Below are 115,343 nucleotides of genomic sequence, written 5' to 3' on the forward strand. Positions count from 1 at the left end.
CCGCTCGCCGAGGCCGCCGGCGAGCTGCGCGCCCTCGGTCACCGCGGACGGGTGCTCGAGCTGCCCGGCAACGCCGGGGACGCCGCTGCCCGCGCCGAGGCGGTGCGGCGCACCGTCACCGAGCTCGGCACCCTGGACATCCTGATCAACAACACCGGCATCAACCCCGTCTTCGGGGCGCTGATGGACGCCGACCTCGACGCCGTCCGCAAGATCTTCGACGTCAACGTCGTCGCCGCGCTGGGATTCGTGCAGCAGGCCTACCGCGCATGGATGGGTGAGCACGGCGGGTCCGTGGTCAACATCGCGAGCGTGGCGGGCCTGCGGTCGACCGGGGTGATCGCCGCGTACGGGGCGTCGAAGGCGGCGCTGATCCGGCTGACCGAGGAGCTGGCCTGGCAGCTCGGCCCGGGCGTGCGGGTCAACGCGGTGGCGCCCGGGGTGGTGAAGACGCAGTTCGCGGCCGCACTCGTCGCCGACGGCGAGGACAGCGCCGCCGCCCGGTACCCCATGCGTCGGCTCGGCACCCCCGCCGACGTCGCCGAACTGGTCGCCTTCCTCGTCTCGGATGCGGCTGGGTGGATCACCGGGGAGACTGTGCGGGTGGACGGTGGACTGCTGGCGACGGGAGCGATGTAGCGGGTGATCGACGCGAAGATGATCGATGCGGAGGTGATCGTCGTCGGGCTCGGGCCCGCCGGGCGCGCGGTGGCCCACCGCGCCGCCGCGGCCGGTCTCGACGTGCTCGCGGTGGATCCGCGGCCGGACCGGCCGTGGACGGCGACCTACGCGGCGTGGCTCGACGAGCTGCCTCCTTGGCTGCCCGAGTCGGTACTCGCGGCGCGGGTGGCGGAACCGTCGGCGTGGACCGTGCGGCCGCACCGAATTCCGCGCCCCTACGGTGTTTTCGACACATCGGCACTGCAGCGAAGTCTGTCGCTGGACGGCGTGCGGGTCTGCACCGCCCGGGCGGACGTCGTCGCCGCCGACCACGTCGCCCTCGCGGACGGTGCGGCGCTGCGCGCGCGGGCCGTGATCGACGCGCGCGGGGTGCCTGCCCACCGCTCCCGCGCCCAGCAGACCGCCTTCGGCGTGATCGTCGACACCGCGACCGCTGCACCCGCGCTGCAGGGTCGCGACGCCTGGTTCATGGACTGGCGGCGCGACAACCGCACCGACTCGGCGGATGCGCCGTCGTTCCTGTACGCGGTGCCGCTCGGGCAGGACCGGATGCTGCTCGAGGAGACCTGCCTGGTGGGCCGGCCGGCGCTACCCCTCCCCGAGCTGCGGCGGCGACTCGAGGTCCGGCTCGCCGCGCGCGGGGTCGAACTGAGCGGATCGGAGCCCGTCGAGCGGGTGCGGTTCGGGGTGCAGCCGCCGCCGGGATCGACGCGCGGGGTGGCCCGGTTCGGGGCCCGCGGCGGTCTGATGCACCCGGGCACCGGGTACGCGGTGGCGGCCTCGCTGGCGGCGGCCGATCCCGTGGCGCACGCGCTGGCCGGGGGCCGCAAGGCCACGGCGGCGTTGTGGTCGCCCTCGGCGCGGGCGGTCGCGCAGTTGCGCGCCTCGGGGCTGCGGGTGCTGCTGAAACTGCACCCGGAACAGACCCCGGCGTTCTTCGCCGGGTTCTTCACGCTGCCGCCCGAGCGTCAGCGCTCCTACCTGTCCGGTCGCACCGACCTCGGCGGGACGGTGGCGGCGATGACCCGGATGTTCACGACGGGCTCGCCGGCCCTGCGCGGGGCCATGCTGCGTGCCCTGTGGTGACGAGTTCGCCGGGTTCCGCGCGGCGGACGCCGATCTCGATCATGATGGAACCATGCGTTCGATCTGGAAGGGTGCCATCGCGTTCGGACTGGTGAACGTGCCGGTGAAGGTCTACTCCGCCACGGAGAGCCACGACATCCGGTTCCACCAGGTGCATGCGAAGGACGGCGGCCGGATCAAGTACGACCGTGTCTGCACCGAATGCGGCGAGTCGGTGCCCTACGCCGAGATCGACAAGGCCTACGACTCCGACGAGGGCGTCCGGGTCGTGCTCACCGACGAGGACTTCGACAAGCTGCCCGTCGCGGAGAAGCACGAGATCCCGGTGCTGCAGTTCGTCCCGTCGGAGCAGATCGACCCGATCTTCTTCGAGAAGTCCTACTACCTCGAGCCGGACTCGTCGTCGCCGAAGGCGTACACGCTGCTCGCCGAGACGCTCACCCAGACCGATCGCACCGCGCTCGTGCACTTCACGCTGCGCCAACGCACCCGGCTGGCGGCACTGCGCAACCGGGACGGCGTGCTCGTGCTGCAGACCCTGCTGTGGCCGGACGAGGTGCGGTCGGTGTCGTTCCCGGTGCTCGACGACGCGGAGCCACCGAAGCAGAAGGAAATGGCGATGGCGGAGATGCTCGTCGAGTCGATGGCCGACGATTTCCGGCCGGACGAGTTCACCGACGAGTACCAGGCCGAGCTGCGGTCGCTGATCGACGACATCATCGCCCGGGGCGGCGAGAAGGTGCTGCCGGTGACCCCGGCGGGCGAACCCGCGGCCGAGGACGCCGAGGTGCTGGATCTGGTGGCTGCGCTGCAGCGCAGCGTGGACGCCGCGTCCGGTGAGAAGAAGGAGGAGGAGGCTGCGCCGGGCCGCGGCTCGGCGGCGAAGAAGTCACCGGCCCGCAAGAGCGCCGCGAAGAAGACTCCGGCGAAGAAGACCGCCGCGAAGTCCGGCGGCACGTCGGCCGCGAAGAAGACGGCGGCAACCAAGTCGAGCGCGAAGAAGTCCACCGCCCGCAAGCGGGCCTGAGGCCCCGGCACCGGCCGGGGCCTCAGGCGTCGGGCGGTACGTCCTCAGTCCAGTCCGTCGCCGAGCCGGCGCAGCAGAGCGGTGAGCTGCTCGACGTCGGCGGGATCCCAGGTGGACAGGCGGCGCCGCCACCGCGCTGTCTGTTCGCGCTGCAGTGCGGTCAACCGTTCCCGGCCGTCGGCGGTGAGCGCGACGAGCCGTGCGCGGGCGTCGTGCGGATCCGGCGTCCGCTCGACCAGCCCGAGCCGGACGGCGGCGTCGATGCGTCGCGTCAACGTCGACTTCTCGATCGCGAGATCGCGGAGCAGCTCCGACATCGCCACCGCGTCCGCGCGGCCGAGCAGCACCAGCAGCGGGTAGCACGCGGGATCCAGCTGGGGGTGGACGGCGCGGGCCCGCACCCCCATCTGGTCCCGGCCGCGGCGCATCAGCGCCATGAACTCGTGTTCGAGTGCGGTGATCGGGTCCACGGAGCCGGCGGCTCCCGGGTCCACGGAGCCGGCGGCTCCCGGGTCCGGGGACACCTGGGGGACGTGCCGGGTCACCGGCCGCGTCAGACGGTGAACCCGAGCGCGCGCAACTGCTCGCGACCGTCGTCGGTGATCTTGTCCGGTCCCCACGGCGGCATCCACACCCAGTTGATGCGCAGCTCGTCGCACAGTCCGCTGCGGACGAGGGCGTTGCGGGACTGGTCCTCGATGACGTCGGTGAGCGGGCAGGCCGCCGACGTGAGCGTCATGTCGATGGTGACGGCGTCGTCGTCCTCGGAGATGCCGTAGACCAGGCCCAGGTCGACGACGTTGATCCCGAGTTCGGGGTCGACGACGTCGCGCATCGCCTCCTCGAGCTCGTCGTACCGCTCGGGATCGAGGGCGGGGGACGCGTCCGGGGCGGCGGGGGCGGTCTCGTCCGCCGGGGTCACGGGTTCGGTCATCAGTTCTGTCCTCCACTGGCTACGGGTGCGGTCCGGTGAGTGCTGTCGGTGCCGTCGGTGATCTGCACGACGGCGTCCTTGAATGCCATCCAGCCCAGCAGCGCGCACTTCACGCGCGCCGGATACTTCGAGACCCCGGCGAAGGCGATGCCGTCGCCGAGCACGTCCTCGTCACCCTCGACGGTTCCCCGGCTGCCGACCATCTCCGCGAACGCGTCGACGGTGGCCAGGGCGCGGTCCAGCGGGAGCCCGATCACCTGGTCGGTGAGCACCGAGGTCGACGCCTGGCTGATCGAGCAGCCCTGCCCGTCGTAGGAGACGTCCGCGACGGTGCCGTCGCCGGCGAGCTGCACCCGCAACGTCACCTCGTCGCCGCACGTGGGGTTGACGTGGTGCACCTGCGCTCCGTAGGGCTCGCGCAGGCCCCGGTGGTGCGGGTGCTTGTAGTGGTCCAGGATGACCTCCTGGTACATCTGTTCCATCCGCATCAGCGTGCTCCGAAGAAGTCCTGGGCCCGGCGGATCGCCGCACCGAGCGCGGCCACCTCGTCGAGCGTGTTGTACACGGCGAAGGAGGCCCGGGCGGTCGCCGCGATCCCGAATCGGCGGTGCAGCGGCCACGCGCAGTGGTGACCGACGCGGATCTCGACGCCCTCGTCGTCGAGGATCTGTCCGAGGTCGTGCGCGTGGATCCCGTCGACGACGAACGACACGGCCCCGCCGCGCTGCTCGGCCGTGGTGGGGCCGACGATCCGCACGCCGTCGATGCCCGCGAGTTCGGCCAGGGCCGCCGCGGTGAGCTCGTGCTCGTGCGCGGCGACGGCGTCCATGCCGATCTGCTGCAGGTACCGCACCGCGGCGCCGAGTCCGACGGCCTGCGACGACATCGGCGAGCCCGCCTCGAAGCGCTGCGGTGGCGGCGCGAACGTCGAGGCCTCCATGGTGACGGTCTCGATCATCGAGCCGCCGGTGATGAACGGTGGCACGTCGGCGAGCAGCTCGCGGCGTCCGTAGAGGACGCCGACGCCGGACGGGCCGAACATCTTGTGGCCCGAGAAGGCCGCGAAGTCGACCCCGAGCGCGTGGAAGTCCACGCCCATGTGCGGCACCGACTGGCAGGCGTCGAGCACGACGACCGCGCCGACGGCCTTCGCGCGCCGCACCAGCTCCTCGACCGGCGCCACGGCCCCGGTGACGTTGGACTGGTGGGTGAAGGCGACGACCTTGACCCGGTCGGTGAGCTCGAGGGAATCGAGATCGATGCGGCCGTCGTCGGTCACCCCGTACCAGCGCAGCGTGGCGCCGGTGCGGCGGGCGAGTTCCTGCCACGGCACCAGGTTGGCGTGGTGTTCGAGCTCGGTGACGACGATCTCGTCGCCGGGCCCGACCCGCCGGGGGAACCGGGCGTCGGCGAAGGCGTAGGCGACGAGATTGAGCGACTCGGTGGCGTTCTTGGTGAACACCAGCTCGTCCGCGTCCGCGCCGACGAAGTCGGCGATCACGGCGCGGGCACCCTCGTAGGCGTCGGTGGCTTCCTCGGACAGCTCGTGCGCTCCCCGGTGCACGGCCGCGTTGCAGGTGGTCAGGAACGCCCGTTCGGCGTCGAGGACCTGCGTCGGGCGCTGCGAGGTGGCCCCGGAGTCGAGGTAGACCAGGGGTTTCCCGTCGCGCACCGTGCGCCCGAGGATCGGGAAGTCGGCCCGGATCCGGGCGACGTCCACCGTGGGCACCTGCACCGTCATCGGCTCACCGTTCCTTACTTGTCGGCACCCGCGGCCGCGGCGGCCTGGGTGAAGCGCACGTAACCGTTCGTCTCGAGTTCGTCGGCGAGCTCCGGGCCGCCGGACTCGACGACGCGGCCACCGACGAACACGTGCACGAACTGCGGCTTGATGTAGCGCAGGATGCGGGTGTAGTGGGTGATCAGCAGCACGCCGCCGTGCTCGCGTTCCTGGTAGCGGTTGACGCCCTCGGAGACCACGCGCAGGGCGTCGACGTCGAGGCCGGAGTCGGTCTCGTCGAGGATGGCGATCTTCGGCGCGAGCAGGCCCAGCTGGAGGATCTCGTGGCGCTTCTTCTCGCCGCCGGAGAAGCCCTCGTTGACGGACCGGTCGCCGAACGCCGGGTCGATGTCGAGTTCGGTCATCGCCGACTTGACCTCCTTGACCCAGTGGCGCAGCTTCGGGGCCTCACCGCGGACCGCGGTCGCGGCGGTGCGCAGGAAGTTCGACATGGACACGCCCGGGACTTCGACGGGGTACTGCATGGCCAGGAACAGGCCGGCGCGGGCCCGCTCGTCCACGCTCATCGCGAGCACGTCCTCGCCGTTGAGAGTGATCGACCCGGAGGTCACCTCGTACTTGGGGTGGCCGGCGATGGCGTACGACAGGGTGGACTTGCCCGAGCCGTTGGGGCCCATGATGGCGTGGGTCTCCCCGGACCGGACGGTGAGGTTCACGCCCTTGAGGATGTCGATCGGCTCGGCGTTGTCGTCGGTCTGGGCGACGCGGACGTGCAGGTCCTTGATCTCGAGGACGTTCTGCTCGGTGGACATGTCGGTAACGGTTCCTTCGCGAATATGGGAGAACGGGTGGGGGTCAGGCGCCGACGGCGGCGAGTTCGGCCTCGATGGCGGCCTCGAGCCGCTCCCGGACGGCGGGCACGGTGATCTTCTCGACGAGTTCGTGGAAGAACCCCCGGACCACCAGCCGGCGGGCCTGCTCCTCGGAGATGCCGCGGGCACGCAGGTAGAACAGCTGCTCGTCGTCGAACCGGCCGGTGGCGCTGGCGTGGCCGGCACCGACGATCTCGCCGGTCTCGATCTCGAGGTTGGGCACCGAGTCGGCGCGAGCCCCGTCGGTGAGCACCAGGTTGCGGTTGAGCTCGAAGGTGTCGGTGCCCTCGGCCTCGGCGCGGATGAGCACGTCCCCGATCCACACCGTGTGCGCGTCCGGCTTGCCGGAGCCGGGATCGCCCTGCAGCGCCCCCTTGTACACGACGTTGGACTTGCAGTGCGGCTGCGCGTGGTCGACGAGCAGGCGCTGCTCGAGGTGCTGGCCGGCGTCGGCGAAGTACAGGCCGAGCATCTCGGCGTCGCCGCCGGGTGCGTCGTACCGGACCGTCGGGGACACGCGCACGAGGTCACCGCCGAGCCCGACGGTGAAGTGCCGCAGCACGGCGTCGCGGCCGAGGCGGGCATGGTGGGCCGCCACGTGCACCGCGTCGTCGGCCCAGTCCTGGACGGCGACGATGTTCAGACGCGAGCTGTCGCCGAGGACGAACTCGACGTTCTCGGCGTAGGTGCCGGAACCGCGCTGGTCGAGGACCACGGTGACCGACGCGAACGGCTCGAGCCGCAGTTGCAGGTGCCCGAACGCGACCTTGCCCTCGCCGGGGCCGGTGACGGTGATCGTGACGGGCTCGGGAACCTCGACCTCGCGGCCGACCGTGACGACGGTGGCGGTGGTGAAGCCCGAGTAGGCCTGGGCGGCGACGCGGTCGGCGGGCACGCCGCCCTCGCCGAGGCGGGTGTCGTCGCGGCCGACGGTCTCGACCTGCACGGCGTCCACGGGGGTGACCTCCACGGTGGCGGTGCCGTCGGCGACCGCGGTGCCGTCGTGCAGGCCCCGCAGGCGGCGCAGCGGGGTGAATCGCCACGCCTCGTCGCGGCCGGAGGGGATCTCGAAGGCGTCCACGTCGAACGACGTGAACACCTCCCCCTTGTTCACGGCCGGCCCGGCGGCCTTCTCCGAGCGCGCGGCTCCCTGCACCCCGGTGGCGACGACCGGCGAGCCGGTGGCGGGGGTGTTCTTCGCTTCCGCAGTCATTTAGCCGACTGCCCCTTCCATCTGCAGTTCGATCAGGCGGTTGAGCTCGAGCGCGTACTCCATCGGCAGCTCCTTGGCGATGGGCTCGACGAAGCCACGCACCACCATCGCCATCGCCTCGTCCTCGGTCAGGCCGCGGCTCATCAGGTAGAACAGCTGATCGTCGGAGACCTTGGAGACGGTCGCCTCGTGCCCCATCGTCACGTCGTCCTCACGGATGTCGACGTACGGGTAGGTGTCCGAGCGGGAGATCTGATCGACGAGCAGCGCATCGCACTTGACGGTCGACCTCGACCCGTGCGCGCCCTTGTTGACCTGCACCAGGCCGCGGTAGGAGGCGCGTCCACCGCCGCGGGCCACGGACTTCGACACGATGGTCGAGGAGGTGTGCGGCGCCAGGTGCAGCATCTTCGCGCCGGTGTCCTGGTGCTGGCCCTCGCCGGCGAACGCCACGGAGAGCACCTCGCCGCGCGCGTGCTCGCCCATCATCCACACGGCCGGGTACTTCATGGTGACCTTGGAGCCGATGTTGCCGTCGATCCACTCCATCGAGCCACCGGCCTCGACCTTGGTGCGCTTGGTGACGAGGTTGTAGACGTTGTTCGACCAGTTCTGGATCGTCGTGTAGCGGCAGTGCCCGCCCTTCTTGACGATGATCTCCACCACCGCCGAGTGCAGCGAGTCCGACTTGTAGATCGGGGCGGTGCAGCCCTCGACGTAGTGCACGGAGGCGCCCTCGTCGACGATGATCAGGGTCCGCTCGAACTGGCCCATGTTCTCGGTGTTGATCCGGAAGTAGGCCTGCAGCGGGATGTCGACGTGCACGCCGGGCGGGACGTAGATGAACGAGCCGCCCGACCACACGGCGGTGTTCAGCGCGGAGAACTTGTTGTCGCCGGCCGGGATGACCGACCCGAAGTACTCCTTGAAGATCTCGGGGTGCTCGCGCAGGCCGGTGTCGGTGTCGAGGAAGATCACGCCCTGGGACTCGAGGTCCTCACGGATCTGGTGGTAGACCACCTCGGACTCGTACTGGGCGGCGACCCCGGCGACGAGGCGCTGCTTCTCGGCCTCGGGGATGCCGAGCTTGTCGTAGGTGTTCTTGATGTCCTCCGGCAGTTCTTCCCAGCTCGTGGCCTGCTTCTCGGTGGAGCGCACGAAGTACTTGATGTTGTCGAAGTCGATGCCCTCGAGGTTCGAACCCCACCCCGGCATCGGCTTCTTCTCGAAGGTGCGCAGCGCCTTGAGGCGGATGTCGAGCATCCACTCGGGCTCGTTCTTCTTCGCGGAGATGTCGCGCACGACCGCCTCGGACAGCCCTCGCTGGGCCGTGGCGCCGGCCGCGTCGGGATCCGACCAGCCGTAGCCGTAGTGACCGAGGGACGCGATGGTCTCCTCCTGTGTCAGCGGCGCGCCGGCCGACGCCTGATCCGATGTGACGGTCATGTGAGCTCCTTCCGGAGTCTTGTTCGGTGCCGGCGAGGGCTGGTCGCCGGCGGACAACGTCGTGCTTCTGTCGGGGATGTGCGGGTCCTGCTCAGGTCTTCCGGGCGTCCGACGGCGGCACCGGCACGTGGGTGGTGCAGAAGCTGTCGCCGTTGGCGATGGTCGCCAGCCGCTGGACGTGGGTGCCGAGAATCCGGGTGAACGCCTCGAGCTCGGCCTCGCAGAGCTCGGGGAACTGCTCGGCGACGTGCGAGACCGGGCAGTGGTGCTGGCAGATCTGCACGCCGGTGCCGACCCGCCGGGTCGAGGCCGCGAACCCCGCATCGGTGAACGCCGCCGCGATGTCCTCGGCGGTGTCCTCGATCTCGGCGCCGCTCCCGGACTCGACCGGGGTGACCCCGCCGAGCAGGGACTGCACGCGACGCCGGGCGAAGTCCTCGACCGCCGCCTCGCCGCCGACCTCCCGCAGGTGCCGCATCGCGGCGCTGGCCAGGTCGTCGTAGGAATGCCCCAGCCGTGCCCGGCCCACCGCGGTGAGCTGGAAGCGGCGCGCCGGCCGTCCCCGCCCCCGGCCCTCCCGCCGAGGTGGCGGAGCCGCCTGGGCCTCGCCGGTGTCGATGAGGGCGTCGAGGTGGCGGCGCACCCCGGCCGCGCTCAGTCCGAGACGGGCGCCGATCTCGGTGGCCGTGATCGGTCCCTCCTCGAGCAGCAGCTGCACCACCGCCGCCCGGGTCTGCCCCTCGTGGGCGCCCGGCACCTGGGCGACCGGCAACCCGGCAGGCGGATGACCTGCGCGTTCCCCGTGCACCCCGGTATCGGACGTCGTTTTCACAACACCAGTGTGACGGAATTGCCCCGGCCGGTCTACAAAGGGTGCCCTACCTTACAGGCGGCAAAGTCCCGGTTTCCGTCCCCGCTACGCTGCTCGCGTGCCGTCCACCGTGGAACCCGACCCGACCGGGCCGGCGCCGAGCCGCCGCGCCGCGGCCCTCGGGGCCCGCGCCGCCGAACTCGGCCGGCGCGCCCTCGGACTCGACGGGCGCGGCGGCGGCCCCGCCGTGGCCACGATCCTGCACGGCGACGAACTCGAGGGGCGTGGTCTCGACGCCACCGAGACCACCCAGCTGCACCGCATCCGGCTGTTCGGCGCGACGGGCACCGTGCTCATGGCGGTCGGCGCGCTCGGCGCGGGAGCGCAGCCGGTGCTGCAGAACCCCGTCCAGGGCCTGCGGGTGCTCGGGCTGCCCGCGCGCATGCCCAGCGCCGCGCTGACGCTGACCATGACGGGCACCGTGCTGGTGGTGCTGGCCTGGCTGCTGCTCGGCCGCTTCGCCGTCGGCCGCCGCGACCCGGACGGGGTGCCCCGACGCCTGAGCCGGTCCCAGCTCGACCGCACCCTGCTGCTGTGGATCCTGCCGTTGACGGTGGCGCCCCCGATGTTCAGCAAGGACGTCTACTCGTATCTGGCGCAGAGCGAGATCGCCGCCCGCGGCCTCGATCCCTACGGGATCGGCCCCGCCGGCGCCCTGGGGGTCGACCACGTCCTGACCCGCACCGTGCCCAACATCTGGCGCGACACGCCGGCGCCGTACGGGCCGGCGATCCTGTGGCTCGGGCAGCGGATCACCGACCTGACGGGCGAGAACATCGTCGCCGGGGTGTTCCTGCACCGCTTGACCGCGCTCGCCGGGGTCGCGCTGATCGTGTGGGCGCTGCCGCGGCTCGCGCGCCGCTGCGGTGTCGCCGCCGTCAGCGCCCTGTGGCTCGGTGCGGCCAATCCCCTGCTGCTGTTCCACCTCGTCGCCGGCATCCACAACGAGGCCCTGATGCTCGGTCTCATGCTGGCCGGTCTCGAGCTGGCGCTGCGCGGCATCCACACCGCCGATCCGGCGGCGCCGCTGCGCGGCCGGGCGCTGGGCTGGCTGCTGGCGGGCTCCGCGGTGATCGCGCTGTCGGCGATGGTCAAGGTGCCGTCGCTGCTCGCCCTCGGCTTCGTCGGGATGGCGCTCGCGCACCGCTGGGGCGGCACCGTGCGCGCGGTGGTCTCCGCCGCCGCGTTGCTCGCCGTGGTCGCCGTCGTCGTCGTGGGCGCGGTCAGCTGGGGCAGCGGGCTCGGGTTCGGCTGGACGCAGACCCTCGGGACCGCGACGGAGGTGCGCAGCTGGATGTCCATCCCGACGCTGCTCGGCCTGGGCACCGGCCTGGCCGGGGTGTTGCTCGGTCTCGGTGATCACACGACCGCGATCCTGTCGCTCACCCGGCCCGTCGCCGCGCTGATCGCGGCGCTGGTGACGGTGCGGATGATGCTGGCGGTGCTCACCGGCCGGCTGCATCCGGTGGGCGCGCTCGGGGTGTCCCTCGGCGCGATCGTGCTGCTGTTCCCGGTGGTGCAGCCCTGGTACCTGCTGTGGGCGGTGATCCCGCTGGCCGCGTGGGCCACCCGGCCGATCTTCCGGCTCCCCACCGTGGCGTTCTCGTCGCTGGTGAGCGTGATCCTGATGCCCAACGGCGGCGAGTACCAGCCGTTCATCATCGTGCAGGCGGCCATCGCGACGGTCGTCGTGGTGGGGCTCGCGATCTTCGCCACCCGCAACCGGCTGCCCTGGCGCGACGAGGACGACGCACCACCGCGTCCCGCCGATTCGCCCGGCGCCTACGCTGGAACCTCGTGACCTCGAGATCCCCCGTCGCTGCGCCGCCCGCCGTCCGCCTCGAGGGCGTCGTCAAGCGGTTCGGCGACCTCACCGCCGTCGACGGGCTCGACCTGACCGTCGACCGCGCCCAGGTGCTCGCGCTGCTCGGCCCCAACGGTGCCGGCAAGACCACCACCGTGGAGATGTGCGAGGGCTTCGTCACCCCCGACTCCGGGACCGTGCGGGTCCTCGGGCTCGACCCGATCGCCGACTCCGAGGCCCTGCGCCCGCGGATCGGGGTCATGCTGCAGGGCGGCGGCGCCTATCCGGGGTCCAAGGCCGGGGAGATGCTCGATCTGGTGGCCGCCTACTCCGCGGATCCGCTCGATCCGGCCTGGCTGCTGCGCAGCCTCGGGCTCGAGGAGGCACGGCGCACCCCCTATCGGCGGCTGTCCGGCGGGCAGCAGCAGCGGCTCGCGCTGGCCTGCGCCCTCGTCGGCCGGCCCGAACTCGTCTTCCTCGACGAACCGACCGCCGGTCTGGACGCGCAGGCGCGGCTGCTGGTGTGGGAACTGATCGACGCCCTGCGGCGCGACGGCGTCGCGGTGCTGCTCACCACGCACCTGATGGACGAGGCGGAGGAACTCGCCGACGAGGTCGTCATCATCGATCACGGCCGGATCGTGGCCGCCGGCACCCCCGCCGAGGTCGCCAGCACCGGCGCGGAGGGCCAGTTGTGGCTCACCGCCGCCCCGGGGCTGGATCTCGCTCCCCTGCGTGCCGCGGTGACGGACGCGTTCCGGGTGCGCGAGGCCGGTCCCGGCCGGTATCTCGTCGAGGGCCCCATCGATCCGCAGGTCGTCGCGGCGGCCGCCGCGTGGTGCGCCGACCAGGGTGTCCTGGCCCGCGAGATCCGGGTGGACCAGCGCAGCCTCGAGGACGTGTTCCTGGACCTGACCGGACGGGAGATCCGCGGATGAGCACCTCGCACGAGCGCCTGGCGGCGAACCGGTTCGCGCCCGGCACCTTCGCTCCCGCGCCCCGCCCGAACGGCCCGGCGGCGATGCTCGCCGCGCAGACCCGCATGGAGCTGGTGCTCCTGCTGCGCAACGGCGAGCAGCTGCTGCTGACGATGTTCATCCCGATCACCCTGCTGATCGGGCTCACCCTGCTCCCGATCGGCGATCTGGGCGAGGCCCGCGTCGAGCGCGTGCTGCCGGCGGTGATGATGGTCGCGGTGATGTCGACGGCGTTCACCGGGCAGGCCATCGCGGTCGGATTCGACCGCAGATACGGTGCATTGAAAAGACTCGGCGCCACCGCCCTGCCGAAATGGGGCATCATCGCAGGCAAGAGCGGTGCGGTGGCCCTCGTCGTCGCACTGCAGTCGATTCTGCTGGGCGGCATCGGTCTCGCCCTCGGCTGGCGCCCGGACCCGGTCGGGCTGCTGCTCGGCGCCGCCGTCATCGCCCTGGGCACCGTGACGTTCGCCACCCTGGGTCTGCTGCTCGGCGGCACCCTGCGCGCCGAGATCGTGCTGGCGCTGGCCAACATCATCTGGTTCGTGCTGCTCGGGATCGGCAGCGTCGTCCTCGCCGGCGGCGGTCTGCCCGATGCGGTGGTGCATCTGGCGCGCCTGGTCCCGTCCGGGGCGCTCGCCCTCGCCCTCGACGCGGCGCTGCGCGGCAGCGTCGACTGGCTGGCCGTGGCGATCCTCGGCGCGTGGGCGGCCGCCGGCGGGGTCCTGGCGAGCAGACTGTTCCGGTTCGTCTGACCGGCACCCCACTACAGGCTGTAGTGGACCGGCCCGTACCATCGTCGATGTGCTGTATCGCGGCTTCCTGCGCCTTGTCGACCGTCTGCCCCTGCCGTCCCTGCGGACCCAGCGGCTGCTCGCGCTGATCGCGATCCTGACCCAGGGCGGCATCGCCGTGACCGGGTCGATCGTCCGCGTGACCGCGTCCGGCCTGGGGTGCCCCACCTGGCCCCAGTGCTTCCCGGGCAGCTTCGTGCCCGTCGGTGTCTCCGAGGAGGTCGCCACCCTGCACCAGGTCGTCGAGTTCGGCAACCGGCTGCTGACGTTCGTCGTCGTCGCGTCCGCCGCGGCGGTCGTGCTGGCCGTGACCCGGGCCCGGCGCCGCCGCGAGGTTCTCGTCTACGCGTGGCTGATGCCCGCCGGCACCGTCCTGCAGGCCGTCATCGGTGGCATCACCGTGCTCGCCGGCCTGGCCTGGTGGACCGTCGCGGTGCACCTGCTGGCGTCGATGCTGATGGTGTGGCTGGCGGTGCTGCTGCATGCGAAGGTCGGCGAGCCCGACGACGGGGCGGTCGTGGAGACGATCCCGCGCCCGCTCCGGACCCTGACCGCGCTGTCCGCCGTACTGCTCGCCGGGGTGCTCGTCGCGGGCACGATGGTCACCGGCGCCGGCCCGCACGCCGGCGACAAGAGCGCCGATCGGCCGGTGCCGCGCCTCGAGATCGACATCGAGTCCCTGGTGCACCTGCACGCCGAACTGCTCGTCGGATACCTCGGCTTGCTCGTCGGCCTCGCCTTCGCGCTGTACGCCGTGGCCGCGCCGCAGGCGGTGAAGACGCGCCTGCACGTGCTGCTCGCCCTCGTCGTCGCCCAGGCCCTCGTCGGGGTCGTGCAGTACTTCACCGACGTGCCCGCCGCCCTCGTCGCCGTGCACGTCGCCGGCGCCGGGCTGTGCACGGCCGCGACGGCAGCGGTGTGGGCGGCGGGACGGGTCCGCACCACCGAACCGGCCCGCGAACCGGTCGCCGTCTGACCCCCGGGCGCACGCGCGCCGGAGAAACGGTTCCGGGGGCCACCCAGGACGGGTGACCCCCGGAGCCGTTCGAGGATCGGTCAGCGTTCGTTGCGGGCCCGCGGGAACCGGGTCTGACGGGCCACCCAGCCGGCCATCTTCTTCCAGTGGCCCTGCTGCGGCGTCGCGATGCTGGTCACTTCGCGATCCCACTCCGAGACCGTGACGCCGGGCAGCGCCTCGACCACCGCGTGCGCCGTGGCGAGATCGCGCACCACCCGGTCGCCGAGCACCCCGTCCTCGGCGACGACGGTGATGCGCACCGCGCCCCGCGCGACCGGCTGCAGCACCGCCTTGGCGGAGCCACCGTGCGCGGCGACGAAGCTGCGGAGGGATTTCACGATGTCGGCCGGTGCGGCCACGACCTGAGTATCGGCGCTCATGCCTGCAGAATACTGTGAACGTATGCGTGCAATCGAAGTGGCACGGTTCGGCGGCCCCGAGGTGCTCACCCCCGTCGAGCTCCCCGCTCCCGAGCCGGGGCCGGGCGAGCTGCTGGTCCGGACCGACGCCGTGGGCGTCAACTACATCGACACCTACTTCCGCACCGGGCTCTACCCCCGGGAGTTGCCGTACATTCCCGGATCCGAGGGCACCGGACGGGTCGTCGCGGTCGGTGAGGGCGTGGGCGGCGTCGCGGTCGGCGATCGGGTGAGCTGGGCAGCGGCCGACGGTTCCTACGCCGAACAGGTGCTCGTGCCGGCGGCGGTGGCGGTGCCCGTGCCCGACGCGGTTCCCGCCGAGCAGGCGGCGTCGGCGCTGCTCCAGGGCATGACCGCGCACTACCTGCTCAATTCGACGTATCCGGCGCAGCCCGGCGAGACCGTGCTCGTGCACGCGGGCGCCGGTGGGGTGGGCCTGCTGCTCACCCAGCTCGCCGCCGCGAAGGACGTGCGGGTGATCACGACCGTCTCCTCCGACGAGAAGGAAACCCTCTCGCGCGGCGCGGGCGCCGCCGAGGTGCTGCGCTACACCGACGACCTCGCCGAGCAGGTCCGGGATCTCACCGGCGGGGAGGGCGTCGCGGCGGTCTACGACGGCGTCGGCGCGGCCACGTTCGAGTCGTCGCTCGCCTCGCTGCGCATCCGCGGCACGTTGGCGCTGTTCGGCGCGGCCAGCGGTCCGGTGCCGCCGTTCGATCTGCAGCGGCTCAACCCCGCCGGCTCGCTGTACGTCACCCGGCCGACCCTCGCGCACCACGTGCGCACCCGCGAGGAGCTGATGTGGCGGGCGGGCGAGGTGTTCGCCGCCGTCGCGGACGGGACCCTCACCGTCCGGGTCGGCGCGCGGTACCCGCTGGCACAGGCGGAGCAGGCACACCGCGACCTCGAGGCCCGTCGCACGACCGGCTCGATCGTGCTGCTCCCCTGAGGTTCGCTCCGGGCGGAAGTACCGTTTCCGTCGCTCTCCGGCAGCGGACGGTACATTCGCCCGGTCCCGGAGCCGCGCGGAAGGCGGATCAGAAGAACGAGGCGATGGTGCGCAGGTCGAGCACCGAGTCCACGGCCAGGCCCAGGCACACCAGGGCGAGGTAGTTGTTCGACTGCAGGAACAGCTTGAGGGGCTTGACCGCCGCCCCGCCCCGGACGCTGCGGTACAGCTGATGCGCGACGAGCAGGAACCAGGCGCCGGCGGCGACGGTCACCGCCGCGTACACCAGGCCGGCGGCCGGCACGAGCACCAGCGTCGCCAGGACGGTCGCCCAGGTGTAGAGCAGGATCTGCTTGGTGACGTGCTGCTCGCTCGCGATCACGGGCAGCATGGGCACGCCGGCGGCCTTGTAGTCCTCCTTGTACCGCATCGCCAGCGCCCAGGTGTGCGGCGGTGTCCAGAAGAAGATCACCAGGAACAGCACGATCGGTTCCCAGCTCAGCGAGCCGGTGACCGCGGCCCAGCCGACCATCACGGGCATGCACCCGGCGGCCCCGCCCCACACCACGTTCTGCCAGGTCCTGCGCTTGAGGACCATCGTGTACACCAGGACGTAGAAGGCGATCGTGGCGACCACGAGCAGGCCGGCGAGCAGATTCGCCCGCCACCACAACCACAGGAACGACACGACGCCGAGCACCGCGCCGAACACGAACGCGTGCCGGGTCGGGACGGCCTGCCGGGCCAGCGGCCGCAGCGCCGTCCGCTTCATGACCTTGTCGATGTCGGCGTCGACGACGCAGTTGAGGGCATTCGCGCTCGCCGCACCCATCCACCCGCCGAACAGGGTGCTCGCGATGAGCACCAGGTCCACCTCGCCGCGGTCGGCGAAGAGCATCGCCGGGATGGTCGCCACCAGCAGCAACTCGATCACGCGCGGCTTGGTCAGCGCGATATAGGCGAGCACCGTGCCCGAAACGCGTCCCCACATCGTGTCGGGGCGAGGCGCTCCAGGTGCCTCGGGGGCGCCGAAGCCGTGACCTCCCGGCCGTTGCCCTGCCCGCACCCTGTCTCCTTGCACCACGCGATTACGCACCTTCGCTCGCCGTCGCTCTACTACGAACGATGGTAGACGTCGCGCAGGCCCGGACCGAATCGACCCGCAAAGCGCAGCACATTACTCTGGAGGGGCGCTCGAGGCTCTCGCGCCCGCACGCTCCCCGTATACCCATGTCAGGAGACTTCTGCTCGTGTCGATCACAGACGAGATCCGCTCCCTCACCCAGGCAGTGCACCCCGCCGACTGGACCGACCTCGACACCAAGGCCGTCGACACCGCCCGCGTGCTCGCCGCCGACGCGGTCCAGAAGGTGGGCAACGGGCACCCCGGCACGGCGATGAGCCTTGCCCCCGTGGCCTACACGCTGTTCCAGAAAGTGATGCGGCACGACCCGACCGACCCGCACTGGGTGGGACGGGACCGGTTCGTGCTCTCGTGCGGACACTCGAGCCTGACGCTGTACATCCAGCTGTACCTGTCGGGGTACGGGCTCGAACTCGCCGACCTCGAGGCGCTGCGCACGTGGGGTTCGAAGACGCCGGGCCACCCCGAGTTCGGGCACACCGCGGGGGTGGAGATGACCACCGGCCCGCTCGGGCAGGGCCTGGCCTCCGCCGTGGGCATGGCGATGGCGGCGCGCCGGGAGCGCGGCCTGTTCGATCCGGACACCGCGACCGGCGCGAGCCCGTTCGACCACCACATCTACGTCCTCGCCTCCGACGGCGACATCGAAGAGGGCGTGACGTCGGAGGCCTCGTCCCTCGCGGGCGTGCAGCAGCTCGGCAACCTGATCGTCTTCTACGACGACAACAAGATCTCCATCGAGCACGACACGGCGATCGCCCTCGGTGAGGATGTCGCCCAGCGCTACGAGGCCTACGGCTGGCATGTGCAGACCGTCGAGGGCGGCGAGAACGTCACCGCGATCCTCGACGCCGTCGAGGCCGCCAAGGCCGTCACCGACAAGCCGTCGCTCGTCGTGCTGCGCACGATCATCGGCTACCCGGCGCCGACCAAGATGAACACCGGCGACGTGCACGGCGCCGCCCTCGGCGCCGAGGAGGTCGCCGCCGTCAAGACCGCCCTCGGGTTCGACCCGGAGCGGCACTTCGACGTCGACCCGGCGGTGATCGAGCACACCCGCGGCGTCGTCGAGCGCGGCGCGGCGGCCCGCACCGCATGGCAGGCCGAGTTCGACGCCTGGGCCGGCCGGGAGCCGCAGCGCAAGGAACTGTTCGACCGGTTGCAGGCCGGGGAGTTCCCCGCCGGCTGGACCGAGGTCCTGCCCACCTACGAGCCGGCCGCCAAGGGCCCGGCCACCCGTAAGGCGTCCGGCAGCGCCCTCGCCGCGCTCGGCCCGGTGCTGCCCGAGCTGTGGGGCGGTTCGGCCGACCTGGCGGGCTCGAACAACACCACGATCCCCGGCTCGGACTCGTTCGGCCCGGTGTCGATCTCCACGAAGGACTGGAACGCCCAGCCCTACGGGCGGACGCTGCACTTCGGTGTGCGCGAGCACGCGATGGGTTCGATCCTCAACGGCATCGCCCTGCACGGCCCGACCCGCCCCTACGGCGGCACCTTCCTGGTGTTCAGCGACTACATGCGTCCCGCCGTGCGGCTCGCCGCGCTCATGCAGACCCCGGCGATCTACGTGTGGACCCATGACTCGATCGGTCTCGGCGAGGACGGCCCGACCCATCAGCCGGTCGAGCACCTCACCGCGCTGCGCGCGATCCCGAATCTGGCCGTGATCCGTCCCGGCGACGCGAACGAGACCTCGTTCGCGTGGGCCGCGGCGCTGGAGAACAAGACCGGCCCGACCGCCCTGGCCCTGACCCGCCAGGATGTGCCGGTGCTCGCGGGCACCCGGGAGAAGGCCGCCGAGGGCCTGCCCCGCGGCGCGTACGTGCTCGCCGAGGCGTCCACCGGCACGCCCGAGGTGATCCTGCTCGGCACCGGCTCCGAGCTGCAGCTCGCCGTCGCCGCCCGCGAGGTACTCGAGGCCGACGGTGTGCCCACCCGCGTGGTCTCCGTGCCGGTCCTCGACTGGTTCCTCGAGCAGGACCAGGCGTACCGCGACGAGGTGCTCCCGCCGGCGGTGCGTGCGCGTGTCTCCGTCGAGGCCGGACTGGCGATGCCGTGGCACCGCCTGCTCGGCGACGCCGGCGAGGCCGTCTCGCTCGAGCACTTCGGCGCCTCCGCCGACCACAAGACCCTGTTCCGCGAGTTCGGCATCACCGCCGAGGCCGTCGTCGACGCCGCCCGCCGCTCGCTGACCCGAGTGAAGGGATGATCCCGATGACCCAGCAGGTAACCCAGAACGCGAATCTCGTCCAGCTCTCGGCCGCCGGGGTGTCCGTGTGGCTCGACGACCTGTCCCGGGACCGCATCGAGACCGGCAACCTCGCCGAGCTGATCGCCACCCGCAGCGTCGTGGGTGTGACCACCAACCCGTCGATCTTCCAGGCGGCGCTCAGCAAGGGCCACGTCTACGACGCCCAGGTCCGGGAGCTCGCGCTGGCCGGCGCCGATGTGGACACCACCATCCGCACCGTCACCACCGACGACGTGCGCTCCGCGTGCGACGTCCTGGCCCCGGTGTTCGAGGCCAGCGACGGTGTCGACGGCCGGGTCTCCATCGAGGTCGACCCGCGGCTGGCGCACTCCACCGACGCGACCGTGCAGCAGGCGATCGAGCTGTGGCGCATCGTGGACCGGCCCAATCTGCTCATCAAGATCCCCGCGACGGTGGCCGGCCTGCCGGCCATCGCCCGCGTGATCGGCGAGGGCATCAGCGTGAACGTGACGCTGATCTTCTCGGTCGAGCGCTACGAACGGGTCATCGAGGCCTATCTGGACGGTCTGACCGCCGCCAAGTCGGCCGGGCACGAGCTGTCGACGATCCACTCGGTGGCCTCGTTCTTCGTCTCCCGCGTCGACACCGAGATCGACGCGCGGCTCGACGCGATCGGCACCCCCGAGGCGCTGGCACTGCGCGGCAAGGCCGGCGTCGCCAACGCCCGCCTGGCGTACGCGGCGTACCGCCGGGCGTTCGAGTCCGGGGCCCGGTTCGAGCAGCTCGCCGCGGCCGGTGCGCGTCCGCAGCGCGCCCTGTGGGCGTCGACCGGGGTGAAGAACCCCGACTACTCGGACACCCTGTACGTCACCGAACTGGTCGCCCCGAACACGGTCAACACGATGCCGGAGAAGACCCTCGAGGCCGTCGCCGACCACGGCGAGGTCACCGGCGACACGGTCACCGGTACCGAGAAGGCGGCCGAGAACGTGTTCTCCGCGCTGTCGACGATCGGGGTGAACCTGCCCGAGGTGTTCCGCAAGCTCGAGGACGAGGGCGTCGAGAAGTTCGAGGTGTCCTGGAACGAGCTGCTCGCCGCCACCTCCGAGCAGCTGATCGCGCACGGCGCGAAGAGCTGACGCGGTGCGCGGACCCGAGACGGCGGCGTGGGTCAATCCACTCCGGGACGAGCGTGATCGTCGGCTACCCCGGATCGCCGGGCCGTGTGCCCTGGTGATCTTCGGGGTCACCGGCGACCTCGCCCGCCGCAAGCTGATGCCGGCGGTGTACGACCTGGCCAACCGCGGTCTGCTGCCGCCCGGGTTCGCGCTCGTCGGCTTCGCGCGACGGGACTGGGCCGACGAGGACTTCGGTCAGGTCGTGCACGATGCCGTGAAGGCCAACTCGCGCACCAAGTTCCGGGAGGAGGTGTGGAACCGTCTGGCCGAGGGCATCCGGTTCGTGCAGGGCAGCTTCGACGACGACGCCGCGTTCACCGAACTCGCCTCGACGCTGGCCGAGCTGGACAAGGCCCGCGGCACGGGCGGCAACCACGCCTTCTACCTGTCCATCCCGCCGAACGCGTTCCCGGTGGTGTCCGCACAGCTCAAACGGTCCGGACTCGCGATCGCGCAAGACGGCACCTGGAGCCGGGTGATCATCGAGAAGCCGTTCGGTCACGACCTGACGAGCGCCCAGGAACTGAACCGGCTGGTCGCCGCGGTGTTCCCCGAGGAGGCGGTGTTCCGCATCGACCACTACCTCGGCAAGGAGACGGTGCAGAACATCCTGGCGCTGCGATTCGCGAATCAGCTGTTCGATCCGCTGTGGAACGCGCACTACGTCGACCACGTGCAGATCACGATGGCGGAGGACATCGGTCTCGGCGGCCGCGCCGGCTACTACGACGGCATCGGCGCCGCCCGGGACGTGATCCAGAACCACCTGCTGCAGCTGCTCGCGTTCATCGCGATGGAGGAACCGATCAGCTTCGACCCGGCGGAGTTGCGGGCGGAGAAGATCAAGGTGCTGTCCGCGACCCGGCTCGCCGAGCCCCTCGACGAGACCACCGCGCGCGGCCAGTACATCGCCGGCTGGCAGAACGGCGGGCAGGTCGTCGGTCTGCACGAGGAGCAGGGCTTCGCCGCCGACTCGACCACCGAGACCTACGCGGCGATCACCTGCGAGATCGACACCCGCCGCTGGGCCGGAGTGCCGTTCTACCTGCGCACCGGCAAGCGTCTGGGCCGGCGCGTCACCGAGATCGCGATCGTGTTCAAGCGGGCCCCGCACCTGCCGTTCGACCAGACGATGACCACCGAGCTCGGCCAGAACGCCCTCGTCATCCGCGTGCAGCCCGACGAGGGGGTCACCCTCCGCTTCGGTTCCAAGGTGCCCGGCTCGAGCATGGAGGTCCGCGACGTCAACATGGACTTCAGCTACGGCCAGGCGTTCACCGAGTCCTCCCCCGAGGCGTACGAGCGGCTGATCCTCGACGTGCTGCTCGGCGTGCCGTCGCTCTTCCCTGTCGACGACGAGGTCGAGCTGTCGTGGAGGATCCTCGACCCGGTGCTCGAGCGCTGGGCGGCGCACGGCAAGCCCGAGCCGTACGAGGCCGGCACCTGGGGGCCGTCGTCGGCCGACGAGATGCTCCGCCGCTCGGGCCGCGAATGGAGACGCCCGTGAGGATGCAGCTGCGCAACGCCACCGCGATCGACATCAGCAAACAGCTCGTCCAGCTGCGGCAGACCGGCGGCATCGTCACGCAGGGGCGCGTGCTCACCCTGGTGGTGTGCACCGACGGTCCACGCGGCCTCGAGGCCGCGATCACCGCGGCCATCGGGGCGTCGCGGGAGCATCCGTGCCGCGTGATCGTCGTCGGCCGCGGCCGCGCGGGCGACGAACCGCGCATGGATGCGGAGATCCGCATAGGCGGTGACGCCGGGGCCTCGGAGGTGCTGATCCTCGCGTTGCACGGCCCGCTCGCCGACCACCAGGAATCGGTGATCGTGCCGTTCCTGCTGCCGGACACCCCGGTGGTGGTGTGGTGGCCGAACACCCCTCCCGAGGTGCCGGCGGCGGACCCGGTGGGGCGGCTCGCCGTGCGACGCCTGACCGATGCGACGAACTCGTCGCGCCCGATGACCGAGATCGTCTCGCGGCTGTCCGGCTACACCCCCGGCGACACCGACCTCGCGTGGGGCCGGATCACGTATTGGCGGGCGCTGCTCGTCTCCGCGCTCGACCAGCCACCGTTCGAGCCGGTCGAGTCGGCGCTGGTATCGGGACTCGGCAGCGAACCGGCGGTGGATCTGCTCGCGGGCTGGCTCGCGAGCCGTATCGACGGCCCGGTGCACCGCGCGGTGGGCGATCTGCGGGTCGAGTTGCGCACCCGAACCCAGACGATCTCGCTCGAGCGGCCTCAGGACGGGCGCGTGGCCACGCTGCGGCGCACCGGCAAACCCGATTCGCTGATCACGCTCGCACGCCGCGACTCCTCGGAATGCCTCGCCGAGGAACTGCGGCGGCTCGATCCCGACGAGGTGTACCACGCGGCCCTGACGGCCCTGTCGAAGGTGGAATATGTCTGACGCGCGCCACATCTCCGGGAACGTCCACGTGCGGCGCTTCGAGTCGGGCGACGAGCTCGCGCGGGCGGCCGCCGCAGCGTTCGTCGAGACCGTGGTCGCCGCGCAGCGCGACCGCGGCCACGCCGCGGTGGTGCTGACCGGCGGCGGCACCGGCATCGCCGTGCTCGACGCGGTCCTGCGGGCTCCCGGCGGAATCGACTGGTCCGCGGTCGACGTGTACTTCGGCGACGAGCGGTACCTGCCGCCGGGCGATCCCGAGCGCAACGAGGTCCAGGCCCGCGCGGCGCTGCTCGACCACGTGCCGCTCGATCCGGCGCGGGTGCACGCGATGCCCACCCTCGACGAGGCCGGGGCCGGTTCCCCCGAGTCGGCGGCCCGCGCGTACGCGCAGGTGCTCGCCGCGAACTCCTCCGACGGCAGCACCCCCGAGTTCGACGTGCACCTGCTGGGGATGGGCGGCGAGGGACACGTCAACTCGCTGTTCCCGCACACCGACGCGGTGCGCGAGCAGGATCGCTTCGTCGTCGGCGTCGACGACTCCCCCAAGCCGCCCGCCGCGCGGGTCACGCTCACCCTCCCGGCGGTCCGCCGTGCCCGGCAGGTGTGGCTCCTCGTCACCGGCGCGGCCAAGGCCGAGGCCGTCGCGGCCGCGGTGGGCGGCGCCGACGCGGTGGACATCCCGGCCGCCGGGGCGCGGGGCCGCGAACAGACCGTGTGGTTCCTCGACACGGAGGCCGCCGCGGCGCTGCCCGCGGGCTGACCGTCACCACCGCCGCCCGTCCCGGTCGGGTCCGCCGGACCGCGGATCCGGGGGCACACGGCCGTCGGTCACGCCGCAACGCAGGCGTGCCGCCCAGCTCGGATTGCGGGTCGCGCGCAGCCCGGTGAGGCGGCCACGGCGGCATCGCTCCGTCCTACGGTCCATCGCGAAGCTCCTCCCCTACGGTGTTCCCTGCCCAGTTCGGTGTTCCCAGTTCCGTGTTCCCTGCCCAGTTCGACGCCGCGGCCACCCCCGCGGTTCCCGCGGGACGGCCCGGCGCATACCCGGCGGGCTGCGCTCCGGCGGACCACAATGGGGACAGCACTGCGTGGAAAGGAGCCTTCGATGAGCACCCCGACCACCGTCCTGGGCGAGATCCGGCCCGAGCACGGCTGTCCGGACGGGTCCTCCCTCGTCACCCTGCACTACGTGCGCAGCTTCGCCCTGCCGGTCGGCGAGGTGTGGGCGGCGCTGACCGACCGGCTCGAACACTGGTACGGACGGTGGACGGGCGACCCCGCCTCGGGACGGGTGCAGCTGACGATGACCGACGAGCACGACACGGCGACGACGGACGTGCGGATCCTGCGCTGCGACCCGCCCCACGTCCTCGTCGTCGACCAGGACGGGTGGCAACTCGAGCTCACGACGAAGCAGGTGGGGGTCGTCACCACCCTCGAGTTCTCGCACCGGCACGTCCCGCGGTCGGAGACCTCGGAGATCGGTCCCGGCTGGCAGTACTACCTCGACCGGCTCGACGCCGTGCTCGGCGGCCGGGCCCTGCCGCACTGGGAGGGCTACCTCGAACTCGCCGACGAGTATCGGTGAGTCGCGCCCGATTCCGGTGATCACCGGCCTGCGCCGGCAACGTCCTCTACGCTCGGGGCACCGCGCAACTTCCGGGGAGGACGGCGGCCATGAGCGCTTCCGGTGCCAGCGAGACCACTCGGCGGAACCTGCAGGCCGCGGCGGCCACGCTGCCCGCGGACGACGGGCAGGACTTCGAGGATGCGACGCGCGGGTTCGTCGGCCGCAGCGAGCAACGGACGATCACCACCGCGGACGGACGCGTGGTGTGGGACCTCGACGCCTACGCGTTCCTCGACGGGCCCGCCCCGCCGACGGCGCATCCGAGTCTGTGGCGGCAGAGCCGGCTGCTCACCGAGGACGGCCTGTTCGAGGTGGTGCCGGGGATCTACCAGTTGCGCGGGTTCGACCTGTCGGTGATGACCGTCGTCGAGGGTGACACCGGGGTGATCGTGATCGACCCGCTGATCAGCGCGGAGACCGCCGCGGCGGCGCTGACGCTGTACCGGCGGCACCGCGGCGACCGGCCCGTGTCCGGAATGATCTACACCCACTCCCATGTCGACCACTTCGGTGGCGTCGAGGGGGTGCTCGACGCGGAACTCGTCGCGGCCGGGACGGTCCCGGTCGTCGCCCCGGCCGGGTTCCTCGAACATGCGGTGTCGGAGAACCTGTTCGCGGGCACGGCGATGTCGCGGCGCTCGGGTTACATGTACGGGGCGGCGCTCGGGAAGGGGCCGGCCGGTCAGATCGGTGCCGGGCTGGGCCAGACCACGTCGGCCGGCACCGTCACGCTCATCGCGCCGACCGTCGACATCACCGCGACCGGGCAGGAGCTCACCGTCGACGGGGTACGGATGGTCTTCCAGCTGACCCCCGGCACCGAGGCCCCCGCCGAGACGAACATCTGGTTCCCCGAGCGGCGCGCGCTGTGCGCGGCCGAGAATGCCACCCACACCATGCACAACATCCTCACGTTGCGCGGTGCGGTGGTGCGCGACGCGCACGCCTGGGGCCACTACCTCAACGAGACGATCGGCCTGTGGGGCGACGCGCTCGAGGTCGTGTTCGCCTCGCACCACTGGCCGACCTGGGGCCGGGAGCGAGCGCTCGAATTCCTCGCCGTGCAGCGCGACATGTACCTGTACCTGCACGATCAGACGGTGCGGATGATGAATCAGGGCCTCGTGGGCGCGGAGATCGCCGAACGGTTCGAGTTGCCCCCGGCCCTGGCGGCGGCGTGGCACACCCACGGCTACTACGGCTCGGTGAGCCACAACGTCAAGGCGATCTACCAGCGGTACATGGGGTGGTACGACGGCAACCCCGCCAACCTGTGGGCCCATCCCCCGGCCGAGGCCGCCCGCCGGTACGTCGACGCCATGGGCGGCGCCGACGCCGCCCTCGCCGTCGCGCGAGGTGCCTTCGAGGAGGGCGACTACCGCTGGGTGCTCGAGGTCTGCAAACATCTGCTGTTCACCGACGACACCGATCAGGCCGCCCGGGACCTGCAGGCCGACGCGATGGAGCAACTCGCGTACGGCGCCGAGAACGGCACCTGGCGCTGCGTCTATCTGGCCGGCGCGAAGGAACTCCGCGAGGGAATCTTCGGGTCGCCGGTGCAGTCCTCGGGCGACTTCCTCGATGCGCTGACCGTCCCGCAGCTGTTCGACAGCCTGGCGGTGCGGGTGGACGGACCCCGCGCGTGGGATCTGCAGCTGGTGATCACGTGGGTCCTGACCGACCTCGGGACCACGTATCTCACGGAACTGCGCCACGGCGTGCTCAACCATCGGACCGTGCCCGAGCCGCCGCCGGACAGCACCGTGTTCACCCTCACCCGCCGCGCCCTGATCGGTGCCCTCACCGGGCAGCTGGATGCGGCGGCGGCCCTCGCGGACGGGACGATCGCGGTGACGGGCGACCCGACAGTGGTGGCCCGGCTCGTCGAGGTACTCGCACCGGTGGATCCGGACTTCGCGATCGTCACGCCCTGACGTCCGCCTCGGCCGGACCTGCGGTGCACGCGCCGCGGGTCAGCCGGGCCGGAGGACGCCGAAGTCGCCGAGGTCGTGGGAGATGGTGAAGGTGCGCGACGTCAGGCGCCAGCCGTCCCGGGTGCGGACCCACCGGTCGTCGTACTCGCCGAAGCACTCGTAGCTCGCCCCGGCGGCCGGGCCCGCGCCCACGTGGTGGACGCGGGCGTACGTCAGCGACCGGGCCCGGTCGCCGTCGACCTCGATGCGGTGGTTGCCCAGCAAGTGCTGCGAGGGTCCGCAGCCGCCGAGATGGGCGCGGACCACGGCGACGATGCCGTCGCGCCCCGCCGCGCCGTAGCCGGTCGCGGAGTCGGTGAAGGCGGCACCGAGACCGGCCCAGTCCCGGCGGTCGAGGGCGGAGGCGAGTTCGGCGAGCCGTTCGACGATCTGTTCGCGGTCATGAGTCACCCGTCCAGGTGTAGCGGGTCACGGCCGTTCGGCGCGCCGTCGTCCCGCTGAGCGGGCAGCTCCGGCCGGTCCGGCCCGGCCGGACCGGCCGCTGCCGCCCCGGCCTGCTGCCCGGCGCTAGCCGCTGTTCCGCAGCGCGGTCGCGAGGCCGTTCATCGTCAGCTGGATGCCGCGGCGGACCCGGTCGGTGTCCTCCCCCGCCCGGAACCGGCGCAGCAACTCGACCTGCAGGTGGTTCAGCGGCTCGAGGTACGGGAAGCGGTTGTGCACCGACCGGGCGAGCGCCGGGTTGTCCGCGGTGAGCTCGGAGTGCCCCGTGATCGCCAGGTAGACGCGCACGGTGCGCTCGTGTTCCGCGGTGATCTTGTCGAACACCCGGTCCCGCAGGTCCGGGTCCGGCACCAGTTCGGCGTAGCGCGCCGCGAGACCGAGGTCGGACTTGGCCAGCACCATCGCCATGTTGGACAGCACGGTGCGGAAGAACGGCCAGCGCCGATACAGGCCGGTGAGGGTGGCCAGGCGCGCCTCGTCGCCCGCGATCCAGGTCTCGACGGCCGTCCCGGTGCCGTACCAGCCGGGCAGCATGACACGGGACTGGGTCCATGCCAGCACCCAGGGGATCGCCCGCAGGTCGGCGATCGACGACGTCGGCTTGCGCGAGGTGGGCCGGCTGCCGATGTTCAGGGCCCCGATCTCCGCGACCGGCGTGGCCGTCCGGAAGTACTCGACGAAGCCCGGGGTCTCGTGCACGAGATCGCTGTAGGCGGCGCGGGCAAGTTCGGCGAGCTCGTCGAGCACCGCGTACGCCGGGCCGGCGTCGCTGCCGAGTCCCTCGACGTCGAGGAGGGTGGACTCGAGGGTCGCGGCGACGAGGGACTCGAGATTGCGGCGCGCCAGCTTCGGCTCGGCGTACTTCGCCGCGATCACCTCGCCCTGCTCGGTCAGGCGCAGCGAGCCGGCGACGGCCCCGGGCGGCTGCGCAAGGATCGCGTCGTAGCTCGGTCCGCCGCCGCGACCGACGGTGCCGCCGCGGCCGTGGAACAGGCGCAGCCGGATCCCGGCGGTGCGCGCGGCCTCCACCAGGTCGAGTTCGGCCCGGTACAGCGCCCAGTTCGCGGCGAGGTAGCCGCCGTCCTTGTTCGAGTCCGAATAGCCCAGCATGACCTCCTGGACCCCGCCGGCGGAGTCGACGAGGTTGCGGAACTCGGGGACGGCGAGGGCGGCGGTGAGGATCTCGGCGCCGTGCCGCAGATCGTCGATGGTCTCGAACAGCGGGATCACCGCGACCGGGCAGCGCGGCCCGGCGATGTCGTGCTCGACGAGGCCGGCCTCGTCGAGCAGAACCAGCGCCTCGAGCAGATCCGAGACCGAGCTGCACATGCTGACGATGTAGTGCGGCACGGCATCCGGGCCCAACCGGGTCACGGCGTCGGCGGCGGCACGGAGCACGCCGAGTTCACGGGCGGTGTCGGCGCCGAGCCGCGCGCCGGGCGCGCTGAGGGGACGGCGGGTGCGCAGTTCGGCCGCGAGCAGCGCGACCTTCTCCTCCTCGGGCAGCGCCGGGTAGTCGTCGGTGACACCGGCCCAGCTGAACAGTTCGGCGATCACCCGGCCGTGCACCTCCGCGTTCTGCCGCAGGTCGAGGGAGGCGAGGTGGAAGCCGAAAGCCTCGACGGCGCCGCGCACGTGCGCGAGCCGGTCGTCGGCGAGGACCGCGCTGCCGCCGGCGCGCAGGGCGGCGTCGAGGATGTCGAGGTCGGCGAGCAGTTCGGCGGGCGTGTCGTAGGCGGTCAGCCGGCTCGGCACCGCGTGCGGCGGTGGGTCGTCGAGCAGTCGCGCCGCGGTGGCGGTCAGGCGGCCCCGGATGCCGCGCAGCGCGCGGCGGTACGGTTCGTCGGCGCGCGACGGGGCGGCGTCACCGGAGGCGTCGGCGAGGCGGGCCAGGTCGTCGGTGACGCGGACCAGACGTGCGGACATCGACAGCTCCTGCTCGAGCCGTTCGAGCTCGGCGAGGTGATGGCCGAGGGCGGTCGCGGCGGCCCGGTCGGTGGCGCGGTGGACGACCTCGGCGGTGACGTTGGGGTTGCCGTCGCGGTCGCCGCCGATCCAGGTTCCGGTGCGCACCAACGGGTCCGGCAGCAGCGGGACGCCGGGCCAGCGTTCGCGCAGGGCGCGCCGGACCTCGGCGTTGAGGGCCGGGACGACGCGGAACAGGGCGGCGTCGTAGTAGCGCAGGCCCACTTCGATCTCGTCCTGGATGCGCAGGCGGGCGAGCCGGATGAGGGCGGTCTGCCACAGGGTGAGGATCTGCCGCCACAGGTGCAGGTCGATGTCGGATCGCTCGTCGGGTTCGGCGCGTTCGCGGCGGCGCATGAGATCGGTGATGCGGGTCTGCACGTCGAAGACGGTGCGGCGGCGGGTCTCGGTGGGGTGGGCGGTGATCACCGGGGAGACGAGGGCGCCGTCGAGCGCGGCGGCGACCTCGGCGGGGTCGAGTTCGGCGGCGTCGAGCTTGCGGTAGGTGGCGGCCAGGGAGCTGTCCTGTGCCGGCTCCCCGGCGCGCACGTGCACGGCGCGGCGGCGTTCCCGGTGCAGGTCCTCGGCGAGGTTCGCCAGCAGCGCGAAGTGGCTGAAGGCCCGGATGACGGGGAGGGTGTCGTCGGTGGGGACGTCGGCGAACATCGCCGCGAGTTCGGCGCGGTCGATCTCGGAGCGGCGCACGCGGAAGCTCTCGACGCGGGCGCGTTCGACGAGGGCGAAGAGGTGCTCGCCGGCCTGTTCGCGGACGATGCGGCCCAGTATCCCGCCGAGCAGCCGGATGTCCTGGCGCAGAGGTTCGGTGGCGGAGCGGGACCCGGAGGGGTCGGCCGGGCGGGCGGTATCCGTCATCCGGTCAGTATCGCGGCCGACGCACGACGGCGCGACCCGGAAGTCCGGGTCGCGCCGTCGTGCGCAGTGCTCAGCTGAACTTGATCTGCAGGCCGATGCCGAGGATGGCGATCAGCCAGACGATGCCGGTGAACACGGTCAGCCGGTCGAGGTTCTTCTCGGCGACACTGGAGCCGGACAGGCTGGACTGGACACCGCCACCGAACAGGGTGGACAGACCGCCGCCCTTGCCGCGGTGCAGCAGCACGAGCAGGATCAGCAGCAGGCTGGTGGTGATCAGCAGGATGTCGAGGAACAGTGCCATGGCGCCAGACTACAGGGCGCCGTCGCGGCGCCCTTCCGGGCCTCGGGGGATCCGGAAGGGCACCGCGGGTGCCTTACAGCGGCCCGCCCGCGGCGATGGCGGACAGCTGGGCGAACTCGTCGGCCTTGAGCGAGGCACCGCCGACGAGACCGCCGTCGATGTCGAGCTGGGCGATCAGTTCGCCGACGTTCTTGGCGTTGACCGAGCCGCCGTAGAGCACGCGGACGGCGTCGGCGGTCTCCGGGGAGGCGAGCTCGGCGAGGGTGGCGCGTACCGCCGCGCACACCTCCTGGGCGTCGGCGGCCGAGGCCACCTTGCCGGTGCCGATGGCCCAGACCGGCTCGTACGCGACGACGATCTTCGCGATGTCGTCGGACGAGAGCCCCGCGAGGGATCCGCGCAGCTGGGCGACGTTGTGGGACACGTGCTGACCGGCTTCGCGGATGTCGAGGCCTTCGCCGATGCACACGATCGGGGTCAGGCCGTGCCGCAACGCCGCCTTGGTCTTGGCGAGGACGATCTCGTCGGTCTCGCCGTGCAGGGTGCGTCGCTCCGAGTGGCCGACCACCACGTAGGTGCACCCCAGCTTGGCCAGCATCGCGCCGCTGATCTCTCCGGTGTAGGCACCCGAGTCGTGGGCCGAGACGTCCTGCGCACCGTAGGTGAGCAGCAGCTTGTCGCCCTCGATCAGCGTCTGCACGCTGCGGATGTCGGTGAACGGCGGCAGCACCGTCACGTCCACCTTCTCGAGGTACTTCTCCGGCAGCGCGAAGGCGATCTTCTGCACGAGGGCGATGGCCTCGAGGTGGTTGAGGTTCATCTTCCAGTTGCCGGCGATGAGCGGCTTTCGGGTCATCTCAGGCCTCCGGTGCGGTGTCGTCGAGGGCGCTGATCCCGGGCAGCTCCTTGCCCTCGAGGTATTCGAGGGAGGCGCCGCCGCCGGTGGAGATGTGGGAGAACCCGTCCTCGGGGAGGCCGAGCAGACGCACGGCCGCGGCCGAGTCGCCGCCGCCGACGACGCTGAACGCGCCGGAGCGGGTGGCCTCGACGATCGCCTCGGCGACCCCCTTGGTGCCGGCCGCGAACTTCTCGAACTCGAACACGCCCATCGGGCCGTTCCAGAACACGGTCTTGGCGCCGGTGAGGTACTGGGCGAACCGGGCCACCGACTCGGGTCCGATGTCCAGGCCCATCCAGCCGTCGGGGATCTCGGTGGTGGGCACCGTCTTCGCCTCGGCGTCGGCGGCGAAGGAGTCGGCGACGACCACGTCCTGCGGGATGTGGATGACGTCGCCGAACCGCTCGAGCAGGTCCTTGCACGTCTCGGTCATCGATTCCTCGAGCAGCGAGTTGCCCACCGGGATGCCTTGCGCGGCAAGGAAGGTGAAGCACATACCGCCACCGATGACGAGGGTGTCGACCTTGGGGGCGAGGGCTTCGATGACGGCGAGCTTGTCGGAGACCTTCGAGCCGCCGAGCACCACCGCGTAGGGCCGCTCCGGGTCGCTCGTGAGCTTGGCGAGGACCTCGACTTCGGCGGCGACGAGGTTGCCCGCGTAGTGCGGGAGCAGCTTCGCCACGTCGTACACCGAGGCCTGCTTGCGGTGCACCACGCCGAAGCCGTCGGAGACGAAAGCCCCGTCGTCGCCGACGAGTTCGACGAGGTCGCGGGCCAGCGCCTGCCGCTGCGCCTCGTCCTTGCTGGTTTCGCGCGGATCGAAGCGAATGTTCTCGAGCAGGAGGATGTCGCCGTCGGTCAGGCCTTCCGAGCGGGCCAGCGCGTCCTGCCCGACGACGTCGCCGGCGAGCTGGACGTTGCGGCCGAGCACGTCGCCGAGTTTCGCCGCGACCGGGGCGAGGGAGAACTTCGGATCGGGCTCGCCCTTGGGCCGGCCCAGGTGGGCGGTGACGACGACCTTCGCGCCCGCCTCGGCGAGCGCGGCGATCGTCGGGGCGGACGCGATGATGCGACCGGGGTCGGTGATCGTCGCGCCGTCCAGCGGGACGTTGAGGTCCGAGCGCACCAGCACGCCACGGCCCTCGACGCCGGCGGCGAGCAGATCCTCGAGAGTCTGAACTGCCACTGTTCGACTGTCCTGTTCGGTCAGAGGGACTTCGAGACCAGGCCGATGAGGTCGACCAGGCGGTTGGAGTAGCCCCACTCGTTGTCGTACCAGGAGACGATCTTGACCTGGTCGTCGATGACCTTGGTCAGGCCGGCGTCGTAGATCGACGAGTGCGGATCGGTGACGATGTCCGAGGAGACGATCTCGTCCTCGGTGTACTTGAGGATGCCCTTGAGCGGGCCCTCGGCGGCCGCCTTCATCGCCGCGTTGATCTCCTCGACGGAGGCCGGGGTGGCGAGGTTGGCGGTCAGGTCGGTGACCGAGCCGGTGGGGATCGGCACGCGCAGGGCGTAGCCGTCGAGCTTGCCGACCAGCTGCGGCAGGACGAGACCGATGGCCTTGGCGGCGCCGGTGCCGGTGGGCACGACGTTCAGGGCGGCGGCGCGGGCGCGGCGCAGATCCTTGTGCGGGCCGTCCTGCAGGTTCTGGTCCTGGGTGTAGGCGTGGACCGTGGTCATCAGGCCCTTGACGATGCCGAAGCTGTCGTCGAGGACCTTGGCGATCGGTCCGAGGCAGTTGGTGGTGCACGAGGCGTTGGAGATGATGTTCTGGCTGCCGTCGTACTTGTCGTCGTTGACACCCATCACGACGGTGAGGTCCTCGCCCTTGGCGGGCGCCGAGATGATCACCTTCTTGGCGCCGGCGTCGAGGTGACCCTTCGCCTTCGACGCGTCGGTGAAGATGCCCGTCGACTCGACGACGACGTCGACGCCCAGGTCGCCCCACGGCAGCGCGGCCGGGCCTTCCTTGACCTCGAGGGCCTTGATCCGGTGGTCGCCGACGACGATGGTGTCCTCACCGTCGAGGCTGACATCCTGCGGCAGCCGGCCGAGGATCGAGTCGTACTTGAGCAGGTGGGCCAGAGTCGCGTTGTCGGTGAGGTCGTTGACCGCGACGATCTCGATGTCGGTGGTGCCGAGCGCCTTCTGCGCCTCGACAGCCCGGAAGAAGTTACGTCCGATACGACCGAAGCCGTTCACGCCTACCCGGACAGTCACAATTACGCTCCTTTGCCCATTTCTTCTGGTTGTGCCAGTGTTGCCCGCCGCGGCGCCGGAGACATCGGCGCCCACCGGCAGGACTCATCGGTCGATGTGACCCCTACCCTATCTGCGGTGCCGGCGGAGTGCGGCAGGAGGCCCGGGCCGGTCGGCTAGGCCTCGTCGAGCAGCTCCGGGGTCACTGCCGATTCGGTGTCGGGGATGCCGAGATCCTTGGCGCGGCGATCGGCCATGGACAGCAGTCGGCGGATGCGTCCGGCGACGGCGTCCTTCGTCATCGGGGGGTCGGCGAGCTGGCCCAGTTCCTCGAGGGAGGCCTGCCGGTGCTGGACGCGCAGGGCACCCGCCGCGGCGAGGTGGTCGGGCACGTCGTCGCCGAGGATCGCCAGGGCCCGTTCGACGCGGGCGGCCGCGGCCACGGCGGCGCGCGCGGAGCGGCGCAGGTTGGCGTCGTCGAAGTTGGCGAGCCGGTTGGCGGTGGCGCGGACCTCGCGCCGCATCCGGCGCTCCTCCCAGGTCAGCCGGGTGTCCTGGGCACCCATGTGGGTGAGCAGCGCCCCGATGGCTTCGCCGTCGCGCACGACGACCCGGTCGGCGCCGCGCACCTCGCGGGCCTTGGCGGCGATGCCGAGGCGGCGGGCGGCGCCGACGAGCGCGAGCGCGGCCTCCGGGCCGGGGCAGCTGACTTCGAGGGCGGAGGAGCGGCCCGGCTCGGTGAGCGAGCCGTGGGCGAGGAAGGCGCCGCGCCACGCCGCTTCGGCGTCGGCGATGCTGCCGCCGACGACCGGGGCGGGCAGGCCCCGCACCGGGCGGCCACGCACGTCGAGCAGGCCGGTCTGACGGGCGAGGGCCTCGCCTTCCTTGGCGACGCGCACCACGTAACGTGAGCTCTTGCGCAGTCCGCCGGCGCCGAGGACGTGCACCTCCGCCGAGTAGCCGTAGAGCTCGAAGATCTCGCGGCGCAACCGGCGGGCGATCGACCCGAGGTCCACCTCGGCCTCCACGACGACGCGGCCGCCGACGATGTGCAGCCCGCCGGCGAAGCGCAGGAGGGCGGACACCTCGGCCTTGCGGCTGCTGGTGCGGGTGACCGCCAGCCGGCTCAGCTCGTCCTTGACCTCCGCTGTCATTGCCACGTCGGGATCTCCCTTCCGTCCCGCTGCGCGAGATCCCGGGGGCGGGCCGCGTCGGGCAGGTGTCGTTCCAGGACCGCCGCCAGTTTGGCGGGATCGTGTCGGTGGGTGCCGGTCTCGGCGACGTCGGCGTAGACCACCCGGGCGCCGAATCCGGCGGCCGCCCGGCACAGGTGTTCGCGTTCGCGTCCTTCGGGTACCGACGCGGAGTCGACGACCACGTGGTCGACCCGGAAGTCGGGGGCGTGCTGGGCCAGCACGTGCAGATGCCGCTCGGTGGAGAATCCGGCGGTCTCCCCCGGTTCGGCAGCGAGGTTGAGCACCAGCACCTTGTGGGCGGGCGCCGCCACCAGCGCCTCGTGCAGCTCGGGGACGAGCACGTGCGGGATGACGCTCGAGAACCACGAGCCGGGCCCGAGCACGACGAGGTCGGCGGCGCCCACCGCGTCGAGCGCGTCGGGGCACGCCGGCGGGTCGGCCGGGATCAGCCGCACGCGCCGCACCTTGCCGGGGGTGGTGGCGACGGCGACCTGCCCGCGGATGATCCGGCTGGCGCGCGGATCGGATTCGAGGCCGGAGACGTCCGCCTCGATGTCGAGGGCGATCGGCGACATCGGCAGCACCCGGCCGCGCACCTCGAGCAGCTCGGCGACGCGGTCGAGCGCGGCCACGGGGTCGCCGAGCACCTCGGTCAGTCCGGCCAGGATCAGGTTGCCGACCGAGTGTCCCGCCAGGGCGCCGGTGCCGCCGAACCGGTGCTGGACCGTCTCGGTCCAGGTGTGGATGCGGGGGGTGTCCGCGGCGAGCGCGGCCAGGGCCATGCGCAGGTCGCCGGGCGGGATGACGCCGAGTTCGGCGCGCAGCCGCCCGGAGGACCCCCCGTCGTCGGCGACGGTGACGACGGCGGTGACGCGGTTACTGAGCCGGCGGACGGCGCTGAGGGTGGCGTACAGGCCGTGGCCGCCGCCCAGGGCGACGATCGACGGTTCCGGCGCGGCGACCTGCCCGCCGGGCCCGGGTGCGGGGGCCGCGGTGCCGGGGCTCGTCATTCGCGCCCCAGATCCCGGTGCGCGACGTGCACCGCCAGCGTCGGGTCGGTTTCCAGGCGCGCGGCGAGGGCCTCGCTCATCGCCACGCTGCGGTGCTTGCCGCCGGTACATCCCACCGCGATCGTCATGTAGCGCTTTCCCTCCCGGCGGTAGCCGGCCGTGGTCAGTTCGAGGAGCCGATGATAGGTCTGCAGGTAGTCCTGGGCCCCGTCCCGGCTCAGCACGTAGTCGCGGACGTCGTCGTCCTGGCCGGTGTGCGGGCGCAGTTCGGGCACCCAGTGCGGGTTGGGCAGGAACCGCACGTCGCACACCACGTCCGCGTCCATCGGCAGACCGTACTTGAACCCGAAGGATTCGACGGTGACCCGGATCGAGTCGGCGTCGCCGTCCCCGAACGCGGAGTCGATCTTGCGGCGTAGTTCCGGACCGGACAGCGACGACGTGTCGACCACCAGATCGGCGGCCGCCTTCACCCCGGCGAGCTGGGCGCGTTCGGCGGCGATGCCGTCGGTGAGGGTGCGGTCGGCGGTGTCGGCCTGCAGCGGGTGGCTGCGCCGGACCTGCTCGAAACGACGCACGAGGACCTCGTCGGTGGCCTCGAGGAACAGCACCCGGGTGCGCACGGGCCGGGCGGCCAGTTCGGTGACGACCCAGCCGAGGTCGCCGGTGAACAGGCGGCTGCGGACGTCCATGACCACGGCGAGGCGCTGCAGGGGCGGGTCGGCCTGCACCGCGAGATCGACCATCGAGGTGACCAGTTGCGGGGGCAGATTCTCGGCGACGAACCAGCCGAGATCCTCGAGTGCCGTCGCGGCGGTGCTCAGGCCGGCCCCGGACAGGCCGGTGACCAGGGCGACCTCGGCGCGCGGGCGGAGTTCACCCCGCGGCCGGGGTCGAGGCTGCGCCGTCTGCGCCTGCTGCGTCACCGTTCCGTCTCCGTTCGTCCGCCCGACACGCCGACGGTGCCATCATCACTCACCGGCGTGTCCGGCGCAGCCTCGCCCGCCGTCTCGGTGTCCGGGGCGTCGCCGCGCAGGGCGTCGAGCACGGCGCGGGCGGTGGCGACACCGATGCCCGGCACCGCGGTGATCTCCTCCACGCTCGCCTCCCGCAGCCGGGCCACCGACCCGAAGTGCGCGACGAGCGCGTTGCGCCGCGCCTGCCCGAGCCCGCGAACCCCGTCGAGCGCGGACGCGGTCATCCGCCGGGACCGCTTGCTGCGGTGGTAGGTGATGGCGAAGCGGTGCGCCTCGTCGCGCACCCGCTGCAGCAGGTAGAGCGATTCGCTGGTGCGCGGCAGGATGAACGGGTCTTCCTCTCCCGGCACCCACACCTCCTCGAGCCGTTTGGCCAGGCCGATCACCGCGACGTCGGTGATGCCGAGTTCGTCGAGCACCTCCGCCGCGGCGGCGACCTGCGGGGCACCACCGTCGACGACGTACAGGTTCGGCGGGTACGCGAAGCGGCGGGGCCGCCCGGTGGCCGGGTCGAGCGCGGCCTCCGGGGCGAGGTCACCGCCGTCGCCGTCGCGGGCGGCGACCGGGTCACCGCGGCGGGCCGCGTCCGGGTCACCGCGGCGGGCCGCGACCAGGTCACCGCGGGCCGCGGCGAGGTCCCGGTTGTGCCGCAGGAATCGGCGCCGGGTCACCTCGGCGATGGAGGCGACGTCGTCGGAGCGGCCGTCGCCGGCGGCCTCGCGGATGGCGTAGTGGCGGTAGTCGGACTTGCGGGGCAGGCCGTCCTCGAACACCACCAGCGACGCCACGACGTCGGTGCCCTGGACGTGGCTGATGTCGACGCACTCGATGCGCAGCGGGGCCGAGTCCAGGTCGAGGGCCTCCTGGATGCCCTGCAGGGCGGCCGAGCGGGCGGTGAAGTCACCGGCGCGGCGCAGCTTGTGCTGGGTCAGCGCCTCGTGCGCGTTGCGCTGCACGGTCTCGGCGAGGGCCTTCTTGTCCCCGCGTTGCGGTACCCGCAGCCGCACCGGCCCCCCGCGCAGGGTGCCGAGCCAGCGGCTCATCTCCTCCGGGTCGGGCGGCAGGGCGGGCACGAGCACCTCCCGCGGCACCGCGCTGCCGGCCGGTTCGGCCCCGGCCGCCGACAGCGCGGCCTCCTCGCCGTAGAACTGGGTGAGGAACTGCTCGACGAGCAGCGACACCTCCGTCTCGGCGTCGGACGCGCCTGCCGCGGTCTCGGGCCGGTCGACCACGTCCCCGGACTTCTCCACCACCCAGCCGCGCTGTCCGCGCACGCGGCCGCCGCGCACGTGGAACACCTGTACGGCCACCTCGAGCTCGTCGCCGGCGAAGGCGACGAGGTCGGCGTCGGTGCCGTCGCCGAGCACCACCGCCTGCTTCTCCATGGCCCGGCGCAGCGCCCCGAGGTCGTCGCGCAGGCGCGCGGCGGTCTCGAAGTCCAGGTCTTCGGCGGCGGCCTGCATGCGCTGTTCGAGGTCGCGGACCAGCTTGTCGGTGCGGCCGGCGAGGAAGTCGCAGAAGTCCTCGACGATGCGCCGGTGCTCGTCGGCGTCGACGCGGCCCACGCACGGCGCCGAGCACTTGTCGATGTAGCCGAGCAGGCACGGGCGGCCGATCTGCGCGTGACGCTTGAACACCCCGGCGGAGCAGGTGCGGGCCGGGAACACCCGCAGCAGCAGGTCCAGGGTCTCGCGGATGGCCCAGGCGTGGGAGTAGGGCCCGAAGTACCGCACGCCCTTGCGGCGCGGTCCTCGGTAGACGAACAGCCGCGGGTAGTCCTCGTTCAGCGTCACCGCGAGCATGGGGTAGGTCTTGTCGTCGCGGTAGCGGACGTTGAAGCGCGGATCGAACTCCTTGATCCAGTTGTATTCGAGCTGGAGCGCCTCGACCTCGGTGCCCACCACGGTCCACTCGACGGACCCGGCGGTGGTCACCATCTGGCGGGTCCGCGGGTGCAGCGACGCGACGTCGGCGAAGTACGAGTTCAGCCGCGAGCGCAGGCTCTTGGCCTTTCCGACGTAGACGACGCGGCCGTGCGGGTCGCGGAACTTGTACACCCCCGGCTCCACCGGGATGGTGCCGGGGGCAGGGCGATAGGTCGAGGGGTCGGGCACGGGTCCAGGCTAGTCGGCGGTGCCGACGCTCCCGCCGTACCGCTGTTCGAGCTCGCGGAACGCGGTCAGCGCCGCGACGGCGTGCTCGCCGTCGCGGGCCTGTACCGCGACGACGGGCACGTACTCGTCCTGCGGCAGCTCGAGCCTCGGCCACGGCTTGCCCTGGGGGAAGCTCATGCCCCGGACCTGATCCCAGCCGAACGTCTTCTCGCCGAGGATGTTGCGGACCGCCACGCCGGCGGCCCCGGCGCGCAGCCGGGGCCGGGTCAGCAGCAGCACACCGCCGGAGACGACCACCCCCACGCAGACGATGGCGATCTGATCGGCGAGGCGCAGGTTCACGCCGGTGTCGCCGCCGGCGCGCAGCACGAGCGCGGCCCCGATGTGGCCGAGCATGAGCAGGACCGCCGCGACGATCGCCCACCGGGTCATCTTGCGGCTGCGGACCTCGAGGTCCCAGACGGTGTCGGCGGCGGAGGTCACCGCGCGGCCCCGCGCAGCCGCCGCAGGGTGACGGCGGTGTCGAGGGCGGCGGCGCACGCCTGGCCGCCCTTGTCCTCGACGGAGCCGGGCAGTCCGGCCCGGTCGAGGGCCTGTTGTTCGTCGTTCGTGGTCAGGACGCCGTTGCCGACGGGGGTGCCCTCGTCCAACGCGATGCGGGTCAGCCCGTAGGTGACCGCGTCGCACACGTACTCGAAGTGCGGGGTGCCGCCGCGGATCACGACGCCGAGGGCGACGACCGCGTCGTGGGTACGGGCCAGCTGCTGGGCGACGACCGGCAGCTCGATCGCACCGGCGACGCGTTCGACGGTGACGTCGGTGACGCCGGCCTGCTCGGCGACGCGCTGCGCCCCGGCGACGAGCGCCTCGGAGATCTCGGTGTGCCAGCGGCCGGCGACGATGGCCAGCTTCAGCCCGGCCGCCTCGGACAGCTGCAGCTCGGGCAGTCCTTCGCCGCTCATCTACGCGTCCCCCGCCTCGTAGTCGTCCAGGCCGATCAGGTCGTGGCCCATGCGGTCCCGCTTGGTGCGCAGATAGGTGATGTTCTCGGAATTCGCGCGCAGCGGCATCGCCACCCGCTCGGTGATCTGCAGCCCGTAACCGTCGAGGCCGACCCGCTTGGCCGGGTTGTTGGTGAGCAACCGCATCGACGAGATGCCCAGGTCCACGAGGATCTGCGCGCCGATGCCGTAGTCGCGGGCGTCGGCGGGCAGGCCGAGCTGCAGGTTCGCGTCCACGGTGTCCGAGCCGGAGTCCTGGAGCTGGTAGGCCTGCAGCTTGTGCATCAGCCCGATGCCACGGCCCTCGTGTCCGCGCATGTACAGCACCACGCCGCGGCCCTCCATGGCCACCATCTCGAGTGCGGCGTCGAGCTGCGGGCCGCAGTCGCAGCGCAGCGAGCCGAACACGTCGCCGGTCAGGCACTCCGAGTGCACCCGCACGAGCACGTCGGCCCCCTCGCCGTCCGGGCCGGGGATGTCGCCGAGCACCAGCGCGACGTGTTCGACCTCGTCGTAGACGCTCTGGTAGCCGACGGCGGTGAAGTCGCCGTGCCGGGTGGGGATGCGGGCCTCGGCGATGCGCACCACGTGCTTCTCGTGCTTGCGGCGCCAGGCGATCAGGTCGGCGATGGAGATCAGGGCGAGCTTGTGTTCGTCGGCGAAGACCCGCAGTTCCTCGGTCTGAGCCATGTGGCCCTCGTCCTTCTGCGAGACGATCTCGCAGATCACCCCCGCCGGACGCAGGTCGGCCATGCGGGCGAGGTCGACGGCGGCCTCGGTGTGGCCGGGCCGGCGCAGCACGCCGCCCTCCTTGGCGCGCAGCGGCACCACGTGCCCGGGGCGGGTGAAGTCCTGCGCGGTGCTGTTCGGATCGGCGAGCAGGCGCATCGTCGTGGCCCGGTCCGACGCGGAGATGCCGGTGCCGATCCCTTCGCGCGCGTCGACGGTCACCGTGTAGGCGGTGCCGTGCTTGTCCTGGTTGGTCGAGTACATGGGGGGCAGGCCGAGGCGGTCGCAGTCCTCACCGGCCAGCGGCACGCACAGGTACCCGGAGGTGTAGCGCACCATGAACGCCACGAGTTCGGGGGTGGCCTTCTCGGCCGCGAAGATGAGGTCGCCCTCGTTCTCGCGGTCCTCGTCGTCGACCACGACGACCGCCTTGCCGGCTGCGATATCGGCGATCGCGCGCTCGATGGTGTCGAACCTCGTCACTTGCGTGGGCTCCAAAATCTCGTGTACGGACAAACTGATTGCCGAGTTCAACAGTACGACTCAGCGGCCGGCGGCCTGCAGCCGCTCCACATACTTGGCGATGACGTCGACCTCGAGGTTGACGAGCGTGCCGGGCGCGGCACTGCCCAGGGTGGTCAGCGACAACGTCGTCGGGATCAGGGAGATCTCGAACCACTCGTCGCCGGGCGTCCCGCCGAGGGCGGAAACGGTCAGCGAGACCCCGTCCACGGTGATCGAGCCCTTGTGCACCACGTACCGGGACACCTCCGCCGGCAGCGAGATCCGCACCACGGTCCAGTTCTCCGACGGGGTGCGGGAGAGCACGGTGCCGGTGCCGTCGACATGCCCCTGGACCAGGTGCCCGCCGAGACGGCTGTTCAGCGCCGCGGCCCGCTCCAGGTTGACGCGGCTGCCCGGACCGAGCTGCGACAGGCTCGAACGGTCGAGGGTCTCCTTCATCACATCGGCGGTGAAGGAGTCACCGCCCTGGACGTCGACGACGGTCAGGCACACACCGTTGACGGCGATGGAGTCGCCGTGGCCGGCGTCGGAGGTCACCACGGGCCCGCGGACGGTGAACCGCGCCGCGTCGGCGAGGTCCTCCCGCGCGACGATCTCCCCCAGTTCCTCCACGATCCCGGTGAACACGTACCCGCTCCTTCACTCCCGGTCGGGGACCAGGGTCAGCAACACGTCGGCGCCGACGGTTTCGACGCGCTCCCGACGAAACCGTAGCGCCTCGGCGATCGTGCCCACGCCCGCGTCCCGTACGGCGGACGGTCCGGCCCCGAGCAGGACCGGCGCGAGGTAGGCCTGGATGCGGTCGACCCGGCCGGCGGCGAGGAACGCCCCGGCCAGGCGCGGGCCGCCCTCGAGCAGCACGTCCGCCCGGTCCGCGAGCGCGCCGAGCACCTCGTCGGGGTCGTGGGTGCGCAGCACCAGGGTCGGCGCGGCGTCGTCGAGAACCCGTGCGGTCCTGGGGATTTCACTTCGGCCGACGACGACGCGCAGCGGTTGGTGCGGGGCGAGCGAGCCGTCCGGCCGCCGGGCGGTCAACCACGGGTCGTCGGCGAGGACGGTGCCGGTGCCGACGACGATCGCGTCGAGGCGGGCACGCTCGGCGTGCACGCGGGCCCGCGCCTGCGGGCCGGAGATCCAGCGGCTCGTGCCGTCGGCCGCGGCGCTGCGCCCGTCCAGGCTCGCCGCGTACTTCCAGGTCACATGGGGACGTCCCGTGCGCTGCCGGTGCAGCCAGGCGCGCAGCGCGCCCGCCTCGGCGAGTTCGGCGCCGAACCCGCCGTGCACGCTCACCCCGGCGGCGCGCAGGGTCTGTGCGCCACCGGCGGCGGGCGGATTCGGATCGGTCACCGCGTAGTAGACGGCGGCGACGCCGGCACGCAGCAGCGCCTGCGCGCACGGCCCGGTGCGGCCGGTGTGGTTGCACGGCTCGAGGGTGACCACCGCGGTGCCGCCGCGGGCCCGCTCCCCCGCTTCGGTCAGGGCCACGACCTCGGCGTGCGGGCCGCCCGGCGGGCAGGTCGCCCCCACCCCGGCGACCTGCCCGGCCGCGTCGAGGATCACCGCGCCGACCGGCGGGTTGGGGGTGGTGGTGCCGCGCACCGATTCGCCGGCGTCGAGCGCGAGGCGCAGGGCCGCGTCGAGCGGTGCGCCGCTCACCGCCGCCCCACGCGGAGCACCGCTCACGGAGCCAGGGTCAGGTGCGGGGAGGCGTGCGCGGCCCGCTCGCGCAGCTTGCGCACCGCCTCGCCCGGGTCGTCGGCCCCGTACACGGCCGACCCGGCGACGAAGCAGTCGACACCGGCCTCGGCGGCCGCCTCGATGGTGTCGGCGTTGATGCCCCCGTCGATCTCGACGAGCAGGGTCAGCTCGCCGGCGTCGACGAGCCGGCGGATGGCGCGGGCCTTGTCGAGCACGTCCGGGATGAAGGACTGGCCGCCGAATCCGGGCTCGACGCTCATCACCAGCAGCGTGTCGAACTCCTCGAGGATCTCGAGGTACGGCTCGATCGGGGTGCCGGGCTTGACGCTCAGCCCGGCCCGCGCACCGGCAGCCCGGATGTCGCGGGCGACGGCGACGGGGTTGTCGGTGGCCTCGACGTGGAAGGTGACGTTGTGGGCGCCCGCCTCGGCGTAGGGCGGCGCCCAGCGACCCGGATCCTCGATCATCAGATGGCAGTCGAGCGGGATGTCGGTCGCCTTCAGCAACGACTGCACGACCGGAAGGCCGAGGGTCAGGTTCGGGACGAAGTGCGCGTCCATGACGTCGACGTGCAGCCAGTGCGCGTCGGCGACCGCGGCGGCCTCGTCGGCGAGCCGGGCGAAGTCCGCGGAGAGGATGGAGGGAGCGATCATCGGGTGGGCCACGTCCACCGAGTTTAACGGTCCCGGCGGCGGACTCTGCCACCCGTCACGGTGCCCGCGCGGCCGGCGCGGGTTTTCATGACTTTCGACCCCTGGTTCGGTCTGCTGGGCGATGCTTGAGTGGACGATGGCGGGTCCGGAACCGCTGGGCCCGATGCGGCAGTGGGGAGCGAGAATGGCCACGCACACGGTGTGGGTTCGACCGATCGGCGACGTGGGCGCGGAGGACGCGCCGACGGTGGGCGGCAAGTCCGCCAACCTCGGGGAGATGACCCGCGCCGGGTTCCCCGTGCCGCCCGCCTTCGCCATCACCACCGCCGCCTATCTCGATGCGATGGCCGCGGCGGGAGTGCGCGACCGGCTGCGCGCCGAGGCCGTCCCGGCCCCCGACATCGACGACGCGACGCTGATCCGCACCTCCGCGGAACTGGCGGCGCTGGTGACCGAGTCCACGGTGCCCGACGAGATTCGCGCCGCCGTCGTCGCCGCCTACGAGAAACTGGGCGTGGACGTGCCGGTGGCGGTGCGGTCCTCCGCGCCCGCCGAGGACGCCGCGGACACCTCCTTCGCGGGAATCCACGAGTCGTACACCAACATCGCCGGTGCCGACGCGGTGGTGCGCGCCGTGCAGGCGTGCTGGGCGTCGCTGTGGTCCGAACGCGCCCGCACCTACCGCGGCCTGCGCGGGGTCACCGACGAACCGTCCATCGCCGTCGTGGTGCAGGTGATGGTGCGCTCGGAATCGTCGGGGGTGGCGTTCACGGCCGATCCGCGCACCGGCGAACTCGATCGCATCGTCGTCGAGGCCGCCCTCGGTCTGGGCGAGGTCGTCGTCGGGGGGCAGGTCGAGCCCGACACCTACGTCGTCGCCAAGGACGGCTTCACGGTGCTCGATGTACATCTCGGGCATCAGGAGTTCCAGATCGCCTCCACCGACGCCGGCGACAGCCGCGTCGCGGTCGATTCGTCGCGGCAGACCCGCGTGCTCGACGAGGAGCAGCTCGGGAAGGTCGCGCGGCTCGCCGCGGACGTCGAACAGCACTACGGCCGGCCGCAGGACCTCGAGTTCGCGTTCGCCGAGGGTGAGCTGTGGATCGTGCAGACCCGCCCGATCACCACCCTCGGGATGCCCGGGGCCGCCGCGGCGTCGGGCAACGGACAGGCGGCGCCGCTGCTGACCGGGCTCGGTGCCGGCCCCGGCCGGGCCACCGGACGGGTCCGGGTGCTGCACGAGCTGGTCGACGGCAAACGCCTGAGCGACGGGGAGATCCTCGTGGCCCCGATGACGCGGCCCGACTGGCTGCCGATCCTGCGCCGCGCCGGCGGCATCGTCACCGACGGCGGCGGCATCACCTGCCACGCCGCGATCGTCGGCCGCGAACTCGGCAAACCCGTCGTCGTGGGCGCCCGCACCGCGACGCAGGACCTGCAGGACGGCCAGCTGATCACCGTGGACGGCGACGCCGGCGTCGTCTTCGACGGGGAGGTCCGCGCCGAGCGGCCGGCCGCGGCCCAGACCGCCGCCCCGGCGGCCGCCGCATCCGCGCCGACCGTCACCGCGACGGCCGTGTACGTCAATCTCGCCACCCCGGACGCCGCGCAGGCCGTCGCCGACACCGACGTCGACGGGGTGGGGCTGCTGCGGGCGGAATTCATGATCACCGAGGCGCTCGCCGGCCAGCATCCCGCCTACATGATCGCGCAGGGCCGGCGCGAGGAGTACGTGTCGAAGATGGCCGACGGCGTCGCGCGGATCGCGGCGGCCTTCGCCCCGCGTCCGGTGGTGTACCGCGCGATCGACCTGCGCAGCAACGAGTTCGCGAACCTCGAGGGCGGCGAGACGGAGCCGGACGAGGAGAACCCGATGATCGGGTACCGCGGCTGCTTCCGCTACGTGCGCGACCCCGAGCTGTTCTCGCTCGACCTCGACGTCCTGCATCGCGTACGCGCGCAGCATCCCAACGTGCACCTGATGATCCCGTTCGTGCGCACCCGCTGGGAGCTGAAGGAATGCCTGGGCCAGCTCGACGCGCATCCGCTCGGCACCGATCGGCGGATGCTGCGCTGGATCATGGCCGAGGTCCCGTCGGTGGTGTACTGGCTGCCCGAATACGCGAAGCTCGGCATCCACGGCGTGTCGATCGGCAGCAACGACCTGACCCAGCTCGTGCTCGGCGTCGACCGCGACTCCGAGATGTGCAAGGACCTGTTCGACACGCTCGACCCGGCGGTGCTGGACGCGATCGACCACATCATCGAACGCGCGTCGGCGGCCGGCCTGACCACGTCGCTGTGCGGGCAGGCCGTCTCCACCAGCACCGAGCTCGCCGAGCATCTCGTGCGCCGGGGCATCACGTCGGTGTCGGTCACGCCGGACGCGGCCGCACAGACCCGGCGCACGGTGGCGCGGGCCGAGCAGCGGATCGTTCTGGACCGCGCCCGGCACGAGCACTGACGACCCCGGGCGACCGGACCCGTCGGCCCGCTCGGCACCGCCCGGACGACGGGGACGATCGGGTGTCACCGCTCGCGCGCGAGGACGTCGAACCGTTCGACGTCCTCGCGCCGGCAAACCTGGCTGCCCGGGGTGAGCAGCGCCGCCGAGCCGGCGGCGATGCCCAGTGCCAGGGCGTCGCGCAGCGACCGCCCCCGCAGCAAGCCGACGACCAGTCCGGCGACCATGCTGTCGCCCGCGCCGACGGCGCTGCGCACGGGCACGTCCAGCGCTTTCACCCGCGCGGTCGTGTCGGCGGAGACCAGCAGCGCCCCGTCCGGCCCGAGCGAGACCACCACGACCTCGGCGATGCCGGCGTCGACGAGCTCGTGGGCGGCCGCGGCCTGTTCGTGCGGGGTGCGCAGTTCCCGGCCCACCCACTCGCGCAGCTCCCGCAGGCTCGGTTTGACCAGGTGCACACCGGACTTGATGCGGCGCAGCGCGTCCCCCGACGAGTCGAGGACGAAGCGGGCGCCGGCATCGGTGGCCGCGTCGGCCACGCGCTGGACGAACTCGCCCGGCACACCCGGCGGCAGGCTGCCGCTGGCGACGACGTACCGCGCACCGGTGGCGGTCTCGACGAGCATGTCCAGGCACCGTTCCTGATCCCGCACGCTCAGCTCCGGGCCGGGCAGCACGAACCGATACTCCTGGCCGGTGCTGCGCTCGATCGCCGTGAACGACTCCCGGGTCATGCCGTCGATGTCGATGCGCCGGCTGTCGACGCCGCCGCCGGACAGCAGCGCCGAAAGCATGTCCCCGGTCGGGCCGCCGGCCGGATACACCGCTGCGGCCGAGACACCGAGCACCCCGGCGACCTTCGCGACGTTGATCCCGCCGCCGCCGGCCTCGAGTCGCGGCGCCTCGCAGCGCAGTTTGCTGGTGGGCCGCACCTGCTCGGTATAGGTGGTCATGTCGAGCGCCGGGTTCATGGTCACGGTGACGATGTCGGGCACGACGTGCCTCCTGCCGGGAGCGGGCGGGTCGCGTCCGACCGTATCCGAGCGCGGACCGATTCTCCCGGCGTTCGCGCGGCGAGCTCGCCGGTCAGCTCGCCGGGGCGCGCAGCGCGGCCATGAACATCGCGTCGGTGCCGTGCCGGTGCGGCCACAGCTGCACGGACGGACCGTCGCCGAGACGCGGCACGCCGGGCACGAGCTCGCGCGTGTCGAGCTGCTCGACCCGGTGCCGCCGGACGGCGTCGGCGACGACGGCGAGGGTCTCGGACGTGTGCGGCGAGCACGTCGCGTACAGCACCACCCCACCCGGCCGCAGCAGCCCGATCGCCGAGGCGAGGAGCTGCTTCTGCAACCGCACCAGCTCGGCGACGTCGCCGGGGTTGCGCCGCCACCGGGATTCGGGCCGGCGACGCAGGGCGCCGAGCCCGGTGCACGGCGCGTCGACCAGGATGCGGTCGTAGCCGGGCCCCAGGCCGGGCTCGCGGCCGTCGGCCACGTGCACCGTCACGGGGAGGCCGCGGGTGGACTTGCGGACCAGTTCGGCGCGGTGCTCGACCGGTTCGACGGCGTCGACGGTGAAGCCGTCGATGTCGGCGAGCGCGCCGAGCAGGGCGGCCTTGCCGCCCGGGCCGGCACACAGGTCCAGCCACCGGCCGTGGTCGGGCCCGTCGAGGGGGGCGAGGGTGAGCGCCCGCGCCACCAGCTGACTGCCCTCGTCCTGCACTGCGGCCATGCCCTCGCGCACGGCGTCGAGCTTGCCGGGATCACCGCCGGCATCGAGATGCACGGCGTAGGGCGACCAGGCCCCGATCTCGCCACCGGTGGCCAGCGCGAGTTCCTCCGCGGTGATCACCCCCGGGCGGGCCACCAGGTGCACCACCGGTCGGGCGTCGTCCGCCGCGAGCACCTCCTCGAGCTCCCCGGCGTCCGGGACGAGCGCGACCGCGAAGGCCTTCGCGATCCACTCCGGGTGCGCATACCGGAAGGCCAGGTGTCCCACCGGGTCGCGAGCCGGGTCGGGGGCGAGCTCGGCGATCCACTGTTCCTCCGGCTTCTCCGCGACGCGGCGCAGCACCGCATTGACGAAGCCGGACTTGCCGTGGCCGAATTCGCCGCGGACGATGTCGACACTCGTCGCGACGGCCGCGTGCGGGGCGATGCGGGTCCGCAGCAGCTGATACGTGCCCAACCGCAGGGTGTCCAGCAGCGCCCCGTCGATCTCGGTGACGGGCCGGTGGGCACACGCGGCGATCACGGCGTCGAGCAGGCCCTGGGCGCGGGCGGCGCCGTATGTCAGCTCGGTGGCCAGGGCGGCGTCGCGCCCGTCGAGTCGTCGCTCGCGCAGCAGCGCCGGCAGCACCAGGTTGGCGTAGGCGTCGCGCTCCCGGACGGCGCGCAGCACGTCCCGGGCGGCGAGCCGAGCCTGGTCGAGGCCGGCCTCGGCGGGCGACGGCCGGCGGGCCTGCCGGGGCTTGTTGTTGCGGTCCCCGGGCCCGCGGCGGGACCGGCGGGCGGGGCGGCGGGACTCGGTCACTGGGCGCGTACCTCCGGGTCGAGGCGGGCGCCGCGAACCCAGTCCGCGGCCGCCATCGTCTTCTTACCGGGCGGCTGGACCTGCCCGAGTCGCACGGCGGTGCTGCCGGTGCCGACGAGGACACCGTCCTTGCGGGCCAGGATCTGCCCGGGCGCGAGGGTCTCGTCGGTGCCGGTCACGGGTCCGAGCTTCACGCGCAGGTCGCCGATCATCGTCCAGGCCCCGGGTGCGGGCGTGACCGAACGGATGTGGCGGTCGACGAGGTGTGCGGGACGGTCCCAGCTCACCCGAGCCGACTCGACGGTGACCTTCGGGGCGTGCGAGACGCCGTCCGGGGGTTGGGGCACCGCCGTGAGCATCCCGTCCTCGAGGCCGTCGAGGGTCGATTCGAGCAGCACGGCTCCGGAGTCGGCGAGCCGGGCGAGCAGATCTCCCGCGGTGTCGTCGGGCCGGATCGTCTCGGTGACCACCCCGTAGACCGGGCCGGTGTCCAGGCCCGCCTCGAGCCGGAACGTGCTCGCGCCGGTCACCTCGTCCCCCGCGGCGAGCGCGGCCTGGACGGGCGCGGCGCCGCGCCAGGCGGGCAGCAGCGAGAAGTGGAGGTTCACCCAGCCGAACTTCGGGATGTCGAGCACCGGCTGCGGGATGAGCGCGCCGTAGGCGACGACCGGGCAGCAGTCGGGGGCGAGTTCGGTCAGCCGGGCGACGAAGTCGGGGTCGCGGGGCCGCTCCGGGGTGAGGACCTCGATGCCGTGTTCGTCGGCGAGCCGCCCCACGGCCGAGCGGACGACGCGCCGTCCGCGGCCGGCGGTGGTGTCGGGCCGGGTCACCACCGCGACCACCTCGTGGCGCGGCGAGTCGAGCAGGCGGCGCAGGGCCGGTACGGCCGGTTCGGGGGTCCCGGCGAACACCAGCCGCACGTCAGCGGCCCGTCCGCGGGCGGGAAACGAGGCCCCGGCCCCGGGACGAGGACCGTGCTGGGCCGACCGAACTGTTCACGAATGCTGCTCCCGGATCTCGACGACGAATGGTGCCCTCAGTCTAGGGACCGGGCCTGCGGGCGGTGACAGCCGTCCGCGAACCCGACGGGCCGGGCCGGGCGTGACGAATCCCGGCACCCGCCGCGCCGCGTCGATAGGCTGAGCCGATGGCAGAGACGCGAGAACGGATGGAACGGTCTCCCCGGGTGCGCTCGGCGGATCCCGCGGGCGTGCCCTGGCCGGCGGCGCAGGAGCAGGACGTGGTCCTGGTGGACACCACGTGGGGCGAGCTGCAGCCGCTGCAGTGCGCGCCCGGGGTGGTGACCGTCGGCGAGCTGGAACTGACCGAGCTGGTCGCGAACGGAGCGGTGCTCGTCGACACCCGGGTCCCGGACTCACGCAAGGGCAGGTCCATTCCGGGCGCGATCAATCTGCCGCACGGCCGGATCACGGAGCTGCGGGACCGGCTCGATCCGTCCCGGGTGTCGATCCTGTTCTGCAACGGCCCGCAGTGTCCGCAGTCCCCGATGGCGATCCGGGAGCTGCTCGAGGCGGGATACCCGGCGTCCGCGCTGGCGTACTACCGCGGTGGCCTGCACGACTGGGTGACGCTGGCGATGCCGCTGGAGCAGGTGGATTGACCTGCGGGGCACGCCGCGCCCCGCGGCGCGCCTCCCAGGCTCGGGCGGCCAGGACGGCGAGCCCGACGTAACCCCAGCCGAGCAGCACGTCGACCAGGTAGTGTTCGCCGCCGTAGACGAGCGTGAAGGCCATGGCCAGCGGGAACGCCACCAGCAGGGCCCGCATCCAGGCGCGCCGCGCGATCGGCCACAGGGCGACCGCCACGAGCAGGGCGAATGCCGAGTGCAGCGACGGCAGCGCGGCGACCGGGTTGCCCTGCGCCTCCAACCATCGGGTGCCGACGTCGATGGGCACCACGCCGAACCCGAAGCCGGTGACCCGGCCGACGCCTTCCGGCAGGACGCCCACCTCGGACGCATACCACGGCGGGGCCGCCGGCACGAGGATGTAGGTGATCAGCCCGAAGTACGACAGGAGCAGCACCCGTCGCATGTATCCGGCCCAGCGCGCCCGCGACTGCAGGTACAGCACGGCCGCGAGCAACCACGGCACGAGGAAATGGCTGGTGTAGACGACCGAGGTGAGCATCGTCCAGCCGGGCCGCTCCCCGTCCGCGCCGAGCAGGCGTTCCTGCAGCCACACCGTCGGGACCGTGCCGAACAGCCAGCTCTCCACGGCGACCAGTTCGTGTATTCGAACGGGCAGGCCGAGTTCGTCGGCGATGCCACGGGTGTGGTCGTAGACCACGAGCGCCGCGACCAGGGGCAACCAGTCGACGACGACGCGCACGTGCCCGCGCCACGGCCGGTCGATCGCGAAGGCGATCAGCCCGGCGACGATCCAGGCCGCCTGGTACACCCGGTCGGCGGGGATGCCCATCGTGACGACGGTGCCGACCAGCGCGATGAGGTACCCGCACCGCGCGGCCACCCGGAGGTACTGCCGCGGCGGCACGAGCTGCGGCGCCCGCATCACCGCGAGAGCCCGGGCCGGAAGCGAGGGGGCGTTCACCGCTACCTCCCTTCGGCGCGCCGTCCCGGGCGCCGGTGACCGTCGTCCGCAGGGGCTCGTGCCGCCCGCATACCCATGATCGGGGTACCGGACACGCCCCGGGGACGGAACGGCTCAGGAGTTGCTCTCGATGATCAGTTCGGGGATGCCCGTGCCGAGCCGCACCGGGACACACTCGCCGGGGGCGTACCGCTCGGGGTCGAGGGCGTGCCGGATCACGGTGAGCGAGAACGGGTCGTACACCATGTTGAAGTGCCCGGTCTGATCCGGTGGGCACAGGTCCTGGATCATCAGGTTGACCGCCCCGGGTCCGCGCAACGCGACGTTGGTGGCCGGCTGGATGACCTCGTCGACGCGGGATCCGATGGTGGTGTAGCGGACGCCGGGAACGGTGTCGACCGGGGTGTTGAGCTCGGTGAGCAGCTCGGAGCCCTGCAGCTGCTGCGCGAGGGCCACCGAGAAGAAGTCCTCGACCGCGCCGGTGGCGCCCGGAGCGGCCACGACCGCGGCGCCGAGCCCGTAGAAGGTGCCGCCGTAGCTCGGCGAGGCCACCCCCACCCAGCGGTCCACGACGGCCGAGCCGCCCAGCCGGTTGACGTAGTACCGCGCGACGGTCGCACCCTGCGAGTAGCCGACGAGGTCGACCTCGTCGGCGCCGGTGCCGGCACGCACCCGCTCGACGAACGTCCCGAGCTGCGCGGCGCTGACCCGGATGTCGCCGGTGCCGTACTCGTCGGCACCGTCGGCCTTGCCGTAGTCGAGGGCGAACACGCACCATCCGGCATCGGCGAGCATCGGTGCGACCGCGGCCCAGTCCGAGTAGGAGTTGGAGTCGGTGCCGTGGGCGAGCACCACCGGTCGTGGATACTCCGGAGACGGCACGCACCCGAAGTCGTTCGACCGCGCCGGCGCCGTTCCGGGATGCTCCTCGGCGTAGCCGGCGGCCTGGGCGTGGGTGGTGGCCACGGGGCCCGGGTCGACGGGTACGGACGCCGACGACCCCGGCGCGGCGGTGACGGCCGCGGCGCCCGTGACGGCCGCGGCGGCCACCGCGATACCGGCCAGCGCCCCGGCAATCCTGCGTGCGCCGTTCACGGCCCCTCCCTCCGGCTCGCCCGCAGCCGGGCTCCCGTCACCAGAATCGACCCCTCGGGACCTATCGTGACACAGGTGCGCCCCACCGGCATGTCATCTTTCCGCAGGTGACGGGGGGTTCTTCCCGTCCTGCCACCCGGGGCGATCCTCCGCGCGGCGCCGGAGGCCGTGGCGGCCGTCACCCGACGCGCAGCGGATCGATCTGCACCCGCAACGCCCCCTCGCCGCGGCGGGCACTGCGGGCGGCCTGCGCCTCACGCAGGGCGCGGCCGAGCGCGAGGCCCCGGCCGCGCGGCACCCGGATCACCATGCGCTGCACCTCGTCCGGCTCGGGATCGTCGGCCCCGAACGGCAGCCGCTCCCCCGGCGGCAACGGCACCGGCCCGAGCACCTCCGCCTCCGGCGGGAGCGTCGCGGCGGCCAGCAGGTCGGCGACTGCGGCGGCGGTGCCGTCGACGGCGGCCATGTGCACCGCCGGCGGGAAGCCGACCTCGGCGCGCTCGGCGAGCTGGGACTGCGCGTGCCCGATCGGGTCCCACCGCACCAGTGCCTGCACGGTGGGGATGCCGGCGTCTGCGACGACGACGACCTGGCCGCCGTCGGCGAAGGGCCGCACCAGCGACGACGCGGTGAGCCAGCGACGCATCGTCTCCTCGGCGGCCCGCAGGTCGGCGCGGCCGAGCAGGGCCCACCCGTCGAGCAGCAGCGCCGCGCCGTACCCCCCGGCGGCGACGGGTTCGGCGCCCACCGTGGCCACGACGAGCGCCGGTCCCGCCGGGGCGGTGGCTTTGACCTCCGTCCCACCGGAGGTGACCACCGGGACACCGGGGAACGCCCGGCCGAGTTCCTCGGCGGTGCGCCCGGCGCCGACGACGACGGCGCGCAGGGCACGAGCACCGCACGCGTGGCAGCGGTGGGTGGCGTCGGCGATGCCGCACCAGCGGCAGGCGGGGGTCGCGGCACCGTCCGGGCCGGCGGCCTGCGGCAACGCGAGCGGGCCGTTGCAGTGCCGGCAGCGGGCCGGGGTCCGGCACTTGGCGCACGCCAGCGCAGGCACGTAGCCGCGGCGGGGCACCTGCACGAGCACCCCGCGGTCGGCGCCCAGGGCGGCGCGGGCGGCGGCGAAGGCGATGGCCGGCAGGCGGGCGGCGCGGGCGGCGGGGTCGCGGGCGAGGGCCTGGTCGCTGTCGGCGAGGGCGGTGATCTTGGGGGCGCTGGCACGGACGACGTCGCGGGGGGCGGCGAGGTCGTGCGCCCATCCGGTGTCGACGAGGGCCTGGGTCTCGGCGGTGCGGGCGTGCCCGGCCAGGACGACGGCGGCACCGGTGGCGTGGGCTCGCAGCAGCGCCACCTCTCGGGCGTGCGGGTACGGCGCCCGGGGCTCGGAGTGCAGGTCGTCGCCGTCGTCCCACACCACGAGCAGGCCGAGGGCGGGGGTGGGAGCGAACACCGCGGCCCGGGTGCCGACGACGATGCGGGCGGTTCCGCGCAGCGCCGCGAGCCAGCGCCGGTAGCGCACGGCCGGACCGAGCCCGGCGGCGAGCCCGACGACGCAGTCGGCGCCGGCCATGTCGGCGCAGGCGGTCACGACCCGGTCGAGGTCGCGCTGGTCGGGCACCACGAGCACCGCGGCGTGGCCGGTGGCGGCGACCGCCGCCGCGAGTTCGGCCAGGCGACGGGGCCAGTCCTCTCCGGGCAGGGACTGCCAGGCCGCGCGGGGGGCGCGGCCGGCGGCGAGGGCGTCGAGGAAGTTCTCGCCGTGGCGGTATCGGGACCAGGCGATCCGGTCGACGGCCGGTGCCGCGGTGGGCGGTGCGGGTGGCGGGTCCTCCGCCTCGACCCGGGCGTGCCGCGGGGGCACCGCGAGTCGCAGCACGTCGGCTCGGGTACCGGCGTAGCGGGCGGCGACGGCGTCGGCGAGGGCGGCGATCTCGGGGGTCAGGACGACCTCGGGCGAGACGATCCGGTCGAGCCAGCCGAGCCGGCCCGTGTGCTCGCTGGTCGGCGCGCGGGACAGCAGGAAGCCGTCGACGAGCCTGCCGGCGAACCGGACGCGCACCCGCACGCCCGGTCGCGCCTCGGCATCGAGCTCACGCGGGATCAGGTAATCGAATTCGCGGTCGAGGTGCGGCAACGGCAGCAGCGGCAGGATCCGCGCCACCGGATCCGTCTCGGCCGCGGTCCTGTCGGTGGCCACCCGGACCGTCGAGGGGTCGGGTTACAGACCGGCGGCGGCGCGCAGCTTCTCGGCCCGGTCGGTGTTCTCCCACGGCAGGTCGATGTCGGTGCGGCCGAAGTGCCCGTACGCGGCGGTCTGTGCGTAGATCGGCCGCAGCAGGTCCAGGTCCCGGATGATCGCACCCGGTCGCAGGTCGAACACCTCGGTGATCGCCTGCTGGATCCGTGCCGGGTCGGTCTTCTCGGTGCCGAACGTCTCGACGAACAGTCCCACCGGGGCGGCCTTGCCGATGGCGTAGGCCACCTGCACCTCGAGCCGGCCGGCCAGGCCCGCGGCCACGGCGGTCTTGGCGACCCACCGCATCGCGTAGGCGGCCGAGCGGTCCACCTTCGACGGGTCCTTGCCCGAGAACGCGCCGCCGCCGTGCCGGGCCATGCCGCCGTAGGTGTCGACGATGATCTTGCGGCCGGTCAGGCCCGCATCCCCCATCGGGCCGCCGAGCACGAACGACCCGGACGGGTTCACCAGCAACCGCAGGCCGGTGGTGTCCAGGCCCGCGAGGCTCGGGTCCGCCAGCACCGCCTCGACGACGTGGGTACGCAGGTCCGGGGTGAGCAGGTTGTTCAGGTCGATGTCCGCCGCGTGCTGGGTGGAGATCACCACGGTGTCCAAGCGGACCGGGCGGTCGCCGTCGTACTCGATGGTGACCTGGGTCTTGCCGTCCGGCCGCAGGTACGGCAGCACCCCGCTCTTGCGGACCTCGGTGAGCCGGCGCGAGAGCCGGTGCGCCAGCGCGATCGGCAGCGGCATCAGTTCCGGGGTGTCCGAGCAGGCGTAGCCGAACATCAGGCCCTGGTCGCCGGCGCCCTGCCGGGCCACCTCGTCGTCGGTGAGCACCCCGGTGCGGGCCTCGTGCGAGACGTCGACGCCGCCGGCGATCTCCGGGGACTGCGCGCCGATGGCGATGTTGACCCCGCAGGAGTTGCCGTCGAAACCCTTCGAGGACGAGTCGTAGCCGATCTCGAGGACCCGGTCGCGCACGATCTTCGGGATGTCCGCGTAGGCCGAGGTGGTGACCTCCCCGACCACGTGCACCTGCCCGGTGGTCACGAGGGTCTCGACCGCGACGCGGGCGCGGGGGTCTTCGGTGAGCAGCGCGTCGAGGACGGAGTCGCTGATCGCGTCACAGATCTTGTCCGGGTGTCCCTCCGTCACGGACTCACTGGTGAAAAGCCGACCGCCGGTCTTGCTCACGGAACTCCCTCTCGACTGGTTGTGTCTAGCTCGAACGATATGGGCGACGCTACTGTTCCGGCCGCGCCGACGCGAGACTTTCGCTCACGGGCGCGCCCCCGACGTCACGGGCGCGCCGCCCCCGACGTCACGGGCGCGCCGCTGCCAGGGTCACGACCGGTCCTGCGCCAGCAGCGGGCGCAGTGCGTCGAGGACGCGGCTGGCCATCAGCGCCTTGGAGCCGTGCGCGAGGGCGGTCTCGGAACCGTCTGCCGCCAGCAGCCACCCGTCGTTGTGGTCGACCTCGAACGCCTTCCCGTCGCCGACGGCGTTGACCACCAGCAGATCGCAGCCCTTGCGGGCCAGTTTGGCGCGGGCGTGGGTGAGGACGTCGCCCTCGGCGTCGCCGGTCTCGGCGGCGAAACCGACGATGACGGTGCTCGCCGGCAGCGTGCCCTCGGTGCGGGCGGCGACCAGCCCGGCGAGAATGTCCTCGTTCTTGGTCAGCGCGATCGCCTCCGGCTCGCCCGCGCCCTTCTTGATCTTGCTGGTGGCGAAGGTGCTCGGCCGGAAGTCGGCGACGGCGGCGGACATGACGACCGCGTCCGCACCGGCGGCATGCTTGGTGACCGCGGCCTGCATCTGGGCGGCGGTCTGGACCTGCACCACCTCCACCGCGGCGGGATCGGCCAGCCCGGCCACCGCCCCGGCGACGAGGGTGACGTCGGCGCCGCGCTGGGCGGCGAGCCGGGCGAGGGCATAGCCCTGCTTGCCGGAGCTGCGGTTGCCGAGGAACCGCACCGGGTCCAGCGGTTCGCGGGTGCCGCCGGCGGAGACGACGATGCGCCGCCCGGTCAGATCCCGCGGCAACGCGTCCGGTCGTTCGAGCAGCAGCGACGCCAGTCCGAAGATCTCCTCGGGTTCGGGGAGCCGGCCGGCGCCGGTGTCGTGCCCGGTGAGCCGGCCGGAGGCGGGCTCGACGACGACGGCGCCGCGGCGGCGCAGCGTGGCGACGTTGTCCACCGTCGCCGGGTGTTCCCACATCTCGGTGTGCATCGCAGGCGCGAACACGACCGGGCACCGCGCGGTGAGCAGCGTGGCGGTGAGCAGGTCGTCGGCACGGCCGTGGGCGGCGCGGGCCATCAGGTCGGCGGTGGCGGGGGCGACGACCACCAGGTCGGCCTCCTGTCCGAGCCGCACGTGCGGAACCTGCGGCACGTCGGCGAACACGCCGGTGTGCACGGGGTTGCCGGACAGGGCCTCGAAGGTGGCGCGGCCGACGAACTCGAGCGCCGAGTCCGTCGGGATGACCCGCACGTGGTGTCCACTTTCGGTGAACGCCCGGATCAGCGCGCAGGCCTTGTAGGCGGCGATGCCGCCACCGACGCCGACGACGATGCGGCGGCGTTGCGCGAATTCCGAGTGGTCCGCGGTGCCCGCGGCGCGCTGGCTCACTCGCCTTCGGCGTGCTCGAGCAGGTCTGCGTGGATCTCCCGCAGCGCGATCGACAGCGGCTTCTCCTGCAGGCCGGGCTCGACGAGCGGGCCGACGTACTCGAGGATGCCGTCGCCGAGCTGGTTGTAGTAGTCGTTGATCTGCCGGGCACGCTTGGCTGCGTAGATCACCAGCGCGTACTTCGAGGAGGTGCGCTCGAGCAGCTCGTCGATGGGCGGGTTGGTGATGCCCAGCGGGGTGTCGTAGGCCGGCAGGTCGTGGCCGGCGGTGTCGGACACGGCTGCTTGGGTGCTGCTCACTCGGTGTTCTCCTGTGTCGTTCCGGAGCTCTGGTGGGGCCCGGGATTCGGGTTCGAGGCGGGGAAGGTCGTGATCGGCTGCGGACGGTCGGGGCGATCGTCGCGGGGACCGACCAACAAGGATACCAATTCGTCGCAGGCGCGGTCGACGTCCTCGTTGACGATCACCGTGTCGAACTCGTCGCGGGCGTCGAGTTCGGTCCGGGCGGTCTCGAGCCGGCGGCGGACCACCTCGTCCGATTCGGTGCCGCGGCCGGTGAGGCGGGCGACCAGCACATCCCAGCTCGGCGGCGCCAGGAAGGCCAGCACGGCCTCCGGCATGGCGGCGCGCACGGAGCGGGCGCCGGTCAGGTCCACCTCGACGAGCACGGGGCGTCCCGAGGCGAGCGCGTCCCGCACGGGACCGGCGGGGGTGCCCGAGCGTTGCAGCCCGCCGTGGATCTCGGCCCACTCGAGCAGGTCCCCGGACTCGATCATCCGATCGAACTCGTCGCGGCTGACGAAGTGGTAGTCCACCCCGTTCACCTCGCCGGGCCGGGGGTCGCGGGTGGTGGCCGACACGCTGAACAGCAGGTCGGGCACCCGGCTGCGGAGCCGGCGGACAACGGTGGACTTCCCGACGGCGGAGGGGCCGGCCAGCACCACCAGCCGGCCCCTCCGCGTCGTGGAACCGCTGTCCGACACGGTGTGTGCGTCAGCTACCACCGGTCGCTCAGGCGTCGAAGTCGAACCTGGCGAGCAGCGCCTTGCGCTGACGGTCGCCCAGGCCGCGCAGGCGGCGCGTCGGGGCGATCTCGAGTTCGGTCATGATCTCCTGCGCCTTGACCTTGCCGACCTTCGGCAGGGCCTCGAGCAGGGCGGACACCTTCATCTTGCCGAGGATCTCGTCGTTCTCGGCATCGGCCAGGACCTGCTTGAGGTCGGTGCCGCCGCGCTTCAGGCGGTCCTTGAGCTCAGCCCGGGCGCGACGGGCAGCAGCCGCCTTCTCCAGAGCAGCGGCGCGCTGCTCGTCGGTCAGCTGGGGAAGGGCCACGGTTCCTCCGTCTCATCGTTGGCAATCAGTCTCATCCGCCGGTTAACCAGCGGCGATAGCGACCGTACTCACGCCGGACGACGATTGCGAACCCACCCCCCGGCGTTTCGGCTCGAAAACACGTGCGGTAGTGCGCCCGCAGCGTGGCCCGCGGGCGGGTCCGGCCCGGGGACGTAGGCACCGCCCCTCACCTCGGCGAACCCGGCATCGCCGCAGGTAGCGGCGTTGTGGATGGCAGTTCGGCCCGGCGCGGGTGCCGGTCTGCGGGCCGGCGCCGGCGCCGGCGCGTCCACGCCGGAAACGGCCCGGAAAAATTTCCGCGCACGAGCGTGTCGGGGGGCTCCCACCTGCACCGGAACGGACATCCGGCCCGGAGCCGGGAGCCGGATCCGGGCCGGATGTCCGGGGCCGTCAGGCCCGCAGGAAGGCGAACGCGTCCACGGTGCGGGACACGGCGTCGCGCAGCGCCGCGGGCGTCGGGCCCGCCCGCAGCACCTCGCGGGAGACGTTGGGCACGACGGCGTCGAGGCGGTCGCCCGCCAGCCGGCGCACGTCCTCCGCGGTGCCGCCCTGGGCGCCCACCCCGGGCATCAGGATCGGGCCGTGCAGCGCGCTCAGGTCCGGTGCCCGGGTGAGGGTCGCGCCCACGACGACGCCGACGGAGCCGAGCGTGTCGGCGCCGGCGTTGCGGGCCGCGGCCTCGTCGACCATCACCTGCGCGACGCTGCGCCCGTCGGCGGTGCGCGCCTGCTGCACCTGGGCGCCCTCGGGGTTGGAGGTGGCGGCGAGGACGAACACCCCGCGCCCGTCGACGGCGAGGCGCAGCGCGGGCTCGAGCGCGCCGAACCCCAGGTACGGCGAGACGGTGACCGCGTCGGAGCCCAGCGGGGACGCATCGGTCAGCCACGTGCGGGCGTACGCGTCCATCGTCGAGCCGATGTCGCCGCGCTTGGCGTCCGCAAGGACGAGGGTGCCGGCGCCGCGCAGGGCCGTCACGGTGCGCTCGAGCACCGCGATGCCCGCGGCACCGAACGCCTCGAAGAACGCGACCTGCGGCTTGACGAGGGCCACCCGCCCGGCGAACGCGTCGACACACGTCCCGGCGAACCGCTCGAGGCCCGCGACGTCGACCGGCAGCCCCCACGCCGCGAGCAGTTCCGGGTGCGGGTCGATGCCCACACACAGCGGCCCGCGCTCGGCGAGGGCCGCGTGCAGACGCTGCCCGAACGTCGTCACGACGCCGTGTCCGCGAGTCCGTCGCGCAGCCCTCCGACGCCGCCGGACGCCCCGGCGTCCTCGCGGAGGCTGCCCTGGTCCTCCCGGAGCCCGGCGTGCATCTCCTGCAGGGAACGGACCCCGATGTCGCCACGGATGGCGGCCTCGATGCCCTGCACGGCCGCGGAGGCACCCTGCACGGTCGTGATGCACGGGATGTTCGCGGCGACGGCCGCGGTGCGGATCTCGTAGCCGTCGATGCGCGGCCCGGAGTTGCCCCACGGGGTGTTGATCACCATGTCGACCTCACCGGCGCGGATCTTCTCGACGATGGTGTGGGCCCCCTCGGGCCGTTCCTCCTCCGACACCTTGTACACGTGCTCGCACGGGATGCCGTTGCGGCGCAGCACCTCCGCGGTGCCGATGGTGGCGAGCACCCGGAAGCCGAGGTCGGCGAGCCGCTTGACGGGGAAGATCAGCGACCGCTTGTCCTTGTTGGCGACCGAGACGAACACCGAGCCGGAGGTGGGCAGCGAACCGTAGGCGGCGGTCTGGCTCTTGGCGAACGCGGTGCCGAAGTCGTCGTCGATGCCCATGACCTCGCCGGTGGACTTCATCTCCGGGCTGAGCAGCGAGTCGATGCCGGTGCCGTCGGCGCGGCGGAACCGGTTGAACGGCAGCACCGCCTCCTTCACCGCGACCGGGGCGTCGACCGGGGCGTGCCCGCCGTCGCCGTGGGCGGGCAGGATGCCCTCGGCGCGCAGGTCGGCGATGCTCTCGCCCATCATGACCCGCGCGCAGGCCTTGGCGAGCTGCACGGCGGTGGCCTTCGAGACGAACGGCACGGTGCGGGAGGCACGCGGGTTGGCCTCGAGCACGTAGAGGACGTCGTCCTTGAGGGCGTACTGCACGTTGAGCAGGCCCTTGACGCCGATACCGTGCGCGAGGGCCTCGGTGGAGCGGCGCACGTTCTCGAGGTCGGACCGCCCGAGGGTGATCGGCGGCAGCGCGCACGACGAGTCGCCGGAGTGGATGCCGGCCTCCTCGATGTGCTCCATGATGCCGCCGATGTAGACGTCGGTGCCGTCGCACAGGGCGTCGACGTCGATCTCGACCGCGTCGTCGAGGAAGCGGTCGACCAGCACGGGCCGGTCCTCGGAGATCTCGGTGGCGCGGGAGATGTAGCTCTCGAGCGCGTTCTCGTCGTAGACGATCTCCATGCCGCGCCCGCCGAGGACGTAGGACGGACGGACCAGCACCGGATAGCCGATGCCGGCGGCGATGTCGCGGGCGCCCTCGAAGGTGGTGGCGGTGCCGAACTTCGGGGCCGGCAGGCCCGCCTCGGTGAGCACCCGGCCGAACTCGCCGCGGTCCTCGGCCAGGTCGATGGCCTCGGGGCTGGTGCCCACGATCGGCACCCCGGCGGCCTTCAACCGTCGCGCGAGCCCGAGCGGGGTCTGGCCGCCGAGCTGGACGATGACCCCGGCGACGGTGCCGGACTGCGACTCGGCCCGGTACACCTCGAAGACGTCCTCGAAGGTGAGCGGCTCGAAGTAGAGACGGTCGGCGGTGTCGTAGTCGGTCGAGACCGTCTCGGGGTTGCAGTTGACCATGACGGTTTCGTAGCCGGCCTGCGACAGGGTCAGGGCGGCGTGCACGCACGAGTAGTCGAACTCGATGCCCTGACCGATGCGGTTGGGGCCCGAGCCGAGGATGAGCACCTTCGGCCGCTCGCGCTGCTCGGCGACCTCGGTCTCGGCGTCCGGGTCGAGTTCGTACGTCGAGTAGTGGTACGGGGTCTTGGCCTCGAACTCGGCGGCGCAGGTGTCGACGGTCTTGTACACCGGATGCACGCCGAGCTGCTCGCGCAGGGCCCGCACCGCGTCCTCGTCGCCGAGTTCGGGGCGCAGCGCCGCGATCTGCCGGTCGGAGAAGCCGTGGTGCTTGGAAAAGCGCAGTTCCCGCTCCCCGAACGTCTCGGCGGCGCGCACCGTCTCCCCCAGCTCGACGATCTGCTGGATCTGATCGAGGAACCACGGGTCGATCTTGGTGGCGTCGAACAGCTGCTCGACGGTGGCGCCGAGCTCGAAGGCCTTGGCGATGCCGTAGAAGCGGCCGTCGTGCGGGACCTCGAGCTCGCCGAGGAGGGTGCCGAGATCGGCCGCCTCGACCTCGGGGCCGGTCCAGAACCCGGAACGCTTGGTTTCGAGGGACCGCAGGACCTTGCCGAAGGCCTCGGTGAAGTTGCGGCCGATCGACATGGCCTCGCCGACCGACTTCATGGTGGTGGTGAGGGTGCCGTCGGCGCCGGGGAACTTCTCGAACGCGAAGCGCGGAGCCTTGACGACGACGTAGTCGAGCGTCGGCTCGAAGCAGGCCGGCGTCTCCTTGGTGATGTCGTTGACGATCTCGTCGAGGGTGTAGCCGATGGCGAGCTTGGCGGCCATCTTCGCGATCGGGTAGCCGGTGGCCTTCGAGGCCAGCGCGGACGACCGCGACACCCGCGGGTTCATCTCGATCACCACGAGACGACCGTCGCGCGGGTCCATCGCGAACTGGATGTTGCAGCCGCCGGTGTCGACGCCGACCTCGCGCAGGATCGCGATCGACAGGTCGCGCATCTTCTGGTATTCGCGGTCGGTCAGGGTCATGGCGGGGGCGACGGTGACCGAGTCGCCGGTGTGCACGCCCACCGGGTCGACGTTCTCGATGGAGCAGACGATCACGACGTTGTCGCGGCCGTCGCGCATGAGCTCGAGCTCGTACTCCTTCCAGCCGAGGATGGACTCCTCGATGAGCACGTTCGCGGTGGGCGACGCGGCGAGGCCGCCGCCGGCGATGCGCTCGAGGTCGGCCTCGTCGTAGGCCATGCCGGAGCCGAGGCCGCCCATGGTGAACGACGGGCGCACCACGACGGGGTAGCCGAGCTCGGCAACGGTGTCGCGCACCTCGTCCATCGTGTAGCAGACCCGCGAGCGCGCGGACTCGCCGCCGCACTTGGCGACGATGTCCTTGAACTTCTGCCGGTCCTCGCCGCGCTGGATGGCGTCGAAGTCGGCGCCGATCAGCTCGACGTCGTACTTGGCGAGGATGCCCTGCTCGTGCAGGGCGACGGCGGTGTTGAGCGCGGTCTGCCCGCCGAGGGTGGCGAGCACCGCGTCGATCGGGGTGCCCTTCGCCTGCTCGGCGGCGATGACCTTCTCGACGAACTCGGCGGTGATGGGCTCGACGTAGGTGGAGTCGGCGAACTCCGGGTCGGTCATGATCGTGGCCGGGTTGGAGTTGACGAGGGAGACCCGCAGGCCTTCCTCGCGCAGCACGCGGCACGCCTGGGTGCCGGAGTAGTCGAACTCGCAGGCCTGGCCGATGACGATCGGGCCGGAGCCGATGACGAGGATGTGGGAGAGGTCGGTACGGCGTGGCATCTAGTTCTTCTCTCCCTCGAGCATGCTGGTGAACCGGTCGAACAGGTAGGAGGCGTCGTGCGGGCCGGCCGCCGCCTCGGGGTGGTACTGCACGGAGAAGGCGGACCCGTCGAGCAGGCGCACGCCCTCGACGGCGCCGTCGTTGGCGCAGGTGTGGCTGATCACGGCCCGGCCGAACGGGGTGTCGAACTCCTGGCCCGCCTCGCCCTCGAGCGCGAAGCCGTGGTTCTGGGCGGTGATCGCGATCCGCCCGGTCTCGTGTTCGATGACCGGGATGTTGATGCCGCGGTGCCCGAACTTCATCTTGTAGGTGCCCAGACCGAGGGCGCGGCCGAGGATCTGGTTGCCGAAGCAGATGCCGAACAGCGGCAGTCCCTGCCCGAGCACTTCCTGGGTCAGGTGCACCGCGCCGTCCGCGGTGGCCGGATCCCCGGGACCGTTCGAGAGGAAGACGCCGTCGGCCTTCAGGTCCAGGATGTCGTGCAGCGTCGCGGTGGAGGGCAGCACGTGCACGCGCATGCCGCGCTCGGCGAACATCCGCGGGGTGTTGGTCTTGATGCCGAGGTCGATCGCGGCGACGGTGAAGCGGGCCTCGCCGTCGGGCTCGACGACGTAGCCGCTGGTGGTGGTGACCTCGCCGGCGAGGTCGGCGCCGAGCATCGACGGCTGGCTCCGGACCCGGTCGAGCAGCTCGGCGTCGTCGGCGAGGGCGTCGCCGGAGAAGACACCCGCCCGCATCGAGCCGCGGGTGCGCAGATGCCGCACCAGGGCGCGGGTGTCGATCCCGGCGATGCCGACGATGTTCTGCCGCTCGAGTTCGTCCTGCAGGGAGCCGGCCGCGCGCCAGCTCGAGGTGCGGCGCGACGGGTCGCGCACGACGTACCCGGCGACCCAGATCTTCGCGCCGGCGGGGTCACCGGTGGGGCCGACGGACTCGTTGTCCTCGGCGTTCCACCCGGTGTTGCCGATCTGCGGGGCCGTGGACACCACGATCTGCCGGTGGTAGCTGGGGTCGGTGAGGGTCTCCTGGTAGCCGGTCATGCCGGTGCTGAACACCGCCTCGCCGAGGGTCTGGCCCACCGCACCGAAGACGGTGCCGCGGAACGTGCGACCGTCCTCGAGCACCAGTATCGCGGTGTCCGTGTCGAAGTTGTTGCCGCTCATGCGTTCTCTCCGTTCTGCTCGACCTCACCGGAGCTCGCCGCATCAGCCGAAATCTCGCGTGCCGTCGTCGCTGTACCAGCCGTCCAGGCTGTCGTCCTAGCTGTCACTGTCCCGGTGATTCTCGTTCGTCTCCTGCACCCACTGGGGGTAGATGGTCTTGTCGTCGCCGCGGAATCCGGTGTCGATCTCGGTGCCGGACGGCAGCTGCCAGCGGATCACCAGCACCCCGTCCTTGGTCATCACCTTTCCCGCGAGGCCACGTTCGGTGCGCACCGCTCGGATCGAGTCCTGCGGGATCCAGATCGGCGAGGCGCCGTCCCGTTCGAGCAGCACCCCGGCGCGGTAGCGGCTGATCTCGCCGGCCGCGCGGTGGCCCAGGTCGCCGACGGCGATCCGGTCCTGCCAGCTCGGCGCGAGGGTACTGCCCACGTACAGGCCGGTGCTCGGGGCCACCAGCTGCTCCCCCAGCTCGGCCGGCACCGGCGGGAGGGCACCGACGGCCTCGGCCTGGCGGCGGCCGCGGCCGCGCCAGCCCTTCCACATCAGCAGGACCAGCACCACCCACAGGGCGACGAAGCCGAGCGTGAGCCACAGGCGGTCCATCACCGCACCCCGCTTCCGGTGCCGGGCCGGACCGCTCCGTCGAGTGCGGTGATGCGGCCGCGCAGCACGGTCGCAACGACCTTGCCGGGCAGCGTCATCGCCTCGTACGGCGTGTTGTGCGCCACCGAGGCCAGCTCCGGTCCGCGCACCGTCCATTCGGCGTCGGGGTCGACGAGCACCACGTTGGCGGGCTCGCCCACCTCGAGCGGGCGCCCCTGGTCGTCGAGGCCGACGATCTCGGCGGGCCGTTCGCTCATCACCTTCGCGACGCCGCGCCAGTCCAGCAGCCCGGGACGGACCATCGTCTCGACGACGATCGACAGGGCCGTCTCGAGCCCCAGCATGCCGGGCCGGGCCTGCGAGAACTCGCAACACTTGTCCTGCTCGGCGTGCGGGGCGTGGTCGGTGGCGATGCAGTCGAGCACGCCCTCGGCCAGTCCGCGGCGCAGCGCCTCGACGTCGGAACGCTCGCGCAGCGGCGGGTTGACCCGGTTGATGCCGTCGTAGGTCTCGAGCCGCGAATCGTCGAGCATCAGATGATGCGGGGTCACCTCGGCGGTAATCGGGATCCCTTGTGCCTTGGCCCATTTCACCAGTTCGACGGTGCCGGCGGTGGAGGCGTGGCAGATGTGCACGCGGGCCCCGGCGTCCCGGGCGAGCAGGGCGTCGCGCGCGACGATCGACTCCTCGGCCGCGCGCGGCCAGCCGGCCAGCCCGAGACGCGCCGCGGTGGGCCCCTCGTGCGCGACGGCCCCGGCGGTCAGCCGCGGCTCCTCCGCGTGCTGGGCGATGAGCACCCCGAGCGAACTCGAGTACTCCAGCGCCCGCCGCATGATCAGCGGATCGTGGACGCAGTGCCCGTCGTCGGAGAACATCCGGACGCGGCCGACGCCGGCGGCCATGGTGCCCATCTCGGCGAGCTGCGTGCCGGCGAGCCCGACGGTGACGGCACCCACGGGGTGCACATCGACGAGGCCGACCTCCTGCCCCCGTCGCCACACGTGGTCGGTGACGACGACGGAGTCCGCGACGGGGTCGGTGTTGGCCATCGCGAACACCGCGGTGTAGCCGCCGAGCGCCGCGGCCGCGGATCCGGTGTCGATGGTCTCGGTGTCCTCGCGGCCGGGCTCGCGCAGATGCGTGTGCAGGTCGACGAAGCCGGGCAGCAGGATCCGTCCGGCGCCGTCGATCACCTCGGCGTCGGGGCTCGCCTCGAGGTCGGGGCCGAGGGCGAGGATCTGTTCGTCGCCGAGCAGCACGTCGGTCGGCGCACCCTCCCCGTAGACGAGCACGTTGCGGATGAGCACCTGCGGCGACACCGAATCTTCTCCTGTCCCACTGTTCTTCGTCTTCTGCGCGGACGTCCGGTCCGCATACGCGTCGGTCATGCGATTGCGCTCTCCGTGCCGACGAGCAGCCGGAACAGCACGGCCATGCGCACGTGCACGCCGTTGCTCACCTGCTGCAGCACCGCGGTCTGCGGGGCGTCGGCGACCGCGGAGGCGATCTCCATGCCGCGCAGCATCGGGCCGGGGTGCAGCACCACGGCGTGCTCGGCGAGCATCGCCAGCCGCTTCTCCGACAACCCGTAGCCGATCGAGTACTCGCGCGCCGACGGGAAGAACCCGCCGTTCATGCGTTCGGCCTGCACCCGCAGCATGAGCACCGCGTCGAGGCCGGGCAGTTCGGCGTCGAGGGAATGGGAGACGGTGACGGGCCAGGTCTCGACGCCCACCGGCAGCAACGTGCGCGGCGCGACGAGCACCACCTCGGCCCCGAGCGTGGACAGCAGCAGGGCGTTGGAGCGCGCGACCCGGCTGTGCAGGATGTCGCCCACGATCGCGATGCGCCGGCCGGCGATCGATCCGAGCCGCTGCCGGAGGGTGAGCGCGTCGAGCAGGGCCTGCGTGGGGTGTTCGTGGGTGCCGTCGCCGGCGTTGATCACCACCGGTCCCCCGCCGTCGCCGTCGCCGGTCCATTCGGCGATCCGGTGCGCGGCGCCCGACGCGGGGTGCCGCACGATCAGGGCGTCGGCGCCGGCGGCGTGCAGGGTCAGCGCGGTGTCGCGCAGCGATTCGCCCTTGGCGACCGACGAACTCGACGCGCTGACGTTGATGACGTCGGCGCTCATCCACTTGCCGGCGACCTCGAACGAGACCCGGGTGCGGGTGGAGTTCTCGAAGAACACCGTCATCACGGTGCGGCCGCGCAGGGTCGGCAGCTTGCGCACCTCACGGCCGAGCAGTGCCTGCTCGAACCGTTCGGCCTCGTCGAGAAGCTCGGTCGCGGACTGCTCGGTCAGGTCCGCGATGGAGAGCAGGTGCTTCACGAAATCTTGCCTCCGGAGATCACCACGGCGTCGCGGTCGTCCTGCTCGGTGAGCAGGACCCGCACGTCCTCGGCGCGGGCGGTGGGGACATTCTTGCCGACGTAGTCGGCGCGCAGCGGCAGTTCGCGGTGCCCGCGGTCGACCAGGACGGCGAGCTGCACCGCGCGGGGCCGGCCCAGGTCGCGCAGGGCGTCGAGGGCGGCGCGCACCGAGCGACCCGAGAACAGGACGTCGTCGACGAGGACGACGAGGGCGTCCTCGACGCCGCCCTCGGGCACCGATGTGCGCTCGAGCGGCCGGTGCGGCTTGGTGCGCAGGTCGTCGCGGTAGAGGGTGATGTCCAGGGAGCCGACGGGCACGCGCACCCCGGAGAACTCGGCGATGCGTTCGGCGAGCCGGTGCGCGAGGGTGGTGCCGCGGGTGGGAATGCCGACGAGGACGACGCGGGGGGCTTCACCCGCGGGGGCGTCGAGCGCGGTCTTCTCGATGATCTGGTGCGCGATGCGGGCGACGGTGCGACCGACGTCGGCTGCGGAGAGCAATTCGCGGGCCGGACCGGGCGGGGATGCCGGTGACCCGTCTTCGGACATGGCCATACTGCGACCTCCTTCTCCGCCTCGCTGGACGGATCGTTAAAGGATGCCTGACGGTGCTCCAGCCTAGCAGCGGCCGGTGCCCGCCAGACACGGATGCGGGGTGAGGCCCGACACAGGCCGGGGTCCCCGAAGCGGCGAGCGGGCCCGGGCGGCGACCTCCGTCGCCGGCCGGGCCCGCTCCCGCTGCGTTGTCAGGGCCGCTCGGAGTCCCGCTGCCCGGCCGGGTCGGCGGCGCGCGACGAGGTGGCCGCCGCGGCGGCACGCACCTGGTCGGCGAGCGCCACGATCTGACCGAGGATGCCGTTGACGAAGGCCGGCGAATCGTCGGTGGACAGCTGCTTGGCCAGCTCGACCGCCTCGTCGACGGCCACCACCGGCGGCACGTCGGGGGCGTGGAACAGCTCCCACACCGAGATGCGCAGGATCGCCCGGTCCACGGCGGGCAGCCGCTCGAGCGTCCAGTCGTGCAGGTGCTCGGCGATCACCTGGTCGAGCTCGTCGAGTCGCTCCGCCACGCCGCGCACGACGGTCTGCGTGTACGGCGGGATCTGCGCGACCTGGTCGTCGGTGACGGCGAGCGCGATCCGGTCGGCGGCGAGACCGACCGGATCGATGTCGCGGGCCTCGGCCTCGAACAGCAGATCCACGGCGCGCTTACGCGCCTTGTGCCGGGCTCCGAGTTTCTTCTGCGTACCGGACACTCAGGAATTCACTCGCCCGAGGTAGCTGCCGTCACGGGAATCGACCTTGAGCTTGTCACCGGTGTTGATGAACAGGGGCACCTGGATCTCGGCGCCGGTCTCGAGGGTCGCGGGCTTGGTGCCGCCGGTCGAGCGGTCGCCCTGCAGGCCGGGATCGGTGTGGGTGACCTCGAGTTCGACGGTGACGGGCAGTTCGACGAACAGCGGGGTGCCCTCGTGGGTGGCCACCTGCACCTGCATGTTCTCGAGGAGGAATCGGGCGCCGCCGCCCAGGGTCTCCTCGCTGATCGAGATCTGGTCGTAGGTCTCGCCGTCCATGAAGACGTAGTCGGTGCCGTCGTGGTACAGGTACGTCATGTCGCGACGGTCGACGGTGGCCGTCTCGACCTTCACGCCGGCGTTCCAGGTCTTGTCGACGGTCTTGCCGGAGAGCACGTTCTTGATCTTCGTGCGGACGAACGCCGGCCCCTTGCCGGGCTTGACGTGCTGGAACTCGATGATCTGCCACAGCTGACCGTCGATCTTCAGCACGAGCCCGTTCTTGAAATCGCTGGTATCGGCCACTTGGTTTCGCGTCTCCTAGAGTCGAGGTACCGCCCTTATACGACGGTCAATGTCTTGTCGGTGAGTGTGAGCAGCTCCGGTCCCTGCTCACGCACCACGAGCGTGTCCTCGATCCGCACGCCTCCGCGCCCGGAGAAGTACACGCCCGGTTCGACGGTCACCGCCGCACCGCAGGCAAGTGTACCGGTCGCGGCCTGGCCGATTCCGGGTGCTTCGTGGATCTCCAGACCGACGCCGTGGCCGAGTCCGTGCAGGAACAGCTCACCGTGGCCGGCGGCGGCGATCACGTCGCGGGACGCGGCGTCCACGGCGGCCAGGTCGACGCCCGGCACGAGCGCCGCCCGCCCGGCCGCCTGGGCGCGCGCGACCAGGTCGTACACGTCACGCTGCCAGTCGGCGGCCCGGCCGAGGACGTAGGTGCGGGTCATGTCGGAGTGGTATCCGCCGACCTGTGCACCGAAATCGAGCTTGACGAAGTCGCCGGCGGCGAGCACGGCGTCGGTGGGCCGGTGGTGCGGCACGGCCGAGTTCGCCCCGGTCGCGACGATCGTCTCGAAGGAGATGCCGTCGGCGCCGTGGTCGAGCATGCGGGCCTCGAGATCGCGGCCGACCTGCCGTTCGGTGCGGCCCGGGCGCAGGCCGCCGGCGGCGACGAGATCGGCCAGTGCCCGGTCGGCCACGGCGCACGCCGCCGCGAGCAGCCCGACCTCGTGTTCGTCCTTGACCATGCGCAACTGCTCGACCAGCCCGGGCGCGGGGGTGAGGGTGAGCGGGCTGTCCAGCCCCGCCCAGCGCACGTGCGCGTCGACGGTGACGACATGGCTCTCGAAGCCCCACCGGGCCGGCGTCGCCGCGGAACGGACCAGGTGATCGGCGCTGGCGCGGGCGATCTCGGCCCGCAGATCGGGCACCTGCGCGGCGACCTGGGTGAGGTAGCGGCCGTCGGTGCACACGACGGTGCGGGACTCGTCGAGGTCGTCGTCGGTGGTGACGAGCAGCGCGGCGTTCGAGCCGGTGAATCCGGTGAGGTAGCGGATGTTGAGCAGGTCGGTCACCAGGAGCGCATCGAGGTCGCGGTCGGCGAGCAACCGGCGCAGCGCGGCGCGGCGGGCGGAGTGATCGGCGGACATGGGGTCAACGTACTCCCGCGCCGACAGCCGGGACGGCCGTCGACGGTCACGAATGTGGGGCGGGACACATCCGCGCCGATCCAGACGTTACTCTGAGGTACATGAAACCCTGGTTGCTTCGCGGGCTCGGCCTGACCCTCGTGCACGTGCTGGTACGGGTCCTGCTGGGGGTCGCCCTGGTGCAATGGCCGCTGCAAGGCTCGATGCTGCGGATGGTCGCGTTGGCCGTCGTCGTGCTCGCCGCGATCGTGTGGGCCGGGCTCGACGGGATCCGCGATCAGCGGGCGCACCCGCAGTCGGAGGACGGGGCGGACCTGACGATGCTGTGGCTGAAGGCCGCGGCGGTCACTGGTCTCGCCGCCGGCCTGCTGACGTGGCTGATCGACACGGTCGGTCCGATCCAGGTCGGGGTCAAGTCGCTGTTCTTCGAACTGACCTCGGGTGCGGCGTTCACCGTGCTGCTGGTGTTCGTTCCCGCGACGGCCGCGGTGATGCTCGGGCGGCTGCTGGTGCGTCGAGATCAGCGCAAGTCTGCGGCGACGGGGACGGCGACGGGGAAGCCGGACGACGGGCCGGCACCGGTCACGGCGTCCGCTGCCCCGGATCAGGGGTGGCGTGACGACGACGCGCCCACCGAGGTGTTCGAGCGGATCGACCCGGACCGCCGCCCCTGACACCTACCCGGGTCCGCACCGTTGGCGGAGAATCGGGTCCGCGGCCCGGAGCGGGCAGGTACCGTTCGGCCCATGGCCGGACGCGGGACGAGCGGCACCCACGGACGCCGGCGGACGGCGCTGGTCGTCGCGGGCGCGGGTGCGCGCGGCGCGTATCAAGCCGGCGCGATCACGACCCTGCTCCCCCGGATGACGCGGCACCACGGAGCGCCCCGGATCCTCGTCGGGACCAGCGCCGGCGCCATCAACGTGGTCGGGCTCGCCGCGTTCGCCGACGAGGGACTGCCGACGGCCGCCGAACGGCTCGTGGACCTGTGGACCGGGGTGGTCTCGTCCGACGTGTACTCGTCGGTGCACAGCGTGCTCGGCACCGGCGCGGCGTTCCTGGGTCAGGCGATCGGTTTTCCCCGCACGCGTCTCGTCAGCCTGCTCGACACGACCCCGATCCGGGGGACCCTGCAGCGCCTGGTGCCGTGGGACCGGCTGCACGAGAACATCCGGGCCGGGCTGGTGGACGCGGTCGCGGTCGCGACGACGTCCGTGGCCACCGGCGGGACGGTGGTGTTCGTGGAGAAGAACGCCTCGGTGCCGCTCCCCGAGTACGACATCCGCCGCAACATCAGCTACGTCGAGACGACCCTGACCGTCGACCACCTGCTGGCGTCCTCCGCGGTGCCGATCCTGTTCCGGCCCATCCACGTCACCGATCGGTGCGCCCCGCAGCGCTCCGGCTGGTACATCGACGGCGGTCTGCTGCTCAACACCCCGATCAAGCCCGCGCTCGTGCTCGGCGCGAACGACGTCGGCGTCGTGGCGACGCAGCCGCGGATGTGGCCCCCGCCGGTGTCCGCGCGCACCGGCAGGCGCCGACCGGCACCTCCCGACGTGGCCGGCGTCGCGGCCCTGGCGCTGCGGGCGATGCTCGGCTACCGGATGATCGAGGACCTGCACACGCTCGAGTTCCGCAATGCCCGCATCGCCCAGACCCGAGCCGTGTCCCCCACCGACCGTCCCATCGGGATCGACTTCGCCGGCCCGCCGCCCGGCCAGGCCGGGCGGATCGCCGAGATCGCGGAAGGGGTGGTCCGTCGCCGCCCCGCCGTGCGCCGGTTCCTGCGCAACCCCGCGCCGTCCGTCGTCGCACGATTGATCGGTGGCGACGACGAGGATCGCGGCGACCTGCTCAGCTTCCTGCTGTTCGATCCCGAATTCACGTGCGCGATCGCCGAACTGGGTCGCGAACACGGCGCCGAACCGAGCACCGCACAGCCTGCCGCCGAGCTCCGGGCCTGATCCCCGCGCCGATCCGGGCGGTCAGGGCCGTCGCGCCGGGGCCGGGCGCCGATATCCCACCGCATCCCGGTCACGGGGCCCGTACCGCGCCGTCCCGAAGGTCTCCACGAAACTGCGGTCGCGCCGTACCGGCCGCAGCCCGGTGGCGGCGAAGTAGGTGCGCACCGCGGATCGCGCGACGTAGGCCAGAGCGGGCCGCGGCTCGGGCAGGCTCTGCACGGCCCGTAGGCGGTCGTCGCAGAACGTCGACAGCACCTCCGGCGCGAGCGGTCGCAGCGGACCCGGAAACCAGCGGTCCGCGAAGTCGTCGACGAGTCGCCGGGTCACGGCGAGCCCGTCGTCGGTGCGCGCGTATTCCGCGGCCTCGAAGTCGGCGGTCCACCGCGCGAGCTCGTCGCGGGAGCCGGGGATGTCCGTGATGCGCTGGGCGGCCGCCACGCCGCGCCAGAAATGCCACTGCGCTTGAAGTTCCGTCCCGGAGAACGGCCGGGACCCGACGAGCGCGGCGATACGCTGCGGTTCGAGCACGAGCGTGGCGAGCGTGTAGAGCGAGTCCTCGTTGCGGATCGGGAAGTGCCCGTGGATCTCGTTGAGCCGCTCGATCCATGCGAGCCCCTCGGACGTGTCGTAGCCGAGTTCGAGGAACTTGCCGAAGAACACCATCGTGTCGTCGTTGCGCTTCGCCGTGCGGACGACGATGTCGCCGCGTCCGCGGCGGTGCAGGATCTTCGCGATGCCGGGCACGGCCACCTGCCGGATGAACGACACCGTGAACAACGCGTTGACGAGCATCGCGTTCCCGTGCAGGACCTCGAGCGAGAGTCGAGCGACGGCGCGATCGTCGCGGAGCGGATCGAGACGCTCGATTTCCCGTCGGACCTGCCGTCCGATCGTCACATTCCTCATTCGTCCTCCGTCGCTCTCCCGGCCCCCGTAGTGGACAACATATGTTGTCCACTACGGGCGGGTCAACGGCCGTTCCCGGTCCGACCGATCGGTCCGGCAGGATGGGATCCATGCGCACCCCCCCGAGCCGCAGCTGGCACGGCGTCAGCGCCGACGACCGGCGCGCGCAGCGCCGTACCCGGATCCTGGCGGCGGGTACCGAACTGCTCGGCACCGGCGGAGGCCGCGCGGTCACGGTCCGCGCCGTGTGCCGGGCCGCCGGGGTCAGCGAGCGGTACTTCTACGAGAGTTTTCCCTCGCGCGACGAACTGGTCGCCGCAGTCTTCGCAACGACGGCGGAGGGCCTCATGCGTCACATGCAGGCCGTCGTGGCCTCCGCCCCGGCGGAGGTCGCCGCGCGGGCCCGCGCCTTCGTCTCCGGAGCGATCGACTTCTTCGCCGCCGACCCCCGCCGCGGCCGGGTGCTGGTCCGCGAGGCGATGACCGAGCCGGCGTTGTCGCAGCAGGGCCTGCACGCAGCACCCGCCCTCCTCGGCGCCCTGCTCGTCGGCGTCGCTGCGCCGGAACCGGACGCCGAGTCCCGGCTGATCAGCGGCGCCGTCCTGGGCCTGGGCATCGGGGCGCTGATCGTCGCGTGGATCGACGGGCAGGTCGACGTCGAGCGAGAGGCGCTCGTCGAGCACTGCACCCTGCTCGTCCGACGCGCCGTCACCCCCTCGGAGTCCGGGTAGGTTCCCCGGAACCGGACTCGCCGGGCGGAACGGACCGATTCGGACGGAAGCAGTGTCACGGGACGTGCCGGTGGTGTAAATGTGAACTGTCGGGGTCGAGAACCGGGAACCGGCAGGGGCACGCCGGTCACCCGACCGCACGCACCGAGGGGGGATTGCGATGGCCGAATTCGAGCGATGGCCGACCGATCTGCTCGCCGAATTCGTAGCCGACCTCGAACTGGGACGCACCCTGACACTTCCGGCCGCCGTCGAAATCGCCGCGCGCGAGGAACTGGCCCACCGGAGCATCGACGCCGGATGAGTCCGATCCGCGGCACCGGCCGCGGCGGCCCCGCGCACCGGGACATCGGGCACAGGAGCCGCCGCTCCCCCGTCATGCGATCGCCGAAAACCAATCCCTCTGGCGCCCAGCACATTTAAGGTAGGGAAGCATGGGAGAGCGCGCCCCGATACGTCCCGACCGGAAGACGGTCCCGAACGGCTCGGACGAGGGCGGAGCCTTCGCGTCGCGGACCGGCGGCGAGCCGCAGCTGGGGCGACTGCTCGGGGCGATACTGCCGCTGACGCACCCCGGAGGGCTGTGGTCCACGACGCGGGGGCTCGTGAAAGGAACGTGCAGCGCCGCGGCGGCGGTGGGCGGACGGGTGCTCGGTCTCCGCCACCCGGGCGCCCGGCAGGCGGCCGACCCCGTCCTGCCGGCGAACTGGTGGCCCGACGACCTCGATCTCGAGGCGGCGGCCCGGAAGTGCCCGGGGGTGGATCTGTATGCGGTGACCGTCGACTTCGTCGAGCGCCACCACGGGTTCGCCCTGTCGATGCTGGGCGGGATCCCGTCCTGGACCGCCGCCTGGTACTCCCGGGTCGGCGTGGCCTATCTGCAGGCCCACCGGATCGCCCGCCCGGACCGGGACGAACGGGCCCGCCGCGGGGCACCTCCGTCGGCGCGGGCGACCCGTCCCGGCCTGCAGGTCGTGCACGGCGCCGAGTAGCCCGGCCGGGGCCGGCCGCGCCGGCGACCGACGCGCGGGTGACCGGTCCGCGCGCGCGTCGCCGTCCCGGCCCGGCCCGATCGATCATGGTCCGGCTCGACGACGGCGAGAGCACCCTCACGGCAGTGCGGACGGGCCCAGGACCCGGCCCCGGACGTCGGCCAGCACCCGGCGCACGAACTGCTCGTGCCCGATGCGCGCCCGCTGACCGCACTGCGGCACCAGGACGCTGACGGTGCCGTCCGCGAGTTCCTCGTCGCCGACGATCGCGAGGTAGGGATCGCGGTGCAGGCGCGCAGCGCGGATCCGGCTGCCCAGCGATCCACCGGAGAGCACCTCGGCGCGAATCCCCTCGTCCAGCAGCCTGTCCCGCAACGCGCCGGCCTCGTCGCGGTGTGGGTCACGGACCGGCAGGACCGCCACTTGGCGGGGCGAGAGCCACGGCGGCATGCGCCCTTCGAAGCGTTCGACGAGCATCGCGGTCAGCCGCTCCATCGATCCGAGCACACCCCGGTGGATCATCACGGGCCGGTGCCTGTGCCCGTCCTCGCCGGTGTATTCGAGGCCGAAACGCTCGGGTTGAGTGAAGTCGAACTGGACGGTGGACACGGTCTCCTCGCGCCCGTGCGCCCCGGCGACCTGGACGTCGATCTTCGGACCGTAGAACGCGGCCTCCCCCTCGGCTTCGAAGAAGTCCAGCCCACACCGTTCGAGCGCACCGCGCAGCTGACCCTGAGCATGCGCCCACTGCTCGCCGGAGCCGAGATAGCTGCCCCCGGCACCGCGGAGGGAGAGGCGGTAGCGCCGGGCGTCGAGCCCGAGAACCCGATAGCAGCGCTCGATCGCACTCAACGCGAGTTCCACCTCCGCACCGGCCTGTTCGGGCGCGCAGAACACATGCGCGTCGTCGAGACCGATCTGCCGGACCCGGCTCAGGCCGCCGAGCACGCCCGACAGTTCGCTGCGGAACATCGATCCCAGCTCCGACAGGCGGATCGGCAGGTCGCGGTAGCTGCGGGCCCGCGAGGCGAAGATCTGGGCGTGATGGGGACAGTTGGCGGGCCGCAGGACGAAACTCTCGCCGCCGACCCGCATCTCGGGGAACATGTCGTCGGCGAACTTGGACCAGTGGCCCGACCGGACGAACAGCTCCTTCTTGGCGAGCACCGGGGTGTAGACGCGGCGACAGCCGGACTCGGCCGCCACCTCGGCGGCGAAGGCCTCGAGCTCGGCACGGATCACCGCACCGTCCGGCAGCCACAGCGGAAGACCCGCACCCACAATCGGCGCGCTGGCGAACATGTCGAGTTCGCGACCGAGCACTCGGTGATCTGCACCGTTCATTTCCTGTTCCTCGACTCTCGTCTCGGCGAGAGGGAGCGACGTGCCCGAACACGACGAAAGCCCCGGGACGTCGACTCCCGGGGCTCGCTTGGTGGGTCAGCAGTGAGCGACGCGGCGCCGGAAGGCATCCGGCGTCGTCGTGACCTGCTGAGCGTTCATCACGACCGGAATCGTACGGCCGGTTTCGCCCGGAAATCAACGGCGAAGAGCGATTGCATCCCGGAGCTCCTGCGCGCCCGGGTTTTTCATCGTCTTTTCGGTAGGCGGCCGTTCGGCTCGGGCGGGGACCAGGAATTCGGAGAATTCCTGCGTTCCGTCCAGGGCGAATTATCCGCGCGGTGGTGAACCGGGAAGATCTCCGACGAGGACGCGGGCCGTCGCACCCCGAGGGTGCGACGGCCCGTCGACGACGGTCGGCAGCTCAGCCGGTCAGCAGCTCACAGGAGCACGGTGCCTGCGTCCGCGGTGCCCTCCCGCGCAACCGCCGAGTACGCCGCGGCGAGCAGCGACGGATCCGGTCCCTCGAGGCGCCCGGGCTTGGCGAGGCCGTCGAGGACGACGAACCGCAGCATCCCCGCGCGGTTCTTCTTGTCGGTCTGCATGCCCTCGAGCAGCTGGGGGAAGGCGTCGGCATCGTAGGTGGTGGGCAGGCCGACGAGCTCGAGGATGCTGCGGTGCCGGTCGGCGGTGGCGTCGTCCAGGCGCCCCGCGAGGCGTCCCAGCTCGGCGGCGAAGACGAGACCGACGGCGACGGCGGCGCCGTGCCGCCACCGGTAGCGTTCGCGCCGTTCGATGGCGTGACCGAGGGTGTGCCCGTAGTTGAGGATCTCGCGCAGGCTCGACTCCTTGAGGTCCGCGGCGACGACCTTCGCCTTGACCTCGACCGAGCGCCGGATCAGTTCGGGCAGCACCGTTCCCGTCGGGTCGAGCGCGGCCTCCGGATCCGCCTCGATCAGCTCGAGGATCTTCGGGTCGGCGATGAAGCCGGTCTTGATCACCTCGGCGAGGCCGGCGACGATCTCGTTGCGCGGCACCGTCTCGAGCGTGGCGAGGTCGACGAGCACCGCGGACGGTTCGTGGAAGGCACCGACGAGGTTCTTGCCGGCCTCGGTGTTGATGCCGGTCTTGCCGCCGACCGCGGCGTCGACCATGGCGAGCAACGTGGTGGGGACGTGCACGATCCGCACGCCGCGCATCCACGTGGCGGCGACGAACCCGGCCAGATCGGTGGCCGCTCCCCCGCCGAGGCTGACGATCGCGTCGCTGCGGGTCAGCCCGATGCGCCCGAGCACCTCCCAGCAGAACCCCGCCACCGCGAGGTCCTTGCCGTCCTCGGCGTCGGGGATCTCGACGCGGTGAGCGTCGATTCCCTTCTCCGCCAGCGCGGCCCGGACCGCCTCGGCGGTCTCCGCGAGCGGCGGCTGGTGCAGGATCGCCACGGTGCGGGTGCCGGTGAGTTCGTCGACGAGCTCACCGAGCAGGCCCCGACCGATGATCACCGGGTAGGGCTGGGCCGTCTGGACGTCGACGCGTACCGGTTCGGTCACGATTGATTGCTCCGATTCTCTGTACTGGTCGTGCTGGGCGCGGACGGGTGGGCGCCGGTGGCAGCCAGATCCGACTGGGCCTCCAGCTTGGCGAGGACCTGCTGCACCACGCGGCCCGGGCTGCGTCCGTCGGTGCGCACGCGGATGGTGGCCGCCTGCCGGTACAGCGGGCGGCGCCGGCGCATCAGCTCCCGGTACTTCGCCGCGGGGTCCGCCCCGGCGAGCAACGGTCGCGTGGTGTTGGTTCCGGTGCGGCGCAGGCCCTCGGCGACGCTGATCTCGAGGTAGATCACCGTTCGGCCCTGCAGCAGGGCGCGGGTGCGCTCGGACAGGATCGCGCCGCCGCCGAGGGAGACGATGCCGTCGTGCCGGGCGAGCGCGTCGGCCACCACCTCCTCCTCGATCCGCCGGAACGCCGGTTCGCCGTCGGTGCCGAAGATGTCCGGGATGGTGCGGCCGGTGGTGCGCTCGATCTCGGCGTCGGTGTCGAGCAGCGGCAGATCGAGCGCCTGGGCGAGCCGCCGGCCGATGGTCGACTTGCCGGCCCCGGGCGGCCCGATCAGGACTGCGCGTGGCGTCATGGCGTCACCGTGGCACCCGGGCCGCGACGGCCTCGAGGTAGTTGCGGACGTTGGTGCGGGTCTCGTCGATCGAGTCGCCCCCGAACTTCTCGAGCGCGGCCTGCGCCACGACGAGCGCCACCATCGCTTCGGCCACGACACCGGCCGCGGGCACGGCGCACACGTCGGAGCGCTGATGGATCGCGACGGCCTCCTCGCCGGAGGCCATGTCGACCGTGGCGAGGGCGCGCGGCACCGTCGAGATGGGCTTCATCGCCGCCCGTACCCGCAGCGCCTCGCCGTTGGTCATGCCACCCTCGAGGCCGCCGGCCCGGTTGGTCGAGCGGAGCACGCCGTCCGGGCCGGGCCGGATCTCGTCGTGGGCGACGCTGCCGCGCCGGCGGGCGGTCTCGAAGCCGTCGCCGACCTCGACACCCTTGATCGCCTGGATGCCCATGAGGGCCGCGGCGAGCCGGGCGTCGAGCCGGTCCGCACCGCTGATGAACGAACCCAGGCCCACCGGCAGGCCGTGCACCACGACCTCCACGACACCGCCGAGGGTGTCACCGTCGCGCTTGGCGGCCTCGATCTCGGCGATCATCGATTCCTCGGCCGCCTTGTCGAAGGCCCGCACGGGGCTGGCGTCGATGGCGGCGAGATCGGCCCCGGTCGGCTCCGCTCCCACGTAGGGTTCGGACGCGCCGATGGAGATCACATGCGAGACGACCTCCGCGCCGAACACCTGGCGCAGGAAGTTGCGGGCCACGGTGCCGGCGGCGACCCGGGCCGCGGTCTCCCGGGCGCTGGCGCGCTCGAGGACGGGACGCGCGTCGTCGAAGCCGTACTTGAGCATCCCCGAGTAGTCGGCGTGACCGGGTCGCGGGCGGGTGAGCGGTGCGTTGCGGGCCTGTCCGACGAGCAGTTCGGCGTCCACCGGGTCGGCGGACATGATGGTCTCCCACTTGGGCCACTCGGTGTTGCCGATCTCGATGGCCACCGGGCCACCGAGGGTGTGGCCGTGCCGGACGCCGCCGAGAATGGTGACCTTGTCGGCCTCGAACTTCATGCGTGCGCCGCGGCCGTAGCCGAGGCGCCGCCGCGCGAGCTGCTCCGAGATGTCGCTCGACGTCACCTCGACACCGGCGACCATCCCCTCGAGCATCGCGACGAGGGCGGGACCATGGGACTCTCCAGCAGTTATCCAGCGCAGCACAGGACCATCCTTCCACGTTCGCCGCCACCGGCGGGACGCCGCCCCGGTCAAGCCGCCGCCAGGACCCCGGCGACGGCTGCCGCGCACATCGACGGCCCGTGCGGCAGCACCACACCGCGCGGGCGACGGTGTGCCCGTACCCAACCCACGGCGACGGCGACGGCGCCCGCCGCGGCGGTGAGCAGCGGCGGCAGCAGGGCCGCCGTCGTCCACGCCCCCGCGCCGGCGGCGCCCGCGGCTGCCCCCAGCCCGGCGGCGAGCTTCACGTCGCCCGCGCCGAGACTGCGCGGGACGGCCAGATGGGCAAGCAGGTACGGACCCGCCAGCAGGCACGCCCCGGCGAGCGCCGGGGCTCCCTGCCCCGCTGCCGCGGCGACCGCGAGGACGACGCCGGCGCCCGGCACGGTCAGCACGTTCGGCAGCCGCCGCGCCGACAGGTCGGCCGCGCTCAGGCACAGGCACCACCAGATCAAGGCCGCGACGGCGAACGCGCCCGGCATCGTCGAGGTCGCGAGCACGGCCACGGCGCCACCGGCCGCGCCGGCCGCCTCGCACATCCCGCGCGGTGGGAGCCGCCGGACGAGGCGGGCGACGAGCCGCCGCATGCCGGTTCCGGCCGCGGCGCCGAGCACGGCGAACAACACGACGGTCATGCCGTCAGCGTGCCGTCCGGGTCGCGCCGGAACGACGATCTTGCCGCCCACGACCGGAATCTGTGGACGGACGGGCTGGTTGTGGACAACCCGGTTGCCGGGACGGATCGAGCCGGACCTGCGACGATGACCGAATCGTCCCGTCCGCATCCCGGAGGTTCGCATGGAGCTGGCCCGCGTTCTCGAGACCGTCGGCGGCGCCGTCGACGTCGTCGGGGTGGCGGTGATCGTCGTCGGTGCGGCGGTGGCGAGCTGGATCGCCCTGCGGTCCTGGCGCCGCTCGCCGGGCGCGCCGATCTACGAACGCTACCGGCGTGATCTGGGACGGTCCATCCTGCTCGGCCTCGAGTTCCTGGTGGCCGCGGACATCATCAAGACGGTCGCCGTGACCCCCACCTTCACGTCGGTGGGGGTCCTGGCGATCATCGTCCTGATCCGGACCTTCCTGAGCTGGTCGCTGCAGCTCGAGATCTCCGGGCGGTGGCCGTGGCAGAACGGCAGGAGCGAACCGCGGCCCGAGCAGGCACCGGTCAGCTGAGTTCGGCGCGGCGACGTTGCAGGAAGCCGCGCTCGGCGGCGTTGGTGGCCCGGGCGAGCGCGGCGTCGTATGCCGCGGCGGCCTCGGGGAGACGGCCGAGCCGGCGGAGCAGGTCGGCCCGCACCGCGTGCCACAGGTGGTAGCGGTCCAGGTCGAGGTTGTCGACGAGGTCCAGACCCGCGCCGGGGCCGTCCACCTCGGCCACCGCGACGGCGCGGTGCAGGGCGGCGACCGGGGTGGGGGCGACGACGAGCAGTTGATCGTAGAGCGCGACCACCTGGCGCCAGTCGGTCGCCCCGACCGTGGCGGCGTCGCTGTGGACGGCGGCGATCGCGGCCTGGATCTGGTACGGGCCGGGCCGGCGCAGCTGCAGGCAGCGGCGGACGAGGGCCTGTCCCTCGCTGATCAGGTCTCGGTCCCAGAGCGTGCGGTCCTGCGCGGCGAGCGGGATCAGATCGCCGTGGGCGTTCGTGCGGGCCGGTCGCCGCGCGTCGGTGAGCACCAGCAGCGCGAGCAGGCCCAGCACCTCGGGTTCGTCGGGCAGCAGTTCGGCCAGCAGGCGAGCGAGCCGGACCGCCTCGGCGCACAGGTCGTCGCGGACCAGACGGTCCCCGCCGGCAGCGGTGTGCCCCTCGGTGAAGACGAGATAGACGACGGCGAGGACGGATGCGAGGCGGCCGGGTAGCTCCGCTGGGCCCGGAACGCGGTAGGGGATCCGGGCGTCGCGGATCTTGCCCTTGGCGCGCACCAGCCGCTGCGCCATCGTCTTCTCGGGAACGAGGAAGGCTCGGGCGATGTCGGCGGTGCTCAGGCCGCCGAGCAGCCGGAGCGTGAGAGCGACGCGGGCGGCGGGCGCCAGCGCGGGATGGCAACACGTGAAGATCAGGCGCAGCCGGTCGTCGGGCACGGCATCGTCCTCGCCGCCGATGTCGCTGGTCACGGCGGCGTGCAGGCGGGCGGCCTCGGCGTGCTTGCCTGCGCGGGCCTTCTCCCGGCGGAGGCGGTCGATCGCGCGGCGCCGGGCGGTGGTGACGATCCAGCCGGCCGGACTCGGCGGCAGTCCGTCGGCGGGCCACCGGGCGGCGGCGGCGGTGAACGCGTCCTGCACGGATTCCTCGGCGAGGTCGATGTCCCCGAAGACGCGGACGAGCACGGCGACCGCGCGACCGTGTTCGCTACGGAACACGCGCGCGATCTCCGCGTCCGTCACCGCGGGCACGGACGTCTCACCCGCAGTGCCCGCCCGCCAGCGGCCGCACCTCGATCGGCAGCGTGATCGCGCGGGCGAGCTTGCGGCCCCATTCGAGGGCGGCGTCGAGGTCGGGCGCCTCGACGACCGTGAACCCCCCGATGTGTTCCTTGCCCTCGAGGTACGGGCCGTCGGTGGTGAGGATTCCGTCGCCGTCGAGCCGGACCACGGTGGCCGTGCTCGGCGGGTGCAGGCCACCGGCGAACACCCAGGCGCCGGCGGCGCGCATCTCGGCGTCGACGGCCTCGACGTCGCGCATGATCGGCTCGAGGATCTCCGCCGGCGGCGGGTCGCCGTCCGGCTGGTAGATGCTCAGCAGGTACTGGGGCATGGCACTCCTCCTCACGATCGCCGGACCGGCGCCGGTGATCCACCCTCTACACGATCGGCGGGCCGCCGAATCGACATCGCACGCGCCGGCTCGGAACGTCCCTCTTCCTCCGCACGCCATCGGCTCGGGCTGCACCCGAACCGGTTCCTGAACCAGCGGGAGAAGTTGCTGGGCGCGGAGAACGACAGCAGGTCGGAAACCTCGGTGAGCGAGTGCCGTCCGCTCCCGACCATGCGTACCGCCAGGTCCGCGCGGGTGGCATCGAGGACGGACGAGAACGTCTCCCCCTCGTCCGCGAGTCGGCGGTGCACGGTCCGGCGGTCGATGCCGAGACTGCGGGCCACCTGGCCGACCGAGCACCGGCCGGTGGGAAGGAGCAACTCGATCAGCTCCCGCACCCGGTCCACCGTGGTGGTCTCGCGGGGACTTCCGACCGAGTCGAGGAACTGCTGCGCGTACGACCGCAGCAGCGGATCCGCCATGGCATTGGGCGCGTCCAGATCCGCGGTGTAGAGGACGATTCCGTCGAAGTCCTGATCGAAGTCGACGGCGGTGCCGAAGACGCGGTGGTGAGTTTCGCGGTGCCGGGGTGCGGGATGCGCGAACGAGACGGACAGCGGACGCCATTGCGGACCGAGGAAGCCCTGCAGCAGACGATGCATCACCGCTACCGCGAGTTCGACGGATTGGCGGAACTCCCCGGTCCGGCCGACGTCGAGGGTGATGCGGATGGTGGCGATACCGCCCTGCTCGGTCAGGCGGGTGTGCAGGGCCTCGTTGTACATGTGCTCGTAGCGCACGAGGATTCGCAGCGCGCTGCGGACGTCCGGCTCCTCGCGGACCACCAGGCTCAGCGGGCCCAGGTTGGAGAACCGTCGTCGCTCGGCCAGCACGAGGCCGAAGTCGTCGCGATCGGCTGCCGCGGCGGAACGTTCGAGCAGGTCCGCGATCGCCTCGGCCGGTACCCACCGGTCCTGCAGGCTCAGGCCGGCCAGGTCGAGACCGGACGCGCGCAGCAACGTGGCCGGATCGATCTTCGACGAATGTGCCAGTTCGACATAGCTGTTCAGTGCGGCGTAGCGCGCCAGTGGTTTCACTACCGGTCCTGTCCCGAAATGAATGGCAATCCGTCCCCAGGGGATAAGCATATCGCCTCGGGAACCCCTACTGTTAGTTGCATCACAAGGTACGGCGAAGTGTGACGGAGCGGATCGAGAGTCCAGACGCCCCAGCAGCTCCGCTTCCATCGCCCCGGGGTCCTCGGCCGCACCCACGGCCGAGAGCCGGGATCGCCGCCACCGGCGCTCCCGTCCCACCGAGTTCATACACATCTGCCCTCCGCCGGCCCCCGGCCTGCGAGTGCGCGTTCAGGAGGAAACATGGCAAAGGCTGTCCGCTTCTACGAGACCGGTGGTCCGGAGGTTCTGCAGTGGGAGGCCGTCGAGGTCGGCGAACCCGGCCCCGGCGAGGTCCGCATCCGGCACGAGGCGGTGGGCCTGAACTTCGCCGACACCTACTTCCGCACCGGCCTGTACCCGGCACCGCTGCCCGCCGGGATGGGCGTCGAGGCTGCCGGGGTGGTCGAGGCGGTGGGCCCAGGCGTGACGTCGGTCCGGGAAGGCGACCGGGTGACCTACACCGGCAGCCCGCTCGGGGCCTACAGCACCGAACGGGTGATGCCCGCCGAGCACCTGATCGCGCTGCCCGACGCCATCGGCTTCGACACGGCCGCGGCGATGACGATGCGCGGTCTGACCACCGCCTACCTGCTGCGGCGCATCTGGCCGCTGGCGGCCGGGGACACGGTGCTGCTGCACGCCGCCGCCGGCGGCGTGGGCCTGATCTTCTGCCAGTGGGCGAAGCTGCTGGGCATCCGGGTGATCGGCACGGTCTCGAGCGAGCGCAAGGCGCAGGTCGCCCGGGCACACGGCTGCGACGAGGTCGTCATCTACACCGAGGAGGACGTGGCGCAGCGGGTGCGGGAACTGACCGACGGCAAGGGCGTTCCGGTGGTGTTCGACAGCGTCGGCGCCACCACCTTCGAGACCTCACTGAACTCGCTGGCCCGCCGCGGCCTGCTGGTGTGCTTCGGCACCGCCTCGGGGCCGATCCCGCCGATCGATGCCATGCAGCTCGCGATCAAGGGTTCGGTGTACGTCACCCGTCCGGCGCTGGCGGACTACATCGCCGACCCGGCCGAGCGGGCCGCCCTCGCCGCGGAACTGTTCTCGCACGTCGCGACCGGCGAGATCGCGATCGAGATCAACCAGCGGTACGCACTCGAGGACGCGGTGCAGGCGCATCGCGATCTCGAGGCCGGCCGCAGCATCGGCTCGTCGGTCTTCGCCCTCTGACCCGGTCCGGGCCGCACCCGGAGTCCGCCCACTTCCGAAGGACCACCCATGACCACCGCCACCCGACCGCCGAGTCCGGTCTCCCCGGCCTTCCGGGCCGAACCACTGACCTGCACGATCGGCGCCGAACTGTTCGACGTGGACCTCGGTGAGGTCTCGCGCGACGACACGCTGTTCGCCGAGCTGCGAGCCCTGTTGCTCGAGCACAAGGTGCTGTTCTTCCGCGATCAGGACATCACCCGCGCCGAGCACGTCGCCCTGGCCGAGCGGTTCGGCCCGCTCGAGGATCACCCGGTGGTCGGCAGCGACCCCGACCATCCCGGGCTGGTGCGGATCTACAAGGACCCCGACAGCCCGCCCGAGCACTACGAGAACGCCTACCACTGCGACGCCACGTGGCGCGACAACCCGCCGCTGGGATGCGTGCTGCGCTGTGTGCAGACCCCGCCGGTGGGCGGGGACACCATCTGGGTGAACATGGCCGAGGCCTACCGGCGCCTGCCCGGACCGGTCAAGGAGCAGATTGCCGACCTCCGGGCCCGGCACAGCATCGAGGCGAGCTTCGGCGCCCGGTTGCCGCTCGAACAGCGGCATGCGCTGCACGCCCGCTACCCGGACGCGGAACATCCGGTGGTGCGTACCCACCCCGAGACCGGCGAGAAGATCCTGTTCGTCAACTCCTTCACCACCCACCTGGTCAACTACCACACCGCCGAGAACGTCCGATTCGGCATCGACTACGCCCCGGGTGCCGGCAACCTGCTGCAGTTCCTGACGAGCCAGGCCTCGATTCCCGAGTACCAGGTGCGCTGGCGCTGGACGAAGAACAGCGTCGCCATCTGGGACAACCGCTCCACACAGCACTACGCGGTGCAGGACTACCGGCCCGCCGTTCGCAAGATGGAACGCGCCGGGATCGTCGGCGACCGGCCGTTCTGAGTTCTTCCCTTCCCTCTCTTCACCTTCCACATCCCGAAACGGAGACCCGACAATGCACTTCCACGACGACGCCCTGTTCCCCGAGAACCAGGAGAAGCTGGTCATCACCGCCGCGCCCTACGGCCCGGAATGGGAGCTCGACGACTTCCGCGAGGACCTTCCCCTGACCATGGAGGAGCACGTCCAGCAGGCGGTGGACTGCTACGAGGCGGGCGCGACCGTGCTGCACATCCACGTCCGTGAACTCGACGGCAAGGGCAGCAAGCGACTGTCGAAGTTCAACGAGCTGCTCGCCGGCCTGCGCGAAGCGGTGCCGGACATGATCCTGCAGGTCGGTGGATCCATCTCCTTCGCCCCCGAAGGCGAAGACGCCGAGGCGAAGTGGCTCTCGGACGACACCCGGCACATGCTCGCCGAGCTCGACCCGGCGCCGGACCAGGTGACCATCGCCATCAACACCAGCCAGATGAACATCATGGAGCTGATGACGGCCGACGACATCGCCGGCACCTCGATGGAACGTCCGGAACTCGCGGCGACGTACCGGGAGATGACCGTGCCCGCCGGGCCGGAGTGGGTTGCGGAGCATCTGAAGCGACTGCAGGCCAAGGGTATTCAGCCACACTTCCAGCTCTCGTCCATCCCGCAGCTCGAGACCGTCGAACGACTGATCCGGCGCGGGATCTACACCGGACCGTTGAACCTGACGTGGGTCGGTATCGGCGGCGGCTTCGACGGCCCCAATCCGTACAACATCATGAATTTCGTCCAGCGGGTTCCGGACGGCGCCTGCCTGACCCTCGAGACGCTCATGCGGTCCGTGCTCCCGGTCAACGCGATGGCCATCGCAATGGGCCTGCACACCCGCTGCGGCAACGAGGACACCATCTGGGGCCGCAAGGGCGAGAAGATGACCTCGGTGGAGCAGATCCGGCAGCTGGTCCGCATCGCCGGGGAACTGGGCCGCGAGGTCGCCACCGGCAAGGAGGCCCGCGAGATCTACCGGATCGGCGAGACCTACCGCGACGCCGACGAAACCCTCGCCAAGCTCGGCTACGCCCCCAATCGCCGGCCCGGACAGGTCGGCTTCACCCACCACGGCTGAACCACGGACCCCCGGGGCACGCGACCCGCACCGTGTGCCCCGGGACCCGGCCGGTGACCGAGTCCGTCGAGCCCTCCCTGTCCTCGCCCCTCTCGCGGTGGGCGCTCCCCGATGCGCATCCCCGCCCGCCGCCCCAGCCTTGCAGGAGCACCCATGGGATCGTCCACCTCCTCCCTGGAGAACCACACCGCCACCAGCACCCCCGCCGGTCCGAGGACCCGATCGCGGAAGTACCCGTGGCTCGTGTTCGCTCTCACCTTCGGACTGCTGTTGTCGGACTACATGTCCCGGCAGGTTCTCAGTGCCGTCTTCCCGTTCCTCAAGACCGAATGGGCCCTGACCGATTCACAGCTCGCATCGCTGACGAGCATCGTGGCGCTCATGGTCGGCCTGCTCACGCTTCCGCTGTCGCTGCTGGCCGATCGCTGGGGCCGGGTCAAGAGCCTGGTGCTCATGGCGGTGCTGTGGTCGGTCGCCACTCTCATGTGTGCGGTGGCCACCAACTTCGAGCAGATGCTCGGCGCGCGATTTCTCGTCGGCGTCGGCGAGGCCGCCTACGGCAGTGTCGGAATCGCGGTGGTGCTGAGCGTGTTCGCTCCCCGGGTCCACGCCTCCCTCAGTGGGGCGTTCATGGCCGGCGGCTCGTTCGGCTCGGTCCTCGGTGTCGCCCTCGGCGGCGTCATCGCCGTTCATCTGAGCTGGCGGTGGTCGTTCGCGGCGATGGCGGTCTTCGGGCTCATCCTGGTGGCACTGTTCCGCGCCCTGGTCACCGAGCGCAAGCTCGCCGCGCACGCCGCCGACGACCGGCCCGCTGCCGTCGACGAGCGAGCCGCCGGTGCCGCGACCACACCGCCGGACGGATTCCGCGCGCCGGTGTCGAGCCTGTTCACCAACCCCGCCGTGCTGTGCGCCTACGTCGGCGGCGGCCTCCAGATGTTCACCGCCGCGGTCCTGCTGTCGTGGACGCCGAGCTTCTTCAACCGCTACTACGGCCTCGCCCCGGACAAGGCCGGCGTCGCCGCCTCGATCGTCGTCCTGCTCGTCGGCAGCGGCATGGTGGTGTGCGGGATCGTCACCGACCGCGTCGGACGGCACGACATCACCCGCAAGTGGACCACCGCGATCGCCTTCTGCGCCATCTCCCTGGCGTGCCTGGCCCTCGCGTTCCGTCTCGACACGGGCACCGCGCAACTGGTGCTGCTCGGGATCGGTGCGTTCTTCTCCGCCGGATCCTCCGGACCCACCGCGGCCATGGTCGCCAACCTCACGCACTCGTCCGTCCGCGCGTCCGCCATGGGGACGCTGACCGTGGCCAACAATCTGCTCGGCCTCGCCCTCGGCCCGTTCGTGGTGGGCATCCTCGCCGACCGCCTCGGCCTGCGGGAAGCGCTGCAGCTGTCCCCGCTGGTCTACGTCCTCGCCATCGGCGCACTGGTAGCAGGCAAACGCCTCTACCCGCTGGGCCTGCGCAAGTTCACCACCCTCGGCACCGGCTCCGGCGCGGCTGCCTGAACGACTGTCGTCCCGTTCCCACCCCATCTCCCGGAGTCCCCCGTGAACCCCTCCCACTCCCCGACCGTGGTCATCGTCCCCGGCCTGCGCGACCACGTCGCCGATCACTGGCAGACCCTGCTCGCCGAACGTCTTTCCGACGTCCGGACCGTTCCTCCGCTCGAGCGCGACAAGCTCAGCCGCGCTGCCCGCGTCGCCGCACTCGACGAGGTCCTGCGTGAGATCGACGGACCCGTGGTGCTCGTCGCCCACAGCGCCGGCGTGATGATCACCGTGCACTGGGCGCAGAACCCGACGCGTCCGATCCAGGGCGCGCTGCTGGCCACGCCGGCAGACCTGGAACTACCCCTGCCCGAGGGCTACCCGACCACCGACGACCTCGACCGGGGCGGATGGAACCCCATCCCCCGCCGCAGGCTGCCGTTTCCGAGCATCGTCGCCGCCAGCCGCACCGATCCGCTCGGCGGCTACCGGCGCATCGCCGGCATGGCCGAAACGTGGGGCAGCCGCCTGGTGGACCTCGGCGACGTCGGGCACCTCAATCCCGCCGCCGGATACGGCTACTGGCCCGACGCCGAGAACCTGCTCCGGCAACTGCTCGACAGCACCGCCCTCCCGGTACACAGCTGAACCCCACCGGCACCGCGACTCCGTCCCCGTCCACACTCCGAGCGCCTCGCTCACGTCCGGAAAACCACGAAATGACCAAGATCTATGAAACGGCCGCCGAGGCGGTCGCCGACGTTCCCTCCGGAGCCTCCCTCGCCGTCGGCGGGTTCGGCCTGTCCGGCATCCCGGACCAGCTGATCGCCGCGATCGCCGCCGGGGACGCGACCGACCTCGAGGTGTTCTCCAACAACTGCGGCGTAGACGGCCGCGGACTGGGAATCCTCCTCGAACGACGACGGATCCGACGAGTGACGGCCTCCTACGTCGGCGAGAACAAGGAGTTCGCCCGGCAGTACCTCTCCGGTGAACTCGAAGTGGAACTGACGCCGCAAGGCACCCTGGCCGAGAAGCTGCGCGCCGGCGGCGCCGGCATCCCGGCCTTCTTCACCCCGGCCGGTGTCGGCACCCCCGTCTCCGACGGTGGCCTGCCGTGGCGCTACCACCCCGACGGCTCGGTGGCAGTCGCGTCCCCACCGAAGGAGATCCGCGAGTTCGGCCGCAAGCAGTACGTGCTCGAAGAGTCCATCACCGCCGACTATGCACTGGTACACGCCCTGCGCGGCGACACCGAGGGCAACCTGGTGTTCAACAAGGCCGCAATGAACTTCAACCCGCTCGCCGCGACGGCCGGACGCATCTGCATCGCCCAGGTCGAACAGCTCGTCGCACCGGGCGAGATCGACCCGGGCCAGGTACACCTGCCGGGCGTCTTCGTCGACCGCATCGTGCACACCGGCGCCCAGGACAAGCAGATCGAAAAGCGCACCGTCTCGACGGGAAAAGGAGCCTGACGTGACCGTAGTAGCAGAACCCAAGATCCTCGGATGGTCGCGGACCGAGATGGCCGCCCGTGCCGCGGCCGAACTCTCGCCCGGCCAATATGTCAACCTCGGTATCGGACTGCCGACACTGATCCCGAACCATCTGCCCGCCGGGGTGAAGGTCACCCTGCACAGTGAGAACGGAATCCTGGGCACCGGCCCCTACCCCACCGAGGAGCAGGTGGACGCGGATCTGATCAACGCGGGCAAGGAGACCGTCACGGTCGAGCCCGGCGCGTCGTTCTTCGATTCGGCGACGAGCTTTTCGATGATCCGCGGCGGTCACATCGACACCGCGGTGCTCGGCGGGATGCAGGTCTCGGCCACCGGTGACCTCGCGAACTGGATGGTGCCCGGCGCGATGGTCAAGGGCATGGGCGGGGCGATGGACCTCGTCCACGGCGCCGCCAAGGTCATCGTGCTCATGGAACACACCGACAAGCACGGCAATCCGAAGATCGTCGAGAAGTGCACGCTGCCCCTCACCGGCCGAGCCGTGGTGCAGCGCATCGTCACCGATCTCGCGGTCGTCGACGTCACCGACCACGGACTGGTCCTGGTCGAGACCGCGCCCGGCGTCACCGACGAGCAGGTCCGCGCCGCCACCGGCGCTCCCCTCGTCTGATCCCCTCGTCCCCCTTCCGACAGGACATCGATTCGTATGCTCAATCTCTCCGTCTTACTGGAGGACTCCGCGCGCCGCTACCCCGACCGGACCGCGCTGGTCCTCGCAGCGAACGACTCACCTACGCGCAACTCGACGCGCAGGCCAACCGGATCGCCAACCTGCTCGTCGCCGAGGGCGTCGCGCCGGGCGACAAGGTCGCGCTCTCGTGCCCGAACGTCCCCCAGTTTCCCGCCGTCTACTACGGCATCCTCAAGGCCGGCGCGGTGGTCGTGCCCCTGAACGTTCAGCTCAAGCCTCGCGAGATCGCCTATCACCTCGACGATTCCGGTGCCGCCCTCTACCTCTGCTTCGAAGGGACCGCGGAACTTCCCGTCGGCGAATACGGCAGGGCCGGTTTCGACCGGGCCGACCGTTGCCGCACCATGCTGCTGATCACCCGCGATCCGCAGGCCCCGTCCCCGCTCGACGGTATCGCCACCCTGGCCCACGCCACCGCCGAACAGCCGGACACGTTCGCCACCGCCGTGCGCGAACCCGTCGACACCGCCGTGATCCTCTACACCAGCGGCACCACCGGCCGGCCCAAGGGCGCCGAACTGACCCACGCCAACATGGTGCTCAACGCCCTGACCGCGAACCGCCTGTTCGACAGCACCCCGCAGCGTCCGGACACCTATCTGCTCACCCTGCCGCTGTTCCACTCCTTCGGCCAGACCGTGACGATGAACGCCGCACTGTCGGTCGGTGCCACCTGCGTGCTCATGCCCCGCTTCGACGCCCCCGCGGCGCTGCACCTGATGGACGAGCACGACATCACCGTGTTCGCCGGGGTGCCGACAATGTACTGGGCGCTGCTCGGTGCGCTCGACGCCGCGAAGGCGGCCGGCGTCGACGTCGAAAAGATCGCGCGGACCATGCGTCGGGCGATCTCCGGCGGCGCGGCGCTGCCGGTGGAGATCCTCACGCAGTTCAAGGACAGGTTCGATGTCCAGATCCTCGAAGGCTACGGCCTGTCCGAGACGTCACCGCTGGCAATGTTCAGCGACCCCGAACGCGCCCCGCGTCCCGGTTCGATCGGCGTACCGGTGTGGGGCATCGAGGCCGCCCTCGTCGACGAACACTGGAATCCCGTCCACGACGGCGTCGGAGAACTCGTCCTGCGCGGCCACAACATCATGACCGGCTACCTCGGACGACCCGAGGCGACCGCCGAGGTGATGCGCGACGGCTGGCTGCGCACCGGCGACCTGGCCCGGCGTGACGAGGACGGGTTCTACTACATCGTCGACCGCGCCAAGGACCTCATCGTCCGCGGCGGCTTCAACGTCTACCCGCGCGAGATCGAAGAGGTCCTCATGACCCACCCGGCCGTCTCCCTCGCCGCCGTCGTCGGAGTCGCCGACGAACGTCACGGCGAGGAGGTCAAAGCGTTCGTCATCCGCGAACCGGGCGCACAGATCACCGAACCCGAGCTGATCGCCTGGTGCAAGGAGCAGATGGCCGGCTACAAGTACCCGCGCCACATCGAGTTCGCCACCGTACTGCCCATGACCGCCACCGGAAAAATCCTCAAACGCGAACTGGTTCCAGCCGTCGCAGGTCAGGGCAGTGGCCGATGACAACCCACGACGCAGCTTCGTCCATCGTCGACCGCCTCAAGCGCGAAGGAAGTTGGAACCCGTTGTGGGACGGACTCGACGAACTCGATCCCGGATGGACCGAGCACTACCTGACTGCCACGCTGCAACCCTACGAAAGCGGTGTGCTCCCGCCGCAGGTCGTCCAGTTGCTGTGCATTGCGGTCGATGCCTCCTGCACCCACATGTACGGCCCCGGACTGCAGCGGCACATCCGAGCCGCACTCGATCTGGGCGTCACCGCACACGAAATTCTCGAAGTCCTCAAACTCGCCACGACCGTCGGCATCCACTCGCTCAACCTCGGCGTGCCGATCCTGCTCGAGGAACTGTCCGCGCGAGACTCGTCCTGACCTCCACCGGCCGTGCCGAGGCACGGCCGGCAGTCCTGACATCTCGTGCCGCGTACCCGGTCACCTCTCGTCGGCTGCGCCCTCTGCCGCGGCGATCGCGTAGGCCGCACCGATCAGGGTCAGGTGGCTGAACGCCTGCGGGAAGTTGCCGACCTGGCGACGACGTCCGACGTCGTACTCCTCCGCCAGCAACCCGAGATCGTTGCTCAAGGCGGCGAGCCGCTCGAACAACGTCCGAGCCTGCTGAAGACGGCCGTTGCGGGCGAGCGCAGCGACCAGCCAGAACGAGCACGCCAGGAACTGGCCTTCGTCGCCGGGCAGACCGTCGTCCGTCCGGGAGGTCGAGTACCTCGAGACGAACCCGTCGCGCCCGAGTTCGCGGGTGACCGCGTCGATCGTGCCGGTCACCCGCTCGTCGGTGCCCGGCAGGAAGCCGACGAGCGGAATCGTCAGCACGCTGGCGTCGAGTTCCTCCGATCCGTAGTACTGGGTGAAGGTGTTGCGCTGCGCATCGTAGCCGCGCTCGCACACCTCGTCGTGGATCTCGTCCCGTAGCCGCCTCCACCGTTCGACCGGACCGTCCAGGTCGTAACGTTCGACCAGGCGGACCGCCCGGTCGAACACCACCCATGCCATCACCTTCGACTGGGTGAAGTGCCGCCGCGGCCCGCGGGTCTCCCAGATTCCGTCGTCGGGTTCACCCCAGATCGACTCGACGTATTCGATCAGAGTGCGCCAGCGCGGCCACAGGTGCGGTTCGACCCGCCCCACGGCCTCGGTGCTGAGGAAGGCGACGCCGATCAGTTCGCCGTAGACGTCGAGCTGGAACTGTTCCGAGGCGGCGTTGCCGACCCGTACCGGGGCGGATCCCTCGTATCCCGGCATGTCGGGCAGCTCGAACTCCGTCAAGCGCCGCTCACCGCCGATGCTGTACATGATCTGGATCTTCGCGGGGTCTCCCGTGCCGACCCGCTGGAGGAAACTGCGGAACGAGAACGCCTCCTCGGTGTATCCGCCGGCGAGAAGGGATTCCAGGGCCAGCACAGAGTCACGGATCCAGCAGAACCGGTAGTCCCAGTTGCGCACTCCCCCGATGTCCTCGGGCAGGGACGTCGTCGGCGCTGCTATCAGCGCGCCGGTCACCTCGTAGGTCATGGCCTTGAGCACGATGAGGGAGGTGAGTACCTCGTCCCGGTACGGTCCGGCGTACTCGAGCCGGCTGCTCCACTCGTGCCACCACGCCTGCGTGCGGGCCAGCGCCGAGTCCGCGTCCTCGACCGACGGCGGGGGACCGAAGGAGTAGTGCCAGCACAGCGTGAAGCGCTCGCGTCGCCCCTCGGCGACGGTGAAGTCCGCCGTCGCATCACCATCCGATATCCCCAGCGGCACCGGAGTACTCAGCCGGAACGAGTCGGGTCCCGCGGTGGCGAGTACACCGTCGGCAGCGGGCTCGACCCAAGGCGTGATCGTGCCGTAGTCCGGTCGGAGCGACAGACGCATCCGCATCGACACCCTGCCGCGCAACCCCTCGACGATGCGCATGAGCCGCGGAGGTCCGTCGCCGCGGCGCGGCATGAAGTCGATCACGCGGACCGCACCGTCCGCGGTCTCGAAGTCGGTCTCCAGGATGAGCGTTCCGGGGCGGTACCGCCGCGTGACCCCCGTGATCTCGGCTGCCGGGCGCAGACTCCAGTGCCCGTGCCGATCGTCACCGACCAGCGCGGCGAAGCACGACGGCGAATCGAACCGAGGCAGGCACAACCAGTCGATGTTGCCGGCGCGGCCGACGAGCGCGGCACTCTGCAGATCTCCGATCAGACCGTAGTCTTCGATACGCATCGCATACTCCCGCTGGTCGGTCGTGTACCGCCGGTGATGCACACACGTGCGGTTCCGGTGACGCGCCGGGCGCCGCCGGCGTGTCTCAGTCTTCGCGCTCGAACGTCACGAGCATTCCCTCGACGCCGCCTGGACCGAGCCGGCCCTTGATGTCCGCCGACGTGATCGCCTTCAAGCGCCACCCCTGTCGGGCCTGTTCGTTGAGGAGCCGCTCGAGCTTGTCACCCGACATCTTGCCGCCGAGCATCTTCTCGCGAACTTCGATCACCTTGTACGTGTACACGCCGCCTCCTCCTGATTGCCGGATGTGTCCGCCGGGCCGGGTGCCCAGCACGACTCGCGACATTCCTTCCGGTGAATGTCAGACCGGCTCGAGCGGCCGGAACGGGAGGATCTCGTCCGCCCCGGGCCGGACGATTCCGACGGACGCCTCGGGCACCTCGTTCCAGGCACCCGGCAGGTCGCGCAGTGGTTCGGAGACCACGAAGCGGGTCTCGGGGCCGAGGCGATGCAGCACCTCCACCTCCGGATGCAGCGCCCGGACCTTGTCGACCGCCGTGGAAAAGAACAGCGAGCGGCTGCGGCCCACGCTCGAGTACCGGAAGACCCACAGGGATTCGCCGTCGGTGGTGGCCACGGTCATCTGCACCGGGTCGTCGACGCCCTTGGCGCGAGCGACATGTTCGACGGTCCCGACGGCCCTGGAGACCGCGGTGATCGGATCGTCCGACAAGCCGAAGGTCAGGGCGAGGAAGAACAGTACCTCCGAATCCGTCGACCCCTCGATGTCCGGATACAGTTCCGGATCGACCGCCAGCACCAGATCGCGTTTGATGCGCCGGAATTCGCTCAGCACCCCGTTGTGCATCCACAGCCAACGGCCGTGACGGAACGGATGACAGTTGCTGCGCTGAACCGGTGTGCCCGTCGAGGCGCGGATGTGCGCGAGGAGCAGCGGCGTGCGCACATGGGCGGCGAGTTCCCGGAGATTGCGGTCGTTCCACGCCGGATCGACCCCTTTGAACACGGCCGGCTCGTCCTCCTCGCCGTACCACCCGATCCCGAATCCGTCACCGTTGGTGGTGGTCGCCCCGAGCCGCGAGTGCAGGCTCTGGTCGATCAGGGAATGCTCGGGCTTGAACAGCAAGTCCTCCACGAGGATCGGATCGCCCGAGTAGGCCATCCATCTGCACACCACCTCATTGCATCACACCGGCGCCATCCCCGGCTCGAGAATGCCGAGGTTGCCGCCGGAACCGAGCGGTCCGGTACCCCCTCGTGACAAGGGTCAGTGAGTGAGCACGATCTTCACGATCACGACGACGGTCGCGATCGCGGTCAAGAGCGCAGCAGCAACCACCGACGCACGGGTGGGACGTTCGCCCTTCAACCGGCCGATGACCCACACGATTCCTCCGATGCGGACCAGCACCGCGACTTCGGCCACGATCTGGGCGGTCCTCGGCTCGAGCCATCCCAGCAGCGCGGTCCCGAGGACTGCACACGGCAGCACAGCGGAACTGAGAATCGGTACGGAGTTGCGCAGCTCGCGGATCTTGTCCGCTCGAGTCACCGTGATTCCTTCTCGGACACTCTGACCCACGCCTTCGGCGAAGGCATGGGCAAGGAAGGTGGACAGGGCCGTGCCGAGGACGACGAGAATCCCGACGCGCTCACTCGAAGTGGCGATCGGCACCAGCGCCGCAAGGACGAGGACATTGCCGTAGACGTAGGCGCTGATCCGACTCGCCGCGTTCTCGCGGTCCAACGGTCGACGGCGCGAGAACAACGGGCCGTGAAGCAGCGCGTGCGTATCGGTTCCCATCGGATCCCACCTTTCTCCTCAACCGGATCGAGCCGTGGCTCGCAGGTCACATCGTGGGACCGTCGTACAGCGACGTGCCGTTCGGTCGAGCGGACCGCTCCGGGTGTCACGATTCCGCGCCGTCGTCGTCTCCCGGTCGGATCGGGTCGTGCAGCCGATCGCGGGACTCGAAGGCGTCCACGGCAGCCTCGAGCGTGGGATGGAAGCGGGACGGATCGAAGCGGTCGCCCACACCGAACCGCACCAGCCGATCCTTGATCGGGCCCTTCATCTCCGCGAACCCCAGCCTGATGCCGCAACTCTCCAGGTAGCGGTCGAGGTCGACGAGTTCGTCGACCGCGGTGGTGTCCAATCCGATGATGGGTTCGGCGGCGAGCACGACCCATTCGACCGGACGGGGAGAATCGGTCACCAGCGAGCGAACGTAGCGATCGAACATCTCCCCGTTGGCGAAGAACAGCGGTGCGTCGAATCGGACGATGACCAATCCCGGGATGCGCCGGCCCTCGGGATGACGGGCGAGGTCGTGGAAGCCCTCCCGATCGGGCACGGCCACCAATTCGGCCCGGTACGGCTGCCACACCCGCACCACCACCGCGAGGAACGACAGTCCGATCGCGACCAGGATGCCCTGCAGGACTCCCACCAGTGCGACGCCGACGAATGCCGCGGCCGCGAGCAACGCCTCCGTCCGGCTCATACGCCACATCTGCACCAGCCCGCGGACGTCGACCAGCGCCGTCGCCGCGACGATCACCACCGCTCCGAGGGTCGCCTGGGGCAGGTACGCGGTCACTCCCGGTGCCAGGAGGACGAACAACAGCACCGCCACGGCGCCGACCACGCCGGCAAGCTGGGTACGCGCCCCGCTCTGCTCTGCCACAGGCGTGCGCGATCCGCTGGCAGAGATGGGAAACCCCCCGAACATGCCACTGGCCACGTTGGCGACCCCGATCGCCTTCATCTCCGTGTTCCCGTCGACGCTTTCCCCCCGCCGGGCAGCGAAGGTGCGGGAGAGCACACCGGAGTCGGCGAATGCGATCAGCGCGATGCCCGCGGCCGGTCCCACCAGAGACGCGACGTCACCCCAGTCGACCCCGCCGAACGAGGGACGCGGCAGGCCCTCGGGCAGTGCGCCGACCATGTCGATGTCGTCGCTCAGATCCGCCACCGCGGCCACGATCACGGCTCCCACGACCGCGACGAGCACCCCCGGGACCCTCGAATGCAGCACCTTGAAACCCACGATGACCAGCAGCGATGCGACTCCGACCCAGGCAGCTGTCGGATCCACCTGCCCGTCCCCCACCGCGCGGGCGATCGCGCCGATCTCACCGAGCAACCCGGACGCGTCCACCGAGAAGCCCAGCAGCTTCGGCAACTGCCCGACGATGACGACGAGCGCGATGGCGTTGAGGTATCCCAGCCGCAACGGCTTGGACAGCAGCTCGGTGACGAAGCCGAGGTTCAGGAATCCGCCCGCGATCATGATGGCACCCACGAGCACGGCGAGGACGCCGGCCAATGCGAGGGCGCTCTCGGGGTCGTCGGTCACGGCCAGCGGCACCACCGCCGCCGCGATCAACGGCGCCAGCGACGAATCGGGGCCGAGGACGAGGATCTTGGACGGCCCCACGATCGCGTAGGCGAGCAGCGGAACGATCGTCGCGTAAAGCCCCGCGTACGCGGGCAGTCCCGCCGCCTCGGCGTATCCCATGCCGGCGGGGATCAACAGGGCAGTGAGAACGAGACCCGCGACGAGATCCGAGCGCAGCCAGTCCCGACGGTAGCCGCGTACCGTCTCGACTCCGGGCAGTCGAGCGAGAGCTCGCCTCCGAGACATTCCGCAAGTATGGCACCGCCCACAGGGCGCTCACCGCACTTCGGGCAGTCCGCATACCTGCTGCCGCGCGAACGAATTTCGTGGCACGGCCTCGCCGGCATCCGACGGGACGCGGCCGCTCGTGCCGCGCTGCGTCGACCGGATCCCGAACGCCGTGCGCGGGAGGACGGCGATCCGCATCGACCGGTGCCCTACTCCCCCGCGTCGATGATGTCCCGGAGGGTGGCGAGTTGCTCGGTGGTGATCCCCACCGGTTGCACGACCGTGTTCAAGCCGTCGACGTACTCGCCGGTGTATTTGTGGCCGTGGCCGCCGGGCACTCCGGTGGAGAACGGCAGATCGGCGGTGACCTGCCAGAACGTGACGAACGGAATCCAGACCATGTCCTCGAGCACGTCCCGGCCGGGTGCCTCCCCGATCCAGTCCGGTTCGCGGAGAATCAGATTCGGGCTCCACCACACGATGGGATCGGACGGATGCATCAGGTACAGCACCCGGCTGCCGTCCCACGGACGATCCGCGGGAGGAATGCCGCCCTGCGGATCGTTGGTGAACCGCACGGTGCGCCCGTCCTTGTAGACCGGTTCGACCTCCGGACTGCCGGGTTCACGCCGGTCGCTGAATTCCCGGAACAGCGTGTTGAAGTTGGGGGGCCCGGCGAACACGGTTCCCGAGGTGCGGTTACGCAGATCGTATTCGCCGCTGAAGGCGGTCTCGCCGCCGAACGAGCCGAGACTCTCTCCGGCGACGAACAGTCGGGGACGGGCGTCCTGGGGCAGCTTCGACCACACGTCGTACACCGCGTCGAACAGATCGCGACCGGCCTGCCGAGCCTTCGATTGGTCCACCAGATAGGAGATCCACGACGGCAGGTACGAATACTGGACCGTCACGGTCGCCGCGTCGCCCCCGGTGAGGTACTCGAACGAATCCACCAGCGCCGGGTCCACCCACCCGCTCCCCGTGGTCGTGACCACGAGCAGATTCGCCCGCTCGAAGCCTCCGGCACGCTCCAGATCCTGGACCGCCGCCGCTGCCCGAGCCTCGGAGTCGTCCGCCGACGCCAGACCGGCATACGTCCGAATCGGCTCCACAGCCGGGCGGCCGACGAACTGTGCGATCTCCTCGGTGGTGGGGCCCGAGCCGATGAAGGTGCGCCCCTGGTACCCCAACGAGTCCCACGGCACCACCGAACCCGGTCCACCCGATCGCAGGCTCGTCTCGGGTTGCTGCACGCCCTCGGGAGTCGTGGTGTCGCGCAGAGAGAATGCGGAGTTGGCGACGTTGACGAGGCCACCGAGCAGCACACCCGAGACGACCGCGTAGACCAGCCAGGCGACCGCGATCCACCCGAGCACCCTCGCCGCGCGATGCCCGATCCATCTGTCGAGCAGAGTGGTCAGCCACCGGTACGCGCCCCGCACGCCACGTCCGATCGCGAGCAGGAGACCGAAGACGAGCACTGCCACGAACGGCGAGAGGACGACGAGCGCGACGTTGTACTCGGTGACTCCCATCAACGTGCGGATCTGGTGCTGCCAGTATTGTCCGGCGGCGAAGGAGCCGACGAACAGCACCGTCGCCGCGGCGAGGAAGACGTACCAGGAGCCGCGCCGCGGGCGCCGGGGACCGCGATCGGCGAAGGCGCGCCACACGTACGCCGCGAATACTCCCAGCCCGTAGCCGATCGCGGCGGTGATGCCGCAGATCACGCCCTGGAGCAGGCCTCCTCGAGGCAGCAGCGACGGCGTGAACGACAGGCACGCGAAGAGCAGTGCGCCCCAGCACCCCGGAAGGGTGACGAACAGCAACCTCCGGCGGCGCCCGGTCTCGCGATCCGTGTCGTCCGCACTCGGCGCGTCCTGGGGCTCGGTGCCGGCAGCACGGACTCCGCTGTTCTGCTTCCCGGGCGTGCTCGCCGCCGGTTCGTCCTCCACCCTGGGTCCGTGCGCTGTCATCGCCGTCCGCCTACGCGAGTTCGATCCGAGACGACGCTGTGCCCTCATCGATCTCGCGGCGGGCTGCCTTCTCGATCAACAGGGACAGGAAGTCCCGGACCTTCGCGTCGGCGAACCGCTTCTCGACGGTCCGCACCACGACCTCGATGTCGCCGCGCGACATCGACGGAAAGCGCACGGCGAGGCGAGTGACGATCAGCTCGAGCTGCACGGCTTCGTCCCCGCCCGGTGGGGGCACGTCCCGGGTGCGGACCCGCCTCAGGTCGCTGGTGGCCGGCTGCGGAGCCGACCGCGCCGACGCGGGACGGACATCGCTCCTCGGGTCGAGGGCACTGTAGACCATGTCGCACTCCTTCCGCGTGCACCGGCCGACTCCGCCGGATCCGTCCCCGAGAGTTGGAATCTACTTCTGCCGCAACGGACCCGATCACGAATTCGACTGCCGGCCACCTGCCCTCACCGACATGATGAAAGGACGATCGCACCGGACTTCCGGTCCCGCTCGCGACTCAGCCGACGGGGACGCCGTCACGACCAGCGGTACCCCGTCCCAGCGCCTGAGCTTTGAGGTGCTCGAACTCGGCGGCCGTGATCGCACCCGAGTCGAGTAGCGCCTTGGCGTCGGCGATCTGCTCGGCCGGGGACTTGCCGGCCGCGACGTTCCGGATGTACTCGTCGGTGGCCTGCTTGGCTTCCGCCTGTGCCTGCTGCGCCCGTAGCGCCATCCCCCGGCCTCGGACGATCAGGTAGACCAGTGCGCTGATGTACGGGAAGAGCACCAGCACGACCACCCACACCGCCTTGGCGAAGCCGGATACGGTGTGATCGCGGAACAGGTCGACGAGAATCTGGAACAGCACGATCAGATACGCCACGAAGGCGAATACGACGACCGTGTACCACACGTAATCCCAGAAGGAATCCATCAGGTCAGCCTCCTCGACCGGACCGGCAAGGTGATTTCCCGAAGCCGGCCGGAATGAAATTCTCGGATCCTGCTACGGCGATCCCGGCGCGCTACGGTACCGCCGTCGTCCGCGACTCGACCGAGTTCAGCGGACCCCGACGGAGGAACCGTCCCCCGGGTTCCGGCAGATCCGACTCCGGAACCCCGCTCGAATTACCGACGCCCACCACCACCGCGGCCTCGAGGACCGCGGGTGGTACATCGCCACCGAAATCGGTGGTAAGCCGATCGACCGTGACAGCGTCGGCACCAGCACCCGGCATGCTCATCTCGCATCCATGTGGCCCCTTTTGCGGGACGACCGTACATATCGTACGCCGCCCATATACGCAAAGCCCCCGAAACCGTCAACGTGGTGCCGGAGTTCGATCGGGTGTGCCGGGGAGAAGCAGCGCCGCCACCAACCCGATCAGACCGAGGACGGCCAGCACTGTCATGGCCAGCGCGTACGCGCGGTCGGGCGAGGTCAACCCGGCGACCAGGACGGTACCCGCCACAGCCGTACCCAGCGACGATCCGAGATTGGATACGCACCGCGACAACCCCGAGATCTCGCCTTGACGCTCCTCCGCGAATGCGGACTGCACCACGTTGACCGACGGCGTCAGCATCGTCCCGAGTCCGATGCCGATGAGCAGCAGCCCTGGCGTGAATGCCCATGCACTCGTCCAAGCCCGCACGAGCAGGAGAAGGACACCGACACCCGCGAGGGTGGTGACGAACCCGGCTGTGATCAGCGTGCGCTGCGGGTACTTCGCCGTCAGCCGCTCCGCCACGAGCGAGGCACCGAGGATGCCGGCGGTGGCCGCGGTGAAGATCACGCCGGTCTCGATCGCGTTGTATCCCCGGACGACCTGCAGGAAGGCGGAAACGACGAACGCGATCCCCATCAGCAGCAGCCACTGGATGTTCTGCGTCACCAGCGCGAGGTTCGAGGTGCGGTTGCGGAACAGTGACAGCGACAGCAGTGGCTCCTTGCCGGCCCGTTCACGGGCCCGCACGTACAGCAGGAACCCCATGATGAACAGCGCTCCCACCACGACCAGGATCGCCATCAGGACGACATCGGTGTCTGCCTGCAGGATCCCCATCACGAGACAGACCAGGCCGGCGGCGGAAAGGAGGGCGCCGACGGCGTCGAACGGTCGCGCCGGGTCGGGAGGCACCGGGTCCACGATCCCCCGGCTGAGCACGAGGATGGCTCCGATGATCAGCGCCTGGAACACGAAGGCCGCGCGCCAGTCGATGCCGGTGGTGATGACACCACCGATCAGCGGACCTGCTGCCGCTCCGATGCCGCCCATCCCGGTGATGACACCGAATGCCCGCGCTCGAGAGGTCAGATCACTGAAGAGCATCGTGGTGAGGATGTACACCGGCGGAATCAGCAGCGCGGTGCCCACCCCTTCGAGGATCGAGTTGCCGATGATCAGTACCCCGAGGTTGGGCGAGACCGCGCTGATCAATGCTCCGATGCCGTACAGAACGAGACCGAGCACAAAGCACCGCTTACGCCCCCACCGGTCGGTCAGCTTGCCTCCGGGGATCATGAACGCGGCCATCACCAGCAGGAACACGGTGATCGCGGTCTGCACACCCTGCACGGTCGTCCCGAGATCCGCACTGATGTCGTTGATCATCACGTTCATGTTCGACCCGGCGAAGCTGCAGATGAACTGTGCCAGAGCGAGCGGCACGAGCATCCGCCGCAGGGTCGAGGACGGGCGCGGAGAGTCGAGACTGTCCGGCATGGCGAGCCCTTCCGCTCGACAAAGAGATGCACTGACTCGTGCACAACGTGGCCAGTGACATTCTGGGGCATTCGAAGAACCCAAGGTGGCAATTTCGAGCGTCCACCGCCGCCGTTGCGTCGCCCCGATCGAGCCGGCGAAATGGTCGAAATCCGGCGGATTTCTCGGCACTGATGGAAAATCGCTTCCATGCACCTTCCGGCGATCGCTCCGGAAGTGCCGGCCGTTCGATGAGGCCCCTCGCCTCCAGTCCACACATCGGGAGATTCGGTCATGGGTTCCAAATCGGCCCGGAAGAAGGCACCGAAGGGCGGCCACGGCCGGAAGCGCGTTGACGAAGCCGGGGAGCTCCGTTCGCCCGCTGCGGAACCGGGAACGCCGGCGAAGAAGCCGATGAAGAACAAGGAGTATCTACGACGTCTCAAACCGCTCCAGGGTGAACTCGTCGCCATGCAGGAATGGGTCAGATCCTCCGGCGCGAAAGTCTGCATTCTGTTCGAGGGCCGCGACACCGCCGGAAAGGGCGGCGTCATCAAGGCGATCACCGAACGCGTCAGCCCGCGTGTGTTCCGCGTGGTCGCCCTGCCCGCGCCGACCGAGCGCGAGAAGAGCCAGATGTACGTGCAGCGGTACCTTCCGCATCTGCCGGCCGGTGGCGAGGTGGTGATCTTCGACCGCAGTTGGTACAACCGCGCGGGAGTCGAACGGGTGATGGGGTTCTGTACCGACGAGGAAGCGCGGCACTTCCTCGAGATGACGCCCGCGGTCGAACGGGCGATCGTCGACTCGGGCATCGTTCTGCTCAAGTACTGGCTCGAGGTGAGTCAGGAACAGCAGACGGTGCGGCTGCAACGCCGGATCGACGATCCGCGCAGGATCTGGAAACTCTCGGACCTCGATCTACAGTCGTACAGCCGGTGGTACGACTATTCGCGGGCACGCGACGAGATGTTCCGCTACACCGACACCGGCTGGGCACCCTGGTATGTCGCCGACAACGACGACAAGAAGCGCGGCCGGCTCAATGTCGTCAGCCACCTGCTGAGCCAGATTCCCTACGAACCGCTCGAACACCGCGACATCACCCTGCCGGAGCGTCGGGGTCCGCACGGATACCGGACGCCCAGGCAGCAACTGCACTGGATCCCCACGCCCTTCTGAGGAGTCGTCTCCGACGAGTCGTCTCCGGCGAGGAGAAGCGATCATGGCTCTCACCGAACACCCCCCGGATCAGGGGCATCCCACCGACACCGACGACGTGCAGGCCGAGCGGAACACCTGGCACGTCCAGGAGCCGGATACCGTTGTCGCGGTGCTGAACTCGGATCGGCACTCGGGGTTGACCGCGGGAGAAGCCGGTGCCCGCCGCCGCCGGTACGGCCTCAACGAGATCGCCTCCGAGCCCGGACCGTCGATGTGGGCGATCGCGCTTCGGCAGCTCGAAGATCCGATGAACCTGATGCTGGTCGCGGTCGCCGTCGTCAGCATCGTCATCGGTGAGGTACCGACGGCGATCGTGGTCGTGGTGCTCGTCGGACTCAACATCGTGCTGGGCACGCAACAGGAACTGAAGGCTCGTGCCAGCGTCGATGCGCTCGCGAGGATGCAGACCCCGCAGACGCGCGTGATCCGTGACGGCATCCTGGTTCAGCTCGCCGCCACCGACCTCGTCCCGGGCGACATCGTGCAAGTGGAGGCCGGCGACATCGTGCCCGCCGACGGTCGGCTGCTCACGACGGCCACCCTCGAGACGCAGGAGGCGGCGCTGACGGGTGAAAGTACCCCCGTCCCGAAGGACCCCCACACGCTCGACACCACCGATGTCGCCCTCGGCGACCGCAGCAACATGGTCTTCCAGAACACGTCGGTCACCCGGGGCACCGCCACGATGATCGTCACGGAAACCGGCATGCACACGGAGATGGGCCGGATCGCGTCGATGCTGTCGGCCGTCGCACCGAGCAAGTCGCCGCTTCAGCGCGAGCTGGACTCACTGACCAAGATTCTCGGGATCATTGCGTGGGCTGCGGTCGCGATCATCGTGATCATCGGGTTGGTTCGGGGGCAGGAACTGGCGACGCTGCTGCTGCTGGGCATCTCCATGGGGGTGTCCGCCATCCCCACCGGTCTGCCCACGTTCGTCCAGGCCATGCTCGCCTTCGGGGCTCGTCAACTGGCGGACGCCAAGGCCGTCGTGAAGAACCTCACCGACGTCGAGACACTCGGTGCCACCAGCGCGATCAACTCGGACAAGACCGGCACCTTGACCATGAACCAGATGACCGTCCGGTCCCTGTACTTCCACGGCCGCTGGTACACCGTGGACGGCGAGGGCTACGACAAGACGGGGAGGATTGCCCAGGCTGCTGGCCTGGAGGTTCCGGACTTCACCCTGCTCGCGTACGGCCTGTGCCTGGACAGCGACGCCACCGTCTCCGACACCGGCGACATCGTCGGCGATCCCACCGAGGCCGCGCTCGTGGTGCTCGCCGCGAAGATCGGGATCGACGCTCCGCTGACCCGGCGGACGTATCCGCGGGTCGCGGAGGTGCCGTTCGACTCCGCTTACAAGTTCATGGCGACGTTCCACCACCTACCGGTCGACGGCACCACCCGATTCGTGGAACTCGTCAAGGGTGGACCCGATGTCGTCCTCGCCCGCTGCACCAGCGCCTACCAGCCGGGCCGTCGGGAGGTACCGATCGAGGAGGTCCGCGACGACCTGGGCGCGGCCAACCGAACTCTCTCGGAGCAGGGGTTGCGCGTGCTGGCGTTCGCGGTCCGCCTGCTCGACGGTCGGGAAGAGGCGGTGCAGGCCGACCCGATGTCGTTCGTCGGTGAGCTCATCTTCGTCGGGATGGTCGGCATCATCGATCCGCTTCGCCCGGAGGCCGTCGACTCGGTCCGCACCGCGCGAGCGGCCGGCATCGAGGTCCGCATGATCACCGGCGACCACGCGATCACAGCGTCGGCGATCGGTGCCGAACTCGGTCTCGGGCCGGGCGCGATCGGCGGGGCCGAACTGCACGCCATGTCGGACGAGGAACTGACGGCAGCGTTGCCGAACCTGCACGTCTTCGGCCGCGTCACTCCGCAGGACAAGCTGCGGCTGGCCGACCTCATGCAGCGGAGCGGCGCGGTAGTGGCCATGACCGGCGATGCCGTCAACGACGCCGCGGCCCTGAAGAAGGCCGACATCGGGGTGGCCATGGGCTCGGGCAGCGAGGTCACCAAGCAGGCCGGCAAGATGGTGCTCACGGACGACAACTTCGGGACGTTGATCACCGCGATCAGGTTGGGACGCAGCATCTACGACAAGATCGTGTCCTACATCCGCTACCAGATGTCCAAGCTGTTCTCACTCGTCCTGCTGTTCCTCGTCGCGAGCATCTTCGACATCAACGACGGCGTCGCGCTCACGCCGCTGATGGTGCTGTTCCAGCACTTCTTCATCACCCTCTTTCCGGTTGCGGTCATCATGCTCGACCCGCCACCGCCGAACCTGATGACCAAGACGCCCCGCGACCCCGGGGTGCCGATCGCGAACCGCACGGCGCTACTGCAGTGGCTGGCATATGGCATCCTGCAGTTCGCCGTCACCCTCGCTGCGATGCTCCTCGCTCCCGGCGAGATGAGCCCCACCGCGGCCAACGTCCCGATGACGACCGCATTCGTGGTCTTGTCGTTCGGTTCCATCCTGAGCGGACTCGCCCTGCGCCGAGACCCGGACTCGGGGATGACCGCTCCGGTCCTGAGGGCGCTCGGAATCCTGTCCATCCCCGTCGTCGTCACAGTGTTCGCCGTCGAGGCCGGCTTCCTCCAGGATCTGCTGATGACCACCTCACTGACCGGCGGCCAGTGGCTCGCCTGCGTGGGTTGGTCGCTCCTCGTTCCGGTCGTCATCGAAGGCGAGAAGGTACTGCGGCGACGCCGACGTTCGGCGCCGACGGCCCCCATCCCCGTCGCGGCCGCAGTGGCACCGCAGCGTGTCCATCACCGCTGACAGCGAATCACGATCGCGCACCTACGATCCGGCCGCACGTACGACTCGGGAAGCGGATGACCGAGACTTCGAGCATGTGGGGCCCGAAGGCGCCGGGACACGCCCGCCCGCAGGATGATTCACCGCGGTCGGGCGTGCCGTCGGCTGGTCAGGAAGCCAGGATTCGGGCCTTCTCGGCTTCGAACTCGGCCTCGGTGAGCACGCCCTGCGCCTTCAGCTCGGCGAGGTCCTTCAATGCGGCGATCCGGTCCGTCCCTCCTTGGGCGACGGGCGCGGCCGGGGCGGCGGGCGGCGGGGCGGGTTCAGGCGGATACTGCTCGTAGCGTTCGTATCGCGCCTGCTCCTGCCCCGCCCAGCGCTGGCCCTGTCGCCGGGACACACGGTTGGAGACGGCGGTGGCGGTTCCCGCCACCACGGCCGTGCGGGCGACGCCCCGCAGCAGTCCGGGCATGACGCACTCCTCTGCATACTCGAAGGATCGACGTAGCCGAATCCCTCTGTCTGTTCTCAGCTTTCGGACTCGATCCGATCCAGGGACGACAGGATGCTCTGCACGGGAATCCGGCCCGACGCGACGAGCTGGGCGCCGTTGCGGCGCAGAGCGCGAGCAAAGGGTGCTGCCCACGTGTTCTCGTACACGAGCACAGCCGCCGAACAGCCCGGCTCGAGTGCGGCGCCGGCTTCGGCGAAGTCGGTGTCGTCGAGCAGACCGGAGGCGGCCTCCGCGAACAGCGTGACATCGACCTCGCCTTCGAGCCCGACGTCGGCGATGTCGATCCCGGCGACGGAGCCGTCCGGATCCTTCTGGACGAACGCCAGGTCCAGCACTCGGACGATGCCGCGCTCGACGAGATCGCGCAGCAGGGGCAGCGCCGACCCGTCGGGCGGACGGTCGGCGGGGAACTCGATGACGAGATAGTCGACCGGACCCATCTCGTCGATGTCGGAATCGGTCACCGGGTGCCTCGTTTCAGCGACGGGATCGGTCTTCGGCAGCAGTTCGGGCGGTTTCACGGCGCCACACCCGCATGGTGGCGACGCCGACCGGGGAACGGAGAACCGGTCCACTGCATGTTCGACGATAGCTCGCACATGTCTGCGCGCATCCGGTTTTCGGGCAGGCTGTCTTCGGGCAGGCAACCGGATTGCTCCCGCCTCGTCGCCGAAAGAAGGAGCGCGAGGGGTGCGTGACCGCGCCGATACCGAGAATGGGACGAAAGTCCCTGCTGGACCTGTGCAACCCGGCGCACACTCGACCCGTCAGATCCGTTCGGAGAGGGAGACGACCGTGTCACACAACGTGCATGTCGAACCGGAACCCATGTCCACGAAACAGGCCGTCGCGGCGGGGACGTCGATCGGAGCCGCGGTCATCATGGCCACGATCGGAGTCCTGCAGTTCTTCCAGGGGATTGCGGCGGTCGCCGAGGACGAAGTGATCGTCCAGGGCCAGGAGTACACTTTCAAGTTCGATCTCACGACCTGGGGATGGATCCACATCGTCATGGGTGTCGTGATCGTCGTCGTCGGCATCGCGCTGATCACCGGCGCGACGTGGGCACGGGTGGCGGCCATCATCATCGCCGCGCTGTCCATTCTGGCGAATTTCCTGTGGTTGCCGTACTACCCGTGGTGGTCGATCCTGATCATCGCCTTGGACGTCGTGGTCATCTGGGCGATCTCGACGTGGAACCCCCGGGCCGACTACTACTGATCGCGCCCGGCACCGGGTCGTGCGACGGCGATCCGTCCCGTCGCACGGCCCGCGGCGTCGCGCGGGTGGCGTCGATGCAGTCGTTCCTCAGTACTGCATCGACCCCCGCTCCATCGATCACCCCGGATGCGACGACCGTCGCCGGTGCCGGCCGGAGCCGAACCCGCCGCGTCGTCAACCGGCGAGGGCCGCGGCCATCTCCGCCTTCGGTGCGGGTCGACCGGTGAACTGCTCGACCTGGCCGAATGCCTGATGCAGCAGCATCTGCAGGCCGCCCACCACGACGGATCCATGCGCCGTGGCGGCCTCGGCGAGCGGGGTGGGCCACGGGTCGTAGATCGCGTCGAGGACGAACGGTGCGCGGCCGAGCTGCTGCGCGTAGGGCGCCGCCGCGGCCGCCGGCACGGTGCTCACGAGCGCACCAGCGCCGGCGCACACGTCCGCGAGTTCCGGGGCGTCGAACGGCAACCAACGCGGCTTCATACCCACCGCCTCGGCGCAGTCGAACGTCTCGGCGGCCCGGACCTCGTTGCGGGCGACGACGGTCACCGAGGTGACCCCGAGCTCGGCGAGCCCCACCAGGGCCGGCCGCGCGGTCCCCCCGGCCCCGACCACCACCGCCGAAGCGCCGGCCAGATCCCCGACGCCGGCGGCGCGCAGCGCGCCGGTGACGCCGTCGACGTCGGTACAGTCGGCCCGCCAGCCGTCCGCGGTCCGCACCAGGGTATTCGCCGAGCCGATCAGCACCGCCCGGTCGGTGCGCTCGGTCGCGAACTCGAGGGCCGCGAATTTGCCGGGCATCGTCACCGACACCCCGACCCACTCGGGCCCGAGTCCCGACACGAGGGCCGGCAACTCCTCGCCCGTGCATTCGATGCGCTCGTAGGTCCAGTCCGTCAGACCCAGTGCCCGGTAGGCAGCCAGGTGAAGCAACGGGGACTTCGAATGCGCGATGGGGCTGCCGAGGACCGCGGCCCTGCGGGCGCCGGTCACGATGTCATCTGCCACTGTCGTCATCTGCCACTGTCGAGGATTCCGCTGTCCAGCGCCTGCTGCGTATTCGTCAGGTGTTCGTCGTAGTTGTCGGCGAACAGGGTCGTGCCCTGAGCGTCGATGGTCACGAAGTACGTCCAGTTCCCCGCCTCCGGGTTCTCCACGGCCTGCAGCGCCTCGATGCTCGGCGACGAGATCGGGGTGGCGGGCAGTCCCGGGCTCGCGTACGTGTTCCAGGGGGTGACCTGCGCCCGGTCGGCATCGGTGGTCGCCAGCTCGGTTTCGTCGAGGGCGTAGTTGACCGTCGAGTCGAACTGCAACGGCTGCCCGATCTCGAGCCGGTTGAGGATCACCCGGGCGACCTTCGAGAAGTCGTCCGGCAGCGCCTCGCGTTCCACGAGGGACGCGGCGACGAGCATCTCGTACGGCGTCAGTCCCACCTTCGCCGCAGCCTGGGTGATACCCGTCTCGTCGTAGCGCTCGGCGCTGGTGGAGACGAGGTACCGGAGTATGTCCGCTGCCCCGGCGCCGGGATCGAAGTCCCAGCGCCCCGCCGCGATGAGTCCCTCGAGCTGCCGGCTGCGGTCGGGCACGTTCGCGACGGCGGCCCGCGCCCATTCCGGCACACCGAGCGCGGCGAGGTCGGTGCTCGCACCCGCGGCGTCGAGTTCCTCGTAGGTCAGACACGTGCGTTGCCCGTCGCGTTCGAGGCAACTGGCCTCCGCGATGAGCGTGTAGATCCCCTTGCGCACGGCACCGGTGTTGACATCGCGGATGTCGTGCAACTGCCGGCCCTCGGAGATCACCAGCGCCCCGACCCGGTTCGCGGGGTCGACCAGCGCGGCGACGGCCTCGCGGGCGGGAAGCTTGCTGGCGATCGAGTAGAAGCCCGGCTGCAACGAGTTCATGCCGGGGTTCTGGACGGCGGCGTTGTAGAAGGCGTCGGAGCTGGCGACGATGTCCGCTTCCTTGAAAGCGGCGCCGATCTGCTCGGCGGTGTCACCCGGGTGCACCTGCACGACGACGGCCGGACCGCCCGCACCGGTGTAATCGGGCGGCAGGTCGGGGCCGGTGAACTTCTGGTAGGCGAAGAACCCGCCGCCGAGGAGCAGAACCAGCACGGCCGCGACGGCGAGCATCCCGACGATCCGGCCGCGCGTGCGGCGGCCCCGGGCCGAGCGGGCGTGGGCCCGGCGGGCCGGGGACATCCCGACGGGCTCGGGGGCGGCACGGTCGGCGGAGTCGGTCCAGTCCCGTCCCGCCGCGGACGTCTCGGTGTGGCCGCGCGGATCGTCGTCGGCCGCGGCGTACCCGAACTGGTCGTAGCCCGACTCGTCGTAGGCGGGCCGCTGCTCGTAGTCGTCGTGTCGGTAGGCGCCCGGCGCGGGGTCGTATCCGTCGTGGTCGCGGGGGTCGTAGTCGGGCGGCTCGTAGCCCTGGGTCTCGTAGGTCCGGGCCTCGAAGACCTGGGTTTCGGAACCCGGCTCGTCGGCGGGATGTCCACCGTAGGGCCGGCGCTCGGGCTGCGACGGGGCGCCGGGGTCGTATTCGTCGAGCCGGTAGACGTGCTCGGTGGTCGGGGCGTCGTCGTAGGGATGCCCACCGGCCGGATGCGGTGGCGGCTCGTAGCGGTGCCCGCCCCCGGTGTGGTCCGGCGGCTGCGAAGCCTCCGTCCCGTGCCGCGGCCGGTACCACTCGTCCTGCTGGGCGGGTTCGAACCCGGGACGATCCCCGGAGACGTGGTTCGCCCCGGTGGACTCGTCGTCCGGCCTCCCGTGCCGGCTCATCGTCCGCTCTCCGGCTTGCCGTCCTCGGCCACGTTCACCACTGCACTCCGCTCGTCCAACCAACCCTGCAAGATGGCGACGGCGGCGGCCTGGTCGATCACCGGCCGCGCACCGCGCGCACTGACTCCGCTCTCGCGGAGGGCCCGCGCCGCAGTGACCGTCGTGAATCGTTCGTCGGCCATCCGCACGGGAATCCCGGTCAGCCGCCGGCGCAACCGTCCCGCGAAATCACGGGCCAGTTTCGCGGCCTTGCCGGGCTCCCCGCGCAGGGTCTGCGGCAGTCCGACGATAACCTCCACGGCCTCGTACTCCGTGACGATGTCCACAATGCGCCGGATATCCGGCGCGTCGGGCCCGCGTTCCTTCGAGCGCGGCACGGTCTCGACCGGGGTGGCCAGGATCCCGTCCGGATCCGACGAGGCGACGCCGATCCGGACACTTCCGACATCGATGCCGATGCGGCGGCCGCGGCCGGGATCGTCGACACCCGGGCGGTCGGGACCGGCGAAGTCGGCCACGATCAGCCGGCCAGCTCGCTGAGCCGGGCGCGGAACGCGGTCAACGCCGCGGGGATCCCGGCGGGGTCGGATCCCGATCCCTGTGCCATGTCGGGCTTGCCGCCGCCGCGGCCGCCGATGACCGGTCCGAAGCTCGAGACCAGGTCGCCGGCCTTGATGCCCTTGGCCTGCGCGGCCTTGGTGGTGGCGACGACGAACGGCACCTTGCCGTCGGCCGAACCGAGCAGCAGCACCACGGCGGGCTCGCTGCCGAGCCGGCCGCGGACGTCGGAGGCGAGGCTGCGCAGGTCGTTGCCGGCCACGCCCTCGGGGGCCGCCTCGGCGACGACGAGCAGATCACCGGTGCGCTGTGCCTTCTCGGCGAACGTGCCGGCCGAGGCGAGCACTGCGGCGGCGCGGGTGCGTTCGAGTTCCTTCTCGGCCGCCTTCAGCCGCTCGACCAGCGATTCGACGCGCGCAGGCACCTCCTCGGAGGGCACCTTCAGGGTCGAGGACAGACCGGCGAGCAGGGCCCGTTCCTTGGCCAGGTGCCGGTACGAGTCCAGGCCGACGTATGCCTCGACACGGCGCACACCCGAGCCGACGGACTGCTCGCCGAGCAGGGTGACGGTGCCGACGTGGGAGGAGTGCTCGACGTGCGTGCCACCGCACAGCTCCATCGAGAACGGGCCGCCGATCTCCACGACGCGGACCTCGTCGCCGTAGTTCTCGCCGAACAGCGCCATCGCACCCATCTTCTTGGCCTTGTCCAGGTCCGTGACGAAGGTGTTGACCGGGTAGTTCGCCGCGACCGCCTCGTTGGTGACGGCCTCGATGTCGGCCTTCTGCTGCTCGCTGAGCGCACCGGGCCAGGAGAAGTCGAACCGCAGGTAGCCCGGCTTGTTCAGCGAACCCGCCTGCACGGCGTTGGGGCCGAGGACTTCGCGCAGCGCGGCGTGGACCAGGTGGGTACCCGAGTGGCCCTGCGTGGCGCCCTTGCGCCAGGACGGGTCGACCTGCACGAGGACGGCGTCGCCCTCGGTGACCTGGCCCTCGAGCACGGTCACCTTGTGCACCCACAGCTGCTTGGCGATCTTCTGGACGTCGTTGACCTTGATGCGCAGGCCGCCGGCGGTGATGGTGCCGACGTCGGCGATCTGTCCGCCGGACTCGGCGTAGAGGGGGCTGCGGTCGAGGATCAACTCGACGTCCTGGCCGGCCTGCGCCGCGTGCAGCCGCTCCCCGCCGGTGATGACGGCCAGCACCGTCGCCTCGGTCACCAGCTCGGTGAAGCCGGTGAACTCGGTGGGGCCGCGGTCGAGCAGTTCCTTGTAGACGGTCAGGTCGGCGTGGGCGTGCTTGCGGGCACGGGCGTCGTCCTTGGCGCGCTGACGCTGCTCGGCCATGAGGGAACGGAAGCCGTCCTCGTCGACGGTCAGGCCCGCCTCGGAGGCCATCTCCAGCGTCAGGTCGATGGGGAACCCGTAGGTGTCGTGCAGAGTGAAGGCTTCGGTGCCACCGAGAACGGACCTGCCCTGCGCCTTCGCGGACTCGACCGCGCCCTCGAACAGCTTGCTGCCGGTGCCCAGGGTCTTGAGGAACGCCGTCTCCTCACCGACGGCGACGGTCTCGATGCGCGAGAAGTCCGTCGCCAGCTCCGGATAGGACGGGCTCATGGTGTCGCGCACGACGGCCATGAACTCGGCCATCGTCGGCGCGTCGGCGCCGAGCAGGCGCGCGGAACGCACGATTCGGCGCAGCAGGCGGCGCAGGACGTAGCCGCGCCCGTCGTTGCCGGGGTTGACGCCGTCGACGATGAGCATGGCGGCGGTGCGGGCGTGGTCGGCGATGACCCGGAAACGCACGTCCGAGGCATGGTCGGCGCCGTAGACGCTGCCGGTGAGCTCGGCGGCCTTGTCGATGACCGGGCGCAGCAGGTCGGTCTCGTAGACGTTCTCGACGCCCTGGAGCAGGAACGCGACTCGCTCGACACCCATGCCGGTGTCGATGTTCTTCTTCGGCAGTGGCCCGAGGATCGGGTAGCCCTCCTTGGCCCCGCCCTCCCCGCGCTCGTTCTGCATGAACACGAGGTTCCAGATCTCGATGTAGCGGTCCTCGTCGGCCTCGGGGCCGCCCGGGGCGCCGTATTCGGGGCCGCGGTCGTAGAAGATCTCCGAGCAGGGGCCACAGGGACCGGGGATGCCCATGGACCAGTAGTTGTCCTTCATGCCGCGGCGCTGGATGCGCTCGGCGGGGACGCCGATCTTGTCGTGCCAGATCGAGTACGCCTCGTCGTCGTCCAGATACACCGTCGCCCAGAGCTTCTCGGGATCGATGCCGTAGCCGCCGTCGTCGACGGAGCCGGTCAGCAACGACCACGCGTGCCCGATCGCCTCTTCCTTGAAGTAGTCGCCGAACGAGAAGTTGCCGGCCATCTGGAAGAACGTGTTGTGCCGGGTGGTGATGCCCACCTCCTCGATGTCGAGGGTGCGCACGCACTTCTGCACCGAGGTCGCGGTGCTGAACGGCGGGGTCTGCTGGCCGAGGAAGTAGGGCACGAACGGGACCATGCCGGCGTTGACGAACAGCAGGTTCGGATCGGCCAGGATCAGCGACGCGCTGGGCACCTCGGTGTGGCCGGCCTTCACGAAGTGGTCGAGAAAGCGCCTGCGGATCTCGTGGGTCTGCACGTCGATGGTCCTCTTTGTCTGACGGTGTGGACTACCGTGCCCGTCCGGACACGGCGAATCGGCCATCGTTCAGCCTATCGCGCCGACGTCGGCGGCCGCCGTGAGCATCCGCCGGGCGTGAGCGAAGTATCGTTCGGCCCTGTCGACCGGCGGCCCGAGGCGGCACAGCGACCGTCGACGGACCGGCTGACACCCGGCGGTACGCGCTCAGTCGAACTGCAGCGGCAGCTTCGCGAATCCGCCGATCGGATAGCGGGCGCGCACGGCGGCGCACCCGTCGGCCGGCATGATCCGCGCGGTGCGGCCGAGCAACTCCTCGAACAGCACCCTCAGCTCGAGCCGGGCCAGCGGGGCGCCCGGGCAGTAGTGCACGCCCCGGCCGTAGACCAGGTTGTCGGCGGGGTCGCGGTCGAGCCGGAACTCGTCGGGGTCACCGAAGACCGCCCCGTCCCGGTTCACCGACGCCCACAGCACCTGTACCCGCGCATCGACGGGCAGCGGGCAACCGGCGACCCGGCGCTCGGCAGTTACCCGGCGGCGGCTGGCGACGAACGGCGGGTCGATCCGCAGGATCTCGTCGCTCGCGGCAACGAGCAGCGTCGGGTCCGCCCGCAGCCGGTCCTGCACCTGGGGGTGGTTCGCCAGGAAGCCGGCGACCACGCCGACGCTCGCGGCGATCGTCGACAGCTCGCCGACGGTCCAGTTGCGCACGATCGAGACGATCTCCTCGTCGCGCAGCGGCCGGCCGTCCACGGTTTCGTGCAGCAGTTCGCCCGTGGGATCGGTGACGGGCTCGCCGCGACGGGCGTCGAGCTGGGCGCGGATGTGGCCGTCGAACTCGACGGCGATCGTCGACAGCGCCGTCCGGTCCCCGGCGCGGGTGGCGCGACGATTCTTCTCCGCCCACGCCCGCAGCGGCGCCCGCAGCGCATCGGGCCAGCCCATGAACGCGCACGTGACGTTGTCGGCGAACGGCTCGGCCAGCACGGACATCACCTCGACCGCGCGTCCGCGGGGCAGTGCGGCGGCCAGTTCGGCGGCGACGGCGCGGCAGGCCGGTTCGAACGCGGCGAGCCGCTCGGCGGTGAAATAGCGGTCGACGACGGCGCGGTACGCGCGGTGCCGTTCCCCGTCGAGTCCGTTGGGGATCTGCAGGTGCCGGGACACGGCATTGGAGAACGTCGCGGGGTCGTCCAGGATCCGCACGGCCTCGGCGTGTCCGAAGACGGTCCAGCTGCGGTCACCGTCGTACGCGATCGGCCCGCGGGCCCGCATCGCGTCGTACCCGGCGACCTGATCCGCCTGCACCGCCTCCGAGCGGGGATCCCACTCCGCGTGCGCCGTGTCGATGGTCGCCTCCTCGCCTCGGTGCCCGGATCACGCTAACGCGCGCCGCGCACGATCCGTCGGAGTTTCGGCACCCGCTGTGCCAGCTCGCGCTCGGCGCCGTGGCCGGTCGGGGTGTAGTAGTCGACGCCGACGAGTTCGTCGGGCGCGTACTGCTGTGCCAGCACGCCGTCGGGGTGGTCGTGCGGGTAGCGGTAGCCGACGGCGTTGCCGAGCTTCTGGGCGCCTGCGTAGTGGCCGTCGCGCAGATGCGCCGGCACCGACCCGGACCGGCCGGCCTTGACGTCGGCGATCGCGGCGCCGAGCGCGGCGGTGACCGCACCCGACTTGGGTGCGGTGGCGATGTGGATGGTGGCCTGCGCCAGGGCGAGCTGGGCCTCGGGCATGCCGACGAGCTGCACGACCTGCGCGGCCGCGGTCGCCGTCTGCAGCGCGGTCGGATCGGCCATGCCGACCTCCTCGCTGGCCTGGATCATCAGCCGCCGCGCGATGAACCGCGG

The 115,343-nt window shown here is 71.3% G+C and carries 105 protein-coding genes and 3 pseudogenes (1 of these 108 running past the window's edge); 35 read left to right on the forward strand and 73 right to left on the reverse strand.

The window, feature by feature from the left end; genetic code table 11:
* The 3 genes from RR3_RS10345 to ku all read left to right on the forward strand — a co-directional run.
* On the forward strand, positions 1-639 hold a 639-nt coding region (locus RR3_RS10345; protein ID WP_072786412.1), incomplete at its 5' end, for an SDR family oxidoreductase.
* 18 nt (positions 640-657) lie between these two features.
* Positions 658-1,767, forward strand: coding sequence for a lycopene cyclase family protein (locus RR3_RS10350; RefSeq protein ID WP_064066736.1), 1,110 nt, complete (start codon positions 658-660; stop codon positions 1,765-1,767).
* Between the two features lie 52 nt (positions 1,768-1,819).
* Positions 1,820-2,794 (forward strand): non-homologous end joining protein Ku, encoded by a 975-nt coding sequence (gene ku, locus RR3_RS10355; RefSeq protein WP_059174634.1) that lies wholly within the window; start codon positions 1,820-1,822, stop codon positions 2,792-2,794.
* 44 nt (positions 2,795-2,838) lie between these two features.
* On the opposite strand, the gene RR3_RS10360 is transcribed toward ku, so the two are convergent.
* The 8 genes from RR3_RS10360 to RR3_RS10395 form a co-directional block, all read right to left on the reverse strand.
* On the reverse strand, positions 2,839-3,231 hold the full coding sequence (locus RR3_RS10360; protein WP_048773575.1) for a MarR family winged helix-turn-helix transcriptional regulator: 393 nt from the start codon (positions 3,229-3,231) through the stop codon (positions 2,839-2,841).
* 116 nt (positions 3,232-3,347) lie between these two features.
* Complete coding sequence (locus tag RR3_RS10365) at positions 3,348-3,728, reverse strand: metal-sulfur cluster assembly factor (RefSeq protein WP_010595076.1); 381 nt, start codon at positions 3,726-3,728, stop codon at positions 3,348-3,350.
* Positions 3,728-4,216 (reverse strand): Fe-S cluster assembly sulfur transfer protein SufU, encoded by a 489-nt coding sequence (gene sufU / locus RR3_RS10370; protein ID WP_010595077.1) that lies wholly within the window; start codon positions 4,214-4,216, stop codon positions 3,728-3,730. Before sufU ends, RR3_RS10365 begins: the two co-directional genes overlap by 1 nt.
* Positions 4,216-5,469, reverse strand: a complete 1,254-nt coding sequence (locus RR3_RS10375; protein ID WP_010595078.1) for a cysteine desulfurase — start codon at positions 5,467-5,469, stop codon at positions 4,216-4,218. The genes sufU and RR3_RS10375 overlap by 1 nt, the downstream gene beginning before the upstream one ends.
* A gap of 14 nt (positions 5,470-5,483) precedes the next feature.
* Positions 5,484-6,281, reverse strand: coding sequence for a Fe-S cluster assembly ATPase SufC (sufC, locus tag RR3_RS10380; RefSeq protein ID WP_010595079.1), 798 nt, complete (start codon positions 6,279-6,281; stop codon positions 5,484-5,486).
* 43 nt (positions 6,282-6,324) lie between these two features.
* On the reverse strand, positions 6,325-7,554 hold the full coding sequence (gene sufD, locus RR3_RS10385) for a Fe-S cluster assembly protein SufD (protein ID WP_040271548.1): 1,230 nt from the start codon (positions 7,552-7,554) through the stop codon (positions 6,325-6,327).
* On the reverse strand, positions 7,555-9,000 hold the full coding sequence (gene sufB / locus RR3_RS10390; protein WP_017682205.1) for a Fe-S cluster assembly protein SufB: 1,446 nt from the start codon (positions 8,998-9,000) through the stop codon (positions 7,555-7,557).
* Between the two features lie 91 nt (positions 9,001-9,091).
* Positions 9,092-9,832, reverse strand: coding sequence for a helix-turn-helix transcriptional regulator (locus RR3_RS10395; protein ID WP_228287153.1), 741 nt, complete (start codon positions 9,830-9,832; stop codon positions 9,092-9,094).
* A gap of 97 nt (positions 9,833-9,929) precedes the next feature.
* On the opposite strand from RR3_RS10395, the gene mptB reads away from it, so the two are divergent.
* Genes mptB through RR3_RS10415 form a run of 4 tightly spaced genes read left to right on the forward strand, consistent with a single transcriptional unit; the run spans position 9,930 to position 14,422 of the window.
* Positions 9,930-11,672: a polyprenol phosphomannose-dependent alpha 1,6 mannosyltransferase MptB gene (gene mptB, locus RR3_RS10400; protein WP_072786414.1), complete on the forward strand. Its 1,743-nt coding sequence runs from the start codon at positions 9,930-9,932 to the stop codon at positions 11,670-11,672.
* Complete coding sequence (locus RR3_RS10405) at positions 11,669-12,613, forward strand: ABC transporter ATP-binding protein (RefSeq protein ID WP_010595086.1); 945 nt, start codon at positions 11,669-11,671, stop codon at positions 12,611-12,613. The genes mptB and RR3_RS10405 overlap by 4 nt, the downstream gene beginning before the upstream one ends.
* Complete coding sequence (locus tag RR3_RS10410; protein ID WP_010595087.1) at positions 12,610-13,407, forward strand: ABC transporter permease; 798 nt, start codon at positions 12,610-12,612, stop codon at positions 13,405-13,407. Before RR3_RS10405 ends, RR3_RS10410 begins: the two co-directional genes overlap by 4 nt.
* A gap of 49 nt (positions 13,408-13,456) precedes the next feature.
* Positions 13,457-14,422, forward strand: coding sequence for a COX15/CtaA family protein (locus RR3_RS10415; RefSeq protein WP_010595088.1), 966 nt, complete (start codon positions 13,457-13,459; stop codon positions 14,420-14,422).
* 80 nt (positions 14,423-14,502) lie between these two features.
* Here the strand turns inward: RR3_RS10415 and RR3_RS10420 are convergent, their stop codons facing one another.
* Positions 14,503-14,844 (reverse strand): hypothetical protein, encoded by a 342-nt coding sequence (locus RR3_RS10420; RefSeq protein ID WP_010595089.1) that lies wholly within the window; start codon positions 14,842-14,844, stop codon positions 14,503-14,505.
* Between the two features lie 22 nt (positions 14,845-14,866).
* Between RR3_RS10420 and RR3_RS10425 the strand changes: the two genes are divergently transcribed.
* The gene (locus tag RR3_RS10425; protein WP_010595090.1) at positions 14,867-15,832 is read left to right on the forward strand and encodes a quinone oxidoreductase family protein; all 966 of its coding nucleotides are present in this window, start codon (positions 14,867-14,869) and stop codon (positions 15,830-15,832) included.
* An 88-nt stretch (positions 15,833-15,920) separates the two neighbouring features.
* Here RR3_RS10425 and RR3_RS10430 read toward each other — a convergent pair whose 3' ends face one another.
* A complete protein-coding gene (locus tag RR3_RS10430) occupies positions 15,921-16,898 on the reverse strand; it encodes a heme o synthase (RefSeq protein WP_064066458.1) in 978 nt (325 codons plus the stop codon).
* A gap of 184 nt (positions 16,899-17,082) precedes the next feature.
* Here RR3_RS10430 and tkt point away from each other — a divergent pair, with 184 nt between their 5' ends.
* From tkt to RR3_RS10465, 7 genes are all read left to right on the forward strand, one after another.
* Positions 17,083-19,185 carry a transketolase gene (tkt, locus tag RR3_RS10435; RefSeq protein ID WP_064066457.1) on the forward strand — a complete coding sequence of 701 codons (2,103 nt, stop codon included), beginning with the start codon at positions 17,083-17,085 and terminating at the stop codon, positions 19,183-19,185.
* A 5-nt stretch (positions 19,186-19,190) separates the two neighbouring features.
* The gene (tal, locus tag RR3_RS10440; protein ID WP_026138081.1) at positions 19,191-20,327 is read left to right on the forward strand and encodes a transaldolase; all 1,137 of its coding nucleotides are present in this window, start codon (positions 19,191-19,193) and stop codon (positions 20,325-20,327) included.
* A gap of 4 nt (positions 20,328-20,331) precedes the next feature.
* Positions 20,332-21,873: a glucose-6-phosphate dehydrogenase gene (gene zwf / locus RR3_RS10445; RefSeq protein ID WP_064066456.1), complete on the forward strand. Its 1,542-nt coding sequence runs from the start codon at positions 20,332-20,334 to the stop codon at positions 21,871-21,873.
* Complete coding sequence (gene opcA, locus RR3_RS10450) at positions 21,870-22,778, forward strand: glucose-6-phosphate dehydrogenase assembly protein OpcA (protein ID WP_371851032.1); 909 nt, start codon at positions 21,870-21,872, stop codon at positions 22,776-22,778. Before zwf ends, opcA begins: the two co-directional genes overlap by 4 nt.
* Complete coding sequence (gene pgl / locus RR3_RS10455; protein WP_010595097.1) at positions 22,771-23,538, forward strand: 6-phosphogluconolactonase; 768 nt, start codon at positions 22,771-22,773, stop codon at positions 23,536-23,538. The genes opcA and pgl overlap by 8 nt, the downstream gene beginning before the upstream one ends.
* Before the next feature lie 345 nt (positions 23,539-23,883).
* On the forward strand, positions 23,884-24,366 hold the full coding sequence (locus RR3_RS10460) for an SRPBCC domain-containing protein (RefSeq protein ID WP_010595098.1): 483 nt from the start codon (positions 23,884-23,886) through the stop codon (positions 24,364-24,366).
* Between the two features lie 89 nt (positions 24,367-24,455).
* Positions 24,456-26,342, forward strand: a complete 1,887-nt coding sequence (locus RR3_RS10465; protein WP_017682093.1) for an alkyl/aryl-sulfatase — start codon at positions 24,456-24,458, stop codon at positions 26,340-26,342.
* A 39-nt stretch (positions 26,343-26,381) separates the two neighbouring features.
* Here RR3_RS10465 and RR3_RS10470 read toward each other — a convergent pair whose 3' ends face one another.
* The 16 genes from RR3_RS10470 to rpe all read right to left on the reverse strand — a co-directional run bounded on the left by RR3_RS10470 (position 26,382) and on the right by rpe (position 43,003).
* On the reverse strand, positions 26,382-26,792 hold the full coding sequence (locus RR3_RS10470) for a nuclear transport factor 2 family protein (RefSeq protein WP_040271526.1): 411 nt from the start codon (positions 26,790-26,792) through the stop codon (positions 26,382-26,384).
* 117 nt (positions 26,793-26,909) lie between these two features.
* Positions 26,910-29,681: a phosphoenolpyruvate carboxylase gene (ppc, locus tag RR3_RS10475; RefSeq protein WP_064066455.1), complete on the reverse strand. Its 2,772-nt coding sequence runs from the start codon at positions 29,679-29,681 to the stop codon at positions 26,910-26,912.
* Between the two features lie 70 nt (positions 29,682-29,751).
* Entirely contained in the window at positions 29,752-29,985 is a 234-nt protein-coding gene (secG, locus tag RR3_RS10480) for a preprotein translocase subunit SecG (RefSeq protein ID WP_003939471.1), read from the reverse strand.
* A 73-nt stretch (positions 29,986-30,058) separates the two neighbouring features.
* Entirely contained in the window at positions 30,059-30,841 is a 783-nt protein-coding gene (gene tpiA / locus RR3_RS10485; RefSeq protein ID WP_010595102.1) for a triose-phosphate isomerase, read from the reverse strand.
* A 1-nt stretch (position 30,842) separates the two neighbouring features.
* Entirely contained in the window at positions 30,843-32,069 is a 1,227-nt protein-coding gene (locus RR3_RS10490) for a phosphoglycerate kinase (protein ID WP_010595103.1), read from the reverse strand.
* Between the two features lie 20 nt (positions 32,070-32,089).
* Positions 32,090-33,109 carry a type I glyceraldehyde-3-phosphate dehydrogenase gene (gene gap, locus RR3_RS10495; protein ID WP_010595104.1) on the reverse strand — a complete coding sequence of 340 codons (1,020 nt, stop codon included), beginning with the start codon at positions 33,107-33,109 and terminating at the stop codon, positions 32,090-32,092.
* Positions 33,110-33,264: 155 nt separating this feature from the next.
* Positions 33,265-34,242 carry a DNA-binding protein WhiA gene (gene whiA / locus RR3_RS10500; RefSeq protein ID WP_017682091.1) on the reverse strand — a complete coding sequence of 326 codons (978 nt, stop codon included), beginning with the start codon at positions 34,240-34,242 and terminating at the stop codon, positions 33,265-33,267.
* A complete protein-coding gene (locus tag RR3_RS10505; protein ID WP_017682090.1) occupies positions 34,239-35,294 on the reverse strand; it encodes a gluconeogenesis factor YvcK family protein in 1,056 nt (351 codons plus the stop codon). Before RR3_RS10505 ends, whiA begins: the two co-directional genes overlap by 4 nt.
* The gene (gene rapZ, locus RR3_RS10510; RefSeq protein WP_172603666.1) at positions 35,291-36,145 is read right to left on the reverse strand and encodes an RNase adapter RapZ; all 855 of its coding nucleotides are present in this window, start codon (positions 36,143-36,145) and stop codon (positions 35,291-35,293) included. Before rapZ ends, RR3_RS10505 begins: the two co-directional genes overlap by 4 nt.
* A gap of 71 nt (positions 36,146-36,216) precedes the next feature.
* Positions 36,217-38,385, reverse strand: coding sequence for an excinuclease ABC subunit UvrC (gene uvrC / locus RR3_RS10515; RefSeq protein WP_064066454.1), 2,169 nt, complete (start codon positions 38,383-38,385; stop codon positions 36,217-36,219).
* A 9-nt stretch (positions 38,386-38,394) separates the two neighbouring features.
* The gene (locus RR3_RS10520) at positions 38,395-38,868 is read right to left on the reverse strand and encodes a PH domain-containing protein (protein ID WP_017682233.1); all 474 of its coding nucleotides are present in this window, start codon (positions 38,866-38,868) and stop codon (positions 38,395-38,397) included.
* Positions 38,865-39,347 carry a 6,7-dimethyl-8-ribityllumazine synthase gene (gene ribH, locus RR3_RS10525; protein WP_017682234.1) on the reverse strand — a complete coding sequence of 161 codons (483 nt, stop codon included), beginning with the start codon at positions 39,345-39,347 and terminating at the stop codon, positions 38,865-38,867. Before ribH ends, RR3_RS10520 begins: the two co-directional genes overlap by 4 nt.
* Entirely contained in the window at positions 39,348-40,598 is a 1,251-nt protein-coding gene (locus tag RR3_RS10530; RefSeq protein ID WP_006937680.1) for a bifunctional 3,4-dihydroxy-2-butanone-4-phosphate synthase/GTP cyclohydrolase II, read from the reverse strand.
* Between the two features lie 60 nt (positions 40,599-40,658).
* Positions 40,659-41,267 (reverse strand): riboflavin synthase, encoded by a 609-nt coding sequence (locus tag RR3_RS10535; protein WP_010595111.1) that lies wholly within the window; start codon positions 41,265-41,267, stop codon positions 40,659-40,661.
* Positions 41,268-41,279: 12 nt separating this feature from the next.
* The gene (gene ribD / locus RR3_RS10540; protein ID WP_228287154.1) at positions 41,280-42,323 is read right to left on the reverse strand and encodes a bifunctional diaminohydroxyphosphoribosylaminopyrimidine deaminase/5-amino-6-(5-phosphoribosylamino)uracil reductase RibD; all 1,044 of its coding nucleotides are present in this window, start codon (positions 42,321-42,323) and stop codon (positions 41,280-41,282) included.
* Entirely contained in the window at positions 42,320-43,003 is a 684-nt protein-coding gene (gene rpe / locus RR3_RS10545; RefSeq protein WP_010595113.1) for a ribulose-phosphate 3-epimerase, read from the reverse strand. Before rpe ends, ribD begins: the two co-directional genes overlap by 4 nt.
* A gap of 172 nt (positions 43,004-43,175) precedes the next feature.
* On the opposite strand from rpe, the gene ppsA reads away from it, so the two are divergent.
* Positions 43,176-45,455, forward strand: a complete 2,280-nt coding sequence (gene ppsA / locus RR3_RS10550) for a phosphoenolpyruvate synthase (protein ID WP_064066453.1) — start codon at positions 43,176-43,178, stop codon at positions 45,453-45,455.
* A 65-nt stretch (positions 45,456-45,520) separates the two neighbouring features.
* Here the strand turns inward: ppsA and RR3_RS10555 are convergent, their stop codons facing one another.
* From RR3_RS10555 to fmt, 3 genes are all read right to left on the reverse strand, one after another.
* Positions 45,521-46,450: a 1-phosphofructokinase family hexose kinase gene (locus RR3_RS10555; RefSeq protein WP_017682237.1), complete on the reverse strand. Its 930-nt coding sequence runs from the start codon at positions 46,448-46,450 to the stop codon at positions 45,521-45,523.
* Between the two features lie 91 nt (positions 46,451-46,541).
* On the reverse strand, positions 46,542-47,987 hold the full coding sequence (locus tag RR3_RS10560) for an RsmB/NOP family class I SAM-dependent RNA methyltransferase (RefSeq protein ID WP_064066452.1): 1,446 nt from the start codon (positions 47,985-47,987) through the stop codon (positions 46,542-46,544).
* The gene (gene fmt, locus RR3_RS10565) at positions 47,984-48,907 is read right to left on the reverse strand and encodes a methionyl-tRNA formyltransferase (RefSeq protein WP_048773532.1); all 924 of its coding nucleotides are present in this window, start codon (positions 48,905-48,907) and stop codon (positions 47,984-47,986) included. Before fmt ends, RR3_RS10560 begins: the two co-directional genes overlap by 4 nt.
* A gap of 248 nt (positions 48,908-49,155) precedes the next feature.
* Between fmt and RR3_RS25150 the strand changes: the two are divergent.
* Positions 49,156-49,515: pseudogene (locus tag RR3_RS25150) on the forward strand (rhodanese-like domain-containing protein); the annotation flags it as partial.
* Here RR3_RS25150 and RR3_RS10575 read toward each other — a convergent pair.
* The 18 genes from RR3_RS10575 to RR3_RS10660 all read right to left on the reverse strand — a co-directional run bounded on the left by RR3_RS10575 (position 49,415) and on the right by RR3_RS10660 (position 69,580).
* Positions 49,415-50,560 carry a phosphatase PAP2 family protein gene (locus tag RR3_RS10575; protein ID WP_064066451.1) on the reverse strand — a complete coding sequence of 382 codons (1,146 nt, stop codon included), beginning with the start codon at positions 50,558-50,560 and terminating at the stop codon, positions 49,415-49,417. The pseudogene RR3_RS25150 and the gene RR3_RS10575 sit on opposite strands and share 101 nt — an antisense overlap.
* A gap of 114 nt (positions 50,561-50,674) precedes the next feature.
* Complete coding sequence (locus RR3_RS10580) at positions 50,675-51,655, reverse strand: esterase/lipase family protein (RefSeq protein WP_026138117.1); 981 nt, start codon at positions 51,653-51,655, stop codon at positions 50,675-50,677.
* Between the two features lie 178 nt (positions 51,656-51,833).
* Positions 51,834-53,852, reverse strand: a complete 2,019-nt coding sequence (locus RR3_RS10585; protein WP_010595122.1) for a primosomal protein N' — start codon at positions 53,850-53,852, stop codon at positions 51,834-51,836.
* A 21-nt stretch (positions 53,853-53,873) separates the two neighbouring features.
* On the reverse strand, positions 53,874-55,088 hold the full coding sequence (gene metK / locus RR3_RS10590; protein WP_017682101.1) for a methionine adenosyltransferase: 1,215 nt from the start codon (positions 55,086-55,088) through the stop codon (positions 53,874-53,876).
* A 150-nt stretch (positions 55,089-55,238) separates the two neighbouring features.
* Positions 55,239-56,522: a bifunctional phosphopantothenoylcysteine decarboxylase/phosphopantothenate--cysteine ligase CoaBC gene (coaBC, locus tag RR3_RS10595; RefSeq protein WP_010595124.1), complete on the reverse strand. Its 1,284-nt coding sequence runs from the start codon at positions 56,520-56,522 to the stop codon at positions 55,239-55,241.
* The gene (rpoZ, locus tag RR3_RS10600; protein ID WP_003935406.1) at positions 56,519-56,821 is read right to left on the reverse strand and encodes a DNA-directed RNA polymerase subunit omega; all 303 of its coding nucleotides are present in this window, start codon (positions 56,819-56,821) and stop codon (positions 56,519-56,521) included. The genes coaBC and rpoZ overlap by 4 nt, the downstream gene beginning before the upstream one ends.
* Positions 56,818-57,465 carry a guanylate kinase gene (gmk, locus tag RR3_RS10605; RefSeq protein WP_010595125.1) on the reverse strand — a complete coding sequence of 216 codons (648 nt, stop codon included), beginning with the start codon at positions 57,463-57,465 and terminating at the stop codon, positions 56,818-56,820. The genes rpoZ and gmk overlap by 4 nt, the downstream gene beginning before the upstream one ends.
* A gap of 67 nt (positions 57,466-57,532) precedes the next feature.
* Positions 57,533-57,853 (reverse strand): integration host factor, actinobacterial type, encoded by a 321-nt coding sequence (gene mihF, locus RR3_RS10610; RefSeq protein ID WP_003935409.1) that lies wholly within the window; start codon positions 57,851-57,853, stop codon positions 57,533-57,535.
* A gap of 411 nt (positions 57,854-58,264) precedes the next feature.
* Positions 58,265-59,089: an orotidine-5'-phosphate decarboxylase gene (pyrF, locus tag RR3_RS10615; RefSeq protein ID WP_010595126.1), complete on the reverse strand. Its 825-nt coding sequence runs from the start codon at positions 59,087-59,089 to the stop codon at positions 58,265-58,267.
* Positions 59,086-62,493 (reverse strand): carbamoyl-phosphate synthase large subunit, encoded by a 3,408-nt coding sequence (gene carB, locus RR3_RS10620; RefSeq protein WP_017682102.1) that lies wholly within the window; start codon positions 62,491-62,493, stop codon positions 59,086-59,088. The genes pyrF and carB overlap by 4 nt, the downstream gene beginning before the upstream one ends.
* Positions 62,494-63,657 carry a glutamine-hydrolyzing carbamoyl-phosphate synthase small subunit gene (gene carA / locus RR3_RS10625; RefSeq protein ID WP_017682103.1) on the reverse strand — a complete coding sequence of 388 codons (1,164 nt, stop codon included), beginning with the start codon at positions 63,655-63,657 and terminating at the stop codon, positions 62,494-62,496. It abuts the gene before it with no gap.
* 96 nt (positions 63,658-63,753) lie between these two features.
* Positions 63,754-64,260 carry a PH-like domain-containing protein gene (locus RR3_RS10630; protein ID WP_017682104.1) on the reverse strand — a complete coding sequence of 169 codons (507 nt, stop codon included), beginning with the start codon at positions 64,258-64,260 and terminating at the stop codon, positions 63,754-63,756.
* Positions 64,260-65,579 carry a dihydroorotase gene (locus RR3_RS10635; protein ID WP_010595130.1) on the reverse strand — a complete coding sequence of 440 codons (1,320 nt, stop codon included), beginning with the start codon at positions 65,577-65,579 and terminating at the stop codon, positions 64,260-64,262. The genes RR3_RS10630 and RR3_RS10635 overlap by 1 nt, the downstream gene beginning before the upstream one ends.
* A 65-nt stretch (positions 65,580-65,644) precedes the next feature.
* Positions 65,645-66,589: an aspartate carbamoyltransferase catalytic subunit gene (locus RR3_RS10640; RefSeq protein WP_017682105.1), complete on the reverse strand. Its 945-nt coding sequence runs from the start codon at positions 66,587-66,589 to the stop codon at positions 65,645-65,647.
* Entirely contained in the window at positions 66,586-67,185 is a 600-nt protein-coding gene (gene pyrR / locus RR3_RS10645; RefSeq protein ID WP_010595132.1) for a bifunctional pyr operon transcriptional regulator/uracil phosphoribosyltransferase PyrR, read from the reverse strand. The genes RR3_RS10640 and pyrR overlap by 4 nt, the downstream gene beginning before the upstream one ends.
* Before the next feature lie 191 nt (positions 67,186-67,376).
* Entirely contained in the window at positions 67,377-67,886 is a 510-nt protein-coding gene (nusB, locus tag RR3_RS10650) for a transcription antitermination factor NusB (protein ID WP_010595133.1), read from the reverse strand.
* Positions 67,887-68,450 carry an elongation factor P gene (gene efp / locus RR3_RS10655; RefSeq protein WP_010595134.1) on the reverse strand — a complete coding sequence of 188 codons (564 nt, stop codon included), beginning with the start codon at positions 68,448-68,450 and terminating at the stop codon, positions 67,887-67,889.
* A gap of 35 nt (positions 68,451-68,485) precedes the next feature.
* On the reverse strand, positions 68,486-69,580 hold the full coding sequence (locus RR3_RS10660; protein ID WP_010595135.1) for a M24 family metallopeptidase: 1,095 nt from the start codon (positions 69,578-69,580) through the stop codon (positions 68,486-68,488).
* A 101-nt stretch (positions 69,581-69,681) separates the two neighbouring features.
* Between RR3_RS10660 and RR3_RS10665 the strand changes: the two genes are divergently transcribed.
* Positions 69,682-70,254: a B-4DMT family transporter gene (locus tag RR3_RS10665; RefSeq protein ID WP_048773537.1), complete on the forward strand. Its 573-nt coding sequence runs from the start codon at positions 69,682-69,684 to the stop codon at positions 70,252-70,254.
* A 72-nt stretch (positions 70,255-70,326) separates the two neighbouring features.
* Positions 70,327-71,547 (forward strand): patatin-like phospholipase family protein, encoded by a 1,221-nt coding sequence (locus tag RR3_RS10670; RefSeq protein WP_010595137.1) that lies wholly within the window; start codon positions 70,327-70,329, stop codon positions 71,545-71,547.
* Positions 71,548-71,568: 21 nt separating this feature from the next.
* On the opposite strand, the gene RR3_RS10675 is transcribed toward RR3_RS10670, so the two are convergent.
* Positions 71,569-72,453, reverse strand: coding sequence for an oxygenase MpaB family protein (locus RR3_RS10675; RefSeq protein ID WP_225222418.1), 885 nt, complete (start codon positions 72,451-72,453; stop codon positions 71,569-71,571).
* A 110-nt stretch (positions 72,454-72,563) separates the two neighbouring features.
* Here RR3_RS10675 and RR3_RS10680 point away from each other — a divergent pair, with 110 nt between their 5' ends.
* From RR3_RS10680 to RR3_RS10685, 3 genes are all read left to right on the forward strand, one after another.
* Positions 72,564-73,184, forward strand: coding sequence for a TetR/AcrR family transcriptional regulator (locus tag RR3_RS10680; RefSeq protein WP_010595139.1), 621 nt, complete (start codon positions 72,564-72,566; stop codon positions 73,182-73,184).
* 160 nt (positions 73,185-73,344) lie between these two features.
* The gene (locus RR3_RS24900; RefSeq protein WP_017682110.1) at positions 73,345-73,488 is read left to right on the forward strand and encodes a hypothetical protein; all 144 of its coding nucleotides are present in this window, start codon (positions 73,345-73,347) and stop codon (positions 73,486-73,488) included.
* A gap of 130 nt (positions 73,489-73,618) precedes the next feature.
* Complete coding sequence (locus RR3_RS10685) at positions 73,619-74,176, forward strand: hypothetical protein (protein WP_010595140.1); 558 nt, start codon at positions 73,619-73,621, stop codon at positions 74,174-74,176.
* 117 nt (positions 74,177-74,293) lie between these two features.
* On the opposite strand, the pseudogene thrS reads toward RR3_RS10685, so the two are convergent.
* From thrS to RR3_RS10710, 5 genes and pseudogenes are all read right to left on the reverse strand, one after another.
* Positions 74,294-75,532: pseudogene (gene thrS, locus RR3_RS10690) on the reverse strand (threonine--tRNA ligase); the annotation flags it as partial.
* Between the two features lie 425 nt (positions 75,533-75,957).
* Positions 75,958-77,067 carry a 3-dehydroquinate synthase gene (aroB, locus tag RR3_RS10695; RefSeq protein WP_010595142.1) on the reverse strand — a complete coding sequence of 370 codons (1,110 nt, stop codon included), beginning with the start codon at positions 77,065-77,067 and terminating at the stop codon, positions 75,958-75,960.
* Positions 77,064-77,648, reverse strand: coding sequence for a shikimate kinase (locus RR3_RS10700; RefSeq protein ID WP_017682112.1), 585 nt, complete (start codon positions 77,646-77,648; stop codon positions 77,064-77,066). The genes aroB and RR3_RS10700 overlap by 4 nt, the downstream gene beginning before the upstream one ends.
* Positions 77,649-77,652: 4 nt before the next feature.
* A complete protein-coding gene (gene aroC / locus RR3_RS10705) occupies positions 77,653-78,840 on the reverse strand; it encodes a chorismate synthase (protein ID WP_026138085.1) in 1,188 nt (395 codons plus the stop codon).
* Positions 78,841-78,887: 47 nt separating this feature from the next.
* Positions 78,888-79,493 (reverse strand): prepilin peptidase, encoded by a 606-nt coding sequence (locus RR3_RS10710; RefSeq protein ID WP_061064871.1) that lies wholly within the window; start codon positions 79,491-79,493, stop codon positions 78,888-78,890.
* 163 nt (positions 79,494-79,656) lie between these two features.
* On the opposite strand from RR3_RS10710, the gene RR3_RS10715 reads away from it, so the two are divergent.
* Positions 79,657-80,031, forward strand: a complete 375-nt coding sequence (locus RR3_RS10715) for a DUF1622 domain-containing protein (protein WP_017681908.1) — start codon at positions 79,657-79,659, stop codon at positions 80,029-80,031.
* Here the strand turns inward: RR3_RS10715 and RR3_RS10720 are convergent.
* From RR3_RS10720 to RR3_RS10730, 3 genes are read right to left on the reverse strand one after another with little or no spacing between them, the layout of a single operon-like run.
* Positions 80,024-81,250 carry an RNA polymerase sigma factor gene (locus tag RR3_RS10720; protein WP_064066450.1) on the reverse strand — a complete coding sequence of 409 codons (1,227 nt, stop codon included), beginning with the start codon at positions 81,248-81,250 and terminating at the stop codon, positions 80,024-80,026. The two genes, RR3_RS10715 and RR3_RS10720, sit on opposite strands and share 8 nt — an antisense overlap.
* 7 nt (positions 81,251-81,257) lie before the next feature.
* Complete coding sequence (locus RR3_RS10725; protein WP_064066449.1) at positions 81,258-81,611, reverse strand: YciI family protein; 354 nt, start codon at positions 81,609-81,611, stop codon at positions 81,258-81,260.
* A gap of 11 nt (positions 81,612-81,622) precedes the next feature.
* Complete coding sequence (locus RR3_RS10730; RefSeq protein WP_017681911.1) at positions 81,623-82,708, reverse strand: AraC family transcriptional regulator; 1,086 nt, start codon at positions 82,706-82,708, stop codon at positions 81,623-81,625.
* Between the two features lie 282 nt (positions 82,709-82,990).
* Here RR3_RS10730 and RR3_RS10735 point away from each other — a divergent pair, with 282 nt between their 5' ends.
* The 9 genes and pseudogenes from RR3_RS10735 (at position 82,991) to RR3_RS10775 (ending at position 91,629) form a co-directional block, all read left to right on the forward strand.
* Positions 82,991-83,965 carry a quinone oxidoreductase family protein gene (locus RR3_RS10735; protein ID WP_010595150.1) on the forward strand — a complete coding sequence of 325 codons (975 nt, stop codon included), beginning with the start codon at positions 82,991-82,993 and terminating at the stop codon, positions 83,963-83,965.
* Between the two features lie 48 nt (positions 83,966-84,013).
* On the forward strand, positions 84,014-84,904 hold the full coding sequence (locus RR3_RS10740) for a TauD/TfdA dioxygenase family protein (RefSeq protein WP_064066448.1): 891 nt from the start codon (positions 84,014-84,016) through the stop codon (positions 84,902-84,904).
* Positions 84,905-84,956: 52 nt separating this feature from the next.
* A complete protein-coding gene (locus RR3_RS10745; protein WP_064066447.1) occupies positions 84,957-86,009 on the forward strand; it encodes a beta-keto acid cleavage family enzyme in 1,053 nt (350 codons plus the stop codon).
* A 153-nt stretch (positions 86,010-86,162) separates the two neighbouring features.
* Positions 86,163-87,521, forward strand: a complete 1,359-nt coding sequence (locus RR3_RS10750; RefSeq protein ID WP_064066446.1) for an MFS transporter — start codon at positions 86,163-86,165, stop codon at positions 87,519-87,521.
* Between the two features lie 42 nt (positions 87,522-87,563).
* Entirely contained in the window at positions 87,564-88,151 is a 588-nt protein-coding gene (locus tag RR3_RS10755) for an RBBP9/YdeN family alpha/beta hydrolase (RefSeq protein WP_003935439.1), read from the forward strand.
* Positions 88,152-88,222: 71 nt separating this feature from the next.
* Positions 88,223-88,981 (forward strand): CoA transferase subunit A, encoded by a 759-nt coding sequence (locus tag RR3_RS10760; protein ID WP_003935440.1) that lies wholly within the window; start codon positions 88,223-88,225, stop codon positions 88,979-88,981.
* Between the two features lies 1 nt (position 88,982).
* Positions 88,983-89,636, forward strand: coding sequence for a CoA transferase subunit B (locus RR3_RS10765; protein ID WP_003935441.1), 654 nt, complete (start codon positions 88,983-88,985; stop codon positions 89,634-89,636).
* A gap of 36 nt (positions 89,637-89,672) precedes the next feature.
* A pseudogene (locus RR3_RS10770) lies at positions 89,673-91,258 on the forward strand (long-chain-fatty-acid--CoA ligase).
* Positions 91,255-91,629 (forward strand): carboxymuconolactone decarboxylase family protein, encoded by a 375-nt coding sequence (locus tag RR3_RS10775; RefSeq protein ID WP_040271302.1) that lies wholly within the window; start codon positions 91,255-91,257, stop codon positions 91,627-91,629. Before RR3_RS10770 ends, RR3_RS10775 begins: the two are co-directional and overlap by 4 nt.
* Before the next feature lie 60 nt (positions 91,630-91,689).
* On the opposite strand, the gene RR3_RS10780 is transcribed toward RR3_RS10775, so the two are convergent.
* The 9 genes from RR3_RS10780 to RR3_RS10825 all read right to left on the reverse strand — a co-directional run bounded on the left by RR3_RS10780 (position 91,690) and on the right by RR3_RS10825 (position 102,067).
* Complete coding sequence (locus RR3_RS10780; protein WP_064066459.1) at positions 91,690-93,468, reverse strand: glycoside hydrolase family 15 protein; 1,779 nt, start codon at positions 93,466-93,468, stop codon at positions 91,690-91,692.
* 85 nt (positions 93,469-93,553) lie between these two features.
* Positions 93,554-93,751 carry a DUF4177 domain-containing protein gene (locus tag RR3_RS10785; protein WP_003935445.1) on the reverse strand — a complete coding sequence of 66 codons (198 nt, stop codon included), beginning with the start codon at positions 93,749-93,751 and terminating at the stop codon, positions 93,554-93,556.
* Positions 93,752-93,829: 78 nt separating this feature from the next.
* Complete coding sequence (locus RR3_RS10790; RefSeq protein WP_003935446.1) at positions 93,830-94,651, reverse strand: class II glutamine amidotransferase; 822 nt, start codon at positions 94,649-94,651, stop codon at positions 93,830-93,832.
* Between the two features lie 105 nt (positions 94,652-94,756).
* Positions 94,757-95,293 (reverse strand): hypothetical protein, encoded by a 537-nt coding sequence (locus tag RR3_RS10795; RefSeq protein WP_010595158.1) that lies wholly within the window; start codon positions 95,291-95,293, stop codon positions 94,757-94,759.
* A gap of 106 nt (positions 95,294-95,399) precedes the next feature.
* Positions 95,400-97,136, reverse strand: a complete 1,737-nt coding sequence (locus RR3_RS10800) for a SulP family inorganic anion transporter (RefSeq protein WP_064066445.1) — start codon at positions 97,134-97,136, stop codon at positions 95,400-95,402.
* Positions 97,137-97,327: 191 nt separating this feature from the next.
* Positions 97,328-99,073 carry an alpha/beta hydrolase gene (locus RR3_RS10805; RefSeq protein ID WP_003935449.1) on the reverse strand — a complete coding sequence of 582 codons (1,746 nt, stop codon included), beginning with the start codon at positions 99,071-99,073 and terminating at the stop codon, positions 97,328-97,330.
* 31 nt (positions 99,074-99,104) lie between these two features.
* Complete coding sequence (locus tag RR3_RS10810; protein WP_003935450.1) at positions 99,105-99,437, reverse strand: three-helix bundle dimerization domain-containing protein; 333 nt, start codon at positions 99,435-99,437, stop codon at positions 99,105-99,107.
* 166 nt (positions 99,438-99,603) lie between these two features.
* Positions 99,604-100,020 carry an SHOCT domain-containing protein gene (locus tag RR3_RS10815; protein ID WP_003935451.1) on the reverse strand — a complete coding sequence of 139 codons (417 nt, stop codon included), beginning with the start codon at positions 100,018-100,020 and terminating at the stop codon, positions 99,604-99,606.
* Positions 100,021-100,408: 388 nt separating this feature from the next.
* Positions 100,409-102,067 (reverse strand): MFS transporter, encoded by a 1,659-nt coding sequence (locus RR3_RS10825; protein WP_255325550.1) that lies wholly within the window; start codon positions 102,065-102,067, stop codon positions 100,409-100,411.
* Between the two features lie 18 nt (positions 102,068-102,085).
* Between RR3_RS10825 and ppk2 the strand changes: the two genes are divergently transcribed.
* On the forward strand, positions 102,086-102,973 hold the full coding sequence (gene ppk2 / locus RR3_RS10830) for a polyphosphate kinase 2 (protein WP_010595162.1): 888 nt from the start codon (positions 102,086-102,088) through the stop codon (positions 102,971-102,973).
* 43 nt (positions 102,974-103,016) lie between these two features.
* A complete protein-coding gene (locus RR3_RS10835) occupies positions 103,017-105,815 on the forward strand; it encodes a cation-translocating P-type ATPase (RefSeq protein ID WP_010595163.1) in 2,799 nt (932 codons plus the stop codon).
* A gap of 148 nt (positions 105,816-105,963) precedes the next feature.
* Here RR3_RS10835 and RR3_RS10840 read toward each other — a convergent pair whose 3' ends face one another.
* Positions 105,964-106,266 (reverse strand): SHOCT domain-containing protein, encoded by a 303-nt coding sequence (locus RR3_RS10840; RefSeq protein ID WP_003935456.1) that lies wholly within the window; start codon positions 106,264-106,266, stop codon positions 105,964-105,966.
* A 56-nt stretch (positions 106,267-106,322) separates the two neighbouring features.
* A complete protein-coding gene (locus RR3_RS10845) occupies positions 106,323-106,772 on the reverse strand; it encodes a DUF6325 family protein (protein ID WP_029540091.1) in 450 nt (149 codons plus the stop codon).
* Between the two features lie 364 nt (positions 106,773-107,136).
* Here RR3_RS10845 and RR3_RS10850 point away from each other — a divergent pair, with 364 nt between their 5' ends.
* Positions 107,137-107,529: a DUF7144 family membrane protein gene (locus tag RR3_RS10850; protein WP_225222415.1), complete on the forward strand. Its 393-nt coding sequence runs from the start codon at positions 107,137-107,139 to the stop codon at positions 107,527-107,529.
* Between the two features lie 174 nt (positions 107,530-107,703).
* Here RR3_RS10850 and RR3_RS10855 read toward each other — a convergent pair whose 3' ends face one another.
* From RR3_RS10855 to RR3_RS10880, 6 genes are all read right to left on the reverse strand, one after another.
* Positions 107,704-108,537, reverse strand: coding sequence for a shikimate dehydrogenase (locus RR3_RS10855; RefSeq protein WP_082170407.1), 834 nt, complete (start codon positions 108,535-108,537; stop codon positions 107,704-107,706).
* Between the two features lie 5 nt (positions 108,538-108,542).
* Entirely contained in the window at positions 108,543-110,309 is a 1,767-nt protein-coding gene (locus RR3_RS10860; protein ID WP_048773561.1) for an endolytic transglycosylase MltG, read from the reverse strand.
* Positions 110,306-110,830, reverse strand: a complete 525-nt coding sequence (gene ruvX / locus RR3_RS10865; RefSeq protein ID WP_174557569.1) for a Holliday junction resolvase RuvX — start codon at positions 110,828-110,830, stop codon at positions 110,306-110,308. The genes RR3_RS10860 and ruvX overlap by 4 nt, the downstream gene beginning before the upstream one ends.
* Positions 110,830-113,496, reverse strand: coding sequence for an alanine--tRNA ligase (gene alaS, locus RR3_RS10870; RefSeq protein WP_010595169.1), 2,667 nt, complete (start codon positions 113,494-113,496; stop codon positions 110,830-110,832). Before alaS ends, ruvX begins: the two co-directional genes overlap by 1 nt.
* 207 nt (positions 113,497-113,703) lie before the next feature.
* Entirely contained in the window at positions 113,704-114,804 is a 1,101-nt protein-coding gene (locus tag RR3_RS10875; protein ID WP_172603565.1) for a cytochrome P450, read from the reverse strand.
* Positions 114,805-114,878: 74 nt separating this feature from the next.
* On the reverse strand, positions 114,879-115,343 hold the 3' portion of the coding sequence (locus tag RR3_RS10880) for a replication-associated recombination protein A (RefSeq protein WP_010595172.1). Its footprint extends 945 nt past the window's final position; only the last 465 of its 1,410 coding nucleotides appear in the window; its start codon lies off the right edge, out of view; its stop codon occupies positions 114,879-114,881.

Origin of the sequence: Rhodococcus ruber NBRC 15591, assembly GCF_001894945.1 — a bacterium.
Classification (GTDB): Bacteria; Actinomycetota; Actinomycetes; order Mycobacteriales; family Mycobacteriaceae; genus Rhodococcus; species Rhodococcus ruber.

What these genes read in the sequence shown, in the direction of transcription:
- RR3_RS10740 (WP_064066448.1), top strand. Translation starts at nt 84,014, where the DNA reads ATGACCACCGCCACCCGACCGCCGAGTCCGGTCTCCCCGGCCTTCCGG.
- RR3_RS10465 (WP_017682093.1), top strand. Translation starts at nt 24,456, where the DNA reads ATGAGCGCTTCCGGTGCCAGCGAGACCACTCGGCGGAACCTGCAGGCC.
- RR3_RS10725 (WP_064066449.1), bottom strand. Translation starts at nt 81,611, where the DNA reads ATGCCCCAGTACCTGCTGAGCATCTACCAGCCGGACGGCGACCCGCCG.
- RR3_RS10710 (WP_061064871.1), bottom strand. Translation starts at nt 79,493, where the DNA reads ATGACCGTCGTGTTGTTCGCCGTGCTCGGCGCCGCGGCCGGAACCGGC.
- RR3_RS10505 (WP_017682090.1), bottom strand. Translation starts at nt 35,294, where the DNA reads ATGACGAGCCCCGGCACCGCGGCCCCCGCACCCGGGCCCGGCGGGCAG.
- RR3_RS10810 (WP_003935450.1), bottom strand. Translation starts at nt 99,437, where the DNA reads ATGGTCTACAGTGCCCTCGACCCGAGGAGCGATGTCCGTCCCGCGTCG.
- carB (WP_017682102.1), bottom strand. Translation starts at nt 62,493, where the DNA reads ATGCCACGCCGTACCGACCTCTCCCACATCCTCGTCATCGGCTCCGGC.
- secG (WP_003939471.1), bottom strand. Translation starts at nt 29,985, where the DNA reads ATGGCACTGTTCCTCGACATCCTGCTGATCACCACCAGCCTGCTGCTG.
- RR3_RS10630 (WP_017682104.1), bottom strand. Translation starts at nt 64,260, where the DNA reads ATGGACCGCCTGTGGCTCACGCTCGGCTTCGTCGCCCTGTGGGTGGTG.
- ppsA (WP_064066453.1), top strand. Translation starts at nt 43,176, where the DNA reads ATGGCCACGCACACGGTGTGGGTTCGACCGATCGGCGACGTGGGCGCG.
- ppc (WP_064066455.1), bottom strand. Translation starts at nt 29,681, where the DNA reads ATGACGGATACCGCCCGCCCGGCCGACCCCTCCGGGTCCCGCTCCGCC.
- RR3_RS10835 (WP_010595163.1), top strand. Translation starts at nt 103,017, where the DNA reads ATGGCTCTCACCGAACACCCCCCGGATCAGGGGCATCCCACCGACACC.
- RR3_RS10840 (WP_003935456.1), bottom strand. Translation starts at nt 106,266, where the DNA reads ATGCCCGGACTGCTGCGGGGCGTCGCCCGCACGGCCGTGGTGGCGGGA.
- RR3_RS10735 (WP_010595150.1), top strand. Translation starts at nt 82,991, where the DNA reads ATGGCAAAGGCTGTCCGCTTCTACGAGACCGGTGGTCCGGAGGTTCTG.
- RR3_RS10700 (WP_017682112.1), bottom strand. Translation starts at nt 77,648, where the DNA reads ATGACGCCACGCGCAGTCCTGATCGGGCCGCCCGGGGCCGGCAAGTCG.
- pyrR (WP_010595132.1), bottom strand. Translation starts at nt 67,185, where the DNA reads ATGGCCATGTCCGAAGACGGGTCACCGGCATCCCCGCCCGGTCCGGCC.
- RR3_RS10745 (WP_064066447.1), top strand. Translation starts at nt 84,957, where the DNA reads ATGCACTTCCACGACGACGCCCTGTTCCCCGAGAACCAGGAGAAGCTG.
- RR3_RS10760 (WP_003935440.1), top strand. Translation starts at nt 88,223, where the DNA reads ATGACCAAGATCTATGAAACGGCCGCCGAGGCGGTCGCCGACGTTCCC.
- ribH (WP_017682234.1), bottom strand. Translation starts at nt 39,347, where the DNA reads ATGAGCGGCGAAGGACTGCCCGAGCTGCAGCTGTCCGAGGCGGCCGGG.
- RR3_RS10360 (WP_048773575.1), bottom strand. Translation starts at nt 3,231, where the DNA reads ATGGCGCTGATGCGCCGCGGCCGGGACCAGATGGGGGTGCGGGCCCGC.
- tpiA (WP_010595102.1), bottom strand. Translation starts at nt 30,841, where the DNA reads ATGACCCGAAAGCCGCTCATCGCCGGCAACTGGAAGATGAACCTCAAC.
- sufD (WP_040271548.1), bottom strand. Translation starts at nt 7,554, where the DNA reads ATGACTGCGGAAGCGAAGAACACCCCCGCCACCGGCTCGCCGGTCGTC.
- ku (WP_059174634.1), top strand. Translation starts at nt 1,820, where the DNA reads ATGCGTTCGATCTGGAAGGGTGCCATCGCGTTCGGACTGGTGAACGTG.
- RR3_RS10425 (WP_010595090.1), top strand. Translation starts at nt 14,867, where the DNA reads ATGCGTGCAATCGAAGTGGCACGGTTCGGCGGCCCCGAGGTGCTCACC.
- ppk2 (WP_010595162.1), top strand. Translation starts at nt 102,086, where the DNA reads ATGGGTTCCAAATCGGCCCGGAAGAAGGCACCGAAGGGCGGCCACGGC.
- whiA (WP_017682091.1), bottom strand. Translation starts at nt 34,242, where the DNA reads ATGACAGCGGAGGTCAAGGACGAGCTGAGCCGGCTGGCGGTCACCCGC.
- RR3_RS10800 (WP_064066445.1), bottom strand. Translation starts at nt 97,136, where the DNA reads ATGTCTCGGAGGCGAGCTCTCGCTCGACTGCCCGGAGTCGAGACGGTA.
- RR3_RS10775 (WP_040271302.1), top strand. Translation starts at nt 91,255, where the DNA reads ATGACAACCCACGACGCAGCTTCGTCCATCGTCGACCGCCTCAAGCGC.
- RR3_RS10715 (WP_017681908.1), top strand. Translation starts at nt 79,657, where the DNA reads ATGGAGCTGGCCCGCGTTCTCGAGACCGTCGGCGGCGCCGTCGACGTC.
- RR3_RS10750 (WP_064066446.1), top strand. Translation starts at nt 86,163, where the DNA reads ATGGGATCGTCCACCTCCTCCCTGGAGAACCACACCGCCACCAGCACC.
- RR3_RS10780 (WP_064066459.1), bottom strand. Translation starts at nt 93,468, where the DNA reads ATGCGTATCGAAGACTACGGTCTGATCGGAGATCTGCAGAGTGCCGCG.
- RR3_RS10685 (WP_010595140.1), top strand. Translation starts at nt 73,619, where the DNA reads ATGGGAGAGCGCGCCCCGATACGTCCCGACCGGAAGACGGTCCCGAAC.
- RR3_RS10365 (WP_010595076.1), bottom strand. Translation starts at nt 3,728, where the DNA reads ATGACCGAACCCGTGACCCCGGCGGACGAGACCGCCCCCGCCGCCCCG.
- RR3_RS10790 (WP_003935446.1), bottom strand. Translation starts at nt 94,651, where the DNA reads ATGGCCTACTCGGGCGATCCGATCCTCGTGGAGGACTTGCTGTTCAAG.
- RR3_RS10680 (WP_010595139.1), top strand. Translation starts at nt 72,564, where the DNA reads ATGCGCACCCCCCCGAGCCGCAGCTGGCACGGCGTCAGCGCCGACGAC.
- RR3_RS10860 (WP_048773561.1), bottom strand. Translation starts at nt 110,309, where the DNA reads ATGAGCCGGCACGGGAGGCCGGACGACGAGTCCACCGGGGCGAACCAC.
- pgl (WP_010595097.1), top strand. Translation starts at nt 22,771, where the DNA reads ATGTCTGACGCGCGCCACATCTCCGGGAACGTCCACGTGCGGCGCTTC.
- RR3_RS24900 (WP_017682110.1), top strand. Translation starts at nt 73,345, where the DNA reads ATGGCCGAATTCGAGCGATGGCCGACCGATCTGCTCGCCGAATTCGTA.
- RR3_RS10815 (WP_003935451.1), bottom strand. Translation starts at nt 100,020, where the DNA reads ATGGATTCCTTCTGGGATTACGTGTGGTACACGGTCGTCGTATTCGCC.
- carA (WP_017682103.1), bottom strand. Translation starts at nt 63,657, where the DNA reads ATGAGCGGCAACAACTTCGACACGGACACCGCGATACTGGTGCTCGAG.
- sufU (WP_010595077.1), bottom strand. Translation starts at nt 4,216, where the DNA reads ATGCGGATGGAACAGATGTACCAGGAGGTCATCCTGGACCACTACAAG.
- sufC (WP_010595079.1), bottom strand. Translation starts at nt 6,281, where the DNA reads ATGTCCACCGAGCAGAACGTCCTCGAGATCAAGGACCTGCACGTCCGC.
- sufB (WP_017682205.1), bottom strand. Translation starts at nt 9,000, where the DNA reads ATGACCGTCACATCGGATCAGGCGTCGGCCGGCGCGCCGCTGACACAG.
- RR3_RS10350 (WP_064066736.1), top strand. Translation starts at nt 658, where the DNA reads ATGATCGATGCGGAGGTGATCGTCGTCGGGCTCGGGCCCGCCGGGCGC.
- RR3_RS10670 (WP_010595137.1), top strand. Translation starts at nt 70,327, where the DNA reads ATGGCCGGACGCGGGACGAGCGGCACCCACGGACGCCGGCGGACGGCG.
- tal (WP_026138081.1), top strand. Translation starts at nt 19,191, where the DNA reads ATGACCCAGCAGGTAACCCAGAACGCGAATCTCGTCCAGCTCTCGGCC.
- RR3_RS10850 (WP_225222415.1), top strand. Translation starts at nt 107,137, where the DNA reads ATGTCCACGAAACAGGCCGTCGCGGCGGGGACGTCGATCGGAGCCGCG.
- RR3_RS10460 (WP_010595098.1), top strand. Translation starts at nt 23,884, where the DNA reads ATGAGCACCCCGACCACCGTCCTGGGCGAGATCCGGCCCGAGCACGGC.
- RR3_RS10795 (WP_010595158.1), bottom strand. Translation starts at nt 95,293, where the DNA reads ATGGGAACCGATACGCACGCGCTGCTTCACGGCCCGTTGTTCTCGCGC.
- RR3_RS10660 (WP_010595135.1), bottom strand. Translation starts at nt 69,580, where the DNA reads ATGTCCGCCGATCACTCCGCCCGCCGCGCCGCGCTGCGCCGGTTGCTC.
- RR3_RS10410 (WP_010595087.1), top strand. Translation starts at nt 12,610, where the DNA reads ATGAGCACCTCGCACGAGCGCCTGGCGGCGAACCGGTTCGCGCCCGGC.
- RR3_RS10665 (WP_048773537.1), top strand. Translation starts at nt 69,682, where the DNA reads ATGAAACCCTGGTTGCTTCGCGGGCTCGGCCTGACCCTCGTGCACGTG.
- RR3_RS10420 (WP_010595089.1), bottom strand. Translation starts at nt 14,844, where the DNA reads ATGAGCGCCGATACTCAGGTCGTGGCCGCACCGGCCGACATCGTGAAA.
- RR3_RS10375 (WP_010595078.1), bottom strand. Translation starts at nt 5,469, where the DNA reads ATGACGGTGCAGGTGCCCACGGTGGACGTCGCCCGGATCCGGGCCGAC.
- RR3_RS10675 (WP_225222418.1), bottom strand. Translation starts at nt 72,453, where the DNA reads ATGAGGAATGTGACGATCGGACGGCAGGTCCGACGGGAAATCGAGCGT.